Source organism: Microbacterium sp. NPDC077184 (assembly GCF_040687055.1).
Lineage (GTDB): Bacteria > Actinomycetota > Actinomycetes > Actinomycetales > Microbacteriaceae > Microbacterium.
The window spans coordinates 114,176-229,518 of sequence record NZ_JBFBMM010000005.1 but is presented as its reverse complement, the minus strand read 5'-3'; the positions used below and the strand labels follow the sequence as shown (position 1 = coordinate 229,518).

The window sequence follows — 115,343 nt, the reverse complement described above, 5'->3', positions numbered from 1 at the left end:
CGAAGGCGACGCCTACGCGGCGACGCTCGTCGGGGCGGTGCAGGACGGCGCGACCGTCGTCATCACCAAGCCGACCCTGAACCTCGCGTTCTTCGACGTCCGGCCGCTGTCCGACTTCTCCGCGCTCGCCCCGGACGTGACGACCTGGGCGGTCGGCGGGCACTCGCTCGGCGGTGTGCGCGCGTGCCAGCTGGCCGAAGACGCCGACGCCCTGGTGCTCTTCGCCAGCTACTGCGCGAACGACCTGTCGGGGTCGGACCTGCCGGTGCTCAGCATCGCGGGCAGCGAAGACGGCCTGTCCACGCCCGAGAAGATCGCCGAATCGGCGTCCCTCCTCCCGGCCGACACCGAGTTCGTCGAGATCGCCGGCGGCAACCACGCCGGGTTCGGCGCGTACGGCCCGCAGGCGGGCGACAACCCCGCGACGATCTCCGACGATCAGATCCGCGCCGGGATCACCGCCGCCCTCGCCCCGTTCCTCCTCGCCCTCTAGCCGCGCCCGGCTGTCCGGGGCGTAGCGGCGTGTGGCACCGTGGCCGCGTACCGAACTCCTCCCATCCGGTGCCGGAAGGCCGGATCCCGCCCCTCCCCCGCTCTGTCGCCCGCAGATCTGAGGAGTTCGGTACAACTCCCCCGGCTGTCCGGGTCTCCGCGCGCGAAGGCCCGGAGGGCGACGTCACGCCGCCGGTATCGCCACCCCGCGTACCGAACTCCTCCGATCCGGCGCCAAAACGCGGGATGCGGTCCTCCGTGCGCGCCCGCCCGGCACATCTGAGGAGTTGGGCACGCGTCCGCGACCGACCCCGCCCGTCGCGATGATGTCCCGCAGCTGCCGGAAGAGCTCGTCGGCGTGGAACAGCACGTCTTCCGCCAGCGGACGAATCGTGGTGAAACCGAGCGCGGCGGCGGACAGGTCGCGACGCCGGTCCCTGCGTTGCTGGTCCCAGCCGGCATGGTGCGCCTCACTGTCGCACTCGATGATCAACCATCCGTCGACGACGAAGTCCACGCGGCCGACGCCCCGGATCTCGACCTGCACCTCGACGGCGCACCCCAGCATCCGCAGCATGAGGCGCACGAGGCTCTCCGGACCCGACTCGCACCGGCCATCGACGAGTCCGCGGATTGCGCGGAACCGCACGGGCAGTCGAGCGAACACCTCGCCGAGACCGTCGTCGTCGATGAGTCCGAGATGCAGCGCACTGTCGAGAGTCGCGATCGCCGACCGGATGGGCTGACAGCGGCACGCCTGCGCCAGCGCCTCGACGATCGGCACGCACAGATCGTTCTGGGCCGCCTCCGAGTCGCGCCAGTGCCGGCAACTCGCCGGGCCGGGCGCGGGGAGGCGGCTCGCGCCCGGGGTGATCTGGATGTGCGAACCGGACCCGTGGTGCACGAAAACCTCGAGCAGGGCGAGGAGAGACACGCAATCGAGGCGGCCTCCCAGCCGTGCGGCATCCGTGACCGCCGGGGGTGTGTCGAAAACGACGTACTGACCTCGCCGCACTCGCAGCAGACTGCCGGTCGCGACGAGAGTCGCCAGGGAACGCCGCGTGATGCCTTGGGCGCGGAGTTCCGCCGTCGTCCACAGACGCGGCGCGGAACGCTGAGCAGAAGCGGGCTGTCGGGTGCGCATGAGGTCACCCTGGCCGCCCGTGCGAACGCGGGGACCGTCGTGGCGGCGATGTGTGGAGAGTGGGCCGGACGCCGACCCTGGGGAGGAGCCGCGGTGGGCCGTGCCGAACTCCTCAAATACGGGCGCCGATCGGCCGGAAACACACCGCTCGGTCACCCTCCGGGCCGGATCGAAGGAGTTCGGCACGCGGCAGGCCGACAACCGAGCGCCGGCGGGAGCCGGGCGCCGGAGACGGACCCTGCGCCGGAAGCCCACCCGCGGTGCCGCGCGGCAGGCGCGCGCAACTCCTCAGATCCGGGCCGAATCCGGTCAGGAACGGCCACGGTCGGCACAACCCGCACAGATCGGAGGAGTTCGGCACGCGGCCCGATGCCGACGGCGGGCAAGGCGCCGGCCGGGGCCGACGTGCGGGTGCCTCGCGGCAGGCGGGCCCAACTCCTCAGATCCGGGCCGAACCCGCGCGAGAATGGCCCGGGCGGGCGGAACCCCGCCGGATCGGAGGAGTTACGCCCGACCCGACCCGCCCCGCCCCGACCCGAACGCGGGTCAGGCCTCGAAGCCCTCGGCGATCAGCTCGATGAGCTCCTCGCGCTCCTCGACGGCGAGGAAGGCGCCGGCGGCGGCGTTGAGCTGGAAGGCCTCGAGGTCGTCCAGTCCGTAGTCGAACGTCGCGGCGAGGAGCGCGAGCTCGCGGGTGAGCGACGTGCGGCTCATCGTCCGGTTGTCGACGTTGACCGTCACGGCGAAGCCGAGCTGGTACAGGAAGTCGAACGGGTGGTCCTCCATCGTCGTGCCCCAGCGCTCGATGGCGCCGGTCTGCAGGTTCGACGACGGCGACAGTTCGAGAGGGATCTCGCGGTCGCGCACCCAGCGGGCGAGGTCGCCGAACTGCACGAGCACCTCTTCACCCTCGCGCGAGATGACCTCGAGGTCTTCGGCGAGACGCACACCGTGACCGAGACGCAGCGCGCGTCCGTCGATGAGGGCCGAGCGGATCGAATCGAGCCCCGCCGCCTCGCCCGCGTGCACGGTCACCGGGAAGAACTGCTCGGCGAGGTAGTCGAACGCCGCGCGGTGCTTCGACGGCGCGAAACCGTCCTCGGGGCCGGCGATGTCGAAGCCGACGGCGCCCCTTCCGCGCCAGTCCACCGCGAGCTTGGCGATCTCGAGCGACCGGTCGGTGTGCCGCATCGCGGTGATGAGCTGGCCCACACGGATGTCGTGTCCTCGGCTGTCGGCGAGGTCCTCGCCCTCCTCGATCCCCTCCTGCACGGCGTCGACGACCTCTTCCAGCGACAGCCCGCCGGCGAGGTGCTGCTCGGGCGCCCACCGGACCTCGCCGTAGATGACGCCGTCGGCGGCGAGATCCTCGACGAACTCCCGCGCCACGCGGGTGAGACCCTCACGGGTCTGCATCACCGCGGTGGTCAGGTCGAAGGTCTTCAGGTACTCGACGAGCGATCCGGAGTCACTCTTCTCGGCGAACCAGTCGCCGAGCGCGTCGGCGTCGTCCTCGGGCACATCGACACCGGCGGCGTCGGCGAGCTCGATGATCGTCGCCGGCCGCAGGGCGCCGTCGAGGTGATCGTGGAGCGAGATCTTCGGCAGTCCGCGAACGGAGAGCCCCTCGATGACGGTGTCGCCGTGCTGGTCGATCGACATGGTGTTTCTCCTGAATCGGGAAGGGGAACGAAGGCGGGGATCGTGGATGCCGGAGCGTCAGGCCGTGATGCGCTCGAGGACGAGCGGGGCGGCCGGGGGCTGCTGCCCGCCGATCTCCCACGCGCCTTCGAGTGCGTCCAGTGCCCGCTCGAAGCGGGAGTCATCGTGCCCGAGCAAGGTGAACAGGGGCTGACCGGCGGTGACCGTGTCTCCGGGCTTGACGTGCAGGTCGATGCCGGCGGCATGCAGGACCGGGTCCTCCGCACGGGCGCGACCGGCTCCGAGGCGCCATGCGGCGATGCCGAAAGGCAGCGCGTCGAGACGCGACAGGATGCCGGCGGTCGGCGCCGTGATCGTGTGCGTCTCGCGGGGGGTGGGGAGGGCGGCATCCGGGTCGCCGTCCTGCGCGCGGATCATCGCGCGCCAGACGTCCATGGCACGACCGTCCTTCAGCGCGGCCTCGACGTCGGCATCCGGCTGTCCGGCGAGGGCCAGCATCTCCCGCGCCAGCGCGACGGTGAGCTCGACCACGTCGGCCGGTCCGCCGCCGGCGAGCACCTCGACGGACTCGCGCACCTCGTTGGCGTTACCGATCGTGAGCCCCAGCGGGGTGTTCATGTCGGTGAGGAGGGCCGTGGTGGACACCCCGGAGTCCTCTCCCAGCGCGACCATCGTGCGGGCGAGCTCGCGGGCACGGTCGACGTCCTGCATGAACGCACCGGAGCCGAACTTCACGTCGAGGACGAGCGCATCGGTCCCCTCGGCGATCTTCTTCGACATGATGCTGGACGCGATGAGCGGGATCGCCTCGACGGTGCCGGTGACATCCCGCAGCGCGTACAGGCGCTTGTCGGCGGGCGCGAGCCCGGAGCCGGCGGCGCAGATGACCGCTCCGGGATCGCCGAGCTGCGCCAACATCTCCTCGTTCGACAGCGCCGCGCGCCACCCGGGGATCGACTCGAGCTTGTCGAGGGTTCCCCCGGTGTGACCGAGCCCGCGGCCCGACAGCTGCGGCACGGCCACGCCGAACGCGGCGACGAGCGGCGCGAGCGGCAGCGTGATCTTGTCGCCGACGCCGCCGGTCGAGTGCTTGTCGACCGTGGGCTTGCCGAGCGATGCGAAGCTCATCCGCTCCCCCGAGGCGATCATCGCGTCGGTGAGCACCCGGATCTCGGATCGCTCCATGCCGTTGAGCAGGATCGCCATGGCGAACGCCGCCATCTGCGAGTCCGCGACGTATCCGCGCGTGTACGCGTCGACCATCCAGCGCAGCGCGTCGTCGGGGACGGTGCCCCCGTCGCGCTTAATGCGGATGACGTCGACGGCGTCGAAGGGCTCGACGCTCATCGGCCCGCCTCCTCGAGATCTCGGGGCCCGAACGCGTCGGGCAGGACTTCATCGATGGTGCGGATGCCGGAGACGGTCTCGAGCAGCATCCCGGGCAGGGCGAATTCATACAGCAGCTGACGGCAGCGCCCGCACGGCATGATCGTGTCACCGTGGCCGTTCACGCATACGAACGCGACGAGCTGCCCGCCTCCGGACATCTGAAGGTCGCTGACGAGACCGCACTCCGCGCACAGACCCACGCCGTACGAGGCGTTCTCGACGTTGCACCCGGTCACGATCCGCCCGTCGGAGACGAGGGCGGCGGCCCCCACCTTGTAGCGGGAGTAGGGCGCGTAGGCGCGCTCCATGGCGTCGGTGGCGGCTGCGCGCAGCTCGTCCCAGTGGATGTCGGTCACACTCACCCCTTGATGTACGGCTTGCCCGCGGCGGCGGGTCCCTTGATCTGACCCGCGAAGCCGGCGACCGCGAGGATCGTCACGACGTACGGCAGCATCAGCATGAACTCGCTGGGGATCGGCGTCCGCAGCACCGTCAGGAGGTTCTGCAGGTTCGTCACGAAGCCGAAGAGCAGCGCGGCCAGGCTCGCGCGGATCGGGTCCCAGCGACCGAAGATGACGGCGGCGAGGGCGATGAACCCCAGGCCGGCGGTCATCTCCTTGCCGAACTGCGGCACCGAGACGAGCGTGAAGTAGGCCCCGCCGATACCTGCGATCGCGCCGGCGAGAGAGACGTTCCAGAACCGCGTCGGGTTCACCCGGATGCCGACGGTGTCGGCCGCCTGGGGGTGCTCGCCCACGGCGCGCAGACGCAGCCCCCAGCGGGTGCGGTACAGACCCCACGACACCACGGCGACCGCGATGAACATGAGATAGACGATGAAGGTCTGGTTGAACAGCACCGGGCCGAGGATCGGGATGTCGCCGAGGACGGGGATCTTGATCCGCTCGAAGATGACCGGACGGTTCAGCTCGGTCTCGTTCGGGACCAGCAGCGCGCCGTAGAGGAACCCGGTGAGGCCGGTGACGAGCACGTTCAGGACCACGCCGACGATGACCTGCTCGACGAGGTACTTGATCGCGAAGGCCGCCAGGACGAAGGCGACCAGGACGCCGCCGATCATTGCTCCGATCAGCCCGATGAAGGGGTTCTGCGTGATGCTCGACAGGAGAGCGGCGGAGAACGCGCCGAGGAGGAACTGGCCCTCGATCGCGACGTTGACCACGCCCGCGCGCTCGCCGATCACGCCGCCGAGGGCGCCGAAGACGAGCGGCACCGACAGGGAGACCGCGCCCACGAGGAGGCTGGACACCGGCACGAGCCCGTCGGCCCCGGCCCACACCAGGAACGCGAAGACGCCGAACGCGCCGAACGCCGATGTGAGCCACAGGGGCGTCCGCTCGTAGTTCCCGGCGAGCCAGGCCGAGTAGGCGGTGAGAAGGGCGAGCAGCACCACGATCACCCACGAGGTGAGCGCGGTGTTCAGCACAACGTCGGGCAGGGCGATGGCCGACGAGGAGTCGCCGAGTCGGAAGGTGCTCTCCCCCGATCGCGGGACGAAGAGGAACAGCGCCGCCAGCAGCAGCGTCACCACGCCGAGGACGATGGGGACCTTGAAGCTGCGCACCTTCACTGTGGTGAGATGGCGTGCGCCGTCGTCGGTTGCGGAGGCTGCGAACGCGCTCATGCCGACACCGCCTTTCCGCGGGTGTCCTCAGGTCGACGCTTGGCGGCCTTGGCGCGTGCCTTGGCGGCCTTCTCGGCATCCGACTTGGGGAGGAAGAAGATCGTGCGCAGCAGCGGCGGCGCCGCGATGAAGAGGACGATCAGCGACTGCACGACCAGGACGATGTCGACCGGGATGCCCTGCGCCTGCATGGCGAAGGATCCCGACTTCAGGATGCCGAACAGGATGCCGGCGGCGAACGTGCCCCACGCGCGGCTGCGCCCGAGGAGCGCGACCGTGATGGCGTCGAAGCCGATGCCGGCGTCGATCGTGCCGGAGAAGCCGGTGGTCACCGACCCCTGGATCTGATTCATCGCCGCCATGCCCGCCAGACCCCCGGCGAAGAGCATCGCGTACACGTAGATGCGCTTGACGTTGATGCCCGCGGCGAGCGCGGCATGCGGGTTCTCCCCGACCGCGCGGATGCGCAGGCCCAGGCTCGAGCGCTCGAGGATCCACCACACCACCACGGTGATCGCCACGACGATGAGGAAGCCCCAGTCCAGCGCCGGGAAGGCGGGACCCAGCAGGTCGGGGAACTGAGCGGATGCCGGGGTGGGCGCGGTGATCGGCTGGTTCGTGCCTTCGCGCTGGAGGAGGCCGGGGGTCCGGATCATCCACAGCAGCAGGTAGAAGGCGATGTAGTTGGTCATGATCGTGAGGATGACCTCGTGGGCACCCGTCACGGCCTTGATGAGTCCGACGAGTCCGCCCCACAGCGCGCCGCCGACGATGCCGGCGAGCATGGTGGTGGGGAGGTGGATCCACATCGGCAGATCGAGGTTGAACGTGAAGAACGCCGCGAAGATCGCTCCCATGAGCATCTGACCACGGGCGCCGATGTTGAACAGGCCGGCGCGGAACGCCAGCGCCACACCGAGGCCGGCCGCGATGAGCGGCGCGGCGAAGCCGAGCGAATTGGTCAACGGACGGATCTGGCCGACGAAGTCGTCGGCACGGGCGTTGAAGATCGACCCGCGCACGAGCGCCTCGTACCCGCCGTAGACGGCGTTCCAGATCGCCGCGAGCGTATCGCCGGGACGGGCGAAGAAGTACGACGACGCCTCCTGGACGTCCTCGTCGGTGAGGGCGATGAGGATGCCGCCGACGATCATGGCGAGGACGATCGCGAGGATCGTCGTCACGGCGCTGCCGCGCAGGATCTCCTTCATCAGGACGTTCGCGCGAGGCGGCTCGGGCGTCGACGTCTCGCCCGGCGTCTCGTGGCCCGTGAGGGGGCCGGTCGCCCGGGGAAGCTGCTCGCCGGGGCGCGCGGCGTCCTCGGCTCCGGGAGTCGTGCCGCTCATGCTGCTGCCTCCGCTTCGCTCGCGCCGGCCATCATGAGTCCGAGCACGTCGCGCGGGGTGTCCCCCGGCACGATTCCGATGATCCGACCGCGGTACATCACGGCGATGCGGTCGGCGAGGGCGGTCACCTCGTCGAGCTCGGTGGACACGACGATGACCGGGATGCCGGCATCCCGCGTCTGCACGATGCGCTTGTGGATGAACTCGATCGAGCCGACATCGACTCCGCGGGTGGGCTGCGCCGCGACGAAGAGGCGCAGGTCGCGGCTCATCTCGCGGGCGATGACGACCTTCTGCTGGTTGCCGCCGGAGAGCGCCCCCGCCGGGGACTCCGGCCCCTGGGTGCGGATGTCGTACTCGGTGATCCGCTCGCGGGCGAAGGTGTCGACCACCTGACGGCGGATGGTCCCCGCGCGCACGAACTCGGGGTCGCTGGACCGGTCGAGGATGAGGTTCTCGGCGACGGAGAAGGTCCCGACGAGGCCGTCCTCCTTGCGGTCCTCCGGCACGAAACCGACGCCGGCATCGAGGATGCCGCGGACGCTCTTGCCGACGAGCTCCGTGCCGTCGAGCTCGATCGAGCCCTCCACGCGCGCAGCGAGGCCGACGATCGCCTCGACGAGCTCGGTCTGGCCGTTGCCCTGGACACCGGCCACGGCGAGGATCTCCCCGGGACGGACCTCGAACGCCACGTCATCGACGACGACGGCGCCGGCGGGTGTGAGGACGCGCAGGTCCTTCACCCGCAGGCCTCCGTCGCCGACGCGCGGCGCGTCCTTCTGCACGGTGAGCTCGACCGCGCGGCCGACCATGAGCGAGGCCAGCTCGGTGTTGCTCGCGGTCGGCGATGCCTCGCCGACGACCTTCCCGAGACGGATGACGGTGATGGCGTCCGCGACTTCGCGGACCTCGCGGAGCTTGTGGGTAATGAAGACGATGGAGGTGCCCTCGTCGCGGAGCTGGCGCATGATCGCCATCAGCTCGTCGGTCTCCTGGGGCGTGAGGACGGCGGTGGGCTCGTCGAAGACGAGGACGCGGGCGTCACGGGACAGGGCCTTGATGATCTCGACGCGCTGCTGCACGCCGACGGGCAGATCGCCGACGAGCGCGTCGGGGTCGATCTGGAACCCGAAGCGGTCGGCGACCTCGCGCACGTGCCGCCGGGCGGCGGCGAGGTCGAGGACGCCGAGGCCCTTGGTGTTCTCGTGTCCGAGCATGACGTTCTCGGCGACGGTGAAGACCGGGATCAGCATGAAGTGCTGATGGACCATGCCGATGCCCGCGTTCATCGCGTCTCCCGGACCCCGGAAGTGCTGGACGACGTCGTCCAGCAGGATGTCGCCTTCGTCGGCTTGGTAGAGGCCGTAGAGCACGTTCATCAGCGTGCTCTTGCCGGCCCCGTTCTCACCGAGCAGGGCATGGATCTGACCCGGCTCGATGACGAGATCGATGTGGTCGTTGGCGACCAGGGAGCCGAATCTCTTCGTGATCCCCCGCAGCTCCAGCTTCATAAATGCACCCTACCTGTGGCCGCTCCGCAGGGCGGAGGGCGGAAAACAGTTCGTGGACACCCAGCGGGGCGAGCAGCGTCATCCGCTGCTCGCCCCGTCGGGTGATGTCAGATCACGGGGAGTTCGGGGACTCCACGACGATCTCGCCGGAGACGATCTGCTCCTGCAGCGCCATCAGCTCGTCCATGAGGCCCTCGGGCAGCTCGGACTCGAACTCACCGAAGCCGGAGAGCTTGACGCCCTCGTTCTCGAGCGTGCCGATGTAGGGGGCGACGTCGAAGTCGCCACCGGCGGCGGCCACGGTCGCGTCGTAGACGGCGACGTCGATCGCCTTCATGATCGACACGAGGGTGACGTCGGCGACGTCCGGGTCGGCGACGGCGAGGTCGCTGTCCACACCGAGCATGACGACGTCGCCGCCACCCTCGGCGATGGCCGCGGCCGCGCTGACGTAGATCGGTCCGCCGACGGGCAGGATCACGTCGACACCCTGGTCGAGCACGCCCTGCGCGGTCTGCTTGGCGGTGTCGTTCGCGGCGAAGCCACCGGTGAACGAACCCTCCTGGGCCGCGGTGTCCCAACCGAAGACCTCGACGTTGGCGCCGTTGTCCTCGTTGTACTTCTGCACGCCCAGCTCGTAGCCGTCCATGAAGACCGCGACCGAGGGGATCTGCATGCCACCGAAGGTGCCGACCTTGTTCACGCCGTTCTCGGCGGACCAGGATGCCGCGGCGTAACCGCCGAGGTAGGCCGCCTGCGCGGTGTCGAAGACGAGGGGCTTGATGTTCGGGGCATCCGTGGTGCCGTCGAAGTCGGTGTCGGCGTAGTCGTCGATGATCGCGTAGTCGATGTCCGGGTTCGCGAGGGCCGACTCCACGGTCGCGGCGGCGAGGTTGAAGCCGACCGAGACGATCAGCGTGCAGCCTTCGGCGACGAGCTGCTCGAGGTTGGGGCCGTAGTCGTTCGGCGTGGTCGACTCGAGCTCGATGCCCTCGACGCCCAGCTCGTCGATGGCACGGTCCATGCCCTCCTTTGCGGACTGGTTGAAGGAGCGGTCGTTCCAGCCGCCCTCATCCGAGATGAGGCAGGGGGTGAAGTCGTCAGCCGCTTCGGGTGCGGCGGTGTCGGACGTGTCGGCCTCGGGGGCCGCGCCGCAGCCGGCGAGGAATGCGACGATGCCCGCGGCGGCTGTGACACCGACGAGCTTCTTGGTGCGTGAGATGGTCAACTCAGCCTCCACATGATCGGCCCCGAGACTTTCACGGGGACTGCACAAAGTTACCTACTGCGACGCCTCGGTTGCATTCATGCGAGGGCTGTGAGCGGCAATGGTTACAAAGACGCAATCTCTCGTTACACAGGACGCGATCCCACGCCGGTCCCCGGCGGTGGCCTGGGAGGTCAGAGGACGTCGCCGCGACCGGTGAGCTTCAGCGCGTCGACGACGCCCTTCACGCGCTGGGCGTGCTCGCTCGTGGTCACCAGCAGCGCGTCGTCGGTGTCGACCACGACGATGTCGCGGACGCCGATGAGGCTGATCACGCGCGAGGTCTGGCTGACGACGATGCCGCTGGCGGCATCCGAGAGGATCCGGGCGTTCTCCCCCAGGATCGCCAGATCGTTCTTGCGTCCGTGGGAGTTGAGCTTCGCGAGGCTCGCGAAGTCCCCCACGTCGTCCCAGTCGAAGTGGCCGGGGATCACCGCGAGGCGGCCGCGCTCGGCGGCGGGCTCGGCGACGGCGTAGTCGATGGCGATCTTCGTCAGGGTCGGCCAGACGCGATCGACGACGGGACCGCGACGATCGCGGTCGTCCCACGCCTCGGCGAGGTCCATGAGGCCGGCGTAGAGCTCGGGCTGGTTCTCGGCGATCTCCCCCAGCAGCACATCGGCGCGGGAGATGAACATGCCCGCGTTCCACAGGTAGGAGCGGTCGGCGAAGTACTCCTTCGCCAGCTCCAGGTCGGGCTTCTCGACGAAGCTGTCCACCAGGGCGGCCTCGGGGGCTCCGTCCACGACCAGCTCGCTGCCCTTGCGGATGTATCCGAAGCCGACGGAGGGTTCGGACGGCTGGATGCCGATCGTGCAGATGTATCCCTCGCGCGCCGTCGCGACGGCCTGACGCACCGCCCACTCGAACAGGTGCGGCACACGGATGACGTGGTCGGCGGCGAACGAGCCGATGATCACGTCCGGATCCCGCCGCGAGAGGATCGCGGCGGCCAGGCCGATCGCCGCCGCCGAATCGCGCGGCTCGGACTCCAGGAAGACATTGTGGTCGGGGATGCCCGGCAGCTCCTTCTCGACCGCGGCGCGGTGCGCGCGGCCCGTGACCACGGCGATGCGGTCGGGGCCGGAGAGCGGCTCGAGGCGGTTCCAGGTGTCGCGGAGAAGGGTGTGGCCCGACCCGGTGAGGTCGTGCAGGAACTTCGGCGCGTCGGCACGCGACAACGGCCACAGCCTGCTGCCGATGCCTCCGGCGGGGATGACGGCGTAGAAGTCCTCGATCGGATCTGGCATGAGACCCAGGGTAACGAGCGGTGTCTCGCGCCCGTGACGAGGGCGTGTCCGGCGCGTGTCGCCGAAAGAACGGGCGATCTTCGCTCCCGGGCAGGATCCCCCCGGAATGGAGGAGACGATTCCCGTCGCCGTCGCCCCTCGCTTTCTGACGGGAATAGGATGAACACAGCACCGTCAGGGTGCCGGTTCCGCGATTCGGCCACGAGCGCCGGGTTCGAGCGGACCGCTCGCTCGATCCAGGGAGGACGGCCGTGTCTGCACCAGCACGCGTCACACCGCCGGCATCCGCGACCACGTCGAAGGTGCCGCGGGGAACGCTCTACCGCGGTAACGAAGGCATGTGGTCGTGGGTGCTGCATCGCATCACCGGAATCGCCATCTTCTTCTTCCTGCTGGTCCACATCCTGGACACGGCGCTGATCCGGGTCTCGCCCGAGGCGTACGACGCGGTCATGAGCACGTACAAGAACCCGCTCATGGGCATCGGCGAGGTCGTCCTCGTCGCCGCGGTCGTCTACCACGCCTTCAACGGCCTGCGCATCATCCTGGTCGACTTCTGGGCCTGGGCCACCCGCCACCAGCGTCAGCTCTGGTGGGGGGTGCTGGGCCTGTGGGCGGTGACGATGATCCCGTTCACGGTCCGCCACCTCTCCTTCGTGTTCGCCGAGATCGGAGGGGGGAACTGATGTCCGCCGACACCATCGCCGCCCCGCGCTCACCGCGCACCCCGGCCCGCAAGGGCGGACCCAACCTGGAGAAGTGGGGTTGGATCTACATGCGCGTCTCCGGCGTCGCGCTGATCATCCTCATCTTCGGTCACCTCTTCGTGAACCTCATGCTGGGCGAAGGCATCAGCGGCATCGACTTCGCGTTCGTCGCGGGCAAGTTCGCCAGCCCGTTCTGGCAGTGGTGGGACGTGCTGATGCTGTGGCTCGCGCTCATCCACGGCGCCAACGGCATGCGCACGATCGTGAACGACTACGTCACCCACGAGACCACCCGCCGCGTGCTGGTGTGGGCCCTGTGGCTCTCCGCCGGATTCCTCATCCTCCTCGGCACCCTGGTCGTGTTTACCTTCGACCCGTGCCTGGGCATCGAGAGCTCCAGCACCGACTGGTTGATCGAGAAGTGCGCGGCACTGTGACCGCGGCGCTGATCGCCCCCACCGTTCCGACGACGCAGCAGCACGAAACGAAGGCATCCTCCCTGTGAGCACCCAGAGCACCGACAGCGCCGACAGCTACGTCAAGGACGGCGTCCACTACCACCAGTTCGACATCGTCATCGTCGGAGCCGGCGGCGCCGGCATGCGGGCGGCCATCGAGGCCGGTCCCGGCGCGAAGACCGCCGTGATCAGCAAGCTGTACCCGACGCGTTCCCACACGGGTGCCGCGCAGGGCGGCATGGCCGCGGCCCTCGCGAACGTCGAAGAGGACTCGTGGGAGTGGCACACCTTCGACACGGTCAAGGGCGGCGACTACCTCGTCGACCAGGACGCGGCCGAGATCCTCGCCAAAGAGGCGATCGACGCGGTCATCGACCTCGAGAACATGGGTCTGCCGTTCAACCGCACCCCGGACGGCAAGATCGATCAGCGTCGCTTCGGCGGACACACCGCCGAGCACGGCAAGTCGCCGGTGCGCCGCGCGTGCTACGCCGCCGACCGCACGGGTCACATGATCCTGCAGACGCTGTTCCAGAACTGCGTGAAGCTCGGCATCAACTTCTTCAACGAGTTCTACGTGCTCGACCTCATCACGGTGAAGGATGCCGCGGGCAAGACCCAGATCGCCGGCGTCGTCGCCTACGAGCTCTCCACCGGCGAGCTGCACGTCTTCCAGTCCAAGGCGGTCATCTTCGCCACGGGCGGTTTCGGCAAGATCTACAAGACGACCTCCAACGCCCACACCCTGACCGGTGACGGCGTCGGCATCATCTGGCGCAAGGGCCTGCCGCTGGAGGACATGGAGTTCTTCCAGTTCCACCCCACCGGCCTCGCCGGTCTCGGCATCCTCCTCACCGAAGGTGCTCGTGGCGAGGGGGCCATCCTGCGCAACGTCTCGGGCGAGCGGTTCATGGAGCGCTACGCCCCCACCATCAAGGACCTCGCCCCGCGCGACATCGTCTCGCGCTGCATGGTGCAGGAGGTGGCCGAAGGCCGCGGCGCCGGCCCGCACCGCGACTACGTGCTGCTGGACTGCACGCACCTCGGCGCCGAGGTGCTCGAGACCAAGCTCCCCGACATCACCGAGTTCGCCCGCACCTACCTGGGCGTCGACCCGGTCGTGGAGCCCGTGCCGGTCATGCCGACCGCGCACTACGCGATGGGCGGCATCCCTACCAACATCAAGGCGGAGGTCCTCGCCGACAACGACACCGTCGTCCCGGGCCTGTACGCCGCCGGCGAGTGCGCGTGCGTGTCTGTGCACGGCTCGAACCGCCTCGGCACCAACTCGCTGCTCGACATCAACGTCTTCGGCAAGCGCGCCGGTCGCTACGCGGTCGAGTACGTGAAGGATGCCGACTTCGTCGCCCTCCCCGAGGACCCCGCCAAGGAGGTCCGCGAGATGATCGAGGGCCTCCGGGCCGGAAGCGGCACCGAGCGCATCGCGGTCCTGCGCAAGAAGCTGCAGGACGAGATGGATTTCAAGGCCCAGGTGTTCCGCACCGAGGAGTCGCTCACCGACGTCCTCGGCACGATCGAGGAGCTGCGCGAGCGCTACAAGAACATCCACGTCGACGACAAGGGCAAGCGGTACAACACCGACCTGCTCGAAGCCGTCGAGCTCGGCTTCCTCCTCGACATCGCCGAGGTCGTCGTCGTCGCCGCCCGTAACCGCAAGGAGAGCCGCGGCGGACACATGCGCGACGACTACCCGAAGCGCGACGACGAGAATTTCATGCAGCACACCATGACCTACCTGTCGGGCGACCCGCACTCTTCGAAGGCGGACGACCACATCCGTCTCGACTGGAAACCCGTCGTGATCACGCGTTACCAGCCCATGGAGAGGAAGTACTGATGGCCAGCCTCGCCGTCGTCGACGAGACCACCGAAGCTCCCGCAGCCCCGGAGGAGGCCGGCGACACCGGCATCCAGTCGTTCCTCGTCACCTTCATCGTGCGCCGCTTCGACCCCGAAGCCGACACCGAGCCGCGCTGGGTCGACTACGACGTGGAGCTGTACTCCACCGACCGCGTGCTCGACGCCCTCCACAAGATCAAGTGGGAGGTCGACGGGTCGCTCGCGTTCCGTCGCTCGTGCGCCCACGGCATCTGCGGGTCGGATGCCATGCGCATCAACGGCCGCAACCGGCTCGCCTGCAAGACGCTGATCAAGGACCTGGACATCTCCAAGCCGATCTACGTCGAGGCGATCAAGGGCCTGCCGCTGGAGAAGGACCTCATCGTCGACATGGAGCCGTTTTTCGCCTCCTACCGCGAGGTGCAGCCCTTCCTCATCGCGAACTCCACCCCGGAGAAGGGCAAGGAGCGCGTCCAGTCGATCGTCGACCGCGAGGTGTTCGACGACACCACCAAGTGCATCCTCTGCGCCGCGTGCACCTCGTCGTGCCCGGTGTTCTGGACCGACGGGCAGTACTTCGGTCCCGCCGCCATCGTCAACGCGCACCGCTTCATCTTCGACTCGCGCGACGACGCCGGCGACGTGCGCCTCGACATCCTCAACGACAAGGAGGGCGTGTGGCGTTGCCGCACGACCTTCAACTGCACCGAGGCGTGCCCCCGCGGCATCGAGGTCACGAAGGCGATCGCCGAGGTCAAGCAGGCGGTCCTCAGCGGTCGCTAGTCTGCTGAGGTGAGTTCCGGTCCTCGCCGCGTCGGCGGCTCCCGCGAGGTGGCCGCCGAGGCGGCCGAGGCCGCCGCGCACGAGCAGACGCTCCGCGCGCGATGGGAGGCGACGCAGGAGCAGCTGCGCGAGAGGCTCGACGAGCCGATCAGCCGGGCGACGGAGATCACCCAGCGGACGCTGGCGTGGTTCCCCGTGCGGGTGTGGCGCCACTTCCTGCAGCACAACGGGTTCCTGCTCGCCGCCGGCGTCAGCTATCAAGCGCTCTTCGCGACGTTCGCCGGCATCTACGTCGCCTTCGCGATCCTGGGGCTCTGGCTCGGCGGCAATCAGGACGTCGTGAACGCGATGATCAGCGCGATCAACTCCTACATCCCCGGGCTCATCTCCGACGAGGGACTCTTCACCCCCGACCAGGTCACGGCCATCGCCACCGGGTCGACCAGCCTGCTGTCCATCACCGGTGCCATCGCGTTCGGAACGCTGCTGTGGACCGCCATCGGCTTCGTCACCTTCACCCGCCGCGCGGTGCGCGACATCTTCGGCCTCCGTCCGGACCTCCGCAGCTACGTCATGTTGAAGAGCCGCGACCTGTTCGGGGCGGTGCTGTTCGCGGTGGCGCTCATCCTCGGGTTCGCCGCGACGTCGTTCGGCACGTGGGCGTTGCAGCTGATCTTCTCCCTCTTCGGCTGGACCGAGGCGACCGGGTGGTACGAGGTCGCGGTGCGCCTGGGGTCGATCGCGATCTCGTTCCTCGTCTTCTCCGCGGCCCTCGCCGCCCTCATCCGCTTCCTCACCGGGACGTCACTGCGATGGCGGCGCATCATCCCCGGCTCCCTGCTCGGCGGCGGCGCGATCACCGTCCTGCAGCTGTTCACCGGATGGCTCTTCCTGTACACCCCCTCCAACCCGCTCCTGGCGACCTTCGCGATCTTCGTGGGGCTCCTGCTGTGGTTCCGCATCATCGGGATCATCATCCTCACCGCCGCCGCCTGGATCGCCGTCGCGGCATCCGACGATGACGTGCCGCTCATCGAGCTCTCCGAGGAAGAGCGCCTCGCGCTCGAGCACCGGGCGCTGCTGACGGCCGCGCACGTGCGCCTGCGGACGGCCGAGGAGGCGCACGCCGGGGCTCCCTGGTACCGCCGGCCGGTCACCGCGCGGCACCTCCGCGCGGCGCGGGCCGAGCTCGCCGAGGTCGAGGCGTCGACCCCGGCGGCCCCGGTGATGCGCGGTCACGCCGCCCACGTCGCGCACGTGCACTCCCTGAGCGCCGAGCACGAGTCCTGAGATCGCGTGTCCTGACCCGCGGTTAGGCTGTCCGTCGTGCCTCGCCGCCTCCGCATCGCCTCGGTCAATGTCAACGGCATCCGTGCCGCAGCCCGGAAGGGCCTGCACGAGTGGCTCGACGCCGCCGACGTCGACGTCCTGACGCTGCAGGAGGTGCGCGCGACCGAGGCCGAGCTGCGGGCCGCGCTGCCGGGGTGGGAGACCGTCGGCGACGAGGCGCTGGCGAAGGGCCGCGCCGGTGTGGCGATCGCCACCCGCACCCCCGTGACCGCCGCGCGCGCCCGGTTCTCCGACGACACCGTCGACGCCGCAGGTCGCTGGATCGAAGCCGACATCACCGTCGGGGCGGAGGTCGTCACCGTCGTGAGCGCCTACGTCCACACGGGCGAGGCCGACACTCCCCGCCAGGACGCCAAGTACGCCTTCCTCGACGCGATGGAGAAGCGGATGCCGGAGATGACCGCCGCGACCCCGCTCGCCCTGGTCACGGGCGACCTCAACGTCGGTCACCGCGAGCTCGACATCCGAAACTGGAAGGGCAATCGCAAGAAGGCCGGGTTCCTCCCCCGTGAACGGGCGTACTTCGACCGCTTCCTCGCGCCGGACGGGGTCGAGGTCGACACGGTCGACGGCGAGCGCGGGACGGGTCTCGGGTGGGTCGACGTCGGTCGACGGGCCGCCGGCGAGGTCGAGGGGCCGTACACGTGGTGGTCGATGCGGGGCCGCGCCTTCGACACCGACACCGGATGGCGGATCGACTACCACCTCGCCAGCCCCGCCCTCGCCGAACGCGTCACCGACTACCGCGTCGAGCGTGCGGCATCCTGGGACACCCGCTGGAGCGACCACTCCCCCGTCATCGCCGACTACACCGTCGGCTGACCGGTCGATCTCGCTAGGGTGGGTCCCACGTCGATCCTTGGGGAGAAGCCGATGGCACGCCGCACCAGATCACTCGGCGGCCTCGCCGCCCTCGCCGCCGTCGCCATCGGGCTGACCGCGTGCAGCGGGTTCGGGGACACGCAGGACGCGACGGGCGGGGTTCGCGGGAACCTCGCGCCGGTGACCGTGGGAGCGGAGCGGGCGGGCTGGGAGATCCGCGCGTGGTCGATCGGGCCGGGAGCTCCCGTGGAGCTCGCCCGGGTGGATGCCGACGACGATGGGAGTTTCGCCCTCGGATCCCTGGAGGTCGCCGAGGGTCGCCTCGTCCTCGTCGAGGCCGCGCCGGGCGGAGCCGCGCGCGCGGATCTCGCCGTCGTCGCCCCCGCGGAGGATCTCGCCTCCCTCACCCTCAACGAGCGCACGACCGTTGCGGCCGGTTTCGCGCTCGCCCAGTTCTTCGGTCGGGATCTCGTGTCCGGGGACGATCCCGGTCTCGCCAACGCCGTGGCGATGGCCGCCACGCTCGCCGACCCGGTCACCGGCGATTACGGTGCGGTACTCACCTCCTCTCCTAACGGGTATGAGACCCAGACGCTCCCCGCATTCACCTCGCTGACGAACGTCGTCGGAGCCTGCCTGGTCCGGCGCGACGTCTGCGACGACGTCGCCGGCGCCGCGGGCGTGGAGCCCGGCACATCGATGGCCGCAGCGGTCGCGTCGATCGCGCGCGACCCGTCCGCCGCCGTCGACGAGATCTTCGATCTGTCGCTGATCACGTCCGGCGACCGCCCAGGCCTCGATGAGGCGCCGTCGGCCTGGACGCTTGCGCTCCGCTTCGACGGCGACGGAACGGACCTGGCCGGGCCCGGCAACTTCGCCATCGATCCCGAGGGCAACATCTGGATCAACAACAACTATGAGTACGACGCCGACCCGCAGACGCCCGTCTGCGGCAGCGACGAGATGTTCATGTTCTCCCCGACGGGGGAGCTGCTGGAGACCTACTCCGGCGGAGGGCTCTCCGGCTCGGGCTACGGCATCGACTTCACCAGTGACGGCCTTCTGTGGTTCAGCAATTTCGGCTTCGCCGCCGCAGCACCGGGATGCCCGGAGGAAGACCAGCCGCCCCACAACAGCATGTCGCTGTTCACCTACGACGGTGAGCCGCTCTCCCCCGACAGCGGCTTCACCGGCGGGGACCTGAGCTGGCCGCAGGGCATCGAGGTGACCGCCGACGACGACGTGTGGATCGCCAACTGCGGCAACGACAGCGTCACGGTCTACCCGGGCGGCAACCCGGACGCCGCGCGGAACTTCGCCGACCTGGGTCTCGATCAGCCGTTCGACGTCGTCGACAACGGCGCGCACATCTTCGTCACGGGGATCGCGAACAACACCGTCGCCGTCCTCGATCGCGAGGGGACGCCCATCGCCGGATCCCCCCTGACCAACCCCGGGTTCCAGAATCCGATGGGGCTCTCGACGGACGCCGACGGCAATGTCTGGGTCGCGAATTCCGGGACGACGACGCTCCCCTGCCCGGACCGACCCGCCGACGCCGAGGGCGCGGCATCCGTCTCCCTCATCAGCCCGGACGCCGGCACCGTGTCGGGTCCGTTCACCGGCGGCGGCGTGACGCGCCCCTGGGGCATCGCGACCGACGGCGACGGAAACGTGTGGGTGGCCAACTTCGCCGATCAGCGCCTGTCGGCGTTCTGCGGGACCCGCCCCGAGACGTGCCCCCGCGGGCTCGACACCGGCGATGCGATCTCTCCCGACGACACCGGGTATGCCTTCGACGGCTTCACGCGCAACACCGGCGTGGCCGTGGATCCCTCCGGCAACGTCTGGGTGGCCAACAACTGGGAGAACATCCCGGTGCAGACCAACCCCGGCGCACACCAGATCGTGGCTTTCGTCGGTGCCGCCGCACCTCTCCCGGTCGCACCGTTCGAGAGGTCCGTCGGCTGACCCGCGCACGGCGGTCGGCATCCGCCTCCTAGGATTGACGGGTGATCAAGCCCCGCCTGTACTCCGGTATGCAGCCCTCGGCCGACTCCCTGCAGGTCGGCAACTACATCGGGGCCCTCATGCAGTGGCGCGACCTGCAGGAGTCCTACGATGCGTTCTTCTCCGTCGTCGACCTGCACGCGCTGACGCAGCCGAACGACCCCGCCGAGCTCCGGGAGAAGACGCGCCGCACCGCCGCGCAGTACATCGCCGCCGGGATCGAGCCGTCGAAGTCGACGCTGTACGTCCAGTCGCACGTGCCCGCGCACGCCGAGCTCGCGTGGATCCTCTCTACCCTCACCGGCTTCGGTGAGGCCGGGCGGATGACGCAGTTCAAGGACAAGTCCCAGCGCTACGGGACCGACGCGACCTCGGTCGGCCTGTTCACCTACCCGGTGCTGATGGCGGCCGACATCCTGCTGTATCAGACCGACATCGTGCCCGTCGGCGACGACCAGAAGCAGCACGTCGAGCTGACGCGCGACCTCGCGGAGCGCTTCAACTCGCGCTACGGGCAGACGTTCCGCGTACCCATGCCGGTCATCCAGCAGGACACCGCACGCATCTACGATCTGCAGAACCCGACGGCGAAGATGTCGAAGTCGGCCGAATCGGATGCCGGCGTCCTGTGGCTGCTGGATGACCCGGCCAAGAGCGCGAAGAAGATCATGCGCGCCGTGACCGACTCCGAGGGCGCGGTCCGCTACGACCGCGAGCAGAAGCCCGGGGTGTCGAACCTGCTGGTGATCTACGCGGCCCTGACGGGCCGGCAGATCCCCGCGATCGAGGACGAGTACGCGGGCCGCGGCTACGGCGACTTCAAGAAGGGGCTCGCGGAGGTCGTGGTGAACGAGTTCGGCCCCGTGCGCGCCCGCGCGTTGGAGATGCTCGACGACCCCGCAGAGCTCGACCGGGTGCTGGCCGCCAACGCCGACCGCGCCGCCGAGGTCGCGGGACGCACCCTCGGCGACGTGTACGACAAGATCGGCCTCCTCCGCCGCCGCTGACCCCGCCGCGGCCGCGCCCCGTGCCTCGCGTCGCGCGGGCCGAACTCCTCCGATCCGGCCTCCCCGGGGTCCCGGACGCGGCGTGTCGCGCCCGTCGGCCCCGGATCTGAGGAATTGTGCACGGCGGCCGGGCCGCCCCTCCCGCCAGGCCGACCGCCGCTTCCGCCGCGCGGCCTCCTCCGCGTGCCCCGGGCCGCGCGGGCCGAACTCCTCCGATCCGGCCTCCCCGGGGTCCCGGGCACGGCGTGTCGCGCCCGGACGCCCCGGATCTGAGGAGTTGCGCACGGCGCCCGGCGACAGGGGCGGCCGTCAACCCCGCGACAGCGTGCCGGGGCCGTGCCAGGATGGCCGCATGCCGGAGATGCCCGAGGTCCAGGGACTGGTCGACGTCCTGAGGGGACGCCTGACCGGGCACCGGATCACGCGAGCGACGGTCTCCGCGATCGCGGCGCTGAAGACCTTCGACCCTCCGATCGACGCCCTCGCGGGCCAGACCGTCACCGGCGCCGAGCGGGCCGGCAAGTTCGTCGTCCTCTCCACCACCGGTCCGCATCTCGTCTTCCACCTCGCCAAGGCCGGGTGGCTGCGGTGGTACGACGAGGTGCCCGCGACGCTGATCCGGCCGGGGAAGACGCCGATCGCGCTCCGGGTCGTGTTCGACGACGGCTTCGGATTCGACCTCACCGAGGCGGGCACCAAGAAGTCCCTCGCGGTGTACGTCGTGAACGACCCGCAGGAGGTCCCCGGCATCGCCCGCCTCGGGCCCGACCCCCTCGACCCGTCGTTCACGCGCCACGTGTTCGCGGGACTCCTCGCCGGACGCCGCACCCAGATCAAGGGGGTGTTGCGGGACCAGTCGGTCATCGCGGGAATCGGCAACGCCTACTCCGACGAGATCCTCCATGTCGCGCGGATGTCGCCGTACGCGTTGGCCGCCGGCCTCGACGACGCCGAGATCGACCGGCTGTTCGCCGCGCTCATCGAGACGCTGACGGATGCCGTGGCCGCGGCATCCGGAAAGCTGCCCGCCGAGCTCAAGGACGCCAAGCGTCGCGGCATGCGCGTACACGGCCGCCGGGGCGAGGCCTGCCCCGTGTGCGGCGACGAGGTACGCAGCGTCTGCTTCGCCGACAACTCCCTCGAGTATTGCGCGACCTGTCAGACCGGCGGCAAGATCCTCGCCGACCGACGCCTGTCCCGCCTGCTCAAGTGACGGACGCGACCGGCGCCGGGGAACGCCGCTGAGCGATGTTCCCCGGCGCCGGTCGCGCCCTGAAGACCTAGAGGCGTGGGGTCAGGAGACGTCCTCGTCGACCCAGTCGAAGGTCTTGGTGACGGCCTTCTTCCAGTTGCGGAGCAGGCGCTCGCGGTCGGCCTCGTCCATGCGCGGCTCCCAGCGGCGGTCCTCCTGCCAGTTCTTGGACAGGTCGTCGAGTCCCGACCAGAAGCCGACGGCGAGACCCGCGGCGTAGGCGGCACCGAGCGCCGTCGTCTCGGCGACGACGGGGCGCACCACCGGCACACCCAGGATGTCGGCCTGGAACTGCATGAGCACATCGTTCGCGGTCATTCCGCCGTCGACCTTGAGCTCGGTCAGCGGCACACCGGAGTCGGCGTTGACCGCGTCGAGCACCTCGCGGGTCTGGTACGCCGTCGACTCCAGCACGGCGCGCGCGATGTGCCCCTTGTTGACGTAGCGGGTGAGTCCGACGAGCGCACCGCGCGCGTCCGAGCGCCAGTACGGCGCGAACAGGCCCGAGAAGGCGGGCACGAAGTAGGCTCCGCCGTTGTCCTCCACCGTCTCGGCGAGGGTCTGGACCTCGGATGCCGAGGAGATGATGCCGAGGTTGTCGCGCAGCCACTGCACGAGCGATCCGGTGACGGCGATCGATCCCTCGAGCGCGTAGTGCGCGGGCTCGTCGCCCAGCTTGTAGCCGACGGTGGTGAGCAGCCCGTTCTGCGAACGGACGATCTCGGTGTCGGTGTTGAAGATGAGGAAGTTGCCCGTGCCGTAGGTGTTCTTCGCCTCGCCCTGTTCGAAGGCCGCCTGCCCGAAGGTCGCCGCCTGCTGGTCGCCCAGGATGCCGGCGATCGGCGTCTCGCGGAGGAGACTCGAGGACTCCGCGTGTCCGTAGACCTCGGAGGAGCTGCGGATCTCGGGCATCATCGAGCGCGGAACCCCGAAGGCCTCGAGGATGTCGTCGCGCCACGACAGCGTCTCCAGGTCCATGAACATCGTGCGGGACGCGTTGGTCACGTCGGTCGCGTGCACGCCGCCGTCGACGCCGCCGGTGAGGTTCCACAGCACCCACGAGTCGGTGGTGCCGAAGAGGAGGTCGCCGGCCTCGGCGCGCTCGCGCGCGCCTTCGACGTTGTCGAGGATCCAGACGATCTTCGTGCCGGAGAAGTAGGTCGCCAGCGGCAGGCCGACGATGTCCTTGAACCGGTCGGGGCCGTCGTCGCCCGCCAGCTTGTCGACGATCGCCTGCGTACGCGTGTCCTGCCAGACGATGGCGTTGTAGACGGGCTTGCCGGTCTTCTTGTCCCACACCACCGCGGTCTCGCGCTGATTGGTGATGCCGATCGCGGCGATGTCGTGGCGGGTGAGGTCCGCCTTGGAGAGGGCGAGGCCGATGACCTCGCGGGTGTTGTTCCAGATCTCCGTGGGGTCGTGCTCGACCCACCCGGCCTTCGGGAAGATCTGGCGGTGCTCCAGCTGCCCGCTGTCGATGATCGATCCGCTCTTGTCGAAGATGATCGCGCGGGTGGACGTGGTGCCCTGGTCGATGGCGAGTACGTAGTCGGCCATTGTCGATACTCCTTTGTCGTCGTGAATGGTGATGATGGTGTTCAGGATGCCTCAGCCGAGGATCGGCATGAGGGGGATGGCGGCGAGTCCCGCGGCGACACCGCCGATGACGGGGCCGACGATCGGCACCCACGAGTAGCTCCAGTCGCTGGAGCCCTTGCCCTTGATGGGAAGGAACGCGTGCGCGAGGCGTGGTCCGAGGTCACGGGCCGGGTTGATCGCGTATCCGGTCGGACCACCGAGCGACGCGCCGATGCCGACCACGAGGAGGGCGACCGGGAGGGCCCCGAGCGCGGCGAGCCCCGACGGGTCACCGTTGCGGCCGAAGCCGATGACGACGAACACGAGAACGAACGTACCGACGATCTCGGTGACGACGTTCCACCCCTTGGAGCGGATGGCGGGGCCGGTCGCGAAGACGCCGAGCTTGGTCGCCGGGTCCTCCTCGGCGTCGAAGTGCTTCTTGTAGGCCGCCCAGGCGATGACGGCGCCGATGGTCGCACCGATCAGCTGCGCGCCGATGTAGGTGAGCACGGAGAGGACGCTCACCGGAACGCCCTCGACGAACTCGGTGGTGCCGTTGGCGACGAGGCCCAGGGTGACGGCGGGGTTCAGGTGCGCACCGGAGACGTACGCCACCGTCACACCGGCGAAGACCGCGAGGCCCCAGCCGAAGTTGACCATGAGGGTGCCGCCGCCGAGGCCCTTGCTGCGCGCCAGGGCGACGTTGGCGACGACTCCGCATCCGAGCAGGGTCAGCAGTGAGGTGCCGATCAGCTCGGAGATGAAGACGATCCCGAGATTGTCCACGTTGACCTTCTTTCTTTCCACGGCATCGGTGCCGCGATCGGGGGAAAGGATGCCGAAGGGCGCGCCGAACGGCGCCCCCGGGCGGGGACCTCGCCCGTCATGGGACGGGCGAGGGGTCTTAGGCCAGGACGCTGTCCTCGCTCAGCTCGACACCGTGCCGCTCGCGGAGGATGCGGGCGGTCTCGGCGACCTCCTCATCGCGCGTCGCGGCATCCCAGTCGAGGACGTCGCCGACGACGTCGGCGAGCTCCCGCAGGGCCGGGAGGGAGGTCTTGCCGACGAACGCGACACTCGTGCGGCGGAGGAGCACGTCGATGAGGTGCACGACGTACTCGGTCTCGACGAGGTAGCGAATCTCACCCGTGCTGTAGTCGGGCAGGGTCGCCAGCGGCGCGTCGCTGTCGTCGAGGCTCTCGATGAGCGCGGCGGCACGGGTGCCGTAGCGCTCGAGCAGCTGGTCGACCCGGGCGTGGTCGCGACCGTCCGCGTGGTCGGAGACCCACGCCGACCGGGCCCGCTGCGTCCGCGGGTAGCCGAGCGCACCACCGATCATGAGGCCCTGCGTCGACCGGGTGCGCGAGCGCCCGAGGTGCTCGAGGACACGATCGGCCAGTTGCTCGCCGAGGGCGCGGAACGTCGTCCACTTTCCACCGACGAGGCTGAGCACCGTCGTGCCGGGGCGGCCCGCGGCCGGCGCCTCCTCGATCCGGTAGTCGCGCGAGACGAAGCCCGGCTGGGTGTCGTCGTGACGCGGCAGGGGACGGACGCCGGAGAATCGGTAGACGATCTGCTCGCGGTCGACGCGGATGTCGGGGAAGACGTGCCCGACGAGATCGAAGAAGTAGTCGATCTCGTCCTCGGTGCACACCGCCGGCTCGCGCATGTCGTGGTCGAGGTCGGTGGTACCGACCATGACCCGGCCCTTCAGCGGGTAGATGAGGACGATGCGGCCGTCCTCGTGCTCGAAGAAGATCTCGCGGCCGCCGGTCGCCTTCAGCAGCTCCGGGTTGTCCAGCACGATGTGCGAGCCCTTGGTGCCACCCATGAAGGTCGTGGGCTTGCCCAGCTGCTCGTTGGTGAGGTCCGTCCACGGACCGGAGGCGTTGACGATGACCGGGGCGGTGAGGTCGAACTCCTCGCCGCTCACGCGGTCGCGGACCCGGAGGCCTCCCTCGCCCATCCCGACGGCCTCGAGGTAGTTGGCGGCGCGGGCGTTATCACCGGCATCCAGTCCGTCGTAGAGGACGTCGAGCGCGAGGCGCTCGGGGTCGTGCATGCTCGCGTCGAAGTAGGTGGCGGTGTACTTCACGCGATCGTTGAGCGCGGGCAGTTCGCTCAGCGTCCGGGTGCGTCCGTGGAAGCGGTGCCGGGGCACGGCGCCGCCGTCGCGCGAGAAGAAGTCGTAGATGACCAGGCCCACCTTGATCAGCAGGGCACCGCGCTCGGTGTGCTTCCCCTGCTTGTGGGTGAGGAAGCGCAGGGGAGCCGACAGGATGCCGGAGAAGGTGGAGAAGATCGGAACGGTCGTCGGCAGCGGGCGGACGTAGTGCGGCGCGGTCTTGACGAGGGCGTTGCGCTCGACGACGGATTCGCGGACGAGGCGGAACTCGCCGTTCTCCAGATAGCGGATGCCGCCGTGGATCATGTGCGAGGAGGCGCTCGACGCTCCGGCGACGAAGTCGTCGCGCTCGACGAGGATCACCTTGACACCCTGGAGGGCCAGATCACGGAACGTCGCGATCCCGTTGATGCCTCCGCCGACGACGATGACGTCGGCACTCGGATCCGCGGCGATCGCCTGGACGGCGTCGCGCGTGCGGGACTCGGGGGTGGTGGGGGTGACCGCGCTCATGGCTTCTCCTTCGCCGGCGACGCCCCTTGCGCTGCGTCGCACCATGTGGATGAATACATCCTGAAGCGCTCAGAACAGACTTTCAAGCGATCTGCACATATGTGCAGAACCGAAGAGGAGAGAGATGACGGCGTCCCCGACCCGCGAGGCGATCCCCGCGAAGACCCGCGACGCCCTCCGGGCTGCACAGCTCTACTACATGCAGGACCTCACGATGGAGGCCATCGCCGCCGAGCTGAAGACCTCGCGGTCCTCGGTCTCGCGACTGCTGAGCCACGCGCGCGACAGCGGTCTGGTCGAGATCCTCATCCACTCCCCCCTCGAGGGCCCCGAGCGTCTCGAGCAGCAGGTCCGCGAACGCCACGACATCACCGCCCACGTCGTCCCCGTCCCCGATCACACGAGCGACGTCGAGCGGCTCGAACGCGTGGCGCTGACCGCCGCGCGCATCCTCGCGGGATTCGTCGACTCCAACCAGCGGATCGGCATCGCGTGGGGATCGACGATCGGGGCGGTCGGCCGGCATCTCCCCCACCGGACGACCCACAACACCGATGTGGTCCAGCTCAACGGTGCCGGCAACATGCGCACCACCGGCATCATGTACGCCAGCGAGCTGCTCACCCGCTTCGGCGCCGCCTTCGAGGCGCAGGTGCATCAGTTCCCGGTTCCGGCGTTCTTCGACGACCCCCGAACGAAGCAGGCGTTCTGGCGGGAGCGCTCGATCCGGCGCGTCCTGGAGCTGCAGAGCGGACTCGACCTCGCGGTCTTCGGCGTCGGGTCGCCGTTCGCCGAGGTGCCGAGCCACGTCTACCAGGGCGGATATCTGGATGCCGCCGACTACGCCGCCCTCAGCCGCGAGGACGTGGTCGGCGACGTCGCCACCGTCTTCTATCGGGCGGACGGGAGCACCGACGGCATCCCGCTGAACGACCGCGCGACGGGGCCGACGTTCGCCGTCCTCCGCCGCGCCCCGCGGCGCGTGTGCATCGTGGCGGGGCGCGCGAAGGTCCCGAGCCTGCGCGGCGCGCTCCGCGCCGGCCTCATCACCGACCTCATCCTCGACGAGTCCACCGCGCGGGAGCTCGCCGGAGGCCCCGAACCGGCGCCCTGAGTCGCCGCGTGTCGCGCGGGGTCACGGGAATGATCCGCGCCGGGGCACGTTGACTACACTCGAGAAAGATCAACGTGCTCCGGGGTCGGTGAGAATCCGAACCGGCGGTGACAGTCCGCGAACCCGTGCCCCCTTCCTCCGGGAAGAGGACACGGGCCGATCCGGTGGAATTCCGGAACCGACGGTGATGCGAGGCCCAGGCCTCGCGAGTCCGGATAGGAGGCAGCACGAGGGTGGGCGATGCGCGCTCGTCCTCGGTCGCCCCCGGTTCCCCGAGCACCGCGACGGTGAAGGGGAACGAGATGACGGCGACCACCATCGAGCACGACGCCATGCGGCGCGCGCTCGACATCGCCCGCAACGGACCGCGCGGCATCAATCCGCAGGTCGGAGCCGTCCTCCTCTCGCCGGAGGGCGACATCATCGCCGAGGGGTGGCACCGCGGTGCCGGGACCCCGCACGCCGAGGTCGATGCACTGTCCCAGCTGCCCCCCGGCGCGGCCCGCGGCACCACCGCCGTCGTGACTCTCGAGCCCTGCAACCACACCGGTCGGACGGGCCCCTGCAGCGAGGCCCTCCTAGAGGCCGGCGTGGCCCGCGTCGTCTACGCCGTGGCCGACCCCAACCCGCGCTCGGCGGGGGGCGCCGAGCGCCTGCGCGCCGAGGGCGTCGAGGTCGCGCAGGGCGTCTGCCACGACGAGGCCGCCGACCTCCTCGCGTCGTGGTTCACGGTCCAGCGCCTCGGGCGCCCCCACGTCACGGTGAAGTGGGCGCAGAGCCTCGACGGACGCGCCGCCGCCGAAGACGGCACGAGCCAGTGGATCACCGGCGCGGATGCCCGGGCCGACGTGCACCGGCGACGCGGGCGCGCCGACGCGATCGTCGTGGGCACCGGCACGGTCCTCGCCGACGACCCGTCCCTCACCGCGCGCGAGGAGGACGGCGGGCTCCGGCCGCATCAGCCGATCCCCGTGATCCTCGGGCGTTCCGAGGTCCCCGCGGATGCCGCGGTCCGACGGCATCCGCAGTCCCTCCTGCAGTACGACGGCGACCTCGACGCCGCGCTGGCCGACCTCCGCGAGCGCGGCGTGCACCGCGTGTTCGTCGAGGGCGGTCCGACCATCGCCAGCGCGTTCCTGCGTGCCGGGCTCGCCGACGAGGTGCTGGTCTACCTCGCGCCGGTCCTCCTCGGCGGGTCGCGCCTCGCGCTCACCGATCTCGGCGTTCCCTCCATCGACGACGCCCGGCGGCTGGACGTGGCGCGCATCGAACGCCTCGGTGACGACCTCCTGATCGTCGCCCGCCCGCACGACACCCGCACACCCGAGGGAGAAGAGTCCTGATGTTCACCGGAATCGTCGAAGAGATCGGTGAGGTCGTCGCCGTGGAGCCTTCGGGGGACGGCGTACGCGTGCGCGTGCGCGGCCCTCGGTCCGTGTCGGATGCCGGACACGGCGACTCGATCTCGGTGAGCGGCGTGTGTCTGACGGTCGTCGACCGCGGAGAGGACTGGTTCACCGCCGATGTCATGCAGCAGACGCTCGTGATGTCGACACTCGCGGGCGTCGCCGAGGGGCGTCCGGTGAACCTCGAGCGCGCGACGGCCGCCCATGGGCGTCTGGGCGGACACATCGTGCAGGGGCACATCGACGGGACCGACGAACTGCTCGAGGTGCGTCCGGGTGCCGAATGGCGGGTGCTGCGCATCGCCCTCCCGCGCGAGCTCGCGCCCCTTGTCGTCGACAAGGGCTCGATCGCCGTCGACGGTGTGTCCCTGACCGTCAGCGCGGTGTCCGCGCCCGGCGCGTCCCCCGACTGGTTCGAGGTCTCCCTCATCCCCGAGACGCTGTCCGCGACCACACTCGGCGACCGCGCGGTCGGCGACCGCGTGAACCTCGAGACCGACATCCTGGCCCGTCACGTCCAGCGCCTCATGGCCTTCGCCGCCCCGGCGGCCCCCGACTCCGCGGCATCGGCCGCACCCACGGAAGGAGGCTCCGCATGAGCCTTGCCACCATCCCCGACGCGCTGGAGGCCCTACGGGCCGGGCGCCCCGTCATCGTCGCGGACGACGAGGATCGCGAGAACGAGGGCGACGTCATCATCTCCGCCCAGCTGGCGACACCGGAGTGGATCGCCTGGACCGTGCGCTGGTCCAGCGGATTCCTCTGCGCGCCGATGCCGGCGGAGTGGGCCGACCGCCTCGACCTTCCGCCCATGGTGGAGGTCAACCAGGACGCGCGCGGCACCGCCTACACCGTCAGCGTCGATGCCGCCGATCGCGTCTCGACCGGCATCAGCGCATCCGATCGCGCACACACCCTCAATGTGCTCGCCGACCCGGATTCGGTGCCCACGAGCCTCATCCGCCCGGGCCACGTGCTCCCGCTCCGTGCGGTCGAGGGCGGCGTCCGCGAGCGCGCCGGCCACACCGAGGCCGCCGTCGAGCTCATGCGCCTGGCGGGGCTGTCCCCCGTCGGCGCGATCGCGGAGGTCGTCGCCGAAGACGGCTCGATGATGCGGATGCCGGGGCTCGAGGAGCTCGGCGAGCGCGACGGCGTACCGGTCATCACGATCGAGCAGCTCGTGGCCCACCTCGACGAGCACGAGCCCCGCGACGGCGCCGTCGCCCAGGCCCACCGCCGCCGGGTGAGCCTCCGCGCCGAGGCGAAGGTCCCCACCTCGCACGGCGAGTTCCGCTTCCTCGCGTACAAGGACCGGGTCACCGGCACCGACCACCTCGCCGTCGTCTCCGGCGACATCGACGATGCGCCTCTCGTCCGCGTGCACTCCGAGTGCCTCACCGGCGAGGCCTTCGGCTCGTCCAAGTGCGAGTGCGGACCGCAGCTGGATGCGGCGCTCGATCGCATCGACCGCGACGGCGGCATCGTGATCTACATGCGCGGACACGAGGGACGCGGCATCGGGCTGATCAACAAGCTCCGCGCGTACAGCCTGCAGGAGCGGGGTCTGGACACCGTGGACGCCAACCTCGCCCTCGGGCTCCCCGCGGATGCGCGCGACTACGCCGCGGCCGCCGGCATCCTCACCGATCTGGGCGTGGAGAGGGTGCGCCTGCTCACCAACAACACCGACAAGGTCGCGCAGCTGCGCGAGCTGGGTCTCGACATCGTCGAGCAGGTTCCGCTGCTCGTCGGGGTCGGCCCGAACAACCACCAGTACCTCGAGACCAAGCGCGACCGGATGGGGCACGTGATCGCCGACGCCGACCTCGCCGACGCCCTGGCGCAGATGCACGAAGGAGCACAGCGATGAGTGGAAAGGGTGCACCCGAGAGCACCGGAACGATCGACGCCGCGGGCCTGCGGGTGACCGTCGTCGCCGGCACATGGCACACCGAGATCTCCGACGGCCTGATCGCCGGAGCCGCACGGGTGCTCGATGCCTCCGGCGCGGAGTGGTCCCTCGTGCGCGTGCCGGGTTCGTTCGAGCTGCCGGTCGTGGCGCGCGCCGCCCTCGAGGCCGGTGCCGACGCGGTGGTCGCCCTCGGCGTGATCATCCGCGGCGGCACACCGCACTTCGAGTTCGTCTCCTCCGCCGCCACCGACGGCCTCACCCGCGTCGCCCTCGACACCGGTAAGCCGGTCGGATTCGGCGTGCTCACGCTCGACGACGAGGCGCAGGGGATCGACCGTGCGGGCCTTCCCGGCTCGCGCGAGGACAAGGGCCAGGAAGCTGCGGATGCCGCGCTGCGCACCGCCCTGGTCCTGCGCGACGTCCGCGCCTCCGCCGGCTGAGGTCCGCCTTGGTGGCGCCCGGGTGACGCGGGCAATACGGTGACGGGTATGGAGACTCTTCGTCACGTCGTCGTGCTCGTCCACCTCGTCGGTTTCGCGCTGCTCTTCGGCGCGTGGGCTGTGGAGGCGGTGAACCGCCGCCTGAAGATCACCCGGCTGATGAACTGGGGGCTTCTCGTCGCCGGTGTCGCCGGTCTCGCGCTCGCCGCCCCATGGGGCGTGACGTACGAGATGAACTACACCAAGATCGCCGTGAAGCTCGTCATCCTGCTGGTGATCGGCGCACTCCTCGGCATCGGATCCGCGCGTCAGCGCAAGGGCACCGGCGTCCCCGCGGCGGTCTTCTGGCTCATCGGCATCCTGACGTTCGTCAACGCCGCGCTCGCGGTCCTCTGGCGCTGATCGACCGGCGAAACCTCGGTCCGGCGCGGGCGTAGACTCGTCGCCCGTGCCGGACACCTCTCCCTCCTCCCCGCAGACCGCCGCTCCCGCCAATCCCCGCTCGCGTGTCATCACCGCGAGCCTGATCGGCACCACGATCGAGTTCTACGACTTCTACGTCTACGCCACCGCGGCGGTGCTCGTCTTCCCGATCCTGTTCTTCCCCACCGGGAACGACACCACGGCGCTCCTCGCATCCTTCGGCGTGTTCGGTGCGGCGATGGTCGCCCGCCCGCTCGGCGCCGTGATCTTCGGCCACTTCGGCGATCGCTTCGGCCGGAAGGCGACCCTCGTCGGATCGCTGTTGACGATGGGCATCGCGACGTTCCTGATCGGATGCCTCCCCACGTTCAACGACATCGGGTGGTGGGCCGCCCTCCTCCTGCTGGTGCTGCGCCTCGCCCAGGGCTTCGCCCTCGGCGGCGAGTGGTCGGGCGCAGCGCTCGTGGCCACCGAGAACGCTCCGGCGGGCAAACGCGCCTGGTACGGCACCTTCCCGCAGCTCGGCGCTCCGCTCGGCTTCATCATCGCCAACTCGGTCTTCCTGGCGATCTACTTCCTGCTCCCCCACCCCGACGGCCCCGCTCAGCGCTCGGAGGAGTTCCTCGCCTGGGGCTGGCGCGTGCCGTTCCTCTTCTCCGCGGTCATGGTGATCGTGGGACTCTGGGTGCGCCTGCGCCTGGTCGAATCGCAGACGTTCGTGAAGGCCGAGTCTTCGGGGGCGATCCGGAAATTCCCGCTGGGGACCGTCATCCGTCGTCACGGGAAGCACCTGGTGCTCGGCACGTTCATCATGCTGGCGACCTACGTGCTGTTCTACCTGATGACGAGCTTCACCCTCTCGTACGGCACGACTGCGACCACCGAGGGGGCGCGCGCCGCCGCCGAAGCCGCCGGAACCCCGTTCGACGCGAGCTCCTATGTCCCCGGCCTCGGGTTCGGCTACACCGACTTCGTCATCATGCAGATCATCGGCGTGGTGTTCTTCGGCATCTTCACGATGCTCTCGGGGCCGGTCGCCGACGCCATCGGACGCCGGCGCCTGCTCCTCGGCGTCACCGCCCTCATCATCGTGTTCGGCTTCACGTTCACCGTGTTCCTCTCCCCCGAGTCCGACCCGAAGTTCACCGGCGCCCTCGTCCAGGCGTTCCTGGTCTTCGGCTTCATGCTGATGGGCGTGACCTTCGGGCCGATGGGCGCGGTGCTCCCCGAGCTCTTCCCGACGAACGTGCGGTACTCGGGGTCGGCGATCTCGTACAACCTGTCCTCGATCCTCGGCGCCGCCCTCGCCCCGCTCATCGCCGTCGCGCTGTGGGCCGCCGCCGACGGCAGTCCCGTGCTGGTCGGGCTCTACCTCTCGGCGATGGGGGTCCTCACCTTCATCGCGCTCGTGCTCTCCCCCGAGACGAAGGACCTGGATTACACCGACGACGTGGGCGTCCCCGCATCCGACCGCGCGTCCTGACCCGCGCTCGCCCCTCGGGCGCGCAGCATCACGGAGATGCGCACGATCGCGGACGGATTCGCCGCGAGGCATCCGTCATCGTGCACATCTCCGTGATCTCGCGCGCCGGTGGTGCGCGCTCCTCAGTCGAGGAACAGCGTGCGCAGGCGCTTCGTGGTGAAGAGCAGCCCGAGCGCGATCATCACGAGGTAGTACCCCACGTGCACGAGCATCACCGGACTCAGGATGCCGGTCGTCAGGCCCCGGATGAGCTCGACCCCGTGCCACAGCGGGAAGGCCATGACGATGCCCTGCACCCACTCGGGATACACGGTGATCGGGTAGAACGTGGCCGAGAAGAGGAACATCGGCAGGAGCACGAGGTTGATCCAGTCCATGTGCTGGAACGTCTTCATGTAGCTGGTCACGGCCATGCCGACACTGGCGAAGCCGAAGGCGATCAGCACCACCGCGGGCAGCGCGAGGATCGCGGTCGGGGCGAGGTTGAGCCCCAGCACCTGCATGACGATCATGAACCCGGTGGCGTAGACGAGGCCGCGGAGCAGCGCGTAGAGGATCTCGCCGAGGGCGACGTCGAGCGGCCCGAGGGAGGTGGCCAGCATCCCCTCGTAGAGCTTGCCGTAGTTGAGCTTGAAGAAGACGTTCCACGTCGAGTCGTAGATCGCCCCGTTCATCGCCGAGACCGCCAGCAGGGCCGGCGCGATGAACGCGGCGTAGGGCACCTCGGTGCCGCCGCTGGTCTGGACGTCGCCGATGAGGACGCCGAGCCCGATCCCCAGGGAGAGCAGGTAGAAGACCGGCTCGAAGAACCCCGAGAGCACGACCGCCCAGCTGGAGGAACGCGCGGCGAGGAGCCCCCGCTGCACGACCGCCTGCGGGTTCCCGGCCCACAGGGCCCGCACGCCACCGCCCCGCATCCGTGCGGTCGGCTCGGCCTGGAGGGTCGCCGCGCGCGATGCCGGCGCGCTCATCGTGCGAGCCTCCGTTCGAACAGCTCGCGGGCCAGGAGAAGCCCCGCGACGCTCAGCACGACGAGGTAGCCGATGTGCACCCCGGCCATCGCCACGCTCATCTCCTTGCCGTAGGTGGCGGCGCGCCCGAGCTCGCTGGCGTGCCAGAGCGGCGAGATCCATGCGACCCACTGCAGGGGCGCGGGCGAGATCGCGATCGGGTAGAACGTGCCGGAGAAGAGGAACATCGGCATGAAGACGAACCGCTGGACGAGGGCGAACTGTCCCTTGTCGTCGACGATCGAGGCGGCGTAGGCCATGAGCGGCGCGCCGAACGACAGGCCCGCGAGCAGACCGATCGGGATGGCGAGCCACGCCGTCTGCGGCACGAGGTCGCCGGGCTGGAGCACGGCGAAGAAGAGGGCGATGAAGGCGAAGTACAGAGTGACGGTGACGATCATGCGCGCGGCCGCGCCCATCGCCACGCCCCCGGCGATCTGCCCGGGCGACAGCGGCGACGCGCTGAACCCGAAGAAGTAGCGGCGCCATTTGAACCCCGACATCACCGGGTAGGTGAACTCCTCGGTCGCCACCGAGATCGCCGCCGTCATGAGCAGCGCCGGTGCGACGAAGACGAGATAGGGCACCGTCTGCCCGGCATCCTCCACCGGCGCTTCGATGATCGCCGCGAGCCCCAGAGCGAGGCCGAGGAGGTACAGGATCGGCTGCCCGAGGGCGCCGACGATGATCGTCCAGCCGTAGGCGCGCATCGCCCGCACCATGTGCTCGGTGACGTACCAGAGGCCGCGGCGACGGGGGCGGCGCCCCCACGCCAGGGCCTCCGCACGGAGCTCGTCGAGGGTGGGCGCGGTCGTCTCGGCGGCGCCGGTGGTGGTCTCGCTCATTCGATCAGCGACCGTCCGGTCAGTCGGAGGAAGACGTCCTCCAGGCTCGAGCGCCGCACGAGCGAGGTGATCGGATGCAGGCCCCGCGCGGTGACCGCCTCCAGCGCCGCCTCGCCGTCGGCGGCGTAGACGAGGATCCGGTCGGGGAGCACCTCGACGCGCTCGCCGATGCCCTCGAGGGATGCCGCGACCTGCTCGTTGCGGTCCGACCCGAAACGCACCTCGAGGACCTCGCGGCTCGAGTGCTCGCGGATGAGGGAGGCCGGGGTCCCCTCGGCCATGATCCGCCCCTTGTCGACCACGACGAGGCGGTCGCACAGCTGCTCGGCCTCGTCCATGTAGTGGGTGGTGAGCACGAGGGTCGTGCCCCGCTCCTTGAGGCGGAACAGGCGATCCCACAGCACGTGCCGGGCCTGCGGGTCCAGGCCCGTGGTCGGCTCGTCCAGGAGCAGGATGCGGGGATCGTTGATGAGCCCGCGCGCGATGGTGAGTCGGCGCTTCATGCCGCCGGAGAGCTGATCGACCTTGCTGGTCGCCTTGTCCTCCAGCTGCGCGAACGCCAGCAGCTCCGCCGCCTTCTCGCGGCAGACCCGGCCCGGCAGACCGAAGTAGCGGCCGTAGATGTAGAGGTTCTCGCGCGCGTTCAGTTCGCCGTCGAGGTTGTCCTGCTGCGGCACGACGCCGAGGCGTGAGCGGATCTCGGGCCCGTGCCGGTCGGGGTCGAGCCCGAGGATCGACAGCGACCCGCCCGTGCGCGACGAGACCGCGCCGATCATCTTCATCGTCGTGGACTTGCCCGCCCCGTTCGGGCCGAGGAGGCCGAAGGACTCCCCCGGCGCGACCTCGAAGCTCAACCCGTCGACGGCGACGAAATCGGGCTTGCCCTTGACCCGGTAGGACTTCGCGAGGTCGTGGGCTTCGATGACGGCTTCTGGCACCGGACCACCCTAGTCCCGGTCGCGGACATCGGAGCGAGCGGTGGCCGGGACGAAGTACGGTCGATGCAGACGCTCCCACGAACGAGGTTCCCGCATGTCCGCCCCCGACAGCCCCACCACCCCCGAGGCCCCGGCCCGCAGCCGACGCCGCGGACGCCGCACCCCCGAGGGTCCGCGCGCGACGTTCCGCCAGCTCCTGCCTTTCCTCTTCGAACACAAGCGCACCCTCGTCGTCGTGGCGATCCTCAGCGTCCTCGGGGCGGGCGCGACGCTGGCCCAGCCGCTGCTGGTCGGACAGGTCATCCAGCGCGTCCAGATCGGGGAGACGCTCGGCATCCTGGTGTGGCTGCTGGTCGCGTTCGTCGTGATCGCGTCGGTGATCTCGGGCTACCAGCACTACCTGCTGCAGCGCACGGGCACGGCGGTCGTCTACTCGAGCAGACGCAAGCTCATCGCCCGGATCCTCCGCCTGCCGATCAGCGAATTCGACGCCCGCCGCACGGGCGACCTCGTCTCCCGGGTCGGCACCGACACGACGCTGCTGTACGCGGTCCTCACCCAGGGGCTCGCGGATGCCGTCGGCAACTCCCTCATCTTCCTCGGCGCCCTCATCGCGATGGCGGTGATCGACCCCGCGCTCCTCGGTCTCATCGTCATCGTCATCGGCGTCTCCGTCGTCGTGGTCGTCCTCCTCAGCGGCCGGATCCGGACCGCGTCCACCGAGCAGCAGGTGAAGGTGGGCGAGCTCTCCTCCGGTGTGGAGCGGGCCGTCGGATCCATCCGCACCGTACGCGCGTCGGGTGCGACCGAGCGCGAGATCACCGCGGTGAGCGCGATGGCCTCCGACGCCTACGCGGTGGGGGTCCGGATCGCGAAGGTCTCGGCCCTCGTCGTCCCCGTCGCCGGCATCGCCCTGCAGCTGTCCCTCCTGGTCGTGCTCGGGGTCGGCGGGTTCCGCGTCGCGAGCGGTGCGATCACCATCGCGGCGCTGGTGTCATTCATCCTCTTCCTCTTCCTCCTCATCCAGCCGCTCGCCTCCACGTTCGGGGCGATCACGTCGGTGAACCAGGCGCTCGGCGCGCTCGGCCGCATCCAGGAGGTCCTCGACCTGCCGGATGAGACCGACCGCGACGCCGAGGTCGCCGCCGCCGCGCGGGCCGAGGCTGTTCCCGCCGAGGCGGCGCGGGATGCGGCATCCGCTCCGGCGATCGAGTTCCGCGACGTGCACTTCTCCTACCCCGAGACGGTGGTCCGCGCCCGTCGCGCCGCCGAGACCGAAGCGCTCGCCGTGCTCGAGAGCGCTGGCGTGGACGATGCGGCACGGGCGCTCGCCGAGGCCGGGGACGACGTCGGCGACGACAGTGGCGCGGAGGAGGCCGAGGTCGGCGTCGTGCTGCGCGGGGTGTCGTTCGCGGTTCCGCGGGGCGCGCGGGTCGCGCTCGTCGGACCATCGGGGGCGGGCAAGTCCACCACGCTCGCCCTCATCGAGCGGTTCTACGACCCGACGGCGGGGGCGATCCTCCTCGACGGCGTCGACGTGCGCACCGTCGCGCGCGACGCGCTCCGCGCACAGCTCGGATACGTCGAGCAGGATGCCCCGACCCTCGCCGGCACGATCGGCGACAACCTGCGGCTGGCCTCGCCCGCGGCATCCGACGCGGACTGCGAGCGCGTGCTCCGCGCGGTGAACCTCGGCGATGTGCTGGACCGGAGTCCGGAGGGACTCGACGCCGCCGTCGGCGAGTCCGGGGTCATGCTCTCCGGTGGTGAGCGCCAGCGGCTCGCGATCGCCCGCGCGCTCCTCGCGGCGCCCCCGATCCTGCTGCTGGACGAGTCGACCTCGTCGCTCGACGGCCTGAACGAGCAGCGGATGCGGGAGGCCATCGACGCCGTCGCCGCCGGGCGCACCCTCATCGTCATCGCCCACCGCCTGTCGACCGTCGTCGACAGCGACCTGATCGTCGTGATGGACCACGGCCGGGTCGTCGGGCAGGGCACGCACTCCGAGCTCGTCGCCTCGACGCCGCTGTACCGCGACCTCGCGAAGCACCAGCTCCTGGTCTGACCCCGGAGCGAAAAGAGGGCGCCCGGCCCCTCTGCCAAGAAGAGGACCGGGCGCCGGTCGGGTGGCGTGCCGCGGGTCAGACCCGCTGCAGGCGGTAGCGCAGGGCGGCGAGCTCGGCCCACAGCGGCGCGGGGACGCGGCCCTCGAAGGTGCGGTAGAACTCCTCCGTGAGATCCGCCTCGCGCAGCCACGACTCCGTGTCGATCGCGAAGAGCTCGTCGAGGTCCTCCTGCGGCACGTGGATGCCGTCGAGGTTGAGGTCCTCGGTCCGGGGCAGCCGTCCGATGGCGCTCGGCACGGCATCCACCGTCCCGTCCAGGCGCCGGACGATCCAGTCGATCACCCGCGCGTTGTCGCCGAATCCGGGCCACAGGAACCGGCCGTCGGCGCCCTTGCGGAACCAGTTGACCTGGAAGATGCGCGGGGCGCGGTCGAAGCGCAGCGCCTGCCCGACCTTGAGCCAGTGCCCGAAGTAGTCGGCCATGTTGTAGCCGCAGAACGGCAGCATCGCGAACGGATCGCGGCGGAGCTCGCCGACCGTGCCCTCGGCCGCGGCGGTGCGCTCGGAGGAGATGTTCGACCCGAGGAAGACGCCGTGGGTCCAGTCCGTCGCCTCCAGCACGAGCGGGACGTTCGTCGCACGGCGCCCGCCGAAGAGGATCGCGTCCAGCGGCACGCCTTCGGCGGCGTCCCAGTCCTCGGCGATCTGCGGGCACTGCGCCGCGGCCACCGTGAAACGCGAGTTGGGGTGCGCCGCCGGACGACCGGATGCCGGGGTCCAGGGGTTGCCCTCCCAGTCGGTCAGCTCGGCGGGCGGGGTGTCGGTGAGACCCTCCCACCACACGTCGCCGTCGGGACGGAGGGCGACGTTGGTGAAGATCGTGTTGCCCCAGAGGGTCTCCACCGCCGCGACGTTGGTCGACTCGCCCGTCCCCGGGGCGACGCCGAAGAAACCGGCTTCGGGGTTGATGGCCCACATGCGGCCGTCCTCGCCCGGACGCAGCCACGCGATGTCGTCGCCGAGAGTCTCCACGCGCCATCCGGGGATGGTGGGGCGCAGCATCGCGAGGTTGGTCTTGCCGCAGGCCGACGGGAACGCGGCGGCCACGTGGTACTTCTTCCCCTTCGGGTCGATGACACGGATGAGGAGCATGTGCTCGGCGAGCCAGCCCTCGTCGCGCCCGATGACCGAGGCGATCCGCAGCGCGAAGCACTTCTTCGCCAGGATCGCGTTGCCGCCGTAGCCGGAGCCGAACGACCAGACCTCGAGGGTGTCGGGGAAGTGCACGATGTACTTCTCGTCGTTGCACGGCCACGCGACATCGGGCTGTCCGGGCTCGAGGGGCGCGCCCACCGAGTGGACGGTCTTGACCCACGGCGCGCCGCCCGCGATCTCGCGGAGGACCGCGGTGCCCACGCGGGTCATGATGCCGATGGAGGTGACGGCGTAGGCGCTGTCGGTGATCTGCACGCCGATGTGCGAGAGCGGTCCGCCCACGGCACCCATCGAGAACGGGACGACGTACATCGTGCGTCCGCGCATGCTGCCGGCGAAGAGCGGGGTGATGGTCGCACGGATCTCGTCGGGCGCCACCCAGTTGTTCGTGGGTCCGGCATCCTCTTCCCGCTCGGAGGCGATGAAGGTGCGCGCCTCCGTGCGGGCGACGTCACTCGGGTGGGAGCGGGCGAGGTAGGAGCCCGGGCGCCATTCCGGGTTGAGCTTGATGAGCTTGCCCTCGTCGACCATCTCCCGCAGGAGGACGTCGTTCTCGGCGGCGGAGCCGTCGACCCAGTGGATGCGGTCGGGTGTGGTGAGCGCAGCGATCTCGTCCACCCACTCGATGAGGGTGCGCATGCCGGCGCCGTCGATCCGCGGCATCTCGCCGTAGGTGGCGCCGGCCCGGCGCGGGGCGAGAGCGGTGGGGCGGGTGAAGGTGTCGGCGAGAGCCATGGGTGTCGCTCCTGGGCGTCGGTGGTGCCGGATCGGGGTCTGCTTTCACTTTCCGCCCTTCTCATCCTCTTTTCCACCCGAAATCAATGGCAAGAGTTGCATTTCTTTCGCTATTCTCAAACAATGGCCGCCACCGCACTCGAACTGTCCACCCTCGGACACCGCATCCGTCACGAGCGCCTCGCCCACGGCTTCACCCTCGACGACCTCGGCGAGCGCGTCGGGGTGGCCGGTAGCCAGCTGAGTCTCATCGAGAACGGCAAGCGCGAGCCGAAGCTCTCCCTCCTCCAGGCCATCGCCGCCGCCACGGGGGTGGAGGTCACCGACCTCCTCTCCCCCGAACCCCCGAACCGTCGTGCGGCCCTCGAGATCGAACTCGAACGGGCGCAATCCGGCGCGGTGTTCCGACGCCTCGGGATCGCGCCGGTGCGCGTCACCAAGAGCATGAGCGACGAGACGATCGAATCGATCCTCGGTCTTCATCGCGAGCTGCAGCGGCGCGAACGCGAGACGATCGCGACCCCCGAGGAGGCGCGACGCGCCAACACCGAGCTGCGCCTGCGGATGCGGGAGAAGGGCAACTACCTCGCCGACATCGAGCGTCTCGCCGAGAAGCAGCTGAAGGCCGCCGGACACACCACCGGCGCCCTCACCCACCGCACCGTCAGCATCATGGCCGAGCAGCTCGGCTTCGAGCTGCTCTACGTCAACGACCTCCCCCACTCCGCCCGCTCGGTCACCGACCTCGAGAACGGTCGGATCTACCTGCCGCCGGCGTCCATCCCCGGCGGGCACGGGCTCCGTTCCATGGCACTGCAGGCGATGGCGCACCGTCTTCTCGGGCACCAGCGTCCCGTGGACTATGCCGACTTCCTCCAGCAGCGGCTGGAGATCAATTACTACGCCGCGTGCTGCCTCATGCCCGAAACGGCATCCGTCGCCTTCCTCCAGCAGGCGAAGAAGGACCGGAACCTCGCGGTGGAGGACTTCCGCGACGCGTTCGGGGTCACCCACGAAGCCGCCGGCATGCGCATGAGCAACCTGCTCACCGAGCATCTCGGCATCCGTCTGCACTTCCTGCGCGTCGACGGATCGGGGGCGATCTCGCGCGTCTACGAGAACGACGATCTGCCGCTGCCGATGGACGTCACCGGCGCCATCGAGGGTCAGATCGTCTGCCGGCACTTCTCGGCGCGCTCGGCGTTCGAAGAGCAGAACCGCACCACCGAGCACTACCAGTACACCGACACCCCCGCCGGGACCTTCTGGTGCTCGACGCAGACGGGCACGACGGCGGACGGGGAGTTCTCCATCACTGTCGGGGTGCCCTTCGACGATGCACGCTGGTTCCGCGGGCGCGAGACCGCGAGCCGGGCCTCCTCGACCTGCCCGGACGAATCGTGCTGCCGGCGCCCGCCCGCCGAGATCGCCGCCCGCTGGGAGGGCAAGGCCTGGCCGAGCGCGCGCGTGCACATGCAGATGTTCTCGCCGCTCCCCCGCGGGACGTTCCCCGGGGTGGAGGAGGCGGAGGTCTACGCCTTCCTCGACCGGCACGCCGAGGGCTGACCCCGCCTCTCACCCGCGCCGACGGTCGAGAACGCGGGACGAACCGGCCTCCGGCAGACCGCGAGGGCGCCGGAGGCCGGTTCGGTCACGCGTTTCCGACGGAGAGGCGCGCGAGTCGCCCCACGCGGCGGTCAGGCGTACGGGTTGGCGGTGAGCGTGTACTTGGTCTGCAGATACTCGTGGATGCCCTCGGCGCCGCCCTCGCGGCCGAGACCGGACATCTTCCACCCGCCGAAAGGGGCGGCGGCGTTGGAGACGACCCCGACGTTCAGGCCCATCATGCCGGTCTCGAGCCGGTCGATCATGCGCTGACCGCGCGCGAGCGATTCGGTGAAGACATAGGAGACGAGCCCGTACTCGGTGTCGTTCGCGATGGCGATCGCTTCGTCCTCGGTGTCGAACGGGACGATCGCCAGCACCGGGCCGAAGATCTCCTCGCGGAGGATGTCGCTTCCCGGCTGGACGTCGGTGACGACGGTCGGCTCGTAGAAGGTGCCGGGCCCGTCCACGGCGGTTCCGCCGGTACGGACCTGCGCGCCGCGTGAGACGGCGTCCTTCACCAGACTGTCGGCCTTCGCGACCGCCCGGTCGTCGATCAGCGGGCCGATCGCGACGTCCTCCTCGGTTCCGCGACCGATCTTCATCCCCTGCACACGCTCGGTGACGCGACGGGCGAACTCGTCGGCGACCGAGCGGCGGACGATGAAGCGGTTGGCCGCCGTGCACGCCTGGCCGATGTTGCGGAACTTCGCCAGCATCGCGCCGTCGACGGCCTTGTCGAGGTCCGCGTCGTCGAAGACCACGAACGGCGCGTTCCCGCCGAGCTCCATCGAGGTGCGGAGGACCCCCTGCGCAGCCTGCTCGAGCAGCTTCTGCCCGACGGGGGTGGACCCGGTGAAGGAGAGCTTCCGCAGGCGCGGATCGCGGATGATCGGCTCCGACACCGCCCCCGAGGTGGAGGTGGTCAGGACGTTCACGACCCCGTCGGGGACACCGGCGTCCTGCAGCAGCTTGGCGAAGTAGAGAGTGGTGAGCGGGGTGAGCTCGGCGGGCTTGATGACCACGGTGCAGCCCGCCGCGAGCGCGGGGGCGATCTTCCGGGTCGCCATGGCGAGGGGGAAGTTCCACGGGGTGATGAGGAAGCACGGACCCACCGGATGCTGCGACACGATCATCCGGCCGGTGCCCTCGGGATTCGCGCCGTAGCGCCCCTGAACCCGCGCGGTCTCCTCGCTGAACCAGCGCAGGAACTCCCCGCCGTAGCCGACCTCTCCGCGCGCCTCGGCGAGCGGCTTGCCCATCTCGATCGTCATGAGCAGCGCGAAGTCCTCCTTGCGCTCCTGCAGCAGGTCGAACGCGCGCCGGAGGATCTCGGCGCGCTCGCGGGCTGGGGTGGCCGCCCACGCCGGGAACGCCTCGACGGCGGCATCCATTGCGGCCTTGCCGTCCTCGGGGGACGCATCGGCGATGACCCGGATCGGCTCGCCGGTGGCCGGGTCCGACACCGTCAGGGTCTTGCCGCCGGATGCCGGCCGCCAGTGTCCGCGGATGAACAGCCCGTCGGGGACGGATGCCAGCAGGTCGGTCTCACGGGTGTCGGTCATGTGTGCTCCCTCGCGCTCGGTCGATCAGTTGTCATTGTGCCCGGGCCGGGCGGCACGGACGATGTACACGATGTACAGATGGGCGTGAGCCCTCTCCCCGTCGGCGAGTCACCGCGCGGCGAGCGGGGTGGTCTCGGTACGCATCGCCCCCCGGAAGAAGGCGGCCAGCTCCTCGGTGGCCGACAGGGGAAGCACGGCTGCGACGTACTGGTCGGGACGCACGACGACGGCCGCACCCGCGGCGGAGATCCCCCGCTCGGCGAAGATGTCCGCCGTCGTCCACGAGCTGGGAGCCGCCGCGTACACCTTCTCCCAGTCCGTGAGCCCCAGCGGTCCCGTGCGCGGCAGGAACAGCTCGGGGACCGACGTGACGTCGATGTCCTCGAAGCGGCCCGGATAGACGACCTTGACGTCGAACACAGCGTCGACATCGGCGCCGGCGGGCGTGTGGCGGGCGATCGGGCCGTCCTCGCCGGCCATGAACGCCGCCCACCGCTCGAGCGCCTCTCCCTCCGCGTCGGCGAAGGCATAGACGCGCCACCGCCCGTCCGCGCGCGCGTGGTGTCCGAGATGCACGGCGTTGCCGTCGCACACCCGCACGACCTCCACGCTCTTGAAGCGCTTCCCGACGGGGAATCCGGTGGCGAGGTCCTGGTGGGCGGCATCCGCGACGATCATCGACGGCGCGTACTGCGTCATGAACCCGGAGGGGAACTCCGCGGTGCCGAGGTAGAAGGTCGCGAGCTCCGTGGGGTCGGAGATGTCCTCGGGCTTGCGCGCCATGAGCGAGGACCACTCGCGGTCGAAATCGATCAGCTGCTGTGCGACGGGCTGGCGCTCGGACGAATAGGTGGACAGCAGGGATGCCGGGGCCAGCCCCGTCAGGACGTGACCGAGCTTCCACCCGAGGTTGAAGCCGTCCTGCATCGAGACGTTCATGCCCTGCCCCGCCTTGGCGCTGTGGGTGTGGCAGGCGTCACCGGCGAGGAACACCCGCGGGTCGTGGTCCTGGTCGGGGTCGACGTCGTCGAACTTGTCCGTCACGCGGTGCCCGACCTCGTACACGCTGTGCCACGCGACCTGCTTCACGTCGATCGAATAGGGGTGCAGGATCTCGTTGGCGCGACGGATGACCTCCTCCAACGGGGTCTGCCGGACGCGGTGGTCATCGTCGGCGGCGACCTCGCCGAGGTCGATGTACATGCGGCTGAGGTAGCCGCCTTCGCGCGGGATGTGCAGGATGTTGCCCGCCGAGGAGTTGATGGCGCACTTCGTCCGCCAGTCCGGGAAGTCGGTGTTGACCAGGACGTCCATGACACCCCACGCGTGCGCGGCGAACGCGCCGACGTGGGTGCGGCCGATCGCCTCGCGCACGCCGCTGCGTGCACCGTCGCAGCCGACGACGTACTTCGCCCGGATCGTCCGCTCCTCCCCGGCGCGCGGGCCGGCGACGTGACGGACGCGGACGGCGACGGGGTACTCGCCGTCCTCGTGCACCGTCAGACCGACGAACTCGACGCCGTAGTCCGGCAGGATGCGACCGGGACCGTGGGCGGCCGCCTCGGCGAAGTAGTCGAGCACCCGGGCCTGGTTCACGATCAAGTGGGGGAATTCGCTGATCTTCAGCGCATAGTCCTCCGTGCGCGCCGTGCGGATGATCTTCCGCGGGTCCTCGGGATCGGGTCCCCAGAAGTTCATGTAGGCGATGTTGTAGGCCTCCGCGACGATGCGCTCGGCGAAGCCGAACGCCTGGAAGGTCTCGACGCTGCGCGGCTGGATGCCGTCGGCCTGCCCGAGGGCCAGCCGGCCGTCACGACGCTCGATCAGACGCGTGGTCACCCCGGGGAACTGCGACATCTGAGCGGCGAGCAGCATGCCCGCCGGCCCCGAGCCGACGATGAGCACGTCGGTCTGGTCGGTGAGCTCAGCGGAGCGATCGAGGCCGGTGCCTGCGGCGTCCTGGATGCGCGGATCGCCGGAAACGTACCCGTGGTGATGGAACTGCATGGTGAGGTGTCCTCCTCCGACGACGGTGTCGAGGCCGTGGGCTTGCGTACGGCTCTACGCGTGTTCTATATTCGAACACGTTGTTCTTCTGTCGAACAGATCGTATATCTTCCCCGTGCCGGAGACAAGGGACGCCATGCCATCGAATGCGGCCGCCCCGCCCTCGCAGACACTGAGCCGCGGCATCCGGATCCTGGAGATCCTCGCCGACGCCCGAGCGACCCTGTCGATCGACGAGGTGTCGGAGAGTCTCGGCGTGCACCGATCCGTGGCCTACCGCCTGGTCCGCACGCTCGAGGACCATGGACTGGTCCGTCGCGACGGCACCGGCCGGATCGCGTTGGGATCCCGCCTCGCCGCCCTGGCCGCCGGCGTCGCGCACGACCTCCAGGCCGAGGCTCTGCCCGAGTTGACGTCGGCGGCGAACGATCTCGGCGCCACCTGCTTCCTGAGCGTCCTCGACCACGACGAGTGCGTGACCCTCGCGAGTGTCGAGCCGCGCCACGCCGTGGCCTCCGTCGCGCAGCGCCCGGGGAGCCGGCACCCCGTCACCGTCGGCGCGCCCGGAAAGGCGATCCTGGCCGAGCGGACCGCAGCAGCCCTCCCCGACGGGACGTCCGAGGCCCTGCGTGCGGCCGTCGCCGAGACCCGCGCGCGCGGGTACGCCACCAGCCACGACGAGGTGATCCCGAGCCTGCGCTCGGTGGCCGTCCCCCTGGCCCTCCCCGGGCGGGAGCCGGCGGCGCTGGCGGTGGTCTTCCTCACCAGCACCCACACGGATGCCGCGATCGCGGCGCGTCTGGAGCGCGCAGCGTCCGCGATCCGCACCGCTCTCGGGGCCTGACCACGCGCGTGACGCGTCGGGCGCGTCAGAGGACGGTGTCGACCAGGCGCACGTTGTGCTCCGCCACCCGCTGGGGCACGCCGTCGAACGCCTCGGCGCGTTCCGGCGAAGCCATGTACGTCCGCTCGCGCTCGAGGAACGCGTCCTCGTCGCCCTCGGCGCTGACCGCCCACACGAACTCGTTCGTCTCGGGCAGCCCGTACGCGAAGTCGATGCGGAAGCCGGCGCCGGTGCGCACGCGCGGCATCCATTCGTTCCACCAGGACAGGAATGCGTCGTATTCTCCGTCGACGAGCGTGTAGCGGCGCAGCTGGACTGTTCTCATCCGACCAGCTTCGCACTCCGCGCGGGCGGCACGTGCCATGCTGGCGGGCATGAAGAGAGATGTCGCGAGCCGAATCGATCTGGACGTCACCGCACCCGCTGAGCTGGTCTTCTCGATGGCGGTCAGCGGCCACCACACTCCGGTCACCGAGCACGTCTCCTTCACGGTCGACGACGAGCCCGTGGCGTTCGAGCGGATCCCCGACGCGCACGGCACGCGCCTGTTCACCGTGGCGGCTCCGGCGGGACGCCTCGTCGCCGCCTACGACGCCTCGCTCGAGGGTCCCGCCTCCGGAACCGACGCCACCCCGACCGACCTCGTCACCTACCGTCGCCCGAGCCGCTACGCCGAGTCCGACGCCCTCGCGCCGACAGCGTTCGCCGAGTTCGGCGCGATCACCGACCCGGCCGAGCTCCTCGCCGCCGTCTCGTCGTGGGTGGGCACCCGTCTCGCGTACGTCAGCGGCTCCAGCCTCCCCACCGACGGCGCGGTCCGCACCCTCCTCGGCCGCCAGGGCGTCTGCCGCGACTACGCGCACCTGACCGTGGCGCTGCTGCGCGCGCTCAACATCCCCGCGCGCCTCGTCTCCGTCTACGCACCGGGCCTGCAACCGATGGACTTCCACGCCGTCGCCGAAGCGTGGGTCGAGGGCGCCTGGCACGTCGTGGACGCGACGACCCTCGCGCCGCGCTCGACGCTCGTGCGCATCGCCACCGGACGGGATGCCGCCGATACGGCGTTCCTGACCGTGGTGTCCGGTCGCGTGAACCTCGTCGACATGACGGTCACCGCCGTCGCGGACGCCCTCCCCGACGACGATCTGAACGCCCTGACGCAGATCAACTGAGACCCCGACGTATGAAGAACCTGTAACAGAGCGTCTCCCGCGTGCGCCGGAGCCGCTCCGGACAGGGAAGATGGAGGGTGGGCTCGGCGCCGACAGCACGGCCCGCCCACCCCGATCTGGAGGCCCCCATGCACCGTCGTCGCTCCCTGTCCGCCGCCCTGGCGGGCGTCGCGCTCACCGCTCTCGCCCTGACGGGCTGCGCCGGCGGAACGGATGCCGGGGCGGGCGGTGGCGAGACCCCCGCCGCCGACGAGGGCTACCTCACCCCGGGGAAGCTCACCATCGCCACGGGCGAGATCGCCTACGAGCCCTATGTGGTCGATGACGACCCGGCCTCGGGCGAGGGCTTCGAGGCCGCCATCGCCTACGCGATCGCGGACGAGCTCGGCTTCGCCCCCGAGGACGTCGAGTGGGTGCGGACCAGCTTCGAGGCGGCGATCGCCCCGGGTCCGAAGAACTTCGACTTCAACATCCAGCAGTACACGATCACCGACGAGCGCAAGCAGGCCGTCGACTTCTCGTCCCCGTACTACTCCGCCAGCCAGGCCGTGGTCGGCATCAACGGCGGTGCCGCCGACGGGGTCGACTCGATCGACGGGCTGAAGGACCTCACCCTCGGCGCGATGGCGGGATCCACGAGCGCGCAGACGATCGAGGACGTCATCCAGCCGAACACCGAGCCCCTGCTCTACGGCTCGAACGAGGACGCCGTGGCCGCGTTCAACGCCGGCCAGTTCGACGCGTTCGTCATCGACCTCCCGACGGCGTACCTCGCCACGGCGCTGTACATCGACGACTCGTTCATCGTCGGCGAGCTCCCCGCGGGCGGCGTGGCCGACGAGTGGGGTGTCGTCCTCAGCAAGGACTCGCCGCTGACCGACCGGGTGTCCGCCGCGATCGACACGCTGCGCGAGGATGGCACGCTCGCCGAGATCACCGACGAGTGGCTCGGCGCGGGCCAGGGCGTGACACTGCTCCAGTGACGCACACCCCCAGCGCGCTCGAGCTCGAACGACGGGCCTTCCGGGCCCGCCAGTCCCAGCGGTCGGTCCTGGTGGCGGTCGCCTCGTCGCTGGCGTTCGCGGGCATCGTCTGGCTGACGGTCGTGAACACCCCCGGGTGGGCGGCCGTCCAGCAGTCCTTCTTCAACGTCGAGATCGCCCTGGCCTCCCTCCCGCTGGTGTGGGAGGGGTTCCTCCTCAACCTCCAGGTGCTCGGCTGGTCGCTGGTGACGGTATCGATCGTCGCGGTCACGATCGCGGTGATCCGGACGCTCCCGGGGCCCGTCTTCCTGCCGCTGCGCGCGCTCGCGGCGGGGTACACCGACATCTTCCGCGGTCTGCCGTTCATCATCGTGCTCTACCTCGTGGGGTTCGGCATCCCCACGCTCATGAACGAGCGCCTCAACCTCATCTTCCTCGGCACGCTCGCCGTGACCCTGACCTATTCGGCGTACGTCGCCGAGGTGATCCGCGCGGGCATCGAGGCGGTGCACCCGTCGCAGCGTCTGGCGGCGCGCGCGCTGGGGCTCGGGTACACCCAGACCCTGCGCCGCGTCGTCCTCCCCCAGGCCCTGCGGAAGATCACCCCGCCCCTCATGAACGACTTCGTCGCGATGCAGAAGGACGTCGGGCTCATCTCCATCCTCGGCATCACCGACGCGGTCCTCGCGGCGCGCATCGCGTCGTCGCAGACGTACAACTTCACCCCGTACGTGGTGGCCGGCATCCTGTTCATCCTTCTGGCGATCCCCACGATCCGCCTGACCGACTGGTACGCGGCGAAGCTGCGCGCCCGCGAGCAGAGCGGAGCGATCGTATGAGCGCGGTCCTGCGGGCCACCGGCATCTGGAAGTCCTTCGGCGAGCGCGAGGTGTTGCGCGGCGTCGACGTGGAGCTTGCCGCGCACGAGGTGGTCGCCCTCATCGGCGCGTCCGGCTCGGGGAAGTCGACGCTCCTCCGGTGCCTCAACCTCCTCGAGCCGATCGACGACGGGCAGATCTTCCTCGGCGACGAGGACATCTCCGACCCGCGGGTGAACGCCAACCGCATCCGCGCGCGCCTCGGGGCGGTGTTCCAGAGCTACAACCTCTTCCCGCACCTGTCGGTGCTCGACAACGTCACCCTCGCCACGCGCGTGGTCCACCGCACCGGCAAGCGCCAGGCGGAGGAGCGTGCGCTGGCCCTGCTGGAGCGCGTCGGCCTCGCCGACAAGGCGCGCGACCACCCTGACCGGCTCTCGGGCGGTCAGCAGCAGCGCGCCGCGATCGTCCGCGCGATCGCGACGGACCCGGAGGTGCTGCTCCTCGACGAGATCACCTCGGCGCTGGACCCTGAGCTCGTCGGCGAGGTGCTCGAGCTCGTCCGCCAGCTCGCGGCGGAGGGCACGACGATCCTCATGGCGACGCACGAGATGGCCTTCGCGCGGGACGTCGCGCATCGCGTGGTGTTCCTCGACGCCGGCACGATCGTCGAGCAGGGCCCGCCCGCGGAGGTCTTCCGCGCGCCGCGGGAGGCGCGCACGCGCGCGTTCCTCTCCCGCTTCACCGCCTAAGCGGCCGGCGACGCGGACCCGCCGACGGATGCCGAGCCCGCGCCGCAGGATCGGTTCAGCCCGAGGCGGCGACGGCGCGCTCGGCGGCCTCGACGACGTTGGTCATGAGGAGCGCCACGGTCATGGGCCCCACCCCGCCGGGGTTCGGCGAGACGAAGCCGGCGACGTCGGCGACGTCCGGCGCGACGTCGCCGAAGACCTTCGCCTTCCCCGTCTCGGGGTCGTCCTCCCGCGTGACGCCGACGTCGAGGACGGCGGCTCCGGGCTTCACGTCCGCGGCGGTGATGAGGTGTTTGACGCCTGCCGCGGCGACGATGACGTCCGCCTGACGGAGGTACTGCGCGGCATCCTTCGTCCCGGTGTGGACGAGGGTGACCGTCGCGTTGTACTCGCGGCGCGTGAGGAGGAGGCCGATCGACCGACCGATCGTCACACCGCGGCCGACGACGACGACGTGCGCGCCGTCGAGGTCGTAGCCGTTGCGGACGAGGAGCTCGATGACACCCCGCGGCGTGCACGGGAGCGGCGTCGTGATCGGCGCGTTGACGTTCAGCACGAGCCGGCCGAGGTTGGTCGGGTGCAGGCCGTCGGCGTCCTTCGCCGGGTCGATGCGCTCGAGGATCGCATCGGTGTCGAGGTGCTTCGGCAGCGGCAGCTGCACGATGTACCCGTGGCAGGTCGGGTCGGCGTTGAGCTCGTCGATGACGGCCTCGACCTCGGCCTGGGTGGCGTCGACGGGCAGCTCGCGCTGGATCGAGTTCATGCCGATCGCCTCGGACTGGCGGTGCTTCATGCCCACGTACAGCTGCGACGCCGGGTCCGCCCCGACGAGCACCGTGGCGATGCCCGGCACCACGCCCTGCGCGCGGAGGGCCGCGACCCGCTCGGTCAGCTCGGCCTTGATGGCCGCCGCGGCGGCCTTCCCGTCCAGAACCGTCGCGGTCACTGCTGCAGGCCCGGGTAGAGCGGGAAGGCCTCGGTGAGCACGGCGACGCGCGCGCGGAGCGCCTCGACATCCGCGCCCGGGAGGAGGGCCTGGGCGATGATGTCGGCCACCTCGGTGAACTCGGCGTCGCCGAACCCGCGGGTCGCGAGCGCGGGCGTGCCGATGCGCAGGCCCGAGGTCACCATCGGCGGGCGCGGGTCGTTCGGCACCGCGTTGCGGTTCACGGTGATCCGGATGTCGTGCAGGAGGTCTTCGGCCTGCTTGCCGTCGATCGCGGCCTCGCGGAGGTCGACGAGCACGAGGTGCACGTCGGTGCCGCCCGAGCGGACCGAGATCCCCGCGGCGGCGACGTCGGGCTGCGTGAGGCGGTCGGCGAGGAGCTTCGCACCGCGGAGGGTGCGCTCCTGACGGTCACGGAACTCCGGCGTCGCGGCGAGCTTGAACGCGGTCGCCTTCGCCGCGATGACGTGCATGAGGGGCCCGCCCTGCTGGCCGGGGAAGACGGCGGTGTTCAGCTTCTTGGCGAGGTCGGCGTCGTTGGTGAGGATGATGCCCGAGCGGGGGCCGCCGATGGTCTTGTGGACCGTCGAGGAGACCACGTGCGCGTGCGGCACCGGCGAGGGGTGGACACCGGCGGCGACGAGACCGGCGAAGTGCGCCATGTCGACCCACAGGTACGCGCCGACCTCGTCGGCGATCTCGCGGAAGGCGGCGAAGTCGAGCTGACGGGGGTACGCCGACCAGCCGGCCACGATGACCTTGGGGCGGTGCTCGCGCGCGAGGCGACGGACCTCGTCCATGTCGATCAGCGAGGTCTCGGCATCCACCCCGTACGCGACGATGTCGTAGAGGCGCCCGGAGAAGTTGATCTTCATGCCGTGGGTGAGGTGTCCACCGTGGTCGAGCGACAGCCCGAGAAGCGTGTCGCCCGGACGGGCGAGGGCGTGCAGCACCGCGGCGTTGGCCGTGGCGCCCGAGTGGGGCTGGACGTTGGCGAACGCGGCGCCGAACAGCGACTTCGCGCGCTCGATCGCGAGCTCCTCGGCGACGTCGACCTCTTCGCAGCCACCGTAGTACCGACGGCCGGGGTAGCCCTCGGCGTACTTGTTGGTGAGAACGGACCCCTGCGACTGCAGCACCGAGACGGGCACGAAGTTCTCGGAGGCGATCATCTCGAGGAAGCCCTGCTGACGGGCGAGCTCCCGGTCGAGCACGGCGGCGATCTCGGGATCGACCTCGGAGAGGGGGGCGGTGAAGGACGGATCGGTCATGGCGAACTCCTGACGACGGTGGGCGTGTGTCGAGGGCCGTCGCGGGGCGACGGCGATCGAGGCCCGGCCCAGGCGTGCGGTCGATGCCGTGTCGGTCGCTCCCCGGTGGGTACCCACCTCAACGCCAGTCGCGACGCCCACGAGCATAACGGATGCCGCGGGCTCCGGGTTTTTGTTAGGGTGCCTTACATGAGCCTCCCGCTGGTTCCGGTCCCGCGCACGGTCGCCGAGACCGGGGGCGCGCCCTTCCGCCTCCACCCCGACACCCCGGTCCACGGCGACGCGCGGTCGGTCGCGGGCGTCGTGGCCTGCATCGCCCGCCGCACGGGCGTCGCGCTCCGCCCGGCAGACGTCGACGACGCAGACGCCGGGCATCCCGGCATCCGGATCGAGATCACCGCGGACGGCGATCCCGAGGGCTATCGCCTGTCGACGCGCGAGGGCGGGGTGCACGTGCGCGCGCACGACGCGGCGGGTGCGTTCTACGCCGTTCGGACCCTCGAGCAGCTGCTCCGCCCGGATGCCGCGGGCTGGATACTGCCCGCCGCCGAGATCGACGACGCACCGCGGTTCGCCTACCGCGGCATGATGCTCGACGTCGCCCGCCACTTCTTCCCCGTCGACACGGTCGTCGGCGTCCTCGATCGTGCCGCGTCACTCAAGCTCAACCACCTCCACCTCCATCTCAGCGACGATCAGGGCTGGCGACTCGCACTGCGGGATCGACCGATGCTCACCGCGCACGCGGCGGCGAGCGCCGTCGGTGGCGACGCCGGCGGGTTCTACTCGCGCGAGGACTACCGCACGATCATCGCGGCCGCGGCCGAGCGCCACATCGTCATCGTCCCCGAGATCGACGTGCCCGGCCACACCCATGCCGTCGGGGTCGCCTACCCGCAGATCGCCGAGGATCCGGTGATCTTCGACCACGTGCGCGAGACCGTCACGGCGTTCGGCGGCGGGCTCCCCCGCGCCGGCGAGCCCTACACGGGGCTGGCTGTCGGGTTCTCCTCGCTCCGCATCGACGACCGCGCCACCGACGACTTCCTCGCGGACGTCTTCGGCGAGCTCGCCGGGCTCACCCCGGGTCCGTACCTGCACTTCGGCGGCGATGAGGCGCTCGGCACCGACCCCGCGGAGTACGCCGCCTTCGTGGCTCGCGCGAGCACGCTCATCGCCGACCTCGGGAAGATCCCCGTCGCATGGCACGAGGCGGGGGTGGCCGCCGACCTGCATCCGGACACCGTCGGCCAGTACTGGGGGTTCGTCCGCCCCCGAGACGGCGCGGACGATCTCGCGCGCGCCTTCGCTCCGCGCGGTGGAGTGATCCTCTCCCCCGCCGACGCCGTGTACCTCGACATGAAGCCCTACGACGGCGCCGCGCTCGGGCTCACGTGGGCCGACGGCGCGACCAGCCTCGCCCGCGCCTACGCGTGGGAGCCCGCCGCGGTGATCCCGGACCTCCACGAGACCGGCATCCTCGGCGTGGAAGCGCCGTTGTGGACGGAGACGGTGCGCACCCTCGCCGACATCGACGCCCTCGCCTTCCCGCGCCTCGCCGCCGCCGCCGAGGCGGCCTGGTCACCGGCCACGGGCGCGCATCCCGACCGTACCTGGGAGTCGTTCCGCGCGCGGGTGCGGTCGCTCCGGGCGCTCTGGGACACCGCGGGCATCGCCTACGACGCGGCGACGTTCGACGACGCCTCCGCCGACAAGGACGCCGCGCCCGAGGCCCCGCGGTCGTGAACACCCTCATCCGGGACGTGCGCCTCGTCGACCACGGCGGCATCGTCGAGGACGCGTGGGCGCGCTTCACGGACGGACGGGTCACCGCGCGCGGCACGGGCCGCACCCCGGCGGCGGCCGGCGAGCGCGTCGTCGAGGGCGGAGGCGGCGTGCTCACCCCGGGCTTCATCGACATCCACGGCCACGGCGGCGGCGGTTCCGCCTTCGACGACGGAGCGGATGCCGTCCGGCGAGGCCGGGCGTTCCATCGCCGCCACGGCACGACCCGCGCCGTCATCTCGCTCGTGTCCGCGGGCTCGGCGGACCTCCTCGCACGACTCGCGATGATCGCCCGCCTCGTCTCCGAGGACGACACCATCCTCGGCTCCCACCTGGAGGGGCCGTTCCTGGATCCGAGCCACCACGGCGCGCACGACCCCGATCTCCTGCGCGCGCCCGCACCCGCCACCGTGGAGGACCTCCTGCGCGCGGGGGCGGGCACGATCCGGCAGGTCACCCTCGCCCCGGAGCTCCCCGGAGCGGATGCCGCGATCGCGCGACTGCGGAACGCCGGCGTGACCGTGGCCGTCGGACACACCGACGCCGACGCCGAAACCGCCGCACACGCCTTCGACGCCGGGGCCCGCGTGCTCACCCATGCCTTCAACGCGATGCGGGGCATCCACCACCGTCACCCCGGTCCGGTGGTCGCCGCCCTTCGGGACGACCGGGTGGTGCTCGAGGTCATCGCGGACGGCGTGCACGTGCACCCCGACGTCGTCGCGATGCTCTTCACCGCCGCCCCCGACCGCATCGCGCTGATCACCGACGCGATGGCCGCCGCCGGCTCGGGCGACGGCGTCTACACGCTCGGAACGCTCGAGGTCGACGTCCGCGACGGCATCGCTCGCGTGCAGGGGACCGGCACGATCGCCGGCTCGACGCTGACGCAGGACGCCGCCCTCCGCCGCGTCGTGGCCGCGGGCGTGGCCCTCCCGGCGGCGGTGACGGCGCTCACCGCGACGCCCGCCCGCGCGGTCGGCCGGGACGACCTCGGTCACCTCGACATCGGCTCCCTCGCCGACGCGGTGCTGCTGGACGCCGACCTCCGGGTGCGGCGGGTATGGACCGCCGGCGTCGCCGACGCCGGCGGCGGGATCGAGCAGGACATCGCGCCGTAGACTGAAGGGCATGTCGGACGCCGCACGCCCCCCGGTCCCCGGCGCCGCAGACAGCGCCGCCGCGCCGATCCCCGAAACCTCTGCCGCTCCGGCTTCCGCCCCGCAGGCGCCTCCCGCATCCGGCGAGCTGCCCGCCGGCACCCGAGCACCCCTCTCGGCGGTCGATCTGCTCGCCTTCGCCTGCGAGCTGTTCGCCTTCGTCACCCTGGCGATCTGGGGGTTCGCGATGTGGCCGCTGCCCTGGAACATCGTCGTCGGCATCGGCGCGCCGGTCGCGGCGATCCTCGTCTGGGCGCTGTTCGTCTCGCCTCGCGCGGTCGTGCCGGTGCACCCGTTCGTCCGCGGCTTCGTGGAGCTCCTCGTCTACGCCTCGGCGACGGTGGCGTGGTGGGGCATGGGACAGCCGTGGGTCGGCCTGGTCTTCGCGGTGATCGCGGTGACCGTCGGCGTGATCTCCGGACGCCGCCGCCTGGCATGAGCGCCCCGGACGTCCGGTCCGCCGGTTCCACGGACGTCGTCGGCCTCCTCCGCACGGCTCTGGGGGACCGGGTCGACACCGACCCCGCCGCACTCGATGCCGCACGCGCGGACAAGTCCGGGCACGCCGCGCGCGGCGCCGCGCTGGCCGTCGTGCACGCGGAGAGCATCGCGGATGTCCAGGAGACCCTCCGCATCGCCTCGGCCACCGCCACCCCGGTCGTGACGCGGGGCGCCGGCACCGGACTCGCGGGCGGGGCCAACGCGGGATCCGGCGAGATCGCCCTCTCCGTGCGGCGCATGGACCGCATCCTCGAGGTGCGGCCCGACGATCTCGTCGCCGTCGTCGAGCCGGGCATCATCAACGCGGACCTCAACGCCGCGCTCGCCTCTCACGGACTGTGGTGGGCGCCCGACCCCGCGAGCCGGGCCATCTCGACCGTCGGCGGCAACATCGCCACCGGCGCGGGCGGGCTCCTCTGCGCCAAGTACGGCGTCGTCCGCGACGCGGTTCTCGGGGTCGACGTCGTCCTCGCCGACGGACGGCTGCTGCACCTCGGCCGCGGCACGGTGAAGGGGGTCACGGGCCTCGACCTCACGTCGCTCCTGATCGGCTCGGAGGGGACGCTCGGCGTCATCGTCGGTGCAACCCTCAAGCTGCGACGTCGCGTGCCGGGCGACGCGCACACCCTCGCCGCGACGTTCACCCGCGTGGGCGACGCCGCGCGCGCCTCGGCCGCGGTGACCGCGGCCGGCATCCAGCCGGCGATCATGGAGCTGATGGATGCCGCGGCACTGGCCGCCGTCCACGATCTCCTCGCTCTCCCCGCGCCGACCCCGGGGGCTTCGCAGCTCACGGTGCAGACCGACGGCCCGGCGGCCGACGAGGAGGCGCGGGCGATCGCGGACGTCCTGCGTGCGGCCGGTGGGACCGTCGTCGTCGCCGCGGACGCGGAGGAGGCAGAACGGCTCCTCACGATCCGGCGGTCGCTGCATCCGGCGATGGAGCGCCTCGGCACCACGCTGATCGAGGACGTCTGCGTGCCGCGCAGCGCCCTCCCGGCGATGTTCGAAGAGATCGCCCGCATCGAACGCGAGCGGGGCCTGCGGATCCCGACGGTCGCCCACGCGGGCGACGGCAACCTGCACCCCAACTTCATCTTCGACGCCGCTCCCGGTCCCGACGGCGTCGCCGAGGTGCCGGCGGAGATCTGGGAGGCCGCGGACGAGCTCTTCCGCGCCGCCCTCAGCCTCGGCGGCACCCTCACCGGCGAGCACGGCGTCGGCGTGCTGAAACGGCGATGGCTCGCCGACGAGCTCGGCGAGGATCAGTGGCGGCTGCAACGGGACATCGCCGCGGTCTTCGATCCCGCCGGCATCCTCAATCCGGGGAAGGTCTTCCCCGTCTGACGACCCGGTGGCGCTCAGATGCCCTGCCAGTCCGGCTTGTGGGCCCACGCCTCGCGATAGTACGCCGCACCCTGCAGGTCTCGCGCCGCGGCCTCATCGACGATCACCGTCGCTCGCGGATGCAGCTGGATCGCCGAGGCGGGAACCCACGCGGTGAGCGGACCCTCGACGGCGGCGGCGACCGCGGCGGCCTTCCCCGCACCGAAGGCCAGGAGCACCAGATGTCCTGCCCGCAGGATGGTTCCCAGTCCCTGGGTGATGCAGTGCCGCGGCACCTCCTCCCCCGCGGCGAAGAAGCGCGCGTTGTCCCTCCGGGTCTGCGCCGTCAGCGTCTTGACCCGGGTCAGTGACGCGAAGGAAGACCCGGGCTCGTTGAAGCCGATGTGCCCGTCGGTCCCGATCCCCAGGATCTGCAGGTCCACACCGCCCGCGTCCCGGATCGCCCGCTCGTAAGCCTCTCCCGCGTCCCGGATGCGGGCGGGATGCCCGTCGGGCACGCGGATGCGGCCCGCGTCCAGGCCCAGCGGCACGACGACCTCGCGGTCGATCACCGAACGATAGCTCTCGGGGTGCGCGGGGTCGAGGCCGACGTACTCGTCGAGCGCGAAGCCGCGCAGGCGCGACAGGTCGGCCTCCGCGCGACGCGCGGTCAGCGCGCGATACACCGGCAGCGGCGTGGATCCGGTCGCCAGGCCCAGCACCGTCTCGGGGTTCTGCCGGACCCGGCGCACGATCTCGTCGGCGACCAGCGCTCCGGCGGTCTCCGGCGCGTCGACGATCACGACCTCAGCCACGGACCAGCTCCTCGCGCCGTCCGCGCTCGGGCTCTCCGCGCGTGCCGACGAGCGCCGCGCCGAGAGCGGCCGCGGGAGAGTCCGCGGGAAGGAGTTCCAGCCGATCGGCGAGGTGCAGCGATCGGAGGAACGCGGATGCCGCGGCGCTGTCCTCGAGTGCCGCGACGACGTCGGAGCGCAACCGCTCCCCCAGCGCGGTGAGGCCGCCGCCGAGGACGACCGTGTCCGCGTCCGCGGTGAGGATGAGGACGCGCACCGCCGCGGATACGCCGTGGGCGAGACCGTGACGCAGCGCCAGGGCGACGGGATCGCCGGCATCGGCGGCGTCGAAGACGTCGAGGACGGGGAGCGCGGAGGCTCGCCCCCAGCGCGCCGCGATCGCACCGCCGCCCGCGAGCGCTTCGATGCAGCCCCGCTGTCCGCACCGGCAGAGCGGGCCCGCGGGGTCGACCGAGATGTGGCCGATCTCCCCGGCGGCGCCGTTCGCGCCGCGCCACAGTTCGCCGTCGGTCACGAGTCCCGCCGCCACCCCGGTGCCGAGGTTGAGATACGCCAGAGACGCCGGAGCCGAGCTCGGCCGGAGGCCGGCGCGGAGCGCCTGCGCGCCGAAGGCGGCGGCGCGGACGTCGTTCTCCGCGCGGACGGGGACGCCGAGGACGACGCCCACCTGCGCCCGCAGGTCGAGGTGCGCCACCCCGAGGTTCACCGCGTGGCGGATGCGTCCGGTGCCCGGCTCGACCTGTCCCGGCATCCCGATCCCGATCGACCGCACGGCGCTCGGCGCGATCCCCGCCTCCGTGGTGAGCGCGCGCACGACGCGGAGGATGGTCCGGACGACGGCGTCGGGGCCCCACCCGGTCGCCTCTCGGCGGCGCGCGAGGACCACGCCGATGTCGTCCACGAGCACGGCGTCGGTCTTGGTGCCCCCGACATCGAGTCCGATGCGGAGGCCGGAGGTGCCGGTCATCCCTTCACCGCCCCCGAGACCAGGCCCCCGGTCATCCGTCCCTGCACGATGAGGAAGAAGATGATCACCGGCAGGGCGATGAGGGTGGACCCGGCCATGACGGCGCCCCAGTTGACCGCACCGCCGACCGACGAGGACTGGAAGGCGTTCAGCCACGGCATCAGGGTGAGGTTGTACCCCCGCATGAGGAGCAGCGCCATGGTGAACTCGTTCCACGCCTGGATGAAGGCGAAGATGCCGGTGGCGACGAGCCCGGGGGCCAGAAGCGGGAAGGTGACGCGCCAGAACGCCTGCGACTTCGTGCAGCCGTCGATCATCGCCGCCTCCTCGAGGTCCGCGGGGACGCCCGCGACGAAGCCGCGCAGGGTCCAGATCGTGAACGGGATCACCGCGGCGACATAGACGATGCCGAGGCCGACGAGGGTGTTCATGAGCCGCCAGTCGTCGATCATCCCGTAGATGGTGAACATCATCGCCTCGCCCGGGATCATCTGGACCACGAGCACCGACACGATGAAGGCGCGGCGCCCGCGGAAGCGGAAGCGCGCCACCGCCACGGAGGCGAGGAAGGCGAACAGCAGCGTGGCGACGAGGACTCCGGCGGTGACGGTGACCGTGGTCCCGAGCGCGTGCGGGAAGTCGGTCTGACCCGGGGCGGCTTCCCGATTCCACGCCGTGAGGTAGTTCTGCACCGTGAAGCTCCACGGGAAGAAGCTCGGGTCGCGCGAGACGATCTGGTTGTTGGGGGTGAACGACATGTTCACCATCCAGTAGACGGGGAACACGCTGCAGGCGAAGACGATCGCGGCGGCGACGTTCAACAGCGTCCGGATGAGGACCTTCCTCGTCGAGGGGCGCCGGGTCTGCAGGGCGCGAGTGCGTGGCGCACGCGGCTCCCCGCCGTCGCCCAGGACCTCCTCGGCTCCGAGAGTGCCCAGCTGATTGGCGGCGTTGATCTGCGTGCTCACAGCTCCTCCTCCTTGAGGGTGGTGCGGACGTAGCCCCACGACAGCGTCAGCAGCAGGATGACCATGACGACGCCGATGGCCGCCGTCGCCCCGAACTCCCCCACACCCTGACGGAAGAGGTACGTGCCGAGGACGTTGGTCTCGGCGGCGATGCCGCCGCGGCTCTGGAGCGCGTACACCTGCGTGAAGATGCGGAGGTTCCAGATGATCTGCAGGACGAGCACGACGGTGAGGACGCTCCGCAGATACGGGAAGACGATGAGGCGGAACCGTTCGAACCCCGTCGCGCCGTCGAGGGAGGACGCCTCGAGGACCTCGGCGGGCACCTGACCGAGCCCGGCGAACGTGGTGAACGCCACGAACGGGACGCCCTGCCAGACGACGATGATCGTCAGCACGAGGAAGAACGACCACGGGTTCAGCAGCCACGAATGGTTCGTCCAGTCCGAGGTGCCGGTGAGGGCGTTCAGCGCCCAGTTGACCACGCCGTACTGCGTGTCGAAGATCCAGCCCCACACCACCGTCGCCGTCAGCGGCGGCATGGCCCACGCCAGCAGCAGGCCGACGGACACGGTGATCCGCCATCCCCGCCCGAGCCGCGTCATCAGGACGGCGACGAGGATGCCGAACCCCATGATCAGCACCGTCAGCACCACCATGAGCCCGAGGCTGCGCATCAGAACCGCGGGGAAGTCGGACTGCGAGAACAGCGCGACGTAGTTCTCCAGACCGACGAAGTCGGGGAGCGTGCCCTGCACCTTGTTGCGGACGGTGTAGTCGGTGAAGGACTGGATCACCATCAGCACCGCAGGGTAGGCGACCATCACCCCGAGGATGATCAGGGAAGGCCCCAGGAGCACCATCGCCCCACGGGTCTCCCGTCGTCCGCGCGCCCGCTCGCGGGACCGCGCGAGCGTCAGCGTCTCGCTCATGTTCACTCCGGTTTCGGGGAAGACATGAGGGGCCCGATCCGGTGGACCGGACCCCTCATGTCGCGTCGGGGGGACGACTCAGCCGTTGAGGATCGCCTCGATGGCGGCATCCAGCTCGGTGGCGATCTGGGTGACGTCACCGCCCTGGGCGATCTTCACCAGAGCATCGGGGATGATCTGCGCGGCCTCGACCTCGGCCCACTTCGGGCTGGTCGGGGTGGACCTGGAGTTCGCGAGCGCTTCGGCCTGCGCGGTGGCGATCGGGGTGTCGGGCAGGTACTGCGCCGCCGACAGGATGCCGGGGGTCAGGCCCTGCTCGGCGAGGAGCTGCTGATAGCCCTCGGACAGCATGATCGTCAGCGCGGCCTTGGCCTTCGCCGGCGCGTCGCTCTTCGTGGCGACGGCCACGTTCGATCCGCCCGCGAAGATCGGCGCGGTCTCGCCGGCCTCGAGGCCCGGCAGCGCGAACGCGGCCAGGTCCTTGCCGAAGGTGTCGGGGCATCCCTCGGAGACCTCTTCACCCGCGGCCTCGTCACCCCAGGGCCAGTCGCCGGTGATGTTGCCGGCCGCCCACGCGGGGCTGGAGAGGAAGCCGACCTCGCCCGCGCAGAACGCGATGTTGCCGAGGCGCTCGTTGCCGTCCACGGGCGCGACGGACGCGTCCGTGTAGACCGACTGCAGGAGCTCGAGGCCCGCCACACTCTCGGGGCTGGAGAGCTGCGCGTCCCACGTGTCGCCGTCCGCCACGGCGATCTCGCCGCCGTAGGCCCACACGTAGGGCAGCGCGTTGTACCAGTCCTTGCCGGGCGCGTAGATGCCCGACACGGTGTCGGTGGTCAGCGCGATCCCCTCGGTGACGTAGTCCTCGAGGGTCTCCGGCACCGCATCCCCGACGACCTCCGGGCTGTAGAAGACGATGCGACCACCCGCGTAGTAGGGCGCCGCGTACAGGGCCCCGTCGTAGGTCCCGGCATCCACGAGACCGGGGAGGAGGTCATCGGTGCCGCTGCCGAGATCGCCCTCGATGTCGCTCAGGTCGGCGAACAGGCCCGCATCGGCGAAGCCGAGCGCCTGGGTGTTGCCCACCTCGACGACATCGGGGGCGTCGTTCGAGCTCAGCGCCGCCGTATAGGTGTCCGAGACGTCGGCCCAGGTCTTCTCCTCGATGGTGAGGGTCCATCCCTCGTTCTCGGTCTCGAATGTCTCCTTCAGATAGTCCCTGGCCGTCTGGGGCGTGTCCGCGCCGACGAGCCAGACCGTCAGGTCGCCGGTCTCCGGCTCGCTGGGGGCGGCGCCGCTGCCGCCGGCACATCCGGCGAGCACGACAGCCGAAGCGCCGACGAGCGCAAGGGCTCCGAGCTTGGTGTTCATGTGTCTTCCTCTGTGTTCTCTTTCGTGGTGACGATGGGTCGGGTGACCCATCCGGGGGGGATCTGGGACGGGAGCGTCAGGACACCCCGAGCTGGCCGGAGAGGACCATGACGGCCGCTCCCCGCAGGACGATGTCCTCGCCCTGGGCGCTCATGCGCACGCGGAGACGGTCGTGGAACGGCGCGAGCGTGCGGGAGCGGAGCGTCTCGGCTGTCTGGAGCGCGAGCACCCCGTCGAGGAGCTCGGCCGGACCGGACAGGACGATCTCGGACACATCGAGGGCGCCGACCACTGGCGCCAGCGCGATCCCGAGGCGCTCGCCGGCGTCGCGGAGGACACCCTCGCGCTCGTCGGAGCTCGCCTCTGCCAGGCGCGCGGACAGCGAGGGCACCGACAGCCAGGCCTCGAGGCAGCCGACCTTGCCGCAGACGCACTGCGGTCCGCCGTCGGTGCCGACGGTCACGTGCCCGATCTCGCCGGCGGCGAATCGGCTCCCGCGCATCGGCTGCCCGGCGGCGAGGAGTCCCGAACCGACACCGCGCCCGACCTTGACCAGGAGGACGTCGTCGGCGGCCTCGCCGAAGGTGTACTCCGCCAGGACGGCGGCGTTGGCGTCGTTCGCCACCAGGACCGGCAGGTCGAGCGCCTCGCGGAGGGCACCCTCGAGGTCGAAGCCCGCCCAGCCGAAGTTCGGGGCGGTGAGGATGACGCCGCGATCGTTCACGACGCCGGGTGTGCCCACGCCGACGCCGAGGACCGGGGCGTGCGCATCGGCGACGAGCTCCCGGGCGAGCGCCACGACGGTCTGGACGACGGTGTCGTGCGGAGGGAGAGGGACCTCGCGGCGGGCCACGACCTCGCCGTCGAAGGTGAGGACGGCGCCGATGATCACGTCACTGCCGGACAGATCGATACCGACGATTCGGTGACCATCGCGGTCGAGGTCGATCAGGATGGCGGGTTTCCCCGGCCCCGACGCCTCGCGCGTGCCGATCTCGGCGATGAAGCCGTCCGTGATCAGCTCGGCGACGAGGTCGGAGATTGTGACACGAGTGAGGCCGGTCTCCCGCGACAGGTCCGCACGGCTCATCGCGCCCCGGTGGAACAGCGTCTGCAGGAGCAGTGCCCTGTTGTGGGCCCGGGCGTGCTCGGGCAGCACCTTCGCGCCCTGCCGGAGCGTCCGGCCGGGCGCGAAGGCCCCGGAGGAGGCGGTCGGGTCGAGAACGGCGCCGCGCGAGGCCTCGGTCGTGGTCATGTTTGTTAGTAGACCTTACGAACCGGACATGCGCAAGTGATCTGCGCTATTTGCTCGGGGTGTTTACAAAACCGTTACACGTGATCTCCCGACCCATCCTGCGGCAGGGAGCGCACCGTGATCTCGCCGTGACCTGCCGTCCCTTACCATGGAACGACACTGCGCGCCGAACCGGGGGGTGAATGACGTGACAGATCTCACGACCAGGACCGACACGGACGACTCCGTCGACCGCGTCGCATCGGACGAGACCGAGCCGATCGACGACCGACCGTCGACCCCGCCGGCAGACGGCTCCGGTGGCGACGCCGATGCGCCGGTCTACGCGTGGGCTCCCGCCGAACCCGCGCCCCGCAAGCGTCGCACCGGCCTGTGGATCGGCATCGGCGCCGCCGTCGCCGCGGTCGGTCTCGTCGTCTCCTCGATCTTCCTCGTCGCCCCCGGCGCCGCCGTCGGCGGCGTGGGCGTGGGACTGCACACCCCGGGTGCGGCCGTCGACGCCGTGAACCAGCGCCTCGCCGACACCACCGTCGTCCTCACCGGCGCGGGCGGAGACGTCGAGGTCACCGGAGCCGATCTCGGAGCATCCGTCGATGCCGCCGCGCTCGTCGACGCCGCATACGCCGCCTCCCCCGCGTGGAACCCGACCGCCTGGTTCCCGGCATCGGTCGACGCTCCCGTCGAGATCGACCCGATCGCGGCGACCGCTGCCCTCCGCCAGGCCGTCCCCGAGCTGTACACCGATCCGGTCGAGGCGACGCTCGCCTTCGACGCCGGATCGACCTCCTACGTCACCACGCCCTCCGCGGAAGGCGCCGGCATCGACGTCGAGACGGTCCGCGTCGCCCTGCAGGATGCCTTCGCGGCCGGTGAGACCAGCGTCGACGTCGAGGCCGTCACCGCCCCCGTGGACGCGATCACCACCACTGCCGCGGCCGACGAGGTCGCCGCGCGCCTGAACGGCATCCTCGACACCGCCGGCTTCTACGTGGGCGACGAGCGCGTCGTGCCCGTCGACCGCGCCGTCGCCGCCTCCTGGCTCACCGTCACCCCCGACGACCGCGGATCGTTCGCGATCTCCGCCGACGCGGCGGCGATCGAGGGCATGATCGGTGGCCTCCCGGAGGCCGTCAACCGCGCCGCCGTCGACGCCCGCGTCATCACCAACTCGCGCGGCGACGTCCTGCGCGAGGAGATCGCCGGCGTCACCGGGCGCGAGCTCGGCGACACCACCGGCATCGCCGAGGACTACGCGGCGCAGCTCGCCGCCGGCGAGGGCGCCTTCGCCCTGCCGGTCACCGAGACGGAGTTCGCGACCACGTCGATCGCCCGCACCATCGAGGTCAACCTCAGCTCGCAGATGACCTACATGTTCGAGAACGGCGAGGTCGTCCGCTCGTTCCCGATCTCGTCAGGTCTGCCGGACACGGCGACCCCCACGGGTCGCTTCGAGGTCTTCGCGCATGTGTCGATGCAGGACATGGGCTGCTTCGAAGGGGCGCTCTACTGCACCGAGAACGTGCCGTGGGTGGTGTACTTCGCGCCCGACATCGCCTTCCACGGCGCGTACTGGCACAACAACTTCGGCCAGCAGATGAGCCACGGCTGCGTCAACCTCCCCGTCGCGACGGCCAAGTACCTCTACGACTGGACCCCTACCGGCACCGAGGTCTGGGTTCATTATTGACGCGTGCCGGATCAATGCCGCGCAGCGGCGTTGACGCGGCGCGGGTCAAGATCGAGTAGCCGCCAGAGGCGGAGTATCGAGATTCGTCCGTCCTAGAGTGGCGGGGTGCCCCGATTCGACCTGCCGCTCGACGAGCTCCAGTCCTACCGCCCCGACATCCCCGAGCCGTCGGATTTCGACGCCTTCTGGACGGACACGCTGACCGCCGCACGCAGCCATGACGCGCCCGCGACGATCACACCCCACGCGACGCCGCTGACGCGGCTCGAGGTCTTCGACGTCACCTTCCCCGGGTTCGCCGGCGACCCCGTCCGGGCGTGGCTCACCGTTCCGGTCGGGGCCGAGGAGCCACTGCCGGCGGTCGTGGAGTTCAACGGCTACGGCGGAGGGCGCGGGCTGCCCGTCGAGCGCCTCGCCTGGGCGGCATCCGGGTACGCGCACCTCTTCATGGACACCCGCGGTCAGGGAAGCGGCTGGGGCACCGGGGGCGACACCCCGGATCCGCACGGCACCGGCCCGTCCGGATCCGGCTTCATGACCCGCGGGATCGACGACCCCGCCGACTACTACTACCGCCGCGTCTTCACGGACGGCGTCCGAGCCGTCGACGCCGCCCGCGCGCTCCCGCAGATCGATGCGGCGCGCGTCGCCGTGACGGGAGGAAGCCAGGGCGGCGGCATCGCCCTGGCGGTCGCGGGCCTCAGCTCTGGCCTTCGCGCCTGCATGCCGGACGTGCCGTTCCTGTGTCACTTCTCCCGCGCGGTGGGGCTCACCGACAACGACCCGTACCAGGAGATCGTCCGTTATCTCGCCGTGCACCGCGGAGCGGAGGAGCGCGTCTTCCGCACCCTGTCCTACTTCGACGGCGCGGCGTTCGCCGCCCGGGCCACGGCGCCGGCGCTGTTCTCCGCGGCGCTGATGGACCTCACCTGTCCCCCTTCGACGGTGTTCGCCGCGTACAACCGGTACGGGGCATCCGACAAGGAGATCCGCGTGTACCCGTTCAACGACCACGAGGGCGGTCAGAGCCGTCAGTGGTGGGAGCAGGCGGAGTTCCTCGCGACGAGGATCTGATCGTCCGACGCCGATCGATCGGCGCAGACGCGAAACGGTCGCCCACGAGATGCGGGCGACCGTTTCCGCGTCCTGGGGACGCGATGCTCAGGCGAGGGCGTCGATGATGCCGTTGAACGTCTGCGACGGACGCATCACGACGTCCACGCGCGCGGTGTCGGGACGGTAGTAGCCGCCGATGTCGGCCGGCTGCCCCTGGACGGCGGCGAGCTCGGCGACGATCGTCTCCTCGTTCGCTGCCAGCGCCTCGGCGACGGGCGCGAAGATCGCGGCGAGGTCGGCATCCGCCGTCTGCCGCGCCAGCTCCTGGGCCCAGTAGAGCGTCAGGTAGAAGTGGCTGCCGCGGTTGTCGATCGATCCGAGCTTGCGGCCCGGCGACTTGTCGTTCTCGAGGAACGTCCCGGTCGCGGCATCCAGCGTGTCGGCGAGCACCTGGGCACGCGCGTTGCCGGTCGTCGTGGAGAGGTGCTCGAGCGATGCGGCCAGGGCGAAGAACTCCCCGAGCGAATCCCAGCGGAGGTAGTTCTCCTCCACGAGCTGCTGCACGTGCTTGGGCGCGGATCCGCCCGCGCCGGTCTCGAACAGGCCGCCGCCCGCGAGCAGCGGGACGATCGAGAGCATCTTGGCGCTCGTCCCCACTTCGAGGATCGGGAACAGGTCGGTGAGGTAGTCGCGGAGCACGTTCCCGGTGACGGAGATGGTGTCCTCGCCGCGGCGCATGCGCTCCAGCGTGTACTTCGTCGCCTCGTCCGGGGGCAGGATCACGATCTCGACGCCGGCGGTGTCCAGCAGCGCGAGACCCTGGTGGACCTTGGCGATGAGCTGGGCGTCGTGCGCGCGGTTGACGTCGAGCCAGAAGACCGCGGGCACCCCGGTCGCGCGGGCGCGCGTGACGGCGAGCTTCACCCAGTCCATGACGGGGATGTGCTTGGTCTGGGTGGCACGCCAGATGTCCCCGGCGCCGACGACGTGCTCGAGGAGGACGGTGCCCTCCGAGTCGAGGACCTGGACGGTTCCGGGTGCGGCGATCTCGAACGTCTTGTCGTGGCTGCCGTACTCCTCGGCCTTCTGCGCCATGAGACCCACGTTGGGGACGGTGCCGATCGTGGCGGGGTCCAGCGGCCCGTGCGCGATGACGTCCTCGATGACGGCCTGGTAGACGCCGGCGTAGGAGGAGTCGGGGATGACGGCGATGGTGTCGTCCTCGCCGCCGTCGGCACCCCAGAGCTTGCCGCCGTTGCGGACCAGCGCGGGCATCGAGGCATCCACGATCACGTCGCTCGGGACGTGGAGGTTGGTGATGCCCTTGTCGGAGTTCACGTACGACAGGCGCGGGCCCTCGGCGAGGGCGGCCTCGATCGCCGCGACGATCTCGTCGCCGCCTTCGACCGTCGCCAGGCCCGACAGGATGCCGCCCAGGCCGTTGTTGGGAGTGAGGCCCGCCTCGGCGATGCGCTCGCCGAACCGATCGAAGACGTCGGCGAAGTGCGCCGTGACGACGTGACCGAAGATGATCGGGTCGCTGACCTTCATCATCGTGGCCTTGAGGTGCACCGAGTACAGGACGTCGTCGGCGGATGCCGCGGCGAGCGTCTCGGCGAGGAAGGCGTCGAGAGCCGCGGCGGAGAGGAACGTGGCGTCGATGATCTCGCGCGGCAGGACCTTCAGGCCCTCCTTGAGCACGGTCTCGGTGCCGTCCTCGGCGATGTGGCGGATGGTCAGGACGTCGTCGTGCGCGGCGACCCAGGACTTCTCGTTGCTCTTGAAGTCGTCGTGGCCCATCGTCGCCACGCGGGTCTTGGATCCCTCGGCGAACGGCTTGTTGCGGTGCGGGTGCTTCTTCGCGTAGTTCTTCACCGCGAGCGGGGCCCGGCGGTCGCTGTTGCCCTCACGGAGCACCGGGTTCACGGCGGAGCCCTTGATGCGGTCGTAGCGGGCGCGGATGTCCTTGTCCTCGACGCTCTGCGGGTCGTCCGGGTAGTCGGGGATGTCGTATCCGAGCGCCTGAAGCTCCGCGATCGCGGCCTTCAGCTGCGGGATGGATGCCGAGATGTTCGGCAGCTTGATGATGTTCGCCTCGGGCAGGGTGGCAAGGCCCCCGAGTTCGGCGAGGGCGTCGCCGACCTGCTGCTCCGGAGTGAGCTTCTGGGGGAACGCGGCGAGGATGCGGCCGCCGAGCGAGATGTCGCGGATCTCCACGTCGACGCCCGCCTGACCGGTCACGGCCTGGATGATGGGGAGGAACGATGCCGTCGCCAGCGCCGGCGCCTCGTCGGTGTACGTGTAGATGATGGTCGAGTCAGTCACCTGTGTCGTCCTTCTTTCAGTCCCGGCCACCTTATCGCACCGACCTCAAAGTATCTCGACGTCGAGATATCTCCGGTGTCGCCCGCTGGCTCGTATGACGCCCTGTCCACACCCGCGCGTGACCCCGACGGGCAATGCCGTTAGCCTGGGGCCATGGGTGAACTGCGACTTGAGGAACTGTCCGCTTCGACGATCGTCGCCGTCAACAACATGTCCCTCAAGCCCGGGCAGGAGGAATACCTCTCCCCCGTCAGCTACGGCATCGCCGCCACCGTGGTGAACCCGCAGACCTCGTGGCAGCGCGTCGTCCTCGACGGCGACGACGTCGTGGGCTTCATCAGCGGCAACTTCGACGCCGACTTCCCGCAGGAGCATTTCCGCTCGGTCCTCTGGCGCATCAACGTCGACGCCGACGACCAGGGGCGCGGCGTGGGCCGCTTCGCCGTCGAGGCTCTGCTCGGCGAGGCCCGCGAGCGCGGCATGTCGCACGTGAACGTTATCTACGAAGCCGGTGAGGGCGGGCCGCAGGCCTTCTTCCACCGCGTCGGCTTCGAGCCGGTGGGCGAGACGGAGTACGGCGAGGTCATCGCCGAGACCCGTCTCTGACCTCCGCGCAGACCGGCGGCGGGGCCTCGGATACCCCTCCCCCATCGGGGCCTCGCCGTCTTCGTCCCCCCACTCCCCACAGAAGCCGCCGTCTGATGACGGCGGCTTCTGTCACGCTCGGGCCCGAGCAGGATTGCGGAGATGCGCACGATCGCGGACACGGTGCCCTCAGGGCATCCGTCATCGTGCACATCTCCGCGATCGTGCACGCGGGATGCGCGCGGTGCGCGCGGTGTCAGACGAGCGACTCCCGCCACGCCGCATGGAGCTGGGCGAACTTGCCCGATCCCTCGATCAGCGCGCGGGGCTCGTCGTCCTCGATGATGCGCCCGTGTTCCATCACCAGCACCCGGTCGGCGATCGCCACCGTGGACAGGCGGTGCGCGATGATGATCGCGGTGCGGTCGGCGAGGAGTGTCTGCAGCGCCTGCTGGATCTGCCGCTCCGAGGGGATGTCGAGCGACGCGGTCGCCTCGTCGAGGATCAGCACCGCGGGGTCGGCGAGGAACGCGCGCGCGAACGAGATCAGCTGCCGCTGACCGGCCGACACCCGGCCGCCGCGCTTGTTCACGTCGGTCGCGTAGCCGTCGGGGAGCGCCTCGATGAACGCGTGCGCGCCGACGGCGCGGGCGGCATCGGTGATCTCCTCGAGGGTCGCGTCGGGCTTGCCGAGCGCGATGTTGTCGGCGACCGTGCCGCTGAAGAGGTACGCCTCCTGCGTGACCATGACGATCGCTCGGCGGAGGTCCTTCGGATGCAGTCGGCGGAGGTCGACACCGTCGAGGGTGACCGCGCCGACGCTCGGGTCGTAGAAGCGGGAGACGAGTTTGGCCAGCGTCGACTTGCCCGCCCCGGTCGTCCCGACCAGGGCGATGGTCTGCCCCGCGGGGATGTCGAGCGAGAAGTGCGGCAGGATCGTCGGCCCGTCCGCATACCGGAAGGTCACGTCGCGGAACTCCACGTGCCCGCGCGCGGCCCACAGGTCGACCGGCTCGTCCGGGTCGGGAACGGTCGGTTCCTCGTCGAGGACGCCGGAGACCTTCTCCAGCGCCGCCGTGGCCGACTGGTACGAGTTCAGGAAGAACGCGACCTCCTGCAGCGGTGAGAAGAAGTTCCGGACGTACAGGACGGCCGCCGTCAGGACACCGACCGCGATCGCGCCGTCGGCGACACGGATGCCGCCCCACAGCACGATGAGGGCGAGCGAGACGGTGGCGATCGCCATGAGTCCGGGTTCGAAGGTTCCGAACAGGCGGATCGAGCGCATGTTCACGTCGCGGTAATGCTCGGCGAGACCGCCGAACTCCTCGTCGTTGCGGGGCTCCTTGCGGAACGCCTTGACGGCGCGGATGCCGGTCATCGACTCGACGAACTTGACGATCACCGACGCGCTCACCACGCGCGACTCGCGGTACACCCGCTGCGAGCGCAGGTAGAACCAGCGCATCAGCAGGAACAGCGGGATGCCCATGACGGCGAGGATCACACCCGACTGCCAGTCGAGCAGCAGGAGGGCGACGAGCGTGAACAGACCGAACATGACGCCCGAGACGAGCTCGTTCAGCCCGCCGTCGAGGAGCTCGCGGATGGTGTCCAGGTCGCTCGTCTGCCGGGAGATGATGCGGCCCGACGTGTACGACTCGTGGAACTCCAGGCTCAGCCGCTGGGTGTGCAGGAAGATGCGCTTGCGCAGGTCCAGCATGATCGCCTGGGTGAGGCGGGCCGCCACCACGACGTACCAGCCGATGAGGGCGGCGCCGCTGACCGCGGTGAGGAGGTAGAGCCCGACGACACCGATCGTCGGCATCCAGTCCATCTCGTCCAGGACCGCCGGGAGGGCGCTGTCGATGCCGAACGCGATGAGGGCCGGGCCGATCACCCGGAGGGCCGTGGAGACGACGAGCACGACGCCGGCGAGGATCAGCTGGCCCCGCACGGGCGAGATGAGCGAGCCGAGGAGCCGCAGCGAGCGTCGCCGGATCGCCCGGCTCTCCTCGCGGGTGTAGTCCGAGCGGTCCTCGCCGCTCGTGCCGGAGACGGTGGTGGGGGTCACGGGTTCGCCTCCTCGAGGCTGGAGATGACGTGCCGGTAGTGCTCGCTCTCGCGGAGGAGCTCCGAGTGGGTGCCCACGGCGGTGACACGACCGGCTTCGAGCAGCGCCACCCGGTCGGCGAGGGTCACCGTCGACGGACGGTGGGCGACCACGAGCGCGGTGGTGGAGTGGAGGACCTCGCGGAGCGCGTCCTCGACCAGCTTCTCGGTGTCGACGTCGAGCGCGGACAGCGGGTCGTCGAGGACCAGGACGGCGGGACGGGCCGCGACCGCGCGCGCGAGCGCGAGGCGCTGACGCTGTCCGCCGGAGAGGGAGAGCCCCTCCTCGCCGATGACGGTGTCGACGCCGTCGGGGAGGTCGTCGACGAAGTGCGCCTGCGCGACGGCGAGCGCCTCCCGCATGATGGTCTCCCCCTCGGGCGAGGCGGGATCGAGGTCCTCGCGGCCGAGCAGGACGTTCTCGCGCACGGTCTGCGAGAACAGCGTCGCGTCCTCGAACGCCATCCCGATGTGGGTGCGGAGTTCGCGGAGAGACAGGTCGCGGATGTCGACGCCGTCGAGCGTCACGCGCCCGCCGGTGACGTCGTAGAGGCGGGTGGGCAGCGTCGTCAGCGTCGTCTTCCCCGACCCGGTGAGGCCGACGAGAGCCATCGTCTCCCCCGGTCTCAGCTGCAGGTCGACGCCGTCGAGGAGGTCGCGCTCGTGCGGCGCGGCATCCTGATACCGGAAGTGGACGCCCTCGAAGGCGAGCTCTCCGCGCGGGGCGGCGAGGGTCGCGGGCGTCGCGGGGTCGGTGATGGTGTTCTCCTCGTCGAAGACCTCGAAGATGCGGTCGGTGGCCGTCCGCGCATCGAGGGTGAAGGAGAAGAGGAACCCGATCGACTCCATCGGCCAGCGGAGGACCACGGCCATCGCGAAGAACGCCACGAGCTCCGCCGTCTGCAACTGACCGAGCTGGACGAGGAAGATGCCGAGCCCGAGGCACAGGGCGAAGGCGATGTCGGGAAGGAGGACCAGCCAGAACCAGATCCACCCGACGGCCCGGGCCTTGTCGAGCTCGGTCTCGCGGAGGGTCTCGGCCTGGCGCGCGAACTTGCGGAGGGCGTGCGTGCCCCGTCCGAACGCCTTCAGGACGCGGATGCCGTGGACGCTCTCCTCGACGCTCGTGGCGAGATCGCCGGCCTGGTCCTGGCTCTGCCGGGCGAGGGTGCCGTAGGTCTTCTCGAAGCGGTAGCCGGCGTACCACAGCGGTGCCGAGACGAGAAGGAACAGGGTGCCGAGCGCCCAGTGCCAGCGGAAGAGCAGGGCGGTGCCGACGAGGATCGTCAGGGTGTTCACGACCAGGAGCACCACGCCGAACGCCATCCACCGCCGCAGCATGCTGATGTCCTGCATCATGCGGCTGAGGAGCTGGCCGGACTGCCAGCGGTCGTGGAACGAGACGGGGAGGCGCTGGAGGCGGGCGTAGAAGCTCGTGCGCAGCCCGTACTCGACCTTGGTCGACGGGCCGAGGACGAACCAGCGGCGCAGCCACACCATGAGCGCCTCGGTCAGGCCGAGCCCGAGGATCGCCGCGGCGCCCCACGCGATCAGGGCGATGTCGCCGGACGCGAGCGGACCCGCGACCACCTGTTCGAGGACGAGCGGGATCGCCAGGGCCAGCAGGCTCGCGACCAGCGCACTGGCGGCGCCGAGGGCGAGGCGCGGCAGCACCGGGCGTGCGAAGGGGAGGAGCCGCGCGAGCGCGCGCGGTGTGGAGACGGTCGGCCGTTTCGGGCTGGCGGTAGCGGTCATGATCCTTGTGGGGAGGTGGAGCGGGCCCGGATCGGGCGAGGTGGGCGCGGGCGAGCGCGGGTGCGGTCTCCCCGAGAGGAGAACGCGGAAAGGAGCGGGGTATGCCCGCGAGCGGGAGAGCCGGGGAGGGCCTAGCGGTTGGAGCCCGGTCCGTACACGGGGGCACCCGCGGGGAGGAAGGCGGCGGTCTTCGCGACGTCGGCGGCCTGGATCATGGCGTCCTCCTCAGGTGAGCGGGCAGAACCCGAGCGCGCCCGGAGCGGACGCGACAGCCTTCTACCGTACGCCCGCAGCGACGGTCTGCGCAAGCGCTTTCTCACGCGCGAGGAGGCTCTGCTTCACCGCGACGCCCCACGCGAAGCCGCCGAGGGAGCCGTCGGTGCGGAGCACCCGGTGGCACGGCACGAAGAGCGCCGGGGCGTTGCGCGCGCAGATGGAGGCGGCCGCCCGGACGGCGCGCGGGGCACCCAGTGTTGCCGCGAGTCCGGTGTAGGTCAGCGGCGCGCCGGGCTCGATGCGGCGGAGGGCGTCCCACCCGGATCGCTGGAGCGGCGTCCCCCACGCGCAGACGGCGACCCCGTCGATCGCGCGGAGGTCGCCGGCGTAGTAGTCGGCGACGGCGGTCGCGGCATCCGTCACGCCGTCGCGGATCGCGACCGGACGGTGCGCAGGAGACAGGCGCGCCACGAGCGCATCGCGGTCGGCGGTCCAGCCCGACGCGAGGACGGCCCCGTCCCCCGCGTCCGCGAGGAGGGCGAACGGACCGTCGGGGGTGTCGACGACCTGGAACAGGGCGGAGGTCATGCGGGTGCTCCTTGCGGGACGGGATCGGCGATCGCCGCGGCGGCGGGCGGCGCGGGGACGGGGGCGCGCCAGGAGCGCGTCACCGGCGCGGCGTACCAGAAGTGGGCCATCGCGTAACTGCGCCAGGGGGCGGTGCGCCCGGCCCACGCGGTGAACCCCGCCGGATCGGAGGGGAGCCCGAGATGCCCGGCGCCGGTGCGGGCGGCCACGTCGCCCGGGAGCAGCACGTCGGGGTCGCCGAGGACCCGCATACGCACGTAGTCCGCGGTCCACGGACCGACGCCGCGGAGGGCGAGGAGTCGCGCCCGCTGCTCGGCCGGGTCGTCGCCCGGACCGAGCGCGAGGGTGCCGTCGGCGAGCGCCGCGGCGGTGTCGATGATCGCGCGGATGCGCGCGCCTGGCCCGCGCAGCACCTCGGCGCCGCGCTCGGCGATCACCGCCGGCTCGGGGAAGAGGGTCGACGCCTCCTCCCCCGTCCCGATCCGATCGCCGAGCGCCGCCGCGAGCCGCCCCTGGAGGGTGCGGGCGGAGGCGACACTGATCTGCTGGCCGATCATCGCCCGGAGGAGCATCTCGGGGGCGTCGATCGCGCCGGGGACGCGGACGCCGGGGATCTCCGCCACCGCGGGTGCGAGCTCCGGATGCCGCGCAAGGGCCTCGTCGACGGCGAGCGGATCGGCGTCCAGGTCGAACAGCCGCCGGACCCGCGCGAGGAGCGGGGCGAGGTCGGCGAGCACCGCGGGTCGCGCGCGGAGGCGGAGCCGTCCGTCGACGGTCTCGTGCACGCAGAACCAGGCGGGTCCGCCCGCGAGTCGCACCGTGCGCGAGAAGCTCGTCATGTCGCCGTGCTCGACCCCCGGGACGGCGTGCGCACGCATCCACCCGAAGAGCCCGACGGTGTCGATGGGGTCGCGCCGCGGCACCGTCAGGTCGATCGTGCCCGCGACCGGAGTTTCCGTCGCCGCGCGCGGGCGCCGGGCGCGCAGCTCGGTGGGCGGCATCCCGAACACCTCGCCGATGGTCTCGGTGAACTGCCGGATGCTGGAGAACCCGGCGGAGAAGGCCACCTCGGCCGCCGAGAGGTCGGTGCCGACGAGGAGGGTGCGCGCGGTGTGCGCCCGCTGCGCGCGGGCGAGGGCGAGGGGCCCGGCGCCCAGCTCGCTCGTGAGGAGTCGGGTCAGATGCCGCGGCGAGTACCCGAGACGCCGCGCGAGACCCGGCACGCCCTCACGGTCGACGACCCCGTCGGCGATCAGCCGCATGGCGCGGGCGGCGGCATCCGATCGGAGATCCCACGCGGGAGACCCGGGAGCCGCCTCGGGCAGGCAGCGTTTGCAGGCACGGTACCCGGCCTCGTGCGCGGCGGCCGACGTCGGGTAGAACGTCACGTTGTCGGCGCGGGGCGTGCGGGCGGGGCAGCTCGGCCGGCAGTAGATGCCGGTCGTGCGCACCGCGGTGACGAACTGCCCGTCGAAGCGGCGGTCGCGCGCGTGGATCGCGCGGTACCGCTCGTCGAAGGTCATTCCGGGGTGCACTCCCCCAGCCTGACACGCCCCGCCGACACCGGCTGGCGGAAATCGGACACGACGGTGGCCGCCGCCCCGGCGTCAGTGGAAGAAGTGACGCTCCCCGGTGAAGAACATCGTCACACCCGCCTGGCGGGCCGCCTCGATGACCTCGGCGTCGCGGACCGACCCGCCGGGCTGCACGATCGCCGAGACCCCGGCGTCCAGCAGCACCTGCGGCCCGTCGGCGAACGGGAAGAAGGCGTCGGATGCCGCGACCGCCCCCCGCACACGATCGCCGGCGCGTTCGACGGCGAGGCGGCACGAGTCCACGCGGTTGACCTGGCCCATGCCGATGCCGACGGTGGCGGAGTTCTTCGCCAGGACGATCGCGTTGGACTTCACCGCGCGGCAGGCCTTCCAGGCGAAGATGAGGTTCGTCATCTCCTCGGCGTCGGGGCGCTCGCCCGAGACGAGCTCCCAGTTCTGCGCAACCGACTCGATGTCGTCGGGGAAGCGGTCGGCGTCCTGCAGCAGGAGTCCGCCCGAGACGAGCCGGACGTCCATGCGCTCCTGCTGCCAGTCCGCCGGCAGCTGAAGGATGCGGAGATTCTGTTTGAGGCGGAAGACCTCCAGGGCCTCCGGCTCGAAGTCGGGTGCGACGATGACCTCGGTGAAGATGTCGCGGAGGTTCTCGGCCATCTTCAGCGTCACGGTGCGGTTGGCCGCGATCACCCCGCCGAACGCCGAGACCGGGTCGCACTCGTGCGCGCGCAGATGGGCGGAGGCGATCGGGTCGAGAGCGTTCGGCGCGGTCACGGCGATGCCGCACGGGTTCGCGTGCTTGATGATCGCCACGGCCGGTTTGACCATGTCGAACGCCGCGCGGAGGGCGGCGTCGGCGTCGACGTAGTTGTTGTACGACATCGCCTTGCCCTGCAGCTGCGTCGCCTGCGCGATGCCGTGCCCGCCGACGCGGGTGTAGATCGCGGCGCGCTGGTGCGAGTTCTCGCCGTAGCGGAGGGTCTCCAACCGCTCGGCGGTGATCGTCAGGTGGTTCGGGAGCCCCTCGCCGGCGAGCGTCTCCTCCGCGAACCAGGTCGCCACGGCGCGGTCGTACTCGCTCGTGTGGGCGAAGGCGCGTGCGGCGAGGTCGCGACGCTGATCGAGGTTCGTGCCGCCGGCGCGGACGGCGTCGATGATCGCGGGATAGCTCTCGGGCGAGACGGCGATCGCGACGTTGGCGTAGTTCTTCGCCGAGGCGCGCACCATCGCGGGGCCGCCGATGTCGATCTGCTCGACGACGGCGTCGCCCTCGGCGCCCGAGCGCACCGTCTCGACGAACGGGTAGAGGTTCACCACGACGAGCTCGAACGGCTGGATGCCGAGTTCGCCGAGCTGCGCGCGGTGGTTGTCGAGACGGAGATCGGCGAGGAGACCCGCGTGGACGCCGGGATGGAGGGTCTTCACGCGGCCGTCGAGCGACTCGGGGAAGCCCGTGACGGCCGAGACGTCGGTGACGTCGTGCCCGGCATCCCGGATCGTCGCCGCCGTCGAGCCGGTCGAGACGATCTCGACACCGGCTTCGGCGAGGGCCGCGGCGAGCACGAGCAGATCGGTCTTGTCACTCACCGACAGCAGCGCGCGACGGATGGGGACCACGTCGCGGGGGGTGTACAGGGCGGGGTCGTGCGTGGGGCCTGCCATGGCGGTCTCCTCGGAGGATCGGACGGGAGGTCAGGATGCCGACGCCCGGGCGGCGGCGGCGAGGTCGAGGCCGCCTGTCGCGACGCGGCGGACCACGTCTATCAGAAGGCGGCGTTCGACGGGCTTGATGCGGTCGTGAAGGGCGTGCTCGTCGTCGTCCGGGAGCACCGGGACGCGCTCCTGGGCGAGGATCGGCCCGGAGTCGACACCGGCGTCGACGAGGATGACGCTCGCGCCGGTCTGATCGACGCCCGCGGCCAGGGCGTCGCGCACGCCGTGCGCGCCGGGGAACTCCGGCAGATAGGCCGGATGGGTGTTGATGATCCGCGGACTCCACGCGGCGACGAGATCAGCCGGGAGGAGGCGCATCAGCCCGCTGAGCACGACGAGATCCGGCTGCCAGACCGTGAGCTGCGCGCCGAGCTCGGCGCCCCACGCCTCGCGGGAGTCGAACTGCTCGAACGGGACGAGAAAGGTCGGGATGCCGAAGTACTCGGCGTGCCCGAAGCCGTCGGCCTCGCGGTCGGCGCCGACGACGATCACTCGCGCGGGGAAATCCGGTTCGGCCGCCGCTTCCAGCAGAGCCCGCAGATTCGACCCGGCGCCCGAGATGAGGACGGCGACGGTGAGCACCGGGCAAGTCTAGCGGGGAGGGTCCTCGCCGCCGGATCCGCGGAGATCGGAGAGATCCTCCGTGACGTCGTCCGCGGGATCGGGCGCGGCGTCGGGCACGGCGTGGGAGGGGACGGCCAGCGCCGAGAGGTCCTCGGTCTCCCCGTCGGCGAACACCATCGGAGCGGGGGCCGGGGCGGGCGCGGGGTCGGCGAACACCACCGCCGCGGACGCACGGTCGGACGCGCCCCGATCCTCGTCGCGGTGCAGCTCGACCGTCTCGTCGCCGTCGTGTCCGCGCGGGGAGAGCAGGAGGATCGCTGCGCCGACGACCACTTCGAGTCCGAGGACCAGCGCGAGGGGTCCCGGTTCCGGTCCCACTCGTTCGAAACGGCCCGGGCCGATGCCGCCGGAGGTGACGACGGCGAGGAGGGCGCCGATGCCTGCGGTGAGGAGACCGAGCACCCCGGCGACGATCGCGCGGGTGGCGACGGGGGCGTCCTCCACCGCGCCGTCGCGCAGCCGGCGGCGCACGATGTGCCCCGCGAGGGCGCCGACCCCCACCGGGAGGAGACCGAGGAGGAGCAGCCATGGCGACGTGCCCGACGGGAGCAGGCCCAGGATCGGGATGCCCGGCACGATCCCGGCATCCGTTCCACCCGGTGCGATCGCGGTGCCCTCCCCCAGCGTGAAGCCCGGGCCCGCGACGAAGGCGACCCCCCAACCCCACAGCGTCGGGAGGTAGAGGAAGGACCCGAGGGCGAGCACGAGCGATCCGACCAGATCGACGCCGGCGGCCTGGGTGAGCGAGATGACCTCCCCCATCCCGGCGATGACGGCGGCGACGACCGCGAGGCCGCCGAGCCCGACGACACCGGCAGCGATGACGGCGAGACCGGCGGCGGTCGCGCGCACCGCCTCTTCCGTCCGAGCGCGCTCGAGGCGGTCGCGGACGGCGGCGACGGGTCCGGCATCCGCGTCATCCCACTGCGCCACGATCGCCGCGACGATGGCGGGAACGGCGAAGACGAGCGCGGGCAGCATGATCGCGAGCGCGGGGTCGGCCACCGCGACGTCGGTGCGGGCGCTCAGGGCCACAAGGGTCGCGATGGCGGCGAACACGACGCTGCCGGCGCCCGCACCGACGAGCCCCGAGCCGGCGTCGGCGGCCCGGCGCCCGGATCGTGCCGCGAACACCGCGGTGAACCCCGCGAACGCGAGCGGGGCGAGCGAGAGCGGAAAGGATGCCGCGGCGGGGTCGACGCCGATCGCCGCGACGTACTCCGGCGGCAGGGTGATCGCCAGGGGAACGAGGTGCCCCAGCTGCCACACCGTCCCCGCGGCGGGCCACAGCGTCCCGAGGTCGGGGAGACCGTCGAAGCCGAGCACCCACAGGAGGGTCAACGGCGCGAGGGACGCCGCCAGGCCCACGACGGCGGCGATGACGGCGTCGAAGGCGGCGAGGAGGGCGATGGTGAGGCGATACATGCCCGATCGACCCTACCCACGGCCGTGCCGCTCACGGTGCGGCGCGCCACGCTCCGGATGCCGGGAGGTCGCCGTCGAAGAGCTGGGTGATCGTCGCGGTGGAGAAGCCGCGGTCGCGGAGGCCGGAGACGAGCGCCGGCGTCGCCGACACGGACCGCTCCTGGGTGTCGTGCAGGAGGATGATCCCGCCGACCGTCGCCCCCTCCACCGACCGCGTGATGATCTCGGACTCCGCCGGTCCCGCCCAGTCGCGCGTGTCGACGGTCCAGATCATCGCGGGCTCCCCCGCGGCCGCGAGCACCTCCGCGGTGAACTCGCCGTAGGGCGGTCGGAAGGTCGCCACCGGCTGACCCGAGAGCGAGCGGAGGAGCGTCGTCGTCCGCCCCAGCTGGTCGCGAACCTGCTCCGGCGTGAGCGAGGGCAGGGACGGGTGGTTCCAGGTGTGGTTGCCGATCTCATGCCCCTCGGCGGCGGCGCGGCGCACCGTGTCCGGGGCACCGGCGGCGTACTGGCCGAGGACGTAGAGCGTCGCGCTCGCGCGGAGCTCGGCGAGCTCGTCGAGCAGGCGCGGCGTGTGCACGGTCGGCCCGTCGTCGTAGGTGAGGGCGACGCACGGGACGAGGGCGCAGTCGAGGCGGTCGAACCCGGCCGGTACGGCGGGAGGGCCGGCGTAGGACTGCCCGACCGCGGCGAGGACGGCGGAGCCGAGCGGGGTCACGAGCGCCGCGGCACGCTCGGCGGGAACCGCCACGGTGAGCGGCTCGGAGGTCTCCGCCGCGCCGAGCGAGGCGAGCTCGGGGGCACGGAAGCCCGCCGGGACCGTGAACGCGAGCCCGCCGTCCGGCCCCGGCACGGTCGTCGCGAGGGCCGTGCGCAGCACCTCTCGCTGCTCATCGCCCTCAAACGTCGCCGCCGCGAGGCTCAGCGCCCCGGCATCCCGCCGCAGCGCGTCGACGATGTCGGCACCGAGGGCATCGAGCGCGTCGTCCTGCCAGAGCCCGGTGGCGGGCGACACCTCCCCCGTCGCGGTGTCGACGTAGAGGAGTTCGATGCGGTCGGCGGCGACCGCCTCCGCGGTGCCCGAGATGACCCGCATCCGCTGGGCGAGGATCGACCCCGCCGCCACGACGACGTCGCAGACGACGGCCGTCCCCGATCCGCCGTCCGGGCCGAGCGCGGGGTCGGCGAGGATCTCGGCTGCCGTGCGCGTGGTGGATCCGGCGACGCACGTGCGGTCTTCCAGCCCGGCCCCCTCGGGGTGCGCGGCGGGCCGGTAGGCGACGCCGGCCGTCGCGCTCTGTGCGGCAACCGCGTCGCGGACGATCGCCTCGACGGCATCGTTGAAACGGTCGACGACGGCGCCCCGGCCGGGGAGCTGGGACCAGCGCGCCTGGATGCCGACGGCGTCGTTGCGGATGCGCTGCGCCGTGAGGGATGCCGCCACCGCGGTCGTGTCGACGTCCACGACGTCGGGCTCGGCGACGACCCGGACCGTTGCCGCGCTCCAGTCCGGGGGCGTCCATCGGGGGTCGCCGACCGGGGCGCACCCCGCGAGGAGGAGGGTGGCCCCCGCGGCCGCCGCGAGGAGGCGGCGGGCGCCGCGGCGCGTCACGGGCTCACCCCGTCGAGGAGCTGGGCGAGGGCGGCCCGGTAACGCGCGGGATCGACGTCGTCGCGGATGCGCGCCTCGACCACGACGCTTCCGCGCGCCACGGCGGACTCCGCGACGGCTGCGATGGTGACGGACGGGTCGATGTCGACGTGGACCGCGAACGTCCCCGAGGCGAGGGTTTCACGTCGCTCCGCGCCCGGCGCCGCACCGATCTCGTCGGCGATGCCGGACACCGCGGCGGCGAGCGCCTCCTCCGCCGGGACGGATGCCGCGCGCACACGCGCCTCGAGAACGGCGTCGGGCGTGCGGACGAGGATTTCCTCCTCGCTCCCGCGCACGACGATCCAGCCGGCCGGCACGACGACTGCGGCATCCGCGCCCGCGTCCGCGCCCAGCGGCTCGGCGGCCACCCCGTCCGCGGTGGAGCTGGCGAGGTTGGCCACGGAGGGCGGCACGGCGACGAGCGCACCCACGGCGACGACCGCGGCCACCAGCAGAGCGCCGACGATCGCTGCACCCATCGCCCACCCGGGCGACGGACGGAGGGGCCTCGTCGGGCCGGCGGCGGCGGGCGCGGCATCCGTCATCGATGCACTCGCGCCTCCGCCCATGGGGGAAGTGTAGGGGGTGGCGCGGACGCCCGGACGGATGCCGGGCGGACCGTGATCACTCCGTGAAGGGCTCCAGGAGGAAGATCGGGATACGGCGCTCGGTGCGCTCCTGATAGGCGTCGTAGTCGGGCCACACGGCGGTCGCGCGCTGCCACCACTCGTCGCGCTCGGCACCGTCGAGCTCGCGGGCGAGGTAGTCGCGCTTGTCGGCCCCGTCCTGCAGTTCGACGTGCGGGCTCTTCACGATGTTGTGGTACCACGCGGGGTGTTCGGGTGCGCCGCCCTTGGAGGCCACGACGAGATAGCGCCCCTCGTGCTCGACGCGCATGAGCGCGGTCTTGCGCAGGCCACCGGACTTCGCCCCGACCGTCGTCAGGACGATGATGGGCACGCCCCGCAGGAGGTTGTCCTCGGTGCCGCCCGAAGCCTCATAGCGCTCGGCCTGCGTGCGGGCCCATTCGGACGTGGACGGCTTGTACTCTCCGGTCAGCGGCATGCCCCCACGTTACCCGCGCGGATGCCGCGGCGGAACGGCGAACGCCCCGCCGGCCGGAGCCGAACGGGGCGTTCGCGCGGTGTCCGCGGGGTTCGCGGATCAGAGGGATTCGATGATCTCCCGCATGAGCGACGCGGTCTCGGACGGGGTCTTCCCGACCTTGACGCCGGCGGCCTCGAGGGCCTCCTTCTTCGCCTGGGCGGTGCCCGCGGAGCCCGACACGATGGCGCCGGCGTGGCCCATGGTCTTGCCCTCGGGGGCGGTGAAGCCCGCGACGTAGCCGACGACCGGCTTGGTGACGTTGGCCTTGATGAACTCGGCCGCGCGCTCCTCGGCGTCGCCGCCGATCTCGCCGATCATGACGATGGCCTTGGTCTCGGGGTCGGCCTCGAACGCCGCGAGCGCGTCGATGTGCGTGGTGCCGATGACCGGGTCGCCGCCGATGCCGATCGCGGTGGAGAACCCGAGATCGCGCAGCTCGAACATCATCTGGTAGGTCAGGGTGCCGGACTTCGACACCAGGCCGATCGGGCCCTTGCCGGTGATGTTGGCGGGGGTGATGCCCACGAGCGCCTCGCCGGGCGTGATGATGCCCGGGCAGTTGGGCCCGATGATGCGGGTCTTCTCGCCCTTGCTCTTCGTGTACGCCCAGGCCTCGGCGGTGTCGCCGACGGGCACGCCCTCGGTGATGACCACGAGGAGCGGGATCTCGGCATCGATGGCCTCGATCATCGCGTCCTTCGTGAAGGCCGGGGGCACGAACGCGATAGAGACGTCGGCGCCGGTCTTCTCCATCGCCTCGGCGACGGAGGCGAAGACGGGGAGCTCGACGGTGTTCCCGGCGGCGTCGACGTGCGAGACGGTGGTGCCGGCCTTGCGGGCGTTGACACCGCCGACGACGTTCGTGCCGGCCTTGAGCATCAGCGCGGTGTGCTTGGTGCCTTCACCGCCGGTGATGCCCTGAACGATGACCTTGGAGTCCTTGGTGAGGTAGATCGACATGTTCTGGTCCTTTTCGTGGTGACGCTCAGGCGGCGGCCAGCTCGGCGGCCTTGTCGGCGCCCTCGTCCATACCGGCGGCGAGGGTGACCAGGGGGTGGTTGGCGCCGGCGAGGATCTCGCGGCCCTCCTCGACCTGGTTGCCGTCGAGGCGGACGACGATCGGCTTGGTGGCGGTCTCGCCGAGGATCTCGAGGGCCTTCACGATGCCTTCGGCGACCGCGACGCAGGAGGTGATGCCGCCGAAGACGTTGACGAAGACGCTCTTGACCTGCGGGTCGCCGAGGATGACGTCGAGGCCCGCGGCCATGACCGTCGCCGAGGCGCCGCCGCCGATGTCGAGGAAGTTCGCGGGCTTGACGCCGTTGTGGTTCTCGCCGGCGTAGGCGACGACGTCGAGCGTGGACATGACCAGTCCCGCACCGTTGCCGATGATGCCGACCTCGCCGTCGAGCTTGACGTAGTTGAGACCGGAGGCCTTCGCCTTCGCCTCGAGCGGGTCGGCGGCATCCTTGTCTTCGAGCTCTTCGTGCTCGGGATGACGGACCTCCGAGGCGTTCTCGTCGAGGGTGACCTTGCCGTCGAGGGCGACGATGTTCCCGTCGCCGTCGAGGATGAGCGGGTTCACCTCGACAAGGGTCGCACCCTCGCCCGTGTAGACCTCGTAGAGCTTGACGAAGACGTCGGCGACCTTCGGGGCCAGCTCGTCGTTGAAGTTCGCGGCCTGCGCGATCTCGAGGGCCTTGGCCTGGTCGATGCCGGTCAGCGGGTCGACCTCGACGCGCGCGAGCGCTTCGGGCTTCTCGACCGCGAGCTGCTCGATCTCCATGCCGCCCTCGACGCTCGCGAGCGCGAGGTAGGAGCGGTTGGCACGGTCGAGCAGCACGGAGAAGTAGTACTCCTCCTCGATGCGGGCGCCCGCGGCGACCATCACGCGCTTGACGACGTGGCCCTTGATGTCGAGGCCGAGGATCGCCTTCGCAGCCTCGTAGGCCTCCTCGGGGGTCTTGGCGACCTTGACGCCGCCGGCCTTGCCGCGACCGCCGGTCTTGACCTGGGCCTTGACGACGACGACGCCACCGAGCTTCTCGGCGGCCGCTTTCACCTCCTCGGGGGTGTCCGCGACGATGCCGGCAAGGACCGGCACCCCGTACTTCTCGAAGAGGTCTCGTGCCTGGTACTCGTACAGATCCACAGTGCAGTCCTTCGGTGGGGCGAATGTGGGTGGGTGACGCCGAAAGAATCTCGATGTCGAGAGATCGACAGGTCTCCCAGCCTACTACCGCGCGAAGACGGGTTCGTCCCGCCGGGATCGGGCGGACGACGGCCCCGGCGCTATGCTCGCTCCATGACCGAGATGCCACCGGCGGGTGGCGCGAGTCACGACGTCGTGGCTGCCGCGCTGGACCTCTTCGCACGCCAGGGCTTCGACCAGACCTCCGTGGAGCAGATCGCCCAGGCCGCGGGAGTGTCGCGGTCGACCTTCTTCCGCCAGTTCGGCGGCAAGGACGACGTGGTCTTCGCCGACCACGAACTCCTGCTCGCGCAGGTGCGCGACTTCCTCGCCGGCCCGCACGACGACCCCTGGGACGCGGTGTGCGAGGCCTCGCTCCTGGTCTACTCCCACTTCGCGGCCGACCCCGAGCTCGCGCGGCGGCGGTACACCGTCGTCCGCGAGGTGCCGGCGCTGCGCGACCGCGAGATCGTGACGGTCTTCCGCTACGAGCGCCTGTTCGACGAGTACCTGCGCGCGGCCATCCCCGGGCTCGATCCGCTGGATGCCGTCGGCTTCTCCGCCGTGGTCACCGCTGTGCACAACCACGTGCTGCGGCAGCTGCTGCGCGGCTCCAAGCGCGTGCCGGCATCCGTCCTCCGCGCCGCGCTCGACGACGCCCGCCGCCGGTTCGGCGTGCACCCGGACGCCGAGGCCGCCCCCGACGACCTGGTCGTCGCCGCGTTCCCCCGCACGATGCCGCGCGCCGAGATCGCGCGCCGCCTCGCCGCGCGTCTCGACGGCTGATCCCTCCTTTCCGCCGCTCCCCGGCGGGGGCGCCTGCCCGCGCGTGACGCCGGGCACCCGCCCTCCGCGTGAAAGCGCGGGGAGAAACCGGCACTCCCGCGGCGCGTCGGGGCCCAAAACGTCGATATCACCCCGGGGTTTCACCGCACCCCCGCACGCCAACTCCGGCGTATGCGCAGGCGCGGCACTCAGTCCATGGGTCACTGAGACTCGGTGCCACTAGACTGGCCAGCGCCCACCGCCGACACCAGGAGTCCTCCGCATGAGCGACGAATTCCAGCCCCGCCCCGGACAGAGCGTTCCCGGCTACGACCTCGCCGAACGCCTGGACACCGACTACTACGCCGTCTTCGCCGACATCCCCGCCGCCGACCGCGAGGTATGGGACCGGGCGAAGGCCTTCGTCGACGCCCTCGGCGACCGGATGCAGCGCGCGTGGGACGCCGCGGAGTACCCCCTCGACCTCGCGATGAGCCTCGGCGCGCACGACCTCTTCAACGACGGCATCGAGCACCCCGACCTCACCTTCTTCTCCCCGCTCGCCGCGGGTCTGGTGAACATGGAGATCTCCCGCGGAGACGGCTCGCTCGGGACCGTCGTCGCCGTCCAGGGCGGCCTCGCCCTCCGCACCCTCGCGGCCTACGGCAGCGCCGAGCAGCAGGCGCGCTGGCTCTCGCCCCTCGCCCGGGGTGAGGTGCCCGGCGCCTTCGCCCTGACCGAACCGGACCACGGCTCCGACTCGGTGGGCCTTGCCACCACCGCCCGCCGCGAGGGCGACGAGTGGGTGCTCGACGGCGCGAAGAAGTGGATCGGCAACGGCGCGTCCGGCGGCATCACCTTCGTCTGGGCCCGCGTGGACGACCCCGACGCCCCCGAGCACGACGCCGTCCGCTGCTTCCTCGTCGAGCAGTCCAACCCCGGGTACACCGGCACCGTCATCGGCGGCAAGGCGTCGCTGCGCGGCATCCATCAGGCCCTCATCACCCTCGACGGCGTGCGTCTGCCCGCGGATGCCGTCCTCCCGGGCGCGCGGAGCTTCAAGGACGCCTCGCGCGTGCTGTACGCCACCCGCTCCGGCGTGGCGTGGTCGGCGCTCGGTCACGCGACCGCCTGCTACGAGGCGGCATTGTCGTACGCGCAGCAGCGCACGCAGTTCGGCAAGCCCCTCGCCCGGTTCCAGATGGTGCAGGAGCGGCTCGCGCAGATGCTCGAGGAGCTCACCGCGATGCAGCTGTACTGCCGCCACCTCGCCGACCTCGAGCAGTCGGGCGGGCTCCGTCCGACGCAGGCGTCGCTGGCGAAGTACCACAACACCCGCGCGGCGCGGCGGATCGCGCAGACCGCCCGCGACCTGCTCGGCGGCAACGGCATCCTCATCGAGTACGGCGTGATGACCCACATGGCCGACATCGAGGCGATCCACACGTACGAGGGCACGGAGTCGATTCAGGCCCTCCTCATCGGACGCGACATCACCGGGATGAGCGCCTTCGCCTGACGTCCGGGCGGATGCCGCAGCTCCCCGTCGGTACGATTCCGGCATGGTCCTGCCGTTGCGCACCGAGCGCCTGACACTGTCGGTGCTGACGGCGGCTGATCGCGCGGCGTTCGTCCGGTATCGCCGTGACCCGGATGTCGCACGGTGGCAGTCCTGGAGCACGACGTCCAGCGACGCCGATGTCGACGCGCTGCTCGGGGACCAGCCCGCCGGGATCGAGCCCGGATCGGGTCGGTGGGTGCAGATCGCGATCCACGATGCCGGCGGCACCCTGCAGGGGGACGTCGCCGTGCGACCGCTCTCCGACCAGCCCGACACCTACGAGGTCGGGGTGACGCTCGCGCCCGCGGCGCAGGGCCGCGGAATCGCGACGGAGGCGTTGGCCGCCCTGGTCGACGTCCTCTTCGCGGGTCTCGGCGCGCATCGTGTGTTCGCCGTATCGGATGCGCGCAACGAGAGCGTCGCCCGACTGTTGCGCCGGAGCGGGTTCCGTCACGAGGGCAGGAACGTCGATGCGGACTGGTTCAAGGGAGAGTGGACGAGCCTCGACACCTGGGCCGTGCTCCGACGCGACCGGTGACCCCGACCGCGCTCCGCGGTGATCTATCACCGCGTGCGGGGCGCGGCAAGCCGTCGAAGCGCATCCGGCACGGGGGCTACCCTCGCTCCCATGGGCCTGTTCAATCATGAGCCGAAGACCGTCCGCGTCGAGTCCGACGGCATCGAGCTGAAGGCGTCGCAATCGCCGTGGCGCCAGTGGGCCGACGGCTTCGGCATCCTCGCGACCCGCGCGCTGCAGGTGATCCTCGTGGTCGCCGTGGCGGCGGGGATCATCTTCGCCATCCAGCAGCTCACGCTGGTGACGATCCCGTTGGTGATCGCCCTCATCCTCGCCTGCGCCTTCGCTCCGGTGATGAACTGGATGCGGGCCCGAGGGGTCCCCTCGCTCCTCGCGACGATCCTGGCGCTGCTGGCGATCGTCCTCCTCCTCACCGGCGTCGGCTGGCTCATCGTCTGGGCGGTGCGGGACCAGTGGGACGACCTGTATGCCCAGGCGCAAGACGGCTTGACGTCCCTGATCGCCTGGGTGGAGCAGCTGCCCTTCGCCCCCACGCAGGACCAGATCGACGAGTGGCTGAACACGCTGACCGACTTCGTCACCAGCGCGCAATTCGGTTCCGGCGCGATCGCCGGGGTGAGCGCGGTCGCGAGCTTCTTCACGGGCCTCGTGCTCATGGTCGTGACCCTGTTCTTCTTCCTCAAGGACGGCCCTCAGCTGTGGGAGTTCCTCCTCCGCCCGTTCCGCGGCGAGCACTACGCGCGCGGCCGCCGCATCGGCGACAAGACGGTCACGGTGCTCGGCTCGTACGTCCGCGGCACGGCGACGGTCGCCCTCGTCGACTCGATCGGCATCTTGATCTTCCTCCTCATCCTTGATGTGCCGCTCGCCGTGCCGCTCGCCGTCCTGGTTTTCCTGCTCGCCTTCATTCCAATCGTCGGCGCGACTCTCGCCGGCGTCCTTGCCGCTCTCGTGGCCCTCGTCGCCAACGGCTGGGTCAACGCCCTCTTCGTCGTCGGCGCGGTCGTGCTGGTGAACCAGCTGGAGGGCAACTTCCTCCAGCCGGTGCTGATGAGCCGGGCGATGAAGCTGCACGCGTTCGTGGTCCTGATCGCCCTGACCGTCGGCACCGTGCTCGGCGGCATCGTCGGCGCCGTCCTCGCCGTGCCGATCACCGCCGCGGCGTGGGGCGTCATCCAGGTGTGGGACGGCGCGGGTAAGCCGGCGCGGTGGGCGCGTCCGAAGAAGACCGTCGAGGCCTGACACCACCGACCCGGCCACCGAGCCCCCTACCGGGCTCGCGACACCGCGGGCAGGATGAGGGGATGCCGTACGACATCCCACCGCCGATGCTCGCCAAGGCCGTTCCGGCGGTCCCGGACCCGGCGAAGACCCCGGGCGGGATGAGCTTCGAACCGAAGTGGGACGGCTTCCGCGCCCTCGTGTCGTGGGACGGCACCGAGGTCGAGATCGGATCCCGCGGCGCCAAGCCGTTGACGCGGTACTTCCCCGAGCTCGTCGCGGCATTCCGGGAGCTCCTCCCGGCGCCGTGCCTCATCGACGGGGAGATCGTGGTCCCGACAGGCCCCCCGGGAGCGCAGCGCCTCGACTGGGAGGCGCTCAGCCAGCGCATCCACCCGGCCGCCTCGCGGGTCGCGACGCTCTCCGCCGAGACCCCGGCGATGTTCATCGGCTTCGACCTCCTCGCCCGGGAGGATGCCGACCTGACGGGGCGTCCGTTCGCCGAGCGTCGCGCCGCGCTGGTCGATCTGCTCTCGGATGTCCCGCACCCGGTGCACGTCACCCGCACCACCGACGATCCGTCCGTCGCCGAGCGATGGCTGAGGGAGTTCGAGGGGGCCGGCCTCGACGGTGTCATCGCGAAGCCCCTGGCCGCCGCCTACGCGCCCGGAAAGCGCGCGTTGTTCAAGGTCAAGCACGCCCGCACCGCCGACGTCGTCCTCCTCGGCTACCGCATCCATCGCTCGGGCTCCGGCGTCGGCTCGCTCCTCCTCGGGCTGTACGACGGCGACGGCGAACTGGTCTCGGTCGGCGGCGCGTCGGCGTTCACCGATCGACGCCGCCAAGAGCTCGTAACCGAACTCGAACCGTGGGTCGAGCGCGACGCCGACGGCGAGGCGGTGACGGCCGAGTCCGATCGCTCCCGCTTCAGCGGCTCGAAGGACGTCTCGTTCGTGCGCCTGCGTCCGGAGCGGGTCCTCGAGGTACGGTACGACCAGCTGGAGGGGCGGCGGTTCCGGCATACGGTTCAGTTCGACCGATGGCGACCCGATCGCGATCCCCGCTCGTGCACCTACGACCAGCTCGAGAGCGTGGCCGCCTACGACCTCGCCGACGTCCTGGTCTGACCGCGCGTGACGCCGGGCTCAGTCGGCGTCCGGCGTGCGGGCGCGCGAGGGCTGGACCCGCGGCGGCTCCCCCGGCATCTTCGGGAACTCCGGCGGGAACGGCAGTTCGCCGAGGCCGTCGGCGAGGTCGCGCTCCCACCATTCGAGGAGCGTGTCGATGCGACCGGGACTCGCGAACATCCTCGCCCAGGGGTCGCCGCGTTCGGCCAGTCGACCGGGCACCGTGCGGACGGTGAAGTCGGCGGGATCGACGTCGGCGAGCTCGTCCCACTCCAGCGGCGTGGACACGCGCGCATCCGGCAGCGCGCGCGGACTGTACGCACCCGCCATGGTGCGGTCGCGGTTGGCCTGGTTGAAGTCGATGAAGACGCGCTCCCCCCGCTCCTCCTTCCACCATGCGGTGGTCACCCGGTCCGGCATCCGGCGCTCGACTTCGCGTCCGGCGGCGATCACCGCGTGACGGACGTCGAGGAACTCGTGGGTCGGCTCGATCGGGCAGAACACGTGCAGTCCCCGGTTGCCGCTGGTCTTCACGAACGCGGTCAGCCCCGCCTCGGCGAGGACGTCGCGCAGCACCGGCGCCACCCGCGCGGCATCCGCGAAGTCCGTGCCCGGCTGCGGGTCGAGGTCGATACGCAGCTCGACCGGGTCATCGGTGTCGGCGACGCGGGACGCCCAGGGGTGGAAGACGACGGTGTTCATCTGCACCGCCCAGACCGCCGCGGCCGCCTCGGTGAGGACGAGCTGCGGATGCCGACGCCCGCTGTTGTAGGTCACGGTCACCGTCTCGACGAACGACGGCGCGCCCTTCGGCGGGTTCTTCGAGTAGAAGCGCTCCCCCTCGATCCCCTCCGGGAAGCGCTCGAGGGATACCGGCCGATCGCCGTTCGCCGCGAGGAACGGCTCCTGCACCGCGACGATGTACTCCGCCAGCTCGCGTTTGGTGATCCCGAGCGCGGGCCACAGCACGCGGTTCGGGCTCGACAGCCCCACCTCACGATCGCCGTGGGGTCCCGCAACGGTCAGGGTGATGCGCTCGGACGCCATGGTCCGACCCTAGGACGTGCGGATGCCGGGCACAGCCCCGTCAGGGAATCGACCACGCGGTGCGCCCGGGCCGTCACCTCAGCCGGCGTCGGGGGCGGGCGTCGCCGGAGCGGGCGTCTCGTCCGGAAGCGCGAGCACCGGGGCGAGGTCGTCGCGCCGCAATCGGATCCAGGGACCGCCCGGATCGATCACGACACCGGCGAGCTGGGCGTCGCGTCGGAGGGCTGCGGCGAGCTGCGCGCCCGTGACGGGGGCCGCACGATCCTTCCGCTGGAGCACGGCGAGCTCGAGCGGGTGCGAGAAGAGCTCGAGGAACCGCTCGCCCTCGGCCGATCGCGCCTCCGCGAGACCGGGGCGTCCGTCCGGGGTCTGGCCGACCGCGACCCACAGGGGCGCGCGGGTGAGCGCCTCGGCGACGGCGGACGGCGTCTGGTCGGTGCGCGCACCGGCCAGCAGCGTCTTGACCGCGGCATCCGCGTCGTGGGTCTCGAGGGCCTTGGTGAGCAGCTCGATGGGGATCACGGCGCGGGCGGGCGCCGAGTAGTTGTCGACGATGAGGCCGTCGTACCCCTGCGCGAGCACATGCCGGAGGATGCTGAGCGAGGGCTGCGCGAGAGCGGAGGTCTCGGCGTCGCCGTCGGCCTGGATGCTGGCCTGCAGCGCGGCACCCGAGGAGTAGGCCATGACGAACCGGCGCTCCCCCACGGTCGCGACGGCGAGCGGGATCTCGCGCCCCTCGGACAGGAGGGCGCGCGCGTCTCCCTTCACCCGCAGGAAGAGGTGCCCCTGCATCAGCTGACGTGCGACCTGCAACAGCTCGGTGGCTGCGGGAGGCGTGCTGAGGTCGGCCAGCGCCGTCCGCACGAGGATGTTGTCGCGCAGCCCGGGGACGGATTCGACACCCTCGGTGGGCGCCGTCTCGGGCCCGAGCACGCGCTTGGTCGCCCCCTCGGGGGCGGGCGGTGCGGATGCCGGCGGCGGCGTCGCGGGGCCGGAGCCGAGTCCGCCGAACGACGTCATCGAGATCGACACCGACGGCGCGGGTTCGGCCGTGAGTGCCTCGTCAGACGCCGCGGAGTTCGCCGTGTCGGAGTCGGCCGGGACCGCGGCGACATCGTCTGCGGTGTCGTCGGCGGGAGTGGGGTCTTTGGGTCGGCGCGAGAAGAGAGCCATCGCTCGAGCCTAACGGTCGCGCCCGTGCCCGTGGTTCCGTTCCCCCGCCGGGGTCAGAGCTTGGTGATCGGGGCGATCTTGATGAGGAGCTTCTTCATGCCCGCGCCGTCGAACCGGACGTGCGCGACACGCTTGGCCCCCTCGCCGGTGACGCCGTCCACGCGCCCCTCACCGAAGTCGTCGTGACGGATGCGGTCGCCCTGCGCCAGCTCGAGGTCGCCGTTGTCGCGCACCTTGGCCGGGATCCGGTTGGCGAACTTGTCGATCGATCCGCCCGAGCCCGACGGCGAGCGCTTCGCGAGCGGGACCAGGTCGTCGCCGTACCGCGTGCCGGTCCCGAAGCCCGAGCCCCCGCCCGGTCGGCGCGCGTTGAGCGCCCGCGACTGCGTCCCGCCCCGACTGTTGACGTCGCCGGGCGACTGCCGCCACTCCAGCAGGTCCGACGGGATCTCCTGCAGGAACCGACTCGGCATCGCCACGGTGACCTCGCCGAACTGCGCGCGGGTCATCGCGAGCGAGAGGTACAGGCGCTTCCGGGCGCGCGTGATGCCGACGTAGAAGAGGCGTCGCTCCTCCTGCGGGCCACCCGGCTCCCCCGCCGAGATCCGGTGCGGGATGAGGTCTTCCTCGACGCCGGTGAGGAACACCGCGTCGTACTCCAGGCCCTTGGCGGTGTGGAGGGTCATGAGCGAGACCGAGCCCGAGGCGTCCTCGAGGTCGTCGGCGTCGGAGACGAGCGCGACCTCGGTGAGGAAGTCGAGCAGCGTCCCCTCGGGGTTGTTGCGTGCGAACTCGCGTGTCACCGCGACGAGCTCGTCGAGGTTCTCCACGCGCGCCTCGTCCTGCGGATCCTTGCTGGCGCGGAGGGCGTCGTAGTAGCCGCTCTTGTTCAGCAGCAGCTGCAGTCCTTCGGCGACGGCGGTCGGCGGGGCCAGCTCACCGGATGCCGGGAGCATGATCTCCGCCGCTTCGGCGAGCACGGCGTCCAACCGGGAGATCGCCTGCTGGATCTTGGGCCCGACCCCGATCGCCGAGGCGTTGGCGAGGGCGTCACGGAACGTGATCTGCTCACTCTGGGCGTAGCGCGCGATCGTCTCGATCGTGACGTCGCCGATGCCACGGCGCGGCCGGTTGATGATGCGGCGCAGCGCCATCTCGTCGGCGGGGTTGGCGATCGCGACGAGGTAGGCCAGAGCGTCCTTGATCTCGGCGCGCTCGTAGAACTTCGTGCCGCCCATGATCTTGTAAGGCACCGCGGCGCGGATGAAGATCTCCTCCAGGGCGCGGGACTGCGAGTTCGTCCGGTAGAACACCGCGACCTGGTTGTAGTCGACCCCGGCGCGATGCAGCGTCTCGATCTCGTCGGCGATGAACTGGGCCTCGTCGTGCTGCGAGTAGCCGGTGAAGCCGACGATCGGCTCCCCCGCCCCCACATCGGTCCAGAGCTTCTTGTCCTTGCGGTCGAAGTTGTGGCTGATGACGGCGTTCGCGGCGGAGAGGATGTTCTGCGTCGACCGGTAGTTCTGTTCGAGCAGCACGACCTTCGCGCCCGGGTAGTCCTTCTCGAACTCGGCGATGTTGCGGATGTCGGCGCCGCGGAAGGCGTAGATCGACTGATCGGAGTCACCCACGACGGTGAGCGACGCGGGCTCGGGCGCGTCGGCGGCCGGCGCGTCGAAGATCATCATTCCGCTATCGGCATACTCGTCGCCGCCACCGCTCGACACCGGTCGCGTCAGCTCGTGGATGAGCGCGTACTGCGCGTGGTTGGTGTCCTGGTACTCGTCCACCATGATGTGCCGGAACCGGCGCCGGTAGACGTCCGCGACGTGCGGGAACGCGCGGAAGAGGAACACGGTCTGCCCGATGAGGTCGTCGAAGTCGAACGCGTTCGCGCGCTGCAGCTCGCGCTGGTACGCGCTGAAGACCTCGACGAACACGCGCTCGGCGGGGTCGCTCATGTTCGCCGACCGGGCGTACGACTCGGCATCCGCCAACTCGTTCTTGAGCTTGGAGATCCGCCCCTGCGTCGCCGCCGGGGTCAGCCCGTAGGCGTCGGCCTCGTGCTCTTTCACGAGCCGTTTGATGAGGGCGCGGGAGTCGCCCGAGTCGTAGATGGTGAACGACGTGGTGAACCCGAACTGGGCGGCTTCGCGACGCAGGATCCGCACGCACGCCGAGTGGAAGGTCGAGATCCACATGCCGCGCGCGTTCTCGCCGACGAGCTGCCCGACGCGCTCGCGCATCTCGCCGGCGGCCTTGTTGGTGAAGGTGATCGCCAGGATCTGACTCGGCCACGCTTCGCGGGTGCGCAGCAGAGACGCGACGCGCCGCGTCAGCACGCTCGTCTTGCCCGACCCTGCTCCCGCGACGATGAGCAGGGCGGGTCCGCGGTAGGTCACCGCCTCGCGCTGCTGCGGGTTGAGTCCTTCGAGCAGGTCGTCGTCGGGCCGCGGTCCGCTCCTGGGAGCGGCGCCCCCCGTGCGCGGGGAGCGGTCGTCGCCGACCACGAGAACAGGGGCGGATGCCGCGCGAGGCGCGGGCGCAGAGGCGTCGGTCATGTCGGTCCCAGTGTAGGCGCGGCCTCCGACACCGCCCTGGGAATTCGGGGTTCCCCGGACCCGACCCGGCCGTCGGTGGATCGCCGACGAATGGGCCGCGAAGGAGGGGTGGACCCCCGAGCGGGCACCCAGCCGCGTCCCGGGAGCGCCTGGCACAATGAGCCCGTGCGCACCCTCCTCAACATCATCTGGCTGATCTTCGCCGGTTTCTGGCTCTTCGTCGGCTACATGGTCGCGGGGGTGCTGCTGTGCATCCTCATCGTCACCATCCCGTGGGGCATCGCCTCATTCCGGGTCGGCCTGTACGCGCTCTGGCCGTTCGGCCGCGAAGTCGTCTCCAAGCCGACCGCGGGCGTCGGCTCCTTCCTCGGCAACGTCGTCTGGGTCATCCTCGCGGGCTGGTGGCTGGCGCTCGGCCACATCATCTCCGGCATCGCGCTGTGCATCACCATCATCGGCATCCCGCTCGGGATCGCCGACTTCAAACTCGTCCCGGTGTCCCTCATGCCGCTCGGCAAAGACATCGTCTCGACCCGCCGCGGCGCGTTCGACCGCACCGTCACCGCGCGCTGACCGCGGCGAGCGCCGACCTCACGGGACGGGAAGGCGCTGCGGCTCCGGCATCCGTGCGAGCACCACGCCGACGACGGCGATCACGACGGCGACGCCCGCGGCGATCCACGGCGCTCCGACCGGGAGCAGAGCGATCGCGTCGAGGACGCGTGCCAGGCCTGCGGGGAGGAGCTCGACGTCGGCGGCGGTCGCGGCGGCGAAACGGATGCCGACGAACCCGAGGATGACGGCCGGCACGGCGAGGCCCGCGCCGAAGGCCGCGAGGACGGCGCCGGCCGCGCGGCGCGCGCCGATCTGCGCCTCGAGTGCCCACCCGATCGCGATGAACAGCCATCCGAACAGCGCGACGCCCACGGCGACGACCAGGGTCGAGGTCGCGGGAGCCGCCCACACGACCGTCCACGCGACCTCGGGGCCGGCGACGGCGATCACCGCGAGTTCGACCACGCACTGGAGGACGACGACGCCGCCGGCTGCCGCGATCGCGGGCCACGGCGAACGGTGCCAGATGAACAGTCGCAGCACGACGGCGAAGGGGATCAGCGCCGCGGCTGTGAGGAGGAGCGGCATCCAGAGCACGAACGATGCCTCGATGAGGCGCGTGGCGATGAGGAGCGCCAGAGGAACGGCGAGCATCAGCCAGCGGTCGAGTTCCAGCATGCCGAGAGTGGACTCCCGCGCGCGCCACGGACGGGTGGAGGACAGCCAGGATGCCCGGGCAGCGGCCGCACCCGGCCGCGCGACGAGCCGTGTGCGGGCGGCCAGCATGCCGATGACGAGCCACGCGAGAGCGAGGACGAGCACACCGCGGGCGAACCAGGTCATCAGCTCGTTGCGTTCCGGATCCCGCAGACCGACCGGCTCTGACACGGTCGGAGCGAACGCACCCGCCGCGAGAACACCGAGGAACAGGCCGACCCCGAGGAGGAATCCGGCGGTGGCGACAGCGAGGATGATCCGCTGTGTCGCCCGCGCCATGGGTCAAAGTTACTCCGATCGAACCTGTGCGTTGACCGCGTGGCCGGTCGATCCGGCAACGACTCCGCAACAGCGCTAGATTCGGCGTATGTTCGAGGCCGCCGCGACCCTGTCCCTCATCGAGGCCGAGGAGCGCGAGCTCGTCTTCCCTCGCTTCGATCTGGAGGATGCCTGGATCCTCGGGTCCGTCCTCCGGGAGAGCGCCCGCGAGCGCGGACTTCCGATCGTGATCGGCATCTCGCTCGGCGAGGCGCGGGTGTTCCACACCGCCCTCCCCGGCTCGTCGTCCGACAACGACGAATGGCTCGAGCGCAAGGCCCGGGTCGCCCGGCGGTACGGGCGGTCGTCGTACGGCGTGGGCATGCTCTTCCGCAGCCGTGATCAGGACTTCGACACGCATTCGCGCCTGGACCCGACCGTCTACGCCGCGGCGGGCGGGGTCTTCCCCGTCCTCATCACCGGCGTCGGCATGGTGGGCACCGTCGGCGTCTCCGGCCTCGCCCAGGCCGACGACCACGCCCTCGTCGTGGAGCACCTGCGGGCGCACCTCGCCTCGCAGAGCTGACGTCAGCCGAGCGCTGACGCGCCCGCGGCGATGACGGAGATCCCGACCGTGAGCAGCGCGGCCGTGAGGACGGCGACGCCGATCCACAGGATGACGATCGCCCGCCCGGGACGTTGCGGATCACGCCCGAGCACCGACAGGAAGAATCCCGCGGAGATCAAGATCGCCGCGGCGAGCACGCCGACTGCGGCCCATTCCCAGCCACCACCCACCCCGGCGGCGTCCTGAGCGAGCACGCACACCAGGCCGAGGATGACGAGGACGCCGGCGTGCGCGTGCCCGGCGCGGAAGAACGCCTTCTGGAGATCGTTGAAGGGGTAGCCACCCGTGGCCACGCGGAGGAGGAAGGTGCCCCCGTAGGCGATGGTGACGACGGTGAGCAGCGTCGCGCCGACGACAATGGTGAGGATCGGGTTCATTGGGTGCTCCGTGAGTCATGGGCCGCAGCCCACTGGATAGTGACACTACCGACTATAAGATAGCGACAGTATCCAGACAAGGAGCTCTATGCGCATCTCCGAACTCTCGCTCGCCTCCGGCATCCCCGTCGCGTCGATCAAGTTCTACATCCGGGAGGGGATGCTGCCGCGAGGCGCATCGACCTCAGCGACGAGCGCCGACTACGGCGACGACCATCTCGCGCGGCTGCGCTTGATCCAGGCACTCAGCGAGGTGCGCGCCCTCCCCCTCGCCCGGGTGAAGGAGATCCTGGACCTGGTCGACCATCCCGCCGAGACCCTCTACGCCACGCTCGGCCGCGCCGTGAACGCCCTTCCTCCCTACGTCGAGCCGGCCGACGCGGACATCGCGCGCGAGACCATCGAGGCCCTCGGCCTGACCTGGGATCCGGGGTTCGGCGCGGTCGCCCAGCTCGGCGCCGCGATCCGTGCCGTGCAGGGAACGGGCCTCCGCTGGGATGCCGAGCTCGCCGCGCTCTACCTGGAGCCGATCCGGACCCTGGCGACAGGAGAGATCGCACCGCTCGCCGATATGGCCCCTGCGGACGCTGTCGCTCACGCCGTTCTCGGCACCGCACTGTACGAGCCCGTCATCCTCGCGCTGCGACGCCTCGCGCACCAGCAGATCCTCGCGGATCAGGTCACCAAGCCGCGCGCGTGACGTCGCGTGACCGATCATGACCACGGATGACGCGCGGGGCGAGACCCCCCTGGTCAGCGTCGACGTCCCGGGTTAGCGTGGAGGACATCGCGGCGATCCGGGTGGTCCCGGACCCCGGCTCATACCCGGCGGTGTTGCGGGTTCGACTCCCGCCGTCGCGTCGACTCTTGGCCGCGGTAAATGCCCGATCCGGTAAATATTCCTGACGCCACTCGAGTTTCTCTGAGCCGTTTAGCCCACACTTTGCCCGCACTTTTTTGGCGCCGCGAGAGTGAGCAAGTTGATTGACCTGACGTGAAGTTCGGTTTGCGGAGCCAGTCCTGCACGGACTCTCGGTTGATCGAAACTGTGCTCAACCGTTGCCGAGTCCTCCACTCCCCAGTCCTCGTCGGGGTTTCGGCCCATCGCGGTGCGGCGGTAGTGGACGACCTTGCACTGCCACATCCGCAAGTTGACACCTTCCGCTCCCCTCTGGACGCATCTGGAGAGCACGCATAGCTGGGAGGATGAATCTGCGACCGCGATTGCGCTTGGAAGCTCCTAGCCTCGAAACGGCAGTTGCGACTGCAGGACGTCTCGCGATGCTTCCTCGTAGCCTCGCTGGAGAAGCAACGCGCGCATGGTGCGCTCGATAGTCGGCGATGTCGTGGGTGAGCATCGTAGCCCCGCTACGGGAAGAAATGGCGCCTCAACCGTGGATCCTTCGGCACTAACATGAAGGACAGGTACGAAACCTCGTCCAGTTACCTCGAAGTGAACTACGTCCACGGGCGCCCAGTTCGTGGTGATCCAACGCACCTCGCGCTCGTCCTCGAATGCGCGATGTTTCATCGTGGAAGCCAGTATGAGGAGGTGCTTGCGCAGCTCGCGCACAACCATCTGCCGCTCGACTGCGGGAGTGCCATCGATATCGCGGATCGCACTTCGGACAAAGGATCCTGCGAGAGCATCCTTCCGTTTGTTGTTGTACTCGACCCGATACCACGACGCGACCGTCGGTAGCTCAGAATGGGGTGCAGGCTCAGCCTGACTCAACGCAAGCCCCTCCGCGCTCAATGAGTGTGTCGGGCGAAGGCCGATGGCGAACCCATCCGTGGACGAATAGTTTCGCCAGAGTGTCAGGCTGTCGGGCGCGCTTGACGCCGAGATGTAGTAAATCTCGTGCATTGCAGCCTCAACGAACTCTCGATCGGTGACGGAGCGAAGGCTCTCAAGAAGCTCGGCACGCGGTGCGTCGCCTCCTGCCGCGAGGCGCTCGATTGCGTCTCGTACAACATCTACGCCGTGCACAAGCTCGCTCGCGTCGTTCAGATGGTGTGGACTCGAAGCCCACAAGACGTGGGTACGGAGTATCTGGTTGAGTGCGTGCGCGCTGGTGTAATGCCAGACTCGCTGGCGCCCGCGGTACTTAAGGGCGTCTGTGCCGGTGATAAAACGCTGGGTTTCCCGGGCGTAACTTGGCGAATTTAGCGCATTCAGACTCACCTGCATGCTGCGAAGCGCCGGGAGGAGCCTCTCAGAGTTGTGCCTACCGACCTCCGACACGTCCTCAATGAGTTTTCGCCATGCGGCAGTGTCCAGACTAGGAACGTCCACTTGCGGAACCCGAAGACTTGCGAGCGCGGCCGCGATCGCACTGGTGTCCACCGATGCGTAGGAGGAGATCCTCCCAAACTCGGCGAGGGCTCGTTTCATGCCCGGCAGCGCACGGGTAGTCAGCTCGGAAAGCTGGGCTAATTGGTCAGCAAGCCCCGCATCTGCTTCAAGTGCGCGCGCCCACCCCTGGTGCGTCACCGCTGCATCTCTCAGCCGCTCGCTACTGGACTCAGCCCAAGCCTCCACTGCCTTCGATGCGGCATCGTCGCCAGCGTCGTCTTTGTCATCGCTTGCGGAATCATCGGTCACCTACAGAAGTATGTCAGTCACCTCGGCGGTGCGCCGGTTGCGTTTGTAATCTCTGAATGCACAATGGCATAGAGAGCCTCCGCGGGGATTGCTTGCACGATGAAGTGCGCGAAATCAGGATGACAGAACAGTCGAATCACCGCATTCGAGGCTATGAACTCCTGCGAGAGCTGTGCTTGATCGTATGATCGCCGGACTTCGATCGGTTCGGCCGGCTCAAGCGAACGCGAACCTACGCGCTCCGAAGCGGCGAAGTAGAGATTTTTGTCCGTCGCCTTTCGAGTCTCGCTCAGGTCGAGGAGAAACAACTGATGTTTAGCCGCGCTCACTTGAAAGCGCGCCAGATTGGACTCCCAGCCAACGACAAGAGTTCGAGTCTCGCCCTCAGTTCGATCGCGAAACCATTCAACGATTCGACCCTGAATTGCGCGCGTCAACTCAATTCTCTTCGCCACAAGCCCCTCCTGCGCAGTAGCGGAGCTGTCGCCGTGGCCCAGGAGCGAATCCGCCGCCTCCCAGATCTCCCGCTCGCGATCGCGAGAAAACGGCTGCGACGTCTCGTTTGAGTGATGCTCGATGCTCAGAATCGTCCTGTACCAGAGCTTCTCACCCAAGACACGATTGATCTCTCGCGCTGCAGAAGCGCCGGATAATGCGACGAGGTAGTCCATCACCGCGCCCTCGCGTGGCGGCAATGCGATTCCGTCGAGCGACGTATTGACGGTCGAGAACATCTTTCCCGGTTTTAGTTCGGAGTACAGGCCGGCCTCTACTGCGCGGCCTCCCTTCCGACCACCCCCACGCGCTGCCACCGCTTCCCACACGATCCAATGAATCATGGCCTTGATCGCACGGTAAGAGTGGTGCCAGTACACGACGCCGAACATGTGCGATCGAATACGTCCCACCAGCTCCGCAGGCCGTACTCCCTTCGACCGAACACCGAGCCGGAGCGGCGCCTTCTCTTCGCTGACGAGGACCGTAGTCAAAGAGGCGAGGATTCTTCGTACGTCGATCCCTTCCCCAGCCTTGACTCCAAGCGCGCGGCTATCGCGCACAAGGTAGTCGAGCTTGTCAACGTCCAAGGTTCCACTGATGATGCTGTGCAGGAGCCCGCACACGTATGTCGAGATTGTTGCCCCGGCTAGCAGTTTTCCCGCGATCACCGAGCCGACATCCTCTGGAACAACAGCCCAACCATCCGGAGTCGTGTCCGCAAGCAGGTTGCGAATAGGGCTTGATTTCGAGGTAACAATATCGATCGATCGCTTCTCGTGGTCAAACGCGATTGGGTAGGCTTCCTCCAAATCGTGCGCAAGCGGATAGTGCCCAACATCGTGAAGAAGAGCGGTCGCGAGCAGCACTCGGACACTAGGCGGGTCGATTACAACACGAAACAAAGGGGACTGGGGGTCAGCAAACAGATTTGACACAGCGGCGCACGCCAGGCTGTAGGTTCCGATCGCGTGCTCGATACGAGTGTGGGTAGCCGTGGGCCAAATGTAACTGATCAGACCCAGCTGCTGGAAACCGCCGAGTTGCTGCATCTCGGTGGTGTTGACTAGTCGGCGAACTCGGGAGGTGAAAGCCGCAGGTGCCATTGTCCCAATTTCGACGACATTCTCAGGCAACCACCGCAGTTCCGGCACGGCACTTTCCAGGGCAGCATCGTTTGATACACGCTCTAGCGCGTCGGCAACCTCTTCGATCGAGTTGAATTTCTCTTCCTGAAAGAAGCGCACTGGGAGGCCGAGCGCAACGTCGGATGGCTCATTGTGACCATCAAGCATTAGGCAAGCGATTAGCCGGAGCGCGCGCTGGTGATACGTGTCCAAGTCAATGAAATCGTATGGATCCGCATCCGCCAGAGTCGAGAGAATCAGCCTGCCGAGAGCATACATGTCCCATCGCTTGAGGTCAGCAAGGCTGTAGCTTCCGGTAGACATCGTCGCCATACGCTCTGGATGGGAATAGCCAGGCGTCTCAAACGCCTCGTCTGCGAACGCGATCTGTGGGGCTGCGCCCGGGCCTGTCTCGTCCACACCAGTCAGGTATTCGAAGTCGATCAGATGCGGAGCACCATCCGGCGTAACGAGGACGTTCGATGGCGAGATATCGCCGTGGGCGAATCCGCAGTTGTGGAGAGATCGGATTTGCACGACGAGAGATTGGATTAGCGGGAGTACAGCCTTGATTCGAGCACCACCCAAGCCAAGGATGGCCTTCTCGAGACTGATCGCGTCGCTGTGCCAAGTCGAAACGAGGCAACCCCACTCTGCCTTCCCACGCCGGCTCGGTGCGTCCGGCTCAGTGTCCCGCCATAGTCTGTCTAGGACGACGCCGACCTCTCGCGAGCTCGCTCCCTGAATGCCGCTGCGGATGTTCCGAAGCTGCAGCAGCCCAGTACGATCGCCGCGTCGACTGACCGTGAGCAAGGCAGGCTCGCCCGAACCGGGGTGTAGCGCACGCCCAAGAATGAAACGCCGTCCACTGGCAACGAGCTCTACGTGGCGCAGACGCGAATCGGTCGCCGTGCGCTCGATCTCTTTGAGCAGCGCGAGATCGGCCGCAGCGCTACTAACCGCGTCCACGGACAGCGTCTGCGTCGGGAGCGAAGACCATGACACTGGTGTCACTCGGACGACCAGGACCCACATGCAGGGGCTGTTCGAAGTCGATGATCTCTAGTCCCACGCTGCGCGCGGTCGCCAAGTACTCCTTAATCGGGTGATGGTAGAACGTAATTGGCGCCGGATGAGGTTCGTGGTTCCGAATGCGAAAGTGCACGCGATGGAGTGTCTGTGGCTGCGCTAGATCAAGATCCCGCACTAGCTCACGCAGATCAGAACGGGTCTGGAGGTAATTGCGAGGATTCGGCGTCGCAATGTACAGGATTCCATTCCGCGCCAGTAGGTCGTGGGCGGCGCGGAAAAACGTCTGAAACTTGTCGACATTATGTACGGTCATATTCGCGACGACTGCATCAAACTTGCGAGTCGGATTCGCGGACGCGAAGTTCGATATTGTCGCAACTTGGAAACGATCGGCGATGCCAGGGTGATGGAGCTTGGCTTGCCGGATCGACTCTGAGGATGGGTCAACCGCGGTCACGTCGTAACCAGCGTCATCCATCGCGCGCGTTAGGAAGCCGACGCCGCAACCCGCATCCAACACCGATCCGCCGGCAGGCACTCGCTCGCCCAAGTGCCGCAGCGCAAGATTGATGAGCGCTCGATACGACGGATCTTCGTTGTTCGCCAACTCAGCGGCCCGAATCGCCGCGTTGGCGTCCCACGACTCGGTTACTCCGTTGATAACACGATCACGGATAACAACCATGATTCCTCCTGTCCGTCAGCATAGGGATGGTGGCAGACACTCGGCCAGCTTCGGCTAGCTCGCTGAGAGCGAGCTCAAGAACTCGCTGGCGAGGTCGATGAGATAGCTATCCTGTGTCTCCAACACTTCCTCGTGGTCGGTCTTTCTCCGCATGCCCGACCGCTTCACCTTGGAGCGGATGATGAGAACGCGGTGGTCATCTTCGGTCAACAGCGAGAACTTCACCGCGATCTTCACCGATGGAGGTACCTCGAAGACCTGCACGCCGTGATCCTGCAAGCCGCTCACTACCGTCCCCGACAGATCTCGCAGGTAGATATGGGCTTGTGGGCCCTTGAGCCTGAGCTGTTCCACGATGCTCGCGTACTCCGGACCCTGTAGCCAATGCAGGTCTTGGCAGTACATATGCACATGGCCGTCGCGCTTGTACCAGTCGGCATAGAAGTCGACGAACTTCTTGCTGTTCTTAGGGATCTGGTGCCGAACCGTACCCGGGTCGCGCACCCAGTGCAGCAGCAGCGTATACAGGACGGCGATTACGAGCGCGACAATCGACCGCAACCACAGGTCTACTGTTATCCCGATTAGCGGCTCTACTACGACAACCAGCGTCCAGCCGAGCGCCGCAGAGGACAAGAACTGCAACACCGCAGCTACGATTCTTCGAGCCAAGAGCGGCCACCCCCACAGACAGCGCCAGACTTGAGCCAACGGGGCCCGGACGACCACGTCCCTGTGGAGGAACGCTATTGCATGGCCGTAGAGATCGACAAATCGGTCGGAGGGTAGGCCGAGAGGCTCACGACGCGCTGTCGCGAGAGCCTGCGCTGGGACCATCGAACGAGCCGCAATCGTTCTCTCGCCCAATCAGCTGACGTCCGTAGCTCGCGAGCAGCTAGCCCGCAGCACGGGTTCGGCTGCGGTGTCGGCGCTAGTTCTCTTTCCCGTGAGCAGCCTGCGCGAGCAGTGCAGGCCTGGTCGCCGGACGGCTGCCAGATTGCCGGGACACGGCCCTCCGTCCGTTGGTACCGCTCGATGGACGCCCGTTCTTGCCCGTCGTTACCGCGTCAGATTGAAGCGTCGCCAACAGAAGTCACCGCGCGTAGAGCACGGTCCGGGGATCAGCAGAGTGCGATTCGATCTCGATGCCCGTCTTTGCCCCCATCGGCTTGAATCGCCTCGCGAGGTTGTGCCAGCCGCACCTACCGCTACGGGCTCGGCGTCGTCGCATCATGGACCAGCCGCCCGGGACGGCCTTCCAGACTTTCACCACGGACGCACTGCTTGATTGCGGCGCTCCGAGCCATATTCAGCGACGCCGACACCGTGGGGTCTGCCCCGAGTTTGGTTGACATCTGATCTGTGAGGATTCGTTCTCGCTGGAAGGATGTTCTTGTGGCAAAGCCCTATCCCCGAGAGTTCCGCGATGATGTCGTGGCAGTGGCCCGGAAGGGCCAAGCGCCGTTGGCGCAGATCGCGAAAGACTTCGGTATCTCCGAAGGTTCGCTGAGCAACTGGCTGAAGCAGGCCGACGTCGAGGACGGCAAGCGTGCCGGCCTGACCGATGATGAGCGCAAGCAGCTGCGTGAGGCGAACAAGCGGATTCGGCTGCTGGAGCAGGAGAACGAAGTGCTGCGGCGGGCTGCGGCGTATCTGTCGCAGGCGAACCTGCCGGGAAAATGGTCTTCCCGCTCGTCCACGAGATGGCTGCGGCCGGCGCTCCCGTGAGGGTGCCGGTCGCGGTGGCGTTGCGTGTCCTCGGCCTGTCCAGGCAGGGATACTACCAGTGGCTCAAAGCCCCGTGTCCCAGCGGGACTGGGACGATGCGCACGTGATCGACGTGCTCTACGACCTCCATGCGGACGACGACACCCTCGGGTACCGGTTCCTCACCGACGAGCTCGAGTCCGAGCATGGGATCACCGCGAGCGAGAACCGGGTGCATCGACTCTGCCGGATCGCGGGGGTTCACGCGTCGCACCACAAGAAGCGCAGCAAGCCCGGCAGCACGGGACCTGCGCCGCACGACGATCTCCTCGCCGTGGTCGACGAGCACGGCGTCATCCGGCACGAGTTCGTCGCCGACGGGCCGAACAAGGTGTGGCTGTGGGATATCTCGGAGCACCCGACCAGGGAAGGCAAGCTCTACATCTGCGCGATCAAGGACGTCTGGTCGAACAAGATCGTCGGTTACTCCATCGACACCCGCATGAAGTCATCTCTCGCGCGGGCGGCGATGCGCAACGCGATCGCGCTGCGCTCACCTGGCGGCACGATCTGCCACTCCGACAGAGGCGGCCAGTTCCGCGCGAAACGCACCCAGAACCTGCTCCGCAACAACGGCCTCGTCGGCTCGATGGGCCGGTCTTACGGGGCCGGTGACAACGCGAGCATGGAGAGCTTGTTCAGCCTCCTCCAGAAGAACGTCCTCGACACGAGGCGCTGGGACACCCGCGCCGATCTTCGCCTCGCGATGGTCACCTGGATCGAAACGAAATACAACCGGAGGCGCCGTCAGCGCGGCCTCGGCAAACTCACCCCCGCCGAGTTTGAGATGATCTACCAGGACGCAGAAGCGGCCTGATCACCCCAACCCCCGACTGTCAACAAGACTCGGGGCAGACCCCATCATGAAGCCGGGTCGCCTGGAACGGATCTGGACGCACGCGATCCTGCCGTTACTGGAGGAGAGGTTCTACGGGAGCCCTGACGCGCTGGCTCAGTTCTCATACTCTGCGGTGCTGGGAGCGGTGACGCAAGGCGAGTCATGAGGATTGAACTCCGCGAGTGGGAGACGCGAGGAGACCTCGATCTATCTCCGGCGGTCACCCAGGCGTTAGCTCGGAGTGAGGCATTCGGCATCCGCCCGGATCGTTTGAGTGCCGGACGATGGGCAGTGTCAGCATCCCAATTCGTCGGCACGGCCGACTTCGGTGATCTTGTGGTCCGCGTGGCGCCGAAGGCGGGGATCCACCGGCTCCTCGAGTTGCTGTGCTCCACGCTCGAGCTCATCAGCTGGAATCCACGGGATGTTGCGTGGGCCGAGTCGAACGACCTCCTAACGACCGTCGCCGGAACCTTCGTCCTGCACGCCCAGCGGGCCCTCGCTAACGGGGTCCTTCAGGGTTATCGCACGGAGGAAGACAGCCTGACGGCGGTTCGCGGCAGGATCGACCTCGGGCGGCAGATTTCCCAGCACCCGGGAATGCCGCTGCCGATCGCTGTCACTTACGACGACTACACGGTAGACGTCCTCGAGAACCAACTGCTCGCTGGCGCGGGCAGAGTGCTCCTACGGCTCCCAGGGTTGCCGGCGAGGATGCGAGCACAGCTGCGACGCCTTGAGATTCTGCTTCTCGGGGCGATACCAACCCGCCCATCGCACGACCCGCCCGCGGTCACCTGGACACGGTTGAATGCTCGGTACCGCCTCGGAGTGATCCTTGCGCGGCTCATCCTTCGCTCATCTGCCCTCGAGTTCGAGGGCTTGGGGATGACGACCGGATCGGGGTTCCGCGTCGACATGAACCGTGTCTTCGAGGACGTCGTTGGCAAGGGAATGCAGGATGCCGTTCGCGGATCGGGTTCTCGTGTGGTGTTGCAGTCCTCAGATCATCTCGACCACGACCGGCGGATTCCGATCCGACCAGACATCGTGGTTCGCCAGGACGAGCATGTCGTGGCCGTCGCGGATGTCAAGTACAAGCGCCCCTCGCTCGTCGGGATCTCGACGAGCGACGTCTATCAAGCGCTCGCCTACGCCACGCGTCACCGTGTGCACGCGGCGACCATCATCTATCCCGAACCTGCGCCGCACGATCATGTGCGGGTGGGCGACGTGACCGTCTTCTTCGAGTCGCTCGACCTGTCTGAGCCGGCGGCGGTGCGCAGCCGAAACATCCAGGAGCTGACGCATCGAATCCTCGAGCGATCCGCCGCGGGAGTCACGCCGTCTGCTTGACGGTGCGCTTGTGCGCGAGGTTAGTCGAATGCGTCTCCTCGGGTCTTCGGACTCAATCAGCCAGGTCGCGTTCTGCCCGTTGTCCCCTACGCCGCGGCGACCCTAGCGAGTCTGGCGCATCCGCCGCGCATCGTGCAGTGACCGTGGAGTAGCGCAGGCCAAGAGCCGAGCGGAGGGTGGCGCTTACAGCATCGAAAGCACTGCAGGCATCGCGGCGGATGTGCGACACTGTCGAAGGAGCCGTGGTGCGCTTCGGTAACGGCGTCGTCGACCAGCAGCACCCCTCATCGCTCCGACATCGGGCCCTCGCGACAGCCGGTTTTTCCCACACTTTGCCCACACTTTGGCGAGAACGACCCGAATCAGCCGGATCGAGGCGGATCGACGAACCCCGAAAACCCGCGTAATTCCGCGGATTTGGGATCGAATCGGACCGAAACGGAAGTTCGATGGCGTGATTCGTCTCCCGCCGTCGCGTCAATACAACACCGCTGAGCGGGGTCAGTCCGCGGCGTCGTCCAGGGCGTCGAGTTCGGCCAGCGCTTCCTCGGCGCGCCGGCGGCGGTCCTGAAGCGACATCTCCCACCACGGGTCGCCGCGCTCCCCCAATCCGTGCTTCGCGAGCCCCACCCGTCGACGGGCGAGCGCGACCGCATCGTCGTCATCGGCGGCCTTCGCCGTCCGCACGCCGGATCGTCCGCGACCGAGATGGGAGGTGAGCGCGCGCACGGTCTCTTCGGCGAGGGCGGGGTCGGTGCGCCGCCAGCGGCGTCCGTTCAGGACGAGCCAGCGATCGTCGTCGACGCTCATCCTCCCGTCGCCTCCCGCGAGACGGGGATGAGCGTGACGTCACGCAGGACACCGGCATCCGCCACCGCCGTCATGATCGTGCACTCCGGCTGCCGGCGGCGATCGGTGGGCGAACCCGGGTTCAGCAGCCGGAGGCCGGCGGGGGTTCGCGAGTCCCACGGGATGTGCGAATGTCCGAACACCAGGACATCGGCGTCGGGGAACGCGGCGTCCATGCGCGCCTCCCGCCCCTTCGCCGCGCCGGTCTCGTGCACGACCGCGATCCGCACGCCCTCGACGTCGCGACGGGCGATCTCCGGAAGCCGGGCCCGGAGGTCCGGACCGTCGTTGTTCCCCCAGACCCCGAGCACCTCTCCGTGCTGGGCGAGGTCGTCGAGCACGGCATCCGTCACCCAGTCGCCGGCGTGGACGATGAGGTCGGCGGCATCCGCGGCCCGTCGCACGGCGTCGGGAAGCGCACGTGCCCGAGCCGGGACGTGGGTGTCGGCGAGGAGGAGGAGACGAGTGGCCACGCCCGCACCGCCCGTGTCAGGCGATGCGCGTGCCGGGCGGCAGCCGGCGCGCGGGGGTGTCGGTGCGACGCCACGCCCACCACAGCAGCAGGGCGGCGAGCGCGATCTGCAGCGCGAGGCCGACGAACCAGCTCGGGGTCGACCCGGCGATGATCTCCTCCGGCGTCGGCTGGTCGGTCGGAGGTGTCGGCGCGCAGTCGTCCCAGCGCGTCTCGGTCTCGGGCGCCTGCTGCGCGGAACGGATGCCGAGCTTGATCTGCCCGAACAGGTCGACCGGGTAGCCCGACGCGTCGAAGGTCGTCGGGGTCGCGTCGGCGAGGATCACGAAGGGGTTCGCCGCCAGCATCCACCACACGGTGTCGAAGCGCGGAGCGTCGTAGACCGTCGTCTGCCACGGCCCGCAGGTGATCTCGGCGTCCTCATCGCACGGGTAGCCGGGCGTCGAGACCTCGCCGGGGAAGCAAGGGGGAACGCCGTCGGGTTCCACCGTCGTGTATTCGAACGACCGGTAGGAGTTCGTGACCTCGGTGCGGACGGAGGCTCCGACCAGCAGGAACGCCACCATGGTGCCGATCACGAGCGCCGCGACGACGAGATAGGTCGTCGCCACCGAGAAGAGCGGACGCGCCAGGATGCCGCTCACGGCCACCCCGATCGCCGCGACGACGCCGATCTCGACGATCAGGACGGCGAGAGACACCAGCATCGTCGCCGCCGACGTGCCGCCGGCGAGAGTGGCGATGAGGAGGAACGGGATCGAGACCGCCACGAAGGCGAGCCCGGTGATCCACGCGGTGAGGAACTTCCCCATCAGGATCTCGGCGGTCGTGGCGAGGGTCACCTGCACGGGCGCGAGCGTCGCGGCCTCCCGGTCGCCGTTGATCGCGTTGCCGCTGAGGGTCGGCGAGACGAGCACCACCAGCAGCAGCGTGATGTAGACGATGGTCGAGAACACGCCGGATCCGGCGTCCCGCGGCACGACGCCCCAGGCCAGGAACGACAGCGCCGTCACGAGCACGAGCACGAGGGCGAAGACACCGAGCAGCACGTACCAGGCGACGCTCCGCGTCCGCTGCATCAGCTCGAGGCGGACGATCGTGCCGAGTCGCTGCGCGTTCATGCCGTCTCTCCGTCCGCGCCGGCGTCCCCGACGGTGTTCGTCCGCTGAGCCTCGTCGCTCGAGGTCCCGAGGTCGAGGAAGGTGCGCTCGAGGCTCCCCTGCGCCGCGGCGAACTCCACGACGGGGACGTCGGCAGAGATGAGGGCGCGGAGCGCCTGGGCGGCCTCGGACTCCGACGCGAAGGGGACGAGGAGATCCCGCCGGTCGACCGTGATCGTCTCCGGGTCGCGTCCGAGGACGTCGGCGATCCAGGCGACGCTGTTCGCCGCGGCGGCCTCGGCACCGGCGGCATTCCCGGCGATTCGGAGACGCCAGGGCCGTGTGCGGGCTGAGGCGGCGGCGACGCGTTCGGCATCCACGCTCCGTCCGTCGACGAGGAACACCGCGTCGTCGACGACTTCCTCGAGCTCGGACAGGATGTGGCTGGAGACCAGGATCGTCCGCCCCTCGGCGGCCATGCGCCGCAGGAGCACGCGGAGTTCGACCCGCGCCTGGGGGTCCAGGCCCGAGGCCGGTTCGTCCAGGAGGAGGATCCGCGGGTCGTGCACGAGCGCGCGGGCGAGGCCCAGTCGCTGCTTCTGCCCGCGGGAGAACACGCGCGCGGGGGCGGCGGCGAGCGGGACGAGCCCCACCTCGCGCAGGAGCACCTCGGCGCGGGCCGCGGCATCCGTCTTCGTGAGTCCGTAGAGGCGCCCGGTCATCACCAGCGTCTCGCGGGCGGTGAGGGTCCCCCACGCACCGAGCGCGTCCGGCATCCACCCGGTGCGAGCGCGCGCGGCGTGCGGGGCGGCGATCGGATCGACACCGTCGAGCCGGATGTCGCCCGCATCGGGAGCCAGGAGCGAGGCGAGCATCAGCAGCAGCGTCGTCTTCCCCGAGCCGTTCGGGCCGACGAGGCCGGTCACGGCGCCCGGTCGGGCGTGCAGGGTGACGTCCTGGACGGCATGCACCGATCCGAAGGACCGGCGCACCCCCGTCACCACGATCCCCTCGGCGGCGGGACTCTCGACGATTCCGGCGCTGGTCATGCGCTCACCCTAGGCGGCGGTCCTCGCCGTCGTCGGCGTCCGCGCCGAAGAACCGCACCCCGAGATCGGCGTGGTCGACGAAGACCCCGTCGACGCCGGATGCCGCCAGCAGCGCCCACTCCCCCTCCCAGTCGCCGAACGCGGCCTTGCCGTCGCGCGTGCGGAACTGCGGGATCAGGAAGGCGTTCTCGCACCGCGCCGTCCACGTGAAGACGCGCAGGCCCCGCGCGTGGGCGTCGGCGACGATCGGCGACGGTCCCGTCGCACGACCGAGCCGGTCGGGGGCGAGGATCATGCGCTTGTCGACGCTGATGCCGTCGACGGTGCCGACGAGGGCGTCGAGGCCGGAGGGCGCCGCTGTCCGCGCGTAGGTGGGCGCCGCCTTCCCCTGCGCGGCGACGAGGTCGAACGGACTCCCCGACGCCTCGAGGAGGTAGATGTACGTGGCCGGCACCGCGCGGGCGCGGAGGTCGGCGAGCACGGTCGATTCGAACGACTCGATGGTGAGCGGCAGCCGCCCCGCATCCCACCCCGCCGCGCGCAGTTCGTCGGCGACGAGGCGCGCGACGTCCCATCCGAGGGCGGCGAAGTACGTGGGGTGCTTGATCTCGAGCACCACGCCGATCTCGCGCCCCGCCTCAAGCGACCCGCGCCGCACGAGGTCGAGCACGTCGCGCAGAAGCAGCACGGGCTGCGTTTCGTCGAAGGTCGCGCTGGTGGAACGGATGCCGGGGATCCGCTCGCGGCAGCGCAGGCTCTGCAGCTCCGCCGCGGTGAAGTCCTCGGTGAACCACCCCTCGAGCTCCTCCCCGTCCACACGCTTGCGCGTGCGACGGTCGGCGAACTCGGGCCGCTCGGCGACATCCGTGGTTCCGGAGATCTCGTTCTCGTGCCGGACCACCAGCACACCGTCGCGCGTGACCACGACGTCGGGCTCGACGGCGTCCACCCCCATCTCCAGGGCGAGGTCGTAGGACGACCGCGAGTGCTCGGGGCGATACCCCGGGGCACCCCGATGGCCGATGACGAGCGGGCGGGATCGTCGCGACACTCTGACACCGTACCCGCGGGCGGTGCGCGTGAAGCGCACTCCCAGCGGGAACAAAGGCGTACCGGGCGGGGTTCGGATATCGTTGACGCACAGCACAGCGCTGTGAGGAAACCCCGACTTTGGAGTGTGAGAGCAGTGGCCCTCAACAACCCCGCGTTCAACAACCCCGCGTTCCAGGATCCGAAGGCCGTGCAGACCTATCCCGGTGGTGCGCAGGCGGCGAACCTGGGTGGTCCCACGCAGTTCGCGACCGCGCAGCATGCGGGAACGGATGCCGCGGCCAACGCCCGCCTGGAGGGCATGTACGCCGCCCCCACCGCCGGTGCGACCGAGACCGACCGGATGACCGTCGAGGACACCGTCATGAAGACGGTGGGCCTCTTCGCGATCCTCCTCGTCACGGCCGCGGTCGGCTGGGTCTGGACCCTCGGCGGCCTCACGATCACCGGTGACACCGCGCAGCAGATCTCGATGGCCCCGTGGCTCATCGGTCTCGCCGGCGGCTTCATCCTGTCGATGGTCGTCATCTTCACCTCGCGCAAGAAGGTGCGCCCCGCCCTCATCTGGGCGTATGCCGCGTTCGAGGGCCTCTTCATCGGCGGCATCTCGGCGTTCTTCGAGGTCCTCTACCCCGGCATCGTGATGCAGGCGACCCTTGCGACCTTCGCCGTCGTCGGTGTGACGCTCGCCCTCTTCGCCAGCGGAAAGGTCCGTGCCTCCAAGAAGGCCACCAAGGTCTTCATGATCGCGATGATCGGATACATGGTCTTCGCCCTGCTGAACCTGGTCCTCATGTGGACCGGCGTCCTCCCGGCAGACCAGACCTTCGGCCTCTACAGCGCCACGATCATGGGCATCCCGCTGGGCCTCATCATCGGTGTGCTCGTCGTGATCCTCGCCGCGTACTCGCTGGTGCTCGACTTCGACATGATCCAGCGCGGTGTCCGCAACCGCGCCCCGCGCCAGTACGCGTGGCTCGGCGCCTTCGGCATCATGGTCACGGTCGTCTGGCTGTACGTCGAGATCCTTCGCATGATCGCGATCATCCGCGGCAGCAACTGACATCCCTCGCGATCCTCGGGTCGCGAGAACGAGGGGGTCGTCCATCCGGGCGGCCCCCTTCGTCGTCCGCCCGCGTCCGTCGGCGCGGCCGGCGCTGGTTAGAGTGTCAGAATGGCCGCGTTGCTGCGCACCACCGTCGCTCTGACCCTTCTGGTCCTCGGTGGCGCGCCCGCGGCATCCGCGGCCGCAGCGACGCCGGTCGCCGAGACGGTCGCCGCACCCACCGCCGTCACGGAGGAGCTCGACGAGGTCCGCTGTTTCGTGCCGATCCCCAGCGGGCAGGGCGCGCGCCTCACGTGCGGCATCCTGACCGTGCCCGAGCGCGGGGCAGGCGCCGAGGAGAACACCGTCGCGCTGCCGATCGTCGTGATCGACAGCGCGAGCGAGTCGCCGTCGGACGATCCGCTGGTCGTGCCCGTCCTCGGCGATGCCGATGCCTTCACCCAGGCGCTCCGGACCTTCACCGGCGCACGGTGGACCGGCGACCGCGACGTCATCCTCGTGGGTCACCGCGGCACCGAACTGTCACGTCCGACCCTGGACTGCCCCGAGATCGGGCGCGGCCTGGTGGTCGAGGACGGCCGTCTGCTCACCGGAGCCGCGGCGACGCCGCAGCGGATCGCGGAGATCACCGCGTGCCGTGAGCGCCTGACGGAGGAGGGGATCGACATCGCGGCGTACTCGACGCGCGCGATGGTGGACGACCTCGCGGAGCTGCGGGCGACCCTCGGCTACGACCGCTGGAACCTCTACGCGTCCGATCGGGCGACGCGTCTCGCGCTGTCGACGATGCGTTTCGCGCCGGACGGACTCCGCTCCGTCGTCCTCGACGGCACGGTGCCGCCCGGGGTCGACGTCCTGGCCGAGGAGCCCACGGCGTTCCGCGCCGCAGCGAGCAGCGTCATCGAGGCCTGCGGCGCCGAGCCGGAGTGCCGCGAGCGCGTACCCGGGCTGGAGGCGGCGCTCACCTCGGTGCTGTCGAGCGCCGCGTCCGATCCCGCCAGCGTCACCGCCGTCTCCCCCGCGGACGGCGGACGCCTGGTCGTCGTCCTCGACGATGCCGAGGTCGCCCGGACCCTCGCGTGGGCCACCGCCGACGCGGCGACGGTCCGGGCGGTGCCGTTCGTCATCGACCAGCTCGCCTCCGGCAACGCCGAGGCGATCGTCCCGCTCCTGCAGCGTCGGCTGGACGCCCTCACGGCCACCGGTGCAGGCCTGGACCTCACGCGAGTCTGCGCCGAGCAGGTGCCGTTCACCGCCGCCGAAGGGCTCGCCCTCACCGCCGAGTGCGAGGCCTGGGGTGTCCCTGCGCGGGACGGCAGCGAAGCGGAGTGGGTGACGAGCGGCATCCCGACGCTCCTTCTGACCGGAACCTATGACTCCGTCGCCGCACCCGCCTGGTCGGATGCCGCGGCGGAAGGCCTCGAGCGCGGAACGGTCGTGCGCGTCCCCCACGCCGGGCACGGCATCCTCACCGGATCCGGAACGCGCGCGGACTCCCTGGCCCGCAGCTGCGCCGCCCGCGTGGCCGCGGACTTCCTCCGGGACCCCGCCGAGGTGCCGGACGCGGAGTGCACCGTGTCGTTGCGTCCGCCCGCCTTCCTCACCACCGCCCAGATCGATCCGACGACGGCGCTGTTCCGGGCCGATCGCGACCTCGTGCAGCAGCGCGCGCCTCTGCCGCTGGCGATCCTGGGCGCGGCGCTCCTCGCGAGCGTCGGAACGCTGGTCTACGCCGGCCTGTACGTCCTCCGCGGCGCCGCACGCCGATCGGGCGACGCCCCTCCGGGGGCCATCCTCGCCGCGAGCGCGGCGGCCGGCGGGAACCTCCTGTACGCCGGCATCCTCGTCCTGATCGCCGCGAACGCGGATCCGCTCGCCCTCGCCTTCGGCCTCCCTCCGGCGGTCTGGCCGGTCCTGCTGATCCCCTTCGTCGCCGCGGGTGCGGGCATCCTCTTGGCGGTGCTCGTCGTACGCGCGTGGATCCTGGAGGAGGGCACCCGAGCGCACCGGATCGCGGTCACCGCGTCGGCGGTCGCCTCCCTGGGATTCACGGTGTGGCTGCTGACCCGCGGCCTGCTGATGCTCTGAGCCGGAGGGCGCGGTTCACGCGCGCGGTTGCCCCCGCAGGGCGGACTCGAGCCGGTCGAGCCCCCACGAGAATGCCGCCTCGACGTCTCCGCCGAGACGGAAGGCGCCGGCCCGCTCCATCGCGATGAAGCCGGTCATCCATGCCGTCATCACGCGTGCACCCGCGAGAGCGTCGCGGTCCCCGACCAGCGCCGCGACGGCTGCGAGAACCGGAGTGGCAGCGTCCGCGAGGCGGTCCACCGAGGCGCGGGAACCCAGAATCAGCGCGAAGGCCTCGGGATTCTCCGCGGCGAATGCGCGATAGGCCCGGGCAAGCGCTGCCAGCGTCCCCTGGGCACCGCGCAGGCGCGCGGCGAGATCATCGACAGCCGCATCCGTCACGAGCACCAGCATCTCCTCCCTGTCGCGAACGTGCTTGTACAGCGACGGAGCACGGACACCGACCCGGGAGGCGACGGCGGCCATGGTCACGGCCTCGACGCCGCCGGTTTCGAGGAGGGCGCGCGCCGCCGAGACGATGTCGGCACGCGTCGTGCGGGCGGGAGTGGGCATCATCCTCTTCCAAAGCTAAGAATCGTAGCTATGATAGCTAGCGTTCATAGCCATCATAGAGCCGACACACCCGAGGACCCCATGCAGATCGCACCACACCTCCACCGCATCGGCAACGACATCGTCGCCGCCTATCTGATCGTCACGCCCGACGGCATCACCGTCATCGACGCAGGTCTCCCCGGTCATTGGCGAGAACTGCAGCGCGAACTCGTCACCCTCGATCGATCGCTCGCCGACATCCGCGGCATCATCCTCACGCACGGTGACAGCGATCACCTGGGTTTCGCAGAGCGTCTGCGCCGCGAAACCGGCGCGCCGATCCACATCCACCCCGCCGATGCCGACCGCGCTCGCGGAGGGGAGAAGCCGAAGACACCCCTGGGCCGCTTCCGCGCACTCCCCGTGGTCTCCTTCGCCGCGTACGCGCTGAGGAAGGGCGCCGCGCGTACCACCTACGTCACCCAGACCACCGACATCTCCCACGGCCAGGTGCTCGATCTGCCCGGATCGCCGCGGGTGATCGGCCTCCCCGGGCACTCACCCGGCAGCGTCGCGATCCTCAGCCCCGACGTCCGCGCGCTCTTCGTCGGCGACGCCCTCACAACGCGACACGTCCTCACGGGCGATCGCGGACCTCAGCCGGCACCCTTCACCGATGAGCCCGCGCAGGCCGTCGCGAGCCTCGACCGGCTGCGCGGCACCGACGCCGAATGGATCCTGCCCGGGCACGGGGCTCCGTGGCGCGGCGCCCCCGATGCGGCGATCGACGCGGTTCAGGCGCTCGTGTCGTAGCGCCCGTGGTACCCGAGGAGCACCGGATGCGGCAGCTCCGCGCGGGCGACCTCGGTGAACCCCTCGGCATCGAGCACCAGGAGGAAGGAGGTGCCGCGCTCGGAGTCCAGGACGACCGACAGCACGACGCCGTCGTCTTCGCGCTCGCGTCCGGGGCGGCCCGCGAACACACCCTCCCCCGGGTAGCATCCGGGCTCGGACCAGATCTTCGTCGACCTACCGGTGCCGTCGGCGGCACCGGTGTCGACCTTGACGAGCTGGTCGTAGAAACCGCGCTCCCCGCTCAGGCCCACGCCGTAGACGTAGCGCTGGTCGGGGCGGGTGTTCATCCGGTCGTAGTCGAGGCTCGGCAGCTCGATCCCCGTGGGCGAGAGCTCCTCCCCGGTCACGGTGCCGTCGCCCCCGCGCACGGGAAGCCGGAACCGCCGGAGCGTACCCGGGGGGATCCGCGCGTCCGGCTCCTCGAGGCGGTGCAGGTAGAACGCGCCGATGATGTC

The 115,343-nt window shown here is 70.1% G+C and carries 99 protein-coding genes, 1 tRNA gene and 1 pseudogene (2 of these 101 running past the window's edge); 45 read left to right on the top strand and 56 right to left on the bottom strand.

The features are described from left to right. A protein-coding gene (locus tag AB0O93_RS11260; protein ID WP_363343348.1) for an alpha/beta hydrolase crosses the window boundary here: on the top strand, positions 1 to 493 show its 3' portion. 341 nt of this gene lie to the left of the window's left edge; the window shows 493 of its 834 coding nt (coding positions 342–834); the start codon falls outside the window, past its left edge; the stop codon is at positions 491 to 493. Between the two features lie 183 nt (positions 494 to 676). Here the strand turns inward: AB0O93_RS11260 and AB0O93_RS11255 are convergent, their stop codons facing one another. The 9 genes from AB0O93_RS11255 to AB0O93_RS11215 all read right to left on the bottom strand — a co-directional run bounded on the left by AB0O93_RS11255 (position 677) and on the right by AB0O93_RS11215 (position 11,706). Continuing rightward, a complete protein-coding gene (locus AB0O93_RS11255) occupies positions 677 to 1,636 on the bottom strand; it encodes a type IV toxin-antitoxin system AbiEi family antitoxin domain-containing protein (RefSeq protein ID WP_363343346.1) in 960 nt (319 codons plus the stop codon). A gap of 546 nt (positions 1,637 to 2,182) precedes the next feature. Continuing rightward, a complete protein-coding gene (locus AB0O93_RS11250; RefSeq protein ID WP_363343344.1) occupies positions 2,183 to 3,298 on the bottom strand; it encodes an adenosine deaminase in 1,116 nt (371 codons plus the stop codon). 57 nt (positions 3,299 to 3,355) lie between these two features. After that, positions 3,356 to 4,645: a thymidine phosphorylase gene (locus tag AB0O93_RS11245; RefSeq protein ID WP_363343342.1), complete on the bottom strand. Its 1,290-nt coding sequence runs from the start codon at positions 4,643 to 4,645 to the stop codon at positions 3,356 to 3,358. Then, positions 4,642 to 5,043 carry a cytidine deaminase gene (locus AB0O93_RS11240; RefSeq protein WP_053548951.1) on the bottom strand — a complete coding sequence of 134 codons (402 nt, stop codon included), beginning with the start codon at positions 5,041 to 5,043 and terminating at the stop codon, positions 4,642 to 4,644. The genes AB0O93_RS11245 and AB0O93_RS11240 overlap by 4 nt, the downstream gene beginning before the upstream one ends. A 2-nt stretch (positions 5,044 to 5,045) precedes the next feature. Further along, on the bottom strand, positions 5,046 to 6,332 hold the full coding sequence (locus AB0O93_RS11235) for an ABC transporter permease (RefSeq protein WP_363343340.1): 1,287 nt from the start codon (positions 6,330 to 6,332) through the stop codon (positions 5,046 to 5,048). Then, the gene (locus AB0O93_RS11230) at positions 6,329 to 7,678 is read right to left on the bottom strand and encodes an ABC transporter permease (protein WP_363343338.1); all 1,350 of its coding nucleotides are present in this window, start codon (positions 7,676 to 7,678) and stop codon (positions 6,329 to 6,331) included. Before AB0O93_RS11230 ends, AB0O93_RS11235 begins: the two co-directional genes overlap by 4 nt. Continuing rightward, a complete protein-coding gene (locus tag AB0O93_RS11225; protein ID WP_363343336.1) occupies positions 7,675 to 9,189 on the bottom strand; it encodes an ABC transporter ATP-binding protein in 1,515 nt (504 codons plus the stop codon). The genes AB0O93_RS11230 and AB0O93_RS11225 overlap by 4 nt, the downstream gene beginning before the upstream one ends. Positions 9,190 to 9,301: 112 nt before the next feature. Continuing rightward, positions 9,302 to 10,417, bottom strand: coding sequence for a BMP family ABC transporter substrate-binding protein (locus tag AB0O93_RS11220; protein WP_363343334.1), 1,116 nt, complete (start codon positions 10,415 to 10,417; stop codon positions 9,302 to 9,304). Between the two features lie 173 nt (positions 10,418 to 10,590). Further along, positions 10,591 to 11,706 (bottom strand): mannose-1-phosphate guanylyltransferase, encoded by a 1,116-nt coding sequence (locus AB0O93_RS11215; RefSeq protein ID WP_301133795.1) that lies wholly within the window; start codon positions 11,704 to 11,706, stop codon positions 10,591 to 10,593. Positions 11,707 to 11,957: 251 nt separating this feature from the next. Between AB0O93_RS11215 and sdhC the strand changes: the two genes are divergently transcribed. The 9 genes from sdhC (at position 11,958) to AB0O93_RS11170 (ending at position 21,916) form a co-directional block, all read left to right on the top strand. Then, the gene (gene sdhC, locus AB0O93_RS11210) at positions 11,958 to 12,392 is read left to right on the top strand and encodes a succinate dehydrogenase, cytochrome b556 subunit (RefSeq protein WP_363343332.1); all 435 of its coding nucleotides are present in this window, start codon (positions 11,958 to 11,960) and stop codon (positions 12,390 to 12,392) included. Then, positions 12,392 to 12,850, top strand: coding sequence for a succinate dehydrogenase hydrophobic membrane anchor subunit (locus tag AB0O93_RS11205; RefSeq protein WP_363343330.1), 459 nt, complete (start codon positions 12,392 to 12,394; stop codon positions 12,848 to 12,850). Before sdhC ends, AB0O93_RS11205 begins: the two co-directional genes overlap by 1 nt. Before the next feature lie 64 nt (positions 12,851 to 12,914). After that, a complete protein-coding gene (sdhA, locus tag AB0O93_RS11200) occupies positions 12,915 to 14,729 on the top strand; it encodes a succinate dehydrogenase flavoprotein subunit (protein WP_363343328.1) in 1,815 nt (604 codons plus the stop codon). Continuing rightward, on the top strand, positions 14,729 to 15,514 hold the full coding sequence (locus AB0O93_RS11195) for a succinate dehydrogenase iron-sulfur subunit (RefSeq protein WP_236968219.1): 786 nt from the start codon (positions 14,729 to 14,731) through the stop codon (positions 15,512 to 15,514). The genes sdhA and AB0O93_RS11195 overlap by 1 nt, the downstream gene beginning before the upstream one ends. A gap of 9 nt (positions 15,515 to 15,523) precedes the next feature. Continuing rightward, positions 15,524 to 16,804 (top strand): YihY/virulence factor BrkB family protein, encoded by a 1,281-nt coding sequence (locus AB0O93_RS11190; protein ID WP_363343325.1) that lies wholly within the window; start codon positions 15,524 to 15,526, stop codon positions 16,802 to 16,804. Positions 16,805 to 16,840: 36 nt separating this feature from the next. Continuing rightward, positions 16,841 to 17,686, top strand: coding sequence for an exodeoxyribonuclease III (locus AB0O93_RS11185; RefSeq protein WP_363343323.1), 846 nt, complete (start codon positions 16,841 to 16,843; stop codon positions 17,684 to 17,686). Positions 17,687 to 17,737: 51 nt separating this feature from the next. After that, the gene (locus tag AB0O93_RS11180) at positions 17,738 to 19,657 is read left to right on the top strand and encodes an NHL repeat-containing protein (protein WP_363343321.1); all 1,920 of its coding nucleotides are present in this window, start codon (positions 17,738 to 17,740) and stop codon (positions 19,655 to 19,657) included. A gap of 41 nt (positions 19,658 to 19,698) precedes the next feature. Further along, complete coding sequence (gene trpS / locus AB0O93_RS11175) at positions 19,699 to 20,703, top strand: tryptophan--tRNA ligase (RefSeq protein WP_363343319.1); 1,005 nt, start codon at positions 19,699 to 19,701, stop codon at positions 20,701 to 20,703. A gap of 352 nt (positions 20,704 to 21,055) precedes the next feature. Continuing rightward, entirely contained in the window at positions 21,056 to 21,916 is an 861-nt protein-coding gene (locus AB0O93_RS11170) for a DNA-formamidopyrimidine glycosylase family protein (RefSeq protein ID WP_363343317.1), read from the top strand. Between the two features lie 81 nt (positions 21,917 to 21,997). On the opposite strand, the gene glpK is transcribed toward AB0O93_RS11170, so the two are convergent. The 3 genes from glpK to AB0O93_RS11155 all read right to left on the bottom strand — a co-directional run bounded on the left by glpK (position 21,998) and on the right by AB0O93_RS11155 (position 26,174). Continuing rightward, positions 21,998 to 23,512 (bottom strand): glycerol kinase GlpK, encoded by a 1,515-nt coding sequence (gene glpK / locus AB0O93_RS11165; RefSeq protein WP_363343315.1) that lies wholly within the window; start codon positions 23,510 to 23,512, stop codon positions 21,998 to 22,000. A 51-nt stretch (positions 23,513 to 23,563) separates the two neighbouring features. After that, positions 23,564 to 24,322 (bottom strand): MIP/aquaporin family protein, encoded by a 759-nt coding sequence (locus tag AB0O93_RS11160; protein ID WP_363343313.1) that lies wholly within the window; start codon positions 24,320 to 24,322, stop codon positions 23,564 to 23,566. Between the two features lie 118 nt (positions 24,323 to 24,440). Then, complete coding sequence (locus tag AB0O93_RS11155; protein WP_363343311.1) at positions 24,441 to 26,174, bottom strand: glycerol-3-phosphate dehydrogenase/oxidase; 1,734 nt, start codon at positions 26,172 to 26,174, stop codon at positions 24,441 to 24,443. A 124-nt stretch (positions 26,175 to 26,298) separates the two neighbouring features. Between AB0O93_RS11155 and AB0O93_RS11150 the strand changes: the two genes are divergently transcribed. The 7 genes from AB0O93_RS11150 (at position 26,299) to AB0O93_RS11120 (ending at position 32,952) form a co-directional block, all read left to right on the top strand. Further along, positions 26,299 to 27,288, top strand: a complete 990-nt coding sequence (locus AB0O93_RS11150; protein ID WP_363343309.1) for a sugar-binding domain-containing protein — start codon at positions 26,299 to 26,301, stop codon at positions 27,286 to 27,288. Positions 27,289 to 27,590: 302 nt separating this feature from the next. Next, entirely contained in the window at positions 27,591 to 28,631 is a 1,041-nt protein-coding gene (gene ribD / locus AB0O93_RS11145; protein ID WP_363343306.1) for a bifunctional diaminohydroxyphosphoribosylaminopyrimidine deaminase/5-amino-6-(5-phosphoribosylamino)uracil reductase RibD, read from the top strand. Further along, positions 28,631 to 29,293 (top strand): riboflavin synthase, encoded by a 663-nt coding sequence (locus tag AB0O93_RS11140; protein ID WP_363343304.1) that lies wholly within the window; start codon positions 28,631 to 28,633, stop codon positions 29,291 to 29,293. The genes ribD and AB0O93_RS11140 overlap by 1 nt, the downstream gene beginning before the upstream one ends. Beyond that, on the top strand, positions 29,290 to 30,564 hold the full coding sequence (gene ribA, locus AB0O93_RS11135) for a GTP cyclohydrolase II (RefSeq protein ID WP_363343302.1): 1,275 nt from the start codon (positions 29,290 to 29,292) through the stop codon (positions 30,562 to 30,564). The genes AB0O93_RS11140 and ribA overlap by 4 nt, the downstream gene beginning before the upstream one ends. Further along, positions 30,561 to 31,046: a 6,7-dimethyl-8-ribityllumazine synthase gene (ribH, locus tag AB0O93_RS11130; protein ID WP_363343300.1), complete on the top strand. Its 486-nt coding sequence runs from the start codon at positions 30,561 to 30,563 to the stop codon at positions 31,044 to 31,046. Before ribA ends, ribH begins: the two co-directional genes overlap by 4 nt. A gap of 48 nt (positions 31,047 to 31,094) precedes the next feature. After that, positions 31,095 to 31,448, top strand: coding sequence for a Fe-S protein (locus AB0O93_RS11125; protein WP_363343298.1), 354 nt, complete (start codon positions 31,095 to 31,097; stop codon positions 31,446 to 31,448). A gap of 46 nt (positions 31,449 to 31,494) precedes the next feature. After that, positions 31,495 to 32,952, top strand: coding sequence for an MFS transporter (locus AB0O93_RS11120; RefSeq protein WP_363343296.1), 1,458 nt, complete (start codon positions 31,495 to 31,497; stop codon positions 32,950 to 32,952). 122 nt (positions 32,953 to 33,074) lie between these two features. Here the strand turns inward: AB0O93_RS11120 and AB0O93_RS11115 are convergent, their stop codons facing one another. The 3 genes from AB0O93_RS11115 to AB0O93_RS11105 are packed head-to-tail and all read right to left on the bottom strand — an operon-like array spanning position 33,075 to position 35,745. Next, positions 33,075 to 33,869: an ABC transporter permease gene (locus AB0O93_RS11115; RefSeq protein WP_236968419.1), complete on the bottom strand. Its 795-nt coding sequence runs from the start codon at positions 33,867 to 33,869 to the stop codon at positions 33,075 to 33,077. 50 nt (positions 33,870 to 33,919) lie between these two features. Beyond that, the gene (locus tag AB0O93_RS11110) at positions 33,920 to 34,807 is read right to left on the bottom strand and encodes an ABC transporter permease (RefSeq protein WP_363343294.1); all 888 of its coding nucleotides are present in this window, start codon (positions 34,805 to 34,807) and stop codon (positions 33,920 to 33,922) included. Further along, positions 34,804 to 35,745 carry an ATP-binding cassette domain-containing protein gene (locus AB0O93_RS11105; protein WP_363343292.1) on the bottom strand — a complete coding sequence of 314 codons (942 nt, stop codon included), beginning with the start codon at positions 35,743 to 35,745 and terminating at the stop codon, positions 34,804 to 34,806. The genes AB0O93_RS11110 and AB0O93_RS11105 overlap by 4 nt, the downstream gene beginning before the upstream one ends. 94 nt (positions 35,746 to 35,839) lie before the next feature. Here AB0O93_RS11105 and AB0O93_RS11100 point away from each other — a divergent pair, with 94 nt between their 5' ends. Next, a complete protein-coding gene (locus tag AB0O93_RS11100) occupies positions 35,840 to 37,810 on the top strand; it encodes an ABC transporter transmembrane domain-containing protein (protein WP_363343290.1) in 1,971 nt (656 codons plus the stop codon). 76 nt (positions 37,811 to 37,886) lie between these two features. On the opposite strand, the gene AB0O93_RS11095 is transcribed toward AB0O93_RS11100, so the two are convergent. Further along, positions 37,887 to 39,761 carry a phosphoenolpyruvate carboxykinase (GTP) gene (locus AB0O93_RS11095; RefSeq protein ID WP_363343288.1) on the bottom strand — a complete coding sequence of 625 codons (1,875 nt, stop codon included), beginning with the start codon at positions 39,759 to 39,761 and terminating at the stop codon, positions 37,887 to 37,889. Between the two features lie 123 nt (positions 39,762 to 39,884). On the opposite strand from AB0O93_RS11095, the gene AB0O93_RS11090 reads away from it, so the two are divergent. Next, positions 39,885 to 41,327 carry a helix-turn-helix domain-containing protein gene (locus AB0O93_RS11090; RefSeq protein WP_363343286.1) on the top strand — a complete coding sequence of 481 codons (1,443 nt, stop codon included), beginning with the start codon at positions 39,885 to 39,887 and terminating at the stop codon, positions 41,325 to 41,327. Between the two features lie 131 nt (positions 41,328 to 41,458). Here AB0O93_RS11090 and AB0O93_RS11085 read toward each other — a convergent pair whose 3' ends face one another. Further along, positions 41,459 to 42,931, bottom strand: coding sequence for an NAD-dependent succinate-semialdehyde dehydrogenase (locus AB0O93_RS11085; protein ID WP_363343284.1), 1,473 nt, complete (start codon positions 42,929 to 42,931; stop codon positions 41,459 to 41,461). A gap of 108 nt (positions 42,932 to 43,039) precedes the next feature. Further along, on the bottom strand, positions 43,040 to 44,938 hold the full coding sequence (locus AB0O93_RS11080) for an FAD-dependent monooxygenase (protein WP_363343282.1): 1,899 nt from the start codon (positions 44,936 to 44,938) through the stop codon (positions 43,040 to 43,042). Between the two features lie 136 nt (positions 44,939 to 45,074). Between AB0O93_RS11080 and AB0O93_RS11075 the strand changes: the two genes are divergently transcribed. Further along, positions 45,075 to 45,782, top strand: coding sequence for an IclR family transcriptional regulator (locus tag AB0O93_RS11075; RefSeq protein ID WP_363343280.1), 708 nt, complete (start codon positions 45,075 to 45,077; stop codon positions 45,780 to 45,782). Between the two features lie 25 nt (positions 45,783 to 45,807). Here AB0O93_RS11075 and AB0O93_RS11070 read toward each other — a convergent pair whose 3' ends face one another. After that, complete coding sequence (locus AB0O93_RS11070) at positions 45,808 to 46,107, bottom strand: hypothetical protein (protein ID WP_363343278.1); 300 nt, start codon at positions 46,105 to 46,107, stop codon at positions 45,808 to 45,810. A gap of 49 nt (positions 46,108 to 46,156) precedes the next feature. Between AB0O93_RS11070 and AB0O93_RS11065 the strand changes: the two genes are divergently transcribed. The 4 genes from AB0O93_RS11065 to AB0O93_RS11050 all read left to right on the top strand — a co-directional run bounded on the left by AB0O93_RS11065 (position 46,157) and on the right by AB0O93_RS11050 (position 49,507). Next, positions 46,157 to 46,954, top strand: coding sequence for a transglutaminase family protein (locus AB0O93_RS11065; RefSeq protein ID WP_363343276.1), 798 nt, complete (start codon positions 46,157 to 46,159; stop codon positions 46,952 to 46,954). 128 nt (positions 46,955 to 47,082) lie between these two features. Further along, positions 47,083 to 47,937, top strand: a complete 855-nt coding sequence (locus AB0O93_RS11060) for an ABC transporter substrate-binding protein (RefSeq protein WP_363343274.1) — start codon at positions 47,083 to 47,085, stop codon at positions 47,935 to 47,937. Next, a complete protein-coding gene (locus tag AB0O93_RS11055) occupies positions 47,934 to 48,776 on the top strand; it encodes an amino acid ABC transporter permease (protein WP_363343272.1) in 843 nt (280 codons plus the stop codon). The genes AB0O93_RS11060 and AB0O93_RS11055 overlap by 4 nt, the downstream gene beginning before the upstream one ends. Beyond that, on the top strand, positions 48,773 to 49,507 hold the full coding sequence (locus AB0O93_RS11050; protein WP_363343270.1) for an amino acid ABC transporter ATP-binding protein: 735 nt from the start codon (positions 48,773 to 48,775) through the stop codon (positions 49,505 to 49,507). Before AB0O93_RS11055 ends, AB0O93_RS11050 begins: the two co-directional genes overlap by 4 nt. Before the next feature lie 55 nt (positions 49,508 to 49,562). Here the strand turns inward: AB0O93_RS11050 and AB0O93_RS11045 are convergent, their stop codons facing one another. Continuing rightward, on the bottom strand, positions 49,563 to 50,453 hold the full coding sequence (locus AB0O93_RS11045; protein WP_363343268.1) for a bifunctional methylenetetrahydrofolate dehydrogenase/methenyltetrahydrofolate cyclohydrolase: 891 nt from the start codon (positions 50,451 to 50,453) through the stop codon (positions 49,563 to 49,565). Beyond that, positions 50,450 to 51,724: a serine hydroxymethyltransferase gene (gene glyA, locus AB0O93_RS11040; RefSeq protein WP_363343266.1), complete on the bottom strand. Its 1,275-nt coding sequence runs from the start codon at positions 51,722 to 51,724 to the stop codon at positions 50,450 to 50,452. Before glyA ends, AB0O93_RS11045 begins: the two co-directional genes overlap by 4 nt. Before the next feature lie 189 nt (positions 51,725 to 51,913). Here glyA and AB0O93_RS11035 point away from each other — a divergent pair, with 189 nt between their 5' ends. Genes AB0O93_RS11035 through AB0O93_RS11020 form a run of 4 tightly spaced genes read left to right on the top strand, consistent with a single transcriptional unit; the run spans position 51,914 to position 56,517 of the window. Further along, entirely contained in the window at positions 51,914 to 53,470 is a 1,557-nt protein-coding gene (locus tag AB0O93_RS11035; protein ID WP_363343264.1) for a family 20 glycosylhydrolase, read from the top strand. Next, a complete protein-coding gene (nagA, locus tag AB0O93_RS11030; protein ID WP_363343262.1) occupies positions 53,467 to 54,630 on the top strand; it encodes an N-acetylglucosamine-6-phosphate deacetylase in 1,164 nt (387 codons plus the stop codon). The genes AB0O93_RS11035 and nagA overlap by 4 nt, the downstream gene beginning before the upstream one ends. A gap of 10 nt (positions 54,631 to 54,640) precedes the next feature. Then, positions 54,641 to 55,108, top strand: a complete 468-nt coding sequence (locus AB0O93_RS11025; RefSeq protein ID WP_363343260.1) for a YrdB family protein — start codon at positions 54,641 to 54,643, stop codon at positions 55,106 to 55,108. Beyond that, complete coding sequence (locus AB0O93_RS11020; RefSeq protein WP_363343258.1) at positions 55,105 to 56,517, top strand: FAD-linked oxidase C-terminal domain-containing protein; 1,413 nt, start codon at positions 55,105 to 55,107, stop codon at positions 56,515 to 56,517. Before AB0O93_RS11025 ends, AB0O93_RS11020 begins: the two co-directional genes overlap by 4 nt. A gap of 14 nt (positions 56,518 to 56,531) precedes the next feature. On the opposite strand, the gene AB0O93_RS11015 is transcribed toward AB0O93_RS11020, so the two are convergent. The 6 genes from AB0O93_RS11015 to AB0O93_RS10990 form a co-directional block, all read right to left on the bottom strand. After that, complete coding sequence (locus tag AB0O93_RS11015) at positions 56,532 to 57,311, bottom strand: glucosamine-6-phosphate deaminase (RefSeq protein ID WP_363343256.1); 780 nt, start codon at positions 57,309 to 57,311, stop codon at positions 56,532 to 56,534. Continuing rightward, positions 57,304 to 58,278, bottom strand: a complete 975-nt coding sequence (locus tag AB0O93_RS11010; RefSeq protein WP_363343254.1) for an ROK family protein — start codon at positions 58,276 to 58,278, stop codon at positions 57,304 to 57,306. The genes AB0O93_RS11015 and AB0O93_RS11010 overlap by 8 nt, the downstream gene beginning before the upstream one ends. After that, positions 58,275 to 59,246, bottom strand: coding sequence for a carbohydrate ABC transporter permease (locus AB0O93_RS11005; RefSeq protein ID WP_363343252.1), 972 nt, complete (start codon positions 59,244 to 59,246; stop codon positions 58,275 to 58,277). Before AB0O93_RS11005 ends, AB0O93_RS11010 begins: the two co-directional genes overlap by 4 nt. After that, the gene (locus AB0O93_RS11000) at positions 59,243 to 60,178 is read right to left on the bottom strand and encodes a sugar ABC transporter permease (protein ID WP_363343250.1); all 936 of its coding nucleotides are present in this window, start codon (positions 60,176 to 60,178) and stop codon (positions 59,243 to 59,245) included. Before AB0O93_RS11000 ends, AB0O93_RS11005 begins: the two co-directional genes overlap by 4 nt. Before the next feature lie 78 nt (positions 60,179 to 60,256). Next, on the bottom strand, positions 60,257 to 61,549 hold the full coding sequence (locus tag AB0O93_RS10995; RefSeq protein ID WP_363343248.1) for an extracellular solute-binding protein: 1,293 nt from the start codon (positions 61,547 to 61,549) through the stop codon (positions 60,257 to 60,259). A gap of 76 nt (positions 61,550 to 61,625) precedes the next feature. Next, complete coding sequence (locus AB0O93_RS10990; RefSeq protein ID WP_363343246.1) at positions 61,626 to 62,804, bottom strand: ROK family transcriptional regulator; 1,179 nt, start codon at positions 62,802 to 62,804, stop codon at positions 61,626 to 61,628. A 187-nt stretch (positions 62,805 to 62,991) separates the two neighbouring features. Here AB0O93_RS10990 and AB0O93_RS10985 point away from each other — a divergent pair, with 187 nt between their 5' ends. Continuing rightward, positions 62,992 to 64,491 carry a L,D-transpeptidase family protein gene (locus tag AB0O93_RS10985; RefSeq protein WP_363343244.1) on the top strand — a complete coding sequence of 500 codons (1,500 nt, stop codon included), beginning with the start codon at positions 62,992 to 62,994 and terminating at the stop codon, positions 64,489 to 64,491. A gap of 105 nt (positions 64,492 to 64,596) precedes the next feature. Next, positions 64,597 to 65,565, top strand: coding sequence for an acetylxylan esterase (locus AB0O93_RS10980; protein ID WP_363343242.1), 969 nt, complete (start codon positions 64,597 to 64,599; stop codon positions 65,563 to 65,565). Positions 65,566 to 65,652: 87 nt separating this feature from the next. Here AB0O93_RS10980 and AB0O93_RS10975 read toward each other — a convergent pair whose 3' ends face one another. Further along, positions 65,653 to 67,872: an NADP-dependent isocitrate dehydrogenase gene (locus AB0O93_RS10975; protein ID WP_363343240.1), complete on the bottom strand. Its 2,220-nt coding sequence runs from the start codon at positions 67,870 to 67,872 to the stop codon at positions 65,653 to 65,655. Between the two features lie 153 nt (positions 67,873 to 68,025). On the opposite strand from AB0O93_RS10975, the gene AB0O93_RS10970 reads away from it, so the two are divergent. Beyond that, positions 68,026 to 68,478 (top strand): GNAT family N-acetyltransferase, encoded by a 453-nt coding sequence (locus AB0O93_RS10970; RefSeq protein WP_363343238.1) that lies wholly within the window; start codon positions 68,026 to 68,028, stop codon positions 68,476 to 68,478. A 235-nt stretch (positions 68,479 to 68,713) separates the two neighbouring features. On the opposite strand, the gene AB0O93_RS10965 is transcribed toward AB0O93_RS10970, so the two are convergent. From AB0O93_RS10965 to sucC, 12 genes are all read right to left on the bottom strand, one after another. Next, on the bottom strand, positions 68,714 to 70,531 hold the full coding sequence (locus tag AB0O93_RS10965) for an ABC transporter ATP-binding protein (RefSeq protein WP_363343236.1): 1,818 nt from the start codon (positions 70,529 to 70,531) through the stop codon (positions 68,714 to 68,716). Next, positions 70,528 to 72,324 carry an ABC transporter ATP-binding protein gene (locus AB0O93_RS10960; protein WP_363343234.1) on the bottom strand — a complete coding sequence of 599 codons (1,797 nt, stop codon included), beginning with the start codon at positions 72,322 to 72,324 and terminating at the stop codon, positions 70,528 to 70,530. Before AB0O93_RS10960 ends, AB0O93_RS10965 begins: the two co-directional genes overlap by 4 nt. Before the next feature lie 276 nt (positions 72,325 to 72,600). Continuing rightward, positions 72,601 to 73,128 (bottom strand): methylated-DNA--[protein]-cysteine S-methyltransferase, encoded by a 528-nt coding sequence (locus AB0O93_RS10955; RefSeq protein ID WP_363343232.1) that lies wholly within the window; start codon positions 73,126 to 73,128, stop codon positions 72,601 to 72,603. After that, positions 73,125 to 74,651, bottom strand: coding sequence for an Ada metal-binding domain-containing protein (locus tag AB0O93_RS10950; protein WP_363343431.1), 1,527 nt, complete (start codon positions 74,649 to 74,651; stop codon positions 73,125 to 73,127). The genes AB0O93_RS10955 and AB0O93_RS10950 overlap by 4 nt, the downstream gene beginning before the upstream one ends. Before the next feature lie 84 nt (positions 74,652 to 74,735). After that, positions 74,736 to 76,340 carry a bifunctional phosphoribosylaminoimidazolecarboxamide formyltransferase/IMP cyclohydrolase gene (gene purH, locus AB0O93_RS10945; protein WP_363343230.1) on the bottom strand — a complete coding sequence of 535 codons (1,605 nt, stop codon included), beginning with the start codon at positions 76,338 to 76,340 and terminating at the stop codon, positions 74,736 to 74,738. Between the two features lie 30 nt (positions 76,341 to 76,370). Then, positions 76,371 to 76,973 (bottom strand): phosphoribosylglycinamide formyltransferase, encoded by a 603-nt coding sequence (gene purN, locus AB0O93_RS10940; RefSeq protein ID WP_363343228.1) that lies wholly within the window; start codon positions 76,971 to 76,973, stop codon positions 76,371 to 76,373. A gap of 9 nt (positions 76,974 to 76,982) precedes the next feature. Then, entirely contained in the window at positions 76,983 to 78,440 is a 1,458-nt protein-coding gene (locus tag AB0O93_RS10935) for a DUF6350 family protein (protein ID WP_363343226.1), read from the bottom strand. A 31-nt stretch (positions 78,441 to 78,471) separates the two neighbouring features. Continuing rightward, entirely contained in the window at positions 78,472 to 80,052 is a 1,581-nt protein-coding gene (locus AB0O93_RS10930) for a polysaccharide deacetylase family protein (protein ID WP_363343224.1), read from the bottom strand. Next, positions 80,049 to 80,663 carry a hypothetical protein gene (locus tag AB0O93_RS10925; RefSeq protein WP_363343222.1) on the bottom strand — a complete coding sequence of 205 codons (615 nt, stop codon included), beginning with the start codon at positions 80,661 to 80,663 and terminating at the stop codon, positions 80,049 to 80,051. Before AB0O93_RS10925 ends, AB0O93_RS10930 begins: the two co-directional genes overlap by 4 nt. Before the next feature lie 55 nt (positions 80,664 to 80,718). Then, complete coding sequence (locus tag AB0O93_RS10920; RefSeq protein WP_363343219.1) at positions 80,719 to 81,159, bottom strand: nitroreductase family deazaflavin-dependent oxidoreductase; 441 nt, start codon at positions 81,157 to 81,159, stop codon at positions 80,719 to 80,721. A 99-nt stretch (positions 81,160 to 81,258) separates the two neighbouring features. After that, positions 81,259 to 82,161, bottom strand: coding sequence for a succinate--CoA ligase subunit alpha (gene sucD / locus AB0O93_RS10915; RefSeq protein ID WP_363343217.1), 903 nt, complete (start codon positions 82,159 to 82,161; stop codon positions 81,259 to 81,261). Between the two features lie 25 nt (positions 82,162 to 82,186). Next, positions 82,187 to 83,353: an ADP-forming succinate--CoA ligase subunit beta gene (sucC, locus tag AB0O93_RS10910; RefSeq protein WP_363343215.1), complete on the bottom strand. Its 1,167-nt coding sequence runs from the start codon at positions 83,351 to 83,353 to the stop codon at positions 82,187 to 82,189. Positions 83,354 to 83,515: 162 nt separating this feature from the next. Between sucC and AB0O93_RS10905 the strand changes: the two genes are divergently transcribed. From AB0O93_RS10905 to AB0O93_RS10885, 5 genes are all read left to right on the top strand, one after another. Beyond that, a complete protein-coding gene (locus AB0O93_RS10905) occupies positions 83,516 to 84,178 on the top strand; it encodes a TetR family transcriptional regulator (protein WP_363343429.1) in 663 nt (220 codons plus the stop codon). A 262-nt stretch (positions 84,179 to 84,440) separates the two neighbouring features. Beyond that, complete coding sequence (locus AB0O93_RS10900; RefSeq protein WP_363343213.1) at positions 84,441 to 85,676, top strand: acyl-CoA dehydrogenase family protein; 1,236 nt, start codon at positions 84,441 to 84,443, stop codon at positions 85,674 to 85,676. 43 nt (positions 85,677 to 85,719) lie between these two features. Then, positions 85,720 to 86,256 (top strand): GNAT family protein, encoded by a 537-nt coding sequence (locus tag AB0O93_RS10895; protein ID WP_363343211.1) that lies wholly within the window; start codon positions 85,720 to 85,722, stop codon positions 86,254 to 86,256. 90 nt (positions 86,257 to 86,346) lie between these two features. Next, positions 86,347 to 87,498, top strand: coding sequence for an AI-2E family transporter (locus AB0O93_RS10890; protein WP_363343209.1), 1,152 nt, complete (start codon positions 86,347 to 86,349; stop codon positions 87,496 to 87,498). 62 nt (positions 87,499 to 87,560) lie between these two features. After that, the gene (locus AB0O93_RS10885) at positions 87,561 to 88,604 is read left to right on the top strand and encodes an ATP-dependent DNA ligase (RefSeq protein ID WP_363343207.1); all 1,044 of its coding nucleotides are present in this window, start codon (positions 87,561 to 87,563) and stop codon (positions 88,602 to 88,604) included. Between the two features lie 18 nt (positions 88,605 to 88,622). Here AB0O93_RS10885 and ligD read toward each other — a convergent pair whose 3' ends face one another. The 3 genes from ligD to AB0O93_RS10870 all read right to left on the bottom strand — a co-directional run bounded on the left by ligD (position 88,623) and on the right by AB0O93_RS10870 (position 93,385). Continuing rightward, a complete protein-coding gene (ligD, locus tag AB0O93_RS10880) occupies positions 88,623 to 89,651 on the bottom strand; it encodes a non-homologous end-joining DNA ligase (RefSeq protein WP_363343205.1) in 1,029 nt (342 codons plus the stop codon). 78 nt (positions 89,652 to 89,729) lie between these two features. Further along, a complete protein-coding gene (locus AB0O93_RS10875) occupies positions 89,730 to 90,824 on the bottom strand; it encodes an SseB family protein (RefSeq protein ID WP_363343203.1) in 1,095 nt (364 codons plus the stop codon). A 53-nt stretch (positions 90,825 to 90,877) separates the two neighbouring features. Further along, positions 90,878 to 93,385, bottom strand: coding sequence for a UvrD-helicase domain-containing protein (locus AB0O93_RS10870; RefSeq protein ID WP_363343201.1), 2,508 nt, complete (start codon positions 93,383 to 93,385; stop codon positions 90,878 to 90,880). A 165-nt stretch (positions 93,386 to 93,550) separates the two neighbouring features. Here AB0O93_RS10870 and AB0O93_RS10865 point away from each other — a divergent pair, with 165 nt between their 5' ends. After that, on the top strand, positions 93,551 to 93,958 hold the full coding sequence (locus AB0O93_RS10865) for a YccF domain-containing protein (protein ID WP_363343199.1): 408 nt from the start codon (positions 93,551 to 93,553) through the stop codon (positions 93,956 to 93,958). Positions 93,959 to 93,976: 18 nt separating this feature from the next. On the opposite strand, the gene AB0O93_RS10860 is transcribed toward AB0O93_RS10865, so the two are convergent. Beyond that, entirely contained in the window at positions 93,977 to 94,936 is a 960-nt protein-coding gene (locus AB0O93_RS10860; protein WP_363343197.1) for a hypothetical protein, read from the bottom strand. Between the two features lie 88 nt (positions 94,937 to 95,024). Here AB0O93_RS10860 and AB0O93_RS10855 point away from each other — a divergent pair, with 88 nt between their 5' ends. Continuing rightward, entirely contained in the window at positions 95,025 to 95,501 is a 477-nt protein-coding gene (locus AB0O93_RS10855; RefSeq protein ID WP_363343195.1) for a heme-degrading domain-containing protein, read from the top strand. 2 nt (positions 95,502 to 95,503) lie between these two features. Here AB0O93_RS10855 and AB0O93_RS10850 read toward each other — a convergent pair whose 3' ends face one another. Next, the gene (locus tag AB0O93_RS10850; RefSeq protein WP_363343193.1) at positions 95,504 to 95,920 is read right to left on the bottom strand and encodes a hypothetical protein; all 417 of its coding nucleotides are present in this window, start codon (positions 95,918 to 95,920) and stop codon (positions 95,504 to 95,506) included. 88 nt (positions 95,921 to 96,008) lie between these two features. Here AB0O93_RS10850 and AB0O93_RS10845 point away from each other — a divergent pair, with 88 nt between their 5' ends. Together AB0O93_RS10845 and AB0O93_RS10840 are read left to right on the top strand one after the other, a co-directional pair. Then, on the top strand, positions 96,009 to 96,620 hold the full coding sequence (locus AB0O93_RS10845; RefSeq protein ID WP_363343191.1) for a MerR family transcriptional regulator: 612 nt from the start codon (positions 96,009 to 96,011) through the stop codon (positions 96,618 to 96,620). Positions 96,621 to 96,708: 88 nt separating this feature from the next. Next, positions 96,709 to 96,781, top strand: a tRNA-Met gene (locus AB0O93_RS10840). 379 nt (positions 96,782 to 97,160) lie between these two features. Here the strand turns inward: AB0O93_RS10840 and AB0O93_RS10835 are convergent. Genes AB0O93_RS10835 through AB0O93_RS10820 form a run of 4 tightly spaced genes read right to left on the bottom strand, consistent with a single transcriptional unit; the run spans position 97,161 to position 102,512 of the window. Beyond that, positions 97,161 to 98,525, bottom strand: coding sequence for a DUF2971 domain-containing protein (locus tag AB0O93_RS10835; protein ID WP_363343189.1), 1,365 nt, complete (start codon positions 98,523 to 98,525; stop codon positions 97,161 to 97,163). A 17-nt stretch (positions 98,526 to 98,542) separates the two neighbouring features. Next, positions 98,543 to 101,116: a hypothetical protein gene (locus tag AB0O93_RS10830; protein ID WP_363343187.1), complete on the bottom strand. Its 2,574-nt coding sequence runs from the start codon at positions 101,114 to 101,116 to the stop codon at positions 98,543 to 98,545. After that, a complete protein-coding gene (locus AB0O93_RS10825) occupies positions 101,103 to 101,864 on the bottom strand; it encodes a methyltransferase domain-containing protein (RefSeq protein WP_363343185.1) in 762 nt (253 codons plus the stop codon). Before AB0O93_RS10825 ends, AB0O93_RS10830 begins: the two co-directional genes overlap by 14 nt. Before the next feature lie 54 nt (positions 101,865 to 101,918). Next, a complete protein-coding gene (locus AB0O93_RS10820) occupies positions 101,919 to 102,512 on the bottom strand; it encodes a hypothetical protein (RefSeq protein ID WP_363343183.1) in 594 nt (197 codons plus the stop codon). A 747-nt stretch (positions 102,513 to 103,259) separates the two neighbouring features. On the opposite strand from AB0O93_RS10820, the pseudogene AB0O93_RS10815 reads away from it, so the two are divergent. Together AB0O93_RS10815 and AB0O93_RS10810 are read left to right on the top strand one after the other, a co-directional pair. Next, positions 103,260 to 104,448 (top strand): annotated as a pseudogene (locus AB0O93_RS10815) (IS3 family transposase). Positions 104,449 to 104,760: 312 nt separating this feature from the next. Then, on the top strand, positions 104,761 to 105,825 hold the full coding sequence (locus AB0O93_RS10810) for a hypothetical protein (RefSeq protein WP_363343181.1): 1,065 nt from the start codon (positions 104,761 to 104,763) through the stop codon (positions 105,823 to 105,825). Positions 105,826 to 106,326: 501 nt separating this feature from the next. On the opposite strand, the gene AB0O93_RS10805 is transcribed toward AB0O93_RS10810, so the two are convergent. Genes AB0O93_RS10805 through AB0O93_RS10785 form a run of 5 tightly spaced genes read right to left on the bottom strand, consistent with a single transcriptional unit; the run spans position 106,327 to position 110,346 of the window. After that, positions 106,327 to 106,635 carry a biopolymer transporter Tol gene (locus tag AB0O93_RS10805; protein WP_363343179.1) on the bottom strand — a complete coding sequence of 103 codons (309 nt, stop codon included), beginning with the start codon at positions 106,633 to 106,635 and terminating at the stop codon, positions 106,327 to 106,329. Next, the gene (locus tag AB0O93_RS10800) at positions 106,632 to 107,147 is read right to left on the bottom strand and encodes a YfcE family phosphodiesterase (protein WP_363343177.1); all 516 of its coding nucleotides are present in this window, start codon (positions 107,145 to 107,147) and stop codon (positions 106,632 to 106,634) included. The genes AB0O93_RS10805 and AB0O93_RS10800 overlap by 4 nt, the downstream gene beginning before the upstream one ends. Positions 107,148 to 107,163: 16 nt before the next feature. Beyond that, positions 107,164 to 108,267, bottom strand: a complete 1,104-nt coding sequence (locus AB0O93_RS10795; RefSeq protein WP_363343175.1) for an ABC transporter permease — start codon at positions 108,265 to 108,267, stop codon at positions 107,164 to 107,166. After that, entirely contained in the window at positions 108,264 to 109,295 is a 1,032-nt protein-coding gene (locus AB0O93_RS10790; protein ID WP_363343173.1) for an ABC transporter ATP-binding protein, read from the bottom strand. The genes AB0O93_RS10795 and AB0O93_RS10790 overlap by 4 nt, the downstream gene beginning before the upstream one ends. 4 nt (positions 109,296 to 109,299) lie before the next feature. Beyond that, on the bottom strand, positions 109,300 to 110,346 hold the full coding sequence (locus AB0O93_RS10785) for a glycerophosphodiester phosphodiesterase family protein (protein WP_363343171.1): 1,047 nt from the start codon (positions 110,344 to 110,346) through the stop codon (positions 109,300 to 109,302). 135 nt (positions 110,347 to 110,481) lie between these two features. On the opposite strand from AB0O93_RS10785, the gene AB0O93_RS10780 reads away from it, so the two are divergent. Both AB0O93_RS10780 and AB0O93_RS10775 read left to right on the top strand, forming a co-directional pair. After that, positions 110,482 to 111,408: a Bax inhibitor-1/YccA family protein gene (locus tag AB0O93_RS10780; protein WP_363343427.1), complete on the top strand. Its 927-nt coding sequence runs from the start codon at positions 110,482 to 110,484 to the stop codon at positions 111,406 to 111,408. 111 nt (positions 111,409 to 111,519) lie between these two features. Beyond that, entirely contained in the window at positions 111,520 to 113,499 is a 1,980-nt protein-coding gene (locus AB0O93_RS10775) for an alpha/beta hydrolase (RefSeq protein WP_363343169.1), read from the top strand. Between the two features lie 15 nt (positions 113,500 to 113,514). On the opposite strand, the gene AB0O93_RS10770 is transcribed toward AB0O93_RS10775, so the two are convergent. Continuing rightward, positions 113,515 to 114,051: a TetR/AcrR family transcriptional regulator gene (locus AB0O93_RS10770; RefSeq protein ID WP_363343167.1), complete on the bottom strand. Its 537-nt coding sequence runs from the start codon at positions 114,049 to 114,051 to the stop codon at positions 113,515 to 113,517. Between the two features lie 81 nt (positions 114,052 to 114,132). On the opposite strand from AB0O93_RS10770, the gene AB0O93_RS10765 reads away from it, so the two are divergent. After that, positions 114,133 to 114,846: an MBL fold metallo-hydrolase gene (locus AB0O93_RS10765; protein ID WP_363343165.1), complete on the top strand. Its 714-nt coding sequence runs from the start codon at positions 114,133 to 114,135 to the stop codon at positions 114,844 to 114,846. Here the strand turns inward: AB0O93_RS10765 and AB0O93_RS10760 are convergent. Beyond that, positions 114,828 to 115,343: the final stretch of a carotenoid oxygenase family protein gene (locus AB0O93_RS10760; RefSeq protein ID WP_363343163.1), read on the bottom strand. 930 nt of this gene lie beyond the right edge of the window; 516 of the gene's 1,446 nt are visible here — the last part of the coding sequence; the start codon falls outside the window, past its right edge; its stop codon occupies positions 114,828 to 114,830. The two genes, AB0O93_RS10765 and AB0O93_RS10760, sit on opposite strands and share 19 nt — an antisense overlap.

Coding starts and splice junctions, on each gene's coding strand:
- AB0O93_RS11235 (WP_363343340.1), bottom strand. CDS start 6,332: ATGAGCGCGTTCGCAGCCTCCGCAACCGACGACGGCGCACGCCATCTC.
- glpK (WP_363343315.1), bottom strand. CDS start 23,512: ATGGCCGACTACGTACTCGCCATCGACCAGGGCACCACGTCCACCCGC.
- AB0O93_RS11095 (WP_363343288.1), bottom strand. CDS start 39,761: ATGGCTCTCGCCGACACCTTCACCCGCCCCACCGCTCTCGCCCCGCGC.
- AB0O93_RS10795 (WP_363343175.1), bottom strand. CDS start 108,267: ATGAACGCGCAGCGACTCGGCACGATCGTCCGCCTCGAGCTGATGCAG.
- AB0O93_RS11060 (WP_363343274.1), top strand. CDS start 47,083: ATGCACCGTCGTCGCTCCCTGTCCGCCGCCCTGGCGGGCGTCGCGCTC.
- AB0O93_RS11230 (WP_363343338.1), bottom strand. CDS start 7,678: ATGAGCGGCACGACTCCCGGAGCCGAGGACGCCGCGCGCCCCGGCGAG.
- AB0O93_RS10925 (WP_363343222.1), bottom strand. CDS start 80,663: ATGGGCGGAGGCGCGAGTGCATCGATGACGGATGCCGCGCCCGCCGCC.
- AB0O93_RS11250 (WP_363343344.1), bottom strand. CDS start 3,298: ATGTCGATCGACCAGCACGGCGACACCGTCATCGAGGGGCTCTCCGTT.
- purH (WP_363343230.1), bottom strand. CDS start 76,340: ATGGCAGGCCCCACGCACGACCCCGCCCTGTACACCCCCCGCGACGTG.
- AB0O93_RS11050 (WP_363343270.1), top strand. CDS start 48,773: ATGAGCGCGGTCCTGCGGGCCACCGGCATCTGGAAGTCCTTCGGCGAG.
- AB0O93_RS10890 (WP_363343209.1), top strand. CDS start 86,347: ATGGGCCTGTTCAATCATGAGCCGAAGACCGTCCGCGTCGAGTCCGAC.
- AB0O93_RS10900 (WP_363343213.1), top strand. CDS start 84,441: ATGAGCGACGAATTCCAGCCCCGCCCCGGACAGAGCGTTCCCGGCTAC.
- AB0O93_RS11065 (WP_363343276.1), top strand. CDS start 46,157: ATGAAGAGAGATGTCGCGAGCCGAATCGATCTGGACGTCACCGCACCC.
- AB0O93_RS10805 (WP_363343179.1), bottom strand. CDS start 106,635: ATGAGCGTCGACGACGATCGCTGGCTCGTCCTGAACGGACGCCGCTGG.
- AB0O93_RS11155 (WP_363343311.1), bottom strand. CDS start 26,174: ATGAGCGCGGTCACCCCCACCACCCCCGAGTCCCGCACGCGCGACGCC.
- ribA (WP_363343302.1), top strand. CDS start 29,290: ATGAGCCTTGCCACCATCCCCGACGCGCTGGAGGCCCTACGGGCCGGG.
- AB0O93_RS10770 (WP_363343167.1), bottom strand. CDS start 114,051: ATGCCCACTCCCGCCCGCACGACGCGTGCCGACATCGTCTCGGCGGCG.
- AB0O93_RS10885 (WP_363343207.1), top strand. CDS start 87,561: ATGCCGTACGACATCCCACCGCCGATGCTCGCCAAGGCCGTTCCGGCG.
- AB0O93_RS10895 (WP_363343211.1), top strand. CDS start 85,720: ATGGTCCTGCCGTTGCGCACCGAGCGCCTGACACTGTCGGTGCTGACG.
- ribD (WP_363343306.1), top strand. CDS start 27,591: ATGACGGCGACCACCATCGAGCACGACGCCATGCGGCGCGCGCTCGAC.
- AB0O93_RS10790 (WP_363343173.1), bottom strand. CDS start 109,295: ATGACCAGCGCCGGAATCGTCGAGAGTCCCGCCGCCGAGGGGATCGTG.
- AB0O93_RS11180 (WP_363343321.1), top strand. CDS start 17,738: ATGGCACGCCGCACCAGATCACTCGGCGGCCTCGCCGCCCTCGCCGCC.
- AB0O93_RS11115 (WP_236968419.1), bottom strand. CDS start 33,869: ATGCGGGGCGGTGGCGTGCGGGCCCTGTGGGCCGGGAACCCGCAGGCG.
- AB0O93_RS11255 (WP_363343346.1), bottom strand. CDS start 1,636: ATGCGCACCCGACAGCCCGCTTCTGCTCAGCGTTCCGCGCCGCGTCTG.
- AB0O93_RS11245 (WP_363343342.1), bottom strand. CDS start 4,645: ATGAGCGTCGAGCCCTTCGACGCCGTCGACGTCATCCGCATTAAGCGC.
- AB0O93_RS10825 (WP_363343185.1), bottom strand. CDS start 101,864: ATGGTTGTTATCCGTGATCGTGTTATCAACGGAGTAACCGAGTCGTGG.
- AB0O93_RS11205 (WP_363343330.1), top strand. CDS start 12,392: ATGTCCGCCGACACCATCGCCGCCCCGCGCTCACCGCGCACCCCGGCC.
- AB0O93_RS10875 (WP_363343203.1), bottom strand. CDS start 90,824: ATGGCTCTCTTCTCGCGCCGACCCAAAGACCCCACTCCCGCCGACGAC.
- sucD (WP_363343217.1), bottom strand. CDS start 82,161: ATGTCGATCTACCTCACCAAGGACTCCAAGGTCATCGTTCAGGGCATC.
- AB0O93_RS10855 (WP_363343195.1), top strand. CDS start 95,025: ATGTTCGAGGCCGCCGCGACCCTGTCCCTCATCGAGGCCGAGGAGCGC.
- ribH (WP_363343300.1), top strand. CDS start 30,561: ATGAGTGGAAAGGGTGCACCCGAGAGCACCGGAACGATCGACGCCGCG.
- AB0O93_RS11020 (WP_363343258.1), top strand. CDS start 55,105: ATGAGCGCCCCGGACGTCCGGTCCGCCGGTTCCACGGACGTCGTCGGC.
- AB0O93_RS11100 (WP_363343290.1), top strand. CDS start 35,840: ATGTCCGCCCCCGACAGCCCCACCACCCCCGAGGCCCCGGCCCGCAGC.
- AB0O93_RS11070 (WP_363343278.1), bottom strand. CDS start 46,107: ATGAGAACAGTCCAGCTGCGCCGCTACACGCTCGTCGACGGAGAATAC.
- AB0O93_RS10990 (WP_363343246.1), bottom strand. CDS start 62,804: ATGACCACGACCGAGGCCTCGCGCGGCGCCGTTCTCGACCCGACCGCC.
- AB0O93_RS11000 (WP_363343250.1), bottom strand. CDS start 60,178: ATGAGCGAGACGCTGACGCTCGCGCGGTCCCGCGAGCGGGCGCGCGGA.
- AB0O93_RS10860 (WP_363343197.1), bottom strand. CDS start 94,936: ATGGCGCGGGCGACACAGCGGATCATCCTCGCTGTCGCCACCGCCGGA.
- AB0O93_RS11150 (WP_363343309.1), top strand. CDS start 26,299: ATGACGGCGTCCCCGACCCGCGAGGCGATCCCCGCGAAGACCCGCGAC.
- AB0O93_RS11110 (WP_363343294.1), bottom strand. CDS start 34,807: ATGAGCGAGACCACCACCGGCGCCGCCGAGACGACCGCGCCCACCCTC.
- AB0O93_RS10950 (WP_363343431.1), bottom strand. CDS start 74,651: ATGACCTTCGACGAGCGGTACCGCGCGATCCACGCGCGCGACCGCCGC.
- AB0O93_RS10765 (WP_363343165.1), top strand. CDS start 114,133: ATGCAGATCGCACCACACCTCCACCGCATCGGCAACGACATCGTCGCC.
- AB0O93_RS11195 (WP_236968219.1), top strand. CDS start 14,729: ATGGCCAGCCTCGCCGTCGTCGACGAGACCACCGAAGCTCCCGCAGCC.
- AB0O93_RS11225 (WP_363343336.1), bottom strand. CDS start 9,189: ATGAAGCTGGAGCTGCGGGGGATCACGAAGAGATTCGGCTCCCTGGTC.
- AB0O93_RS11035 (WP_363343264.1), top strand. CDS start 51,914: ATGAGCCTCCCGCTGGTTCCGGTCCCGCGCACGGTCGCCGAGACCGGG.
- AB0O93_RS11080 (WP_363343282.1), bottom strand. CDS start 44,938: ATGCAGTTCCATCACCACGGGTACGTTTCCGGCGATCCGCGCATCCAG.
- AB0O93_RS10960 (WP_363343234.1), bottom strand. CDS start 72,324: ATGACCGCTACCGCCAGCCCGAAACGGCCGACCGTCTCCACACCGCGC.
- AB0O93_RS10920 (WP_363343219.1), bottom strand. CDS start 81,159: ATGCCGCTGACCGGAGAGTACAAGCCGTCCACGTCCGAATGGGCCCGC.
- AB0O93_RS10955 (WP_363343232.1), bottom strand. CDS start 73,128: ATGACCTCCGCCCTGTTCCAGGTCGTCGACACCCCCGACGGTCCGTTC.
- ligD (WP_363343205.1), bottom strand. CDS start 89,651: ATGGCGTCCGAGCGCATCACCCTGACCGTTGCGGGACCCCACGGCGAT.
- AB0O93_RS11075 (WP_363343280.1), top strand. CDS start 45,075: ATGCCATCGAATGCGGCCGCCCCGCCCTCGCAGACACTGAGCCGCGGC.
- AB0O93_RS10850 (WP_363343193.1), bottom strand. CDS start 95,920: ATGAACCCGATCCTCACCATTGTCGTCGGCGCGACGCTGCTCACCGTC.
- AB0O93_RS11215 (WP_301133795.1), bottom strand. CDS start 11,706: ATGCCAGATCCGATCGAGGACTTCTACGCCGTCATCCCCGCCGGAGGC.
- AB0O93_RS10970 (WP_363343238.1), top strand. CDS start 68,026: ATGGGTGAACTGCGACTTGAGGAACTGTCCGCTTCGACGATCGTCGCC.
- AB0O93_RS10935 (WP_363343226.1), bottom strand. CDS start 78,440: ATGTATCGCCTCACCATCGCCCTCCTCGCCGCCTTCGACGCCGTCATC.
- AB0O93_RS10995 (WP_363343248.1), bottom strand. CDS start 61,549: ATGAACACCAAGCTCGGAGCCCTTGCGCTCGTCGGCGCTTCGGCTGTC.
- AB0O93_RS11170 (WP_363343317.1), top strand. CDS start 21,056: ATGCCGGAGATGCCCGAGGTCCAGGGACTGGTCGACGTCCTGAGGGGA.
- AB0O93_RS11125 (WP_363343298.1), top strand. CDS start 31,095: ATGGAGACTCTTCGTCACGTCGTCGTGCTCGTCCACCTCGTCGGTTTC.
- glyA (WP_363343266.1), bottom strand. CDS start 51,724: ATGACCGATCCGTCCTTCACCGCCCCCCTCTCCGAGGTCGATCCCGAG.
- AB0O93_RS10870 (WP_363343201.1), bottom strand. CDS start 93,385: ATGACCGACGCCTCTGCGCCCGCGCCTCGCGCGGCATCCGCCCCTGTT.
- AB0O93_RS11140 (WP_363343304.1), top strand. CDS start 28,631: ATGTTCACCGGAATCGTCGAAGAGATCGGTGAGGTCGTCGCCGTGGAG.
- AB0O93_RS10775 (WP_363343169.1), top strand. CDS start 111,520: ATGGCCGCGTTGCTGCGCACCACCGTCGCTCTGACCCTTCTGGTCCTC.
- AB0O93_RS11010 (WP_363343254.1), bottom strand. CDS start 58,278: ATGACCGGCACCTCCGGCCTCCGCATCGGACTCGATGTCGGGGGCACC.
- AB0O93_RS10845 (WP_363343191.1), top strand. CDS start 96,009: ATGCGCATCTCCGAACTCTCGCTCGCCTCCGGCATCCCCGTCGCGTCG.
- AB0O93_RS11085 (WP_363343284.1), bottom strand. CDS start 42,931: ATGACCGACACCCGTGAGACCGACCTGCTGGCATCCGTCCCCGACGGG.
- AB0O93_RS11025 (WP_363343260.1), top strand. CDS start 54,641: ATGTCGGACGCCGCACGCCCCCCGGTCCCCGGCGCCGCAGACAGCGCC.
- AB0O93_RS11090 (WP_363343286.1), top strand. CDS start 39,885: ATGGCCGCCACCGCACTCGAACTGTCCACCCTCGGACACCGCATCCGT.
- AB0O93_RS10905 (WP_363343429.1), top strand. CDS start 83,516: ATGCCACCGGCGGGTGGCGCGAGTCACGACGTCGTGGCTGCCGCGCTG.